Annotated in this window: 75 protein-coding genes; 44 read left to right on the top strand and 31 right to left on the bottom strand. The window is 51.9% G+C overall.

Annotated elements, in window-relative coordinates; genetic code table 11:
- Window positions 1-43 precede the first annotated feature (43 nt).
- Both C9J03_RS19500 and C9J03_RS19505 read right to left on the bottom strand, forming a co-directional pair.
- Window positions 44-1,228, bottom strand: a complete 1,185-nt coding sequence (locus tag C9J03_RS19500) for a sensor histidine kinase (RefSeq protein WP_044623846.1) — start codon at window positions 1,226-1,228, stop codon at window positions 44-46.
- Window positions 1,200-1,868, bottom strand: coding sequence for a response regulator transcription factor (locus C9J03_RS19505; protein ID WP_044623845.1), 669 nt, complete (start codon window positions 1,866-1,868; stop codon window positions 1,200-1,202). Before C9J03_RS19505 ends, C9J03_RS19500 begins: the two co-directional genes overlap by 29 nt.
- A 107-nt stretch (window positions 1,869-1,975) precedes the next feature.
- On the opposite strand from C9J03_RS19505, the gene C9J03_RS19510 reads away from it, so the two are divergent.
- The 9 genes from C9J03_RS19510 to C9J03_RS19550 all read left to right on the top strand — a co-directional run bounded on the left by C9J03_RS19510 (window position 1,976) and on the right by C9J03_RS19550 (window position 11,812).
- Window positions 1,976-3,244, top strand: coding sequence for a DUF5666 domain-containing protein (locus C9J03_RS19510; protein WP_044623844.1), 1,269 nt, complete (start codon window positions 1,976-1,978; stop codon window positions 3,242-3,244).
- 163 nt (window positions 3,245-3,407) lie between these two features.
- A complete protein-coding gene (aroA, locus tag C9J03_RS19515) occupies window positions 3,408-4,688 on the top strand; it encodes a 3-phosphoshikimate 1-carboxyvinyltransferase (RefSeq protein WP_044624567.1) in 1,281 nt (426 codons plus the stop codon).
- Between the two features lie 218 nt (window positions 4,689-4,906).
- Window positions 4,907-5,590: a (d)CMP kinase gene (cmk, locus tag C9J03_RS19520; RefSeq protein WP_039468056.1), complete on the top strand. Its 684-nt coding sequence runs from the start codon at window positions 4,907-4,909 to the stop codon at window positions 5,588-5,590.
- Window positions 5,591-5,690: 100 nt separating this feature from the next.
- On the top strand, window positions 5,691-7,361 hold the full coding sequence (gene rpsA, locus C9J03_RS19525) for a 30S ribosomal protein S1 (protein WP_039468053.1): 1,671 nt from the start codon (window positions 5,691-5,693) through the stop codon (window positions 7,359-7,361).
- Window positions 7,362-7,433: 72 nt separating this feature from the next.
- Window positions 7,434-7,724 carry an integration host factor subunit beta gene (ihfB, locus tag C9J03_RS19530; protein ID WP_039468048.1) on the top strand — a complete coding sequence of 97 codons (291 nt, stop codon included), beginning with the start codon at window positions 7,434-7,436 and terminating at the stop codon, window positions 7,722-7,724.
- Between the two features lie 199 nt (window positions 7,725-7,923).
- Window positions 7,924-8,208, top strand: coding sequence for a LapA family protein (locus C9J03_RS19535; RefSeq protein ID WP_039468044.1), 285 nt, complete (start codon window positions 7,924-7,926; stop codon window positions 8,206-8,208).
- A gap of 6 nt (window positions 8,209-8,214) precedes the next feature.
- Window positions 8,215-9,384 (top strand): lipopolysaccharide assembly protein LapB, encoded by a 1,170-nt coding sequence (lapB, locus tag C9J03_RS19540; protein WP_044623843.1) that lies wholly within the window; start codon window positions 8,215-8,217, stop codon window positions 9,382-9,384.
- A 311-nt stretch (window positions 9,385-9,695) separates the two neighbouring features.
- A complete protein-coding gene (gene pyrF / locus C9J03_RS19545; RefSeq protein ID WP_044623842.1) occupies window positions 9,696-10,391 on the top strand; it encodes an orotidine-5'-phosphate decarboxylase in 696 nt (231 codons plus the stop codon).
- Between the two features lie 149 nt (window positions 10,392-10,540).
- On the top strand, window positions 10,541-11,812 hold the full coding sequence (locus C9J03_RS19550) for an MgtC/SapB family protein (RefSeq protein ID WP_044623841.1): 1,272 nt from the start codon (window positions 10,541-10,543) through the stop codon (window positions 11,810-11,812).
- A gap of 89 nt (window positions 11,813-11,901) precedes the next feature.
- Here the strand turns inward: C9J03_RS19550 and C9J03_RS19555 are convergent, their stop codons facing one another.
- The 6 genes from C9J03_RS19555 to pspF all read right to left on the bottom strand — a co-directional run bounded on the left by C9J03_RS19555 (window position 11,902) and on the right by pspF (window position 18,337).
- Window positions 11,902-12,726: a peptide ABC transporter ATP-binding protein gene (locus C9J03_RS19555; protein WP_044623840.1), complete on the bottom strand. Its 825-nt coding sequence runs from the start codon at window positions 12,724-12,726 to the stop codon at window positions 11,902-11,904.
- Complete coding sequence (locus tag C9J03_RS19560; protein WP_044623839.1) at window positions 12,723-13,724, bottom strand: peptide ABC transporter ATP-binding protein; 1,002 nt, start codon at window positions 13,722-13,724, stop codon at window positions 12,723-12,725. The genes C9J03_RS19555 and C9J03_RS19560 overlap by 4 nt, the downstream gene beginning before the upstream one ends.
- Entirely contained in the window at window positions 13,724-14,611 is an 888-nt protein-coding gene (gene sapC / locus C9J03_RS19565) for a putrescine export ABC transporter permease SapC (RefSeq protein ID WP_044623838.1), read from the bottom strand. Before sapC ends, C9J03_RS19560 begins: the two co-directional genes overlap by 1 nt.
- The gene (locus C9J03_RS19570) at window positions 14,598-15,560 is read right to left on the bottom strand and encodes an ABC transporter permease (RefSeq protein ID WP_044623837.1); all 963 of its coding nucleotides are present in this window, start codon (window positions 15,558-15,560) and stop codon (window positions 14,598-14,600) included. The genes sapC and C9J03_RS19570 overlap by 14 nt, the downstream gene beginning before the upstream one ends.
- A 1-nt stretch (window position 15,561) precedes the next feature.
- Complete coding sequence (gene sapA / locus C9J03_RS19575; RefSeq protein ID WP_044623836.1) at window positions 15,562-17,187, bottom strand: ABC transporter substrate-binding protein SapA; 1,626 nt, start codon at window positions 17,185-17,187, stop codon at window positions 15,562-15,564.
- Window positions 17,188-17,308: 121 nt separating this feature from the next.
- On the bottom strand, window positions 17,309-18,337 hold the full coding sequence (pspF, locus tag C9J03_RS19580; protein ID WP_044623835.1) for a phage shock protein operon transcriptional activator: 1,029 nt from the start codon (window positions 18,335-18,337) through the stop codon (window positions 17,309-17,311).
- 249 nt (window positions 18,338-18,586) lie between these two features.
- Between pspF and pspA the strand changes: the two genes are divergently transcribed.
- The 6 genes from pspA (at window position 18,587) to tyrR (ending at window position 24,334) form a co-directional block, all read left to right on the top strand.
- Window positions 18,587-19,252 (top strand): phage shock protein PspA, encoded by a 666-nt coding sequence (gene pspA, locus C9J03_RS19585; RefSeq protein WP_039465757.1) that lies wholly within the window; start codon window positions 18,587-18,589, stop codon window positions 19,250-19,252.
- Window positions 19,253-19,342: 90 nt separating this feature from the next.
- On the top strand, window positions 19,343-19,573 hold the full coding sequence (gene pspB, locus C9J03_RS19590; RefSeq protein ID WP_044623834.1) for an envelope stress response membrane protein PspB: 231 nt from the start codon (window positions 19,343-19,345) through the stop codon (window positions 19,571-19,573).
- The gene (gene pspC / locus C9J03_RS19595) at window positions 19,570-19,956 is read left to right on the top strand and encodes an envelope stress response membrane protein PspC (protein WP_044623833.1); all 387 of its coding nucleotides are present in this window, start codon (window positions 19,570-19,572) and stop codon (window positions 19,954-19,956) included. Before pspB ends, pspC begins: the two co-directional genes overlap by 4 nt.
- 192 nt (window positions 19,957-20,148) lie before the next feature.
- Window positions 20,149-21,546 carry a YcjX family GTP-binding protein gene (locus C9J03_RS19600; RefSeq protein WP_044623832.1) on the top strand — a complete coding sequence of 466 codons (1,398 nt, stop codon included), beginning with the start codon at window positions 20,149-20,151 and terminating at the stop codon, window positions 21,544-21,546.
- Window positions 21,543-22,583 carry a YcjF family protein gene (locus C9J03_RS19605; RefSeq protein WP_044623831.1) on the top strand — a complete coding sequence of 347 codons (1,041 nt, stop codon included), beginning with the start codon at window positions 21,543-21,545 and terminating at the stop codon, window positions 22,581-22,583. The genes C9J03_RS19600 and C9J03_RS19605 overlap by 4 nt, the downstream gene beginning before the upstream one ends.
- 215 nt (window positions 22,584-22,798) lie before the next feature.
- Complete coding sequence (gene tyrR / locus C9J03_RS19610; protein WP_044623830.1) at window positions 22,799-24,334, top strand: transcriptional regulator TyrR; 1,536 nt, start codon at window positions 22,799-22,801, stop codon at window positions 24,332-24,334.
- 184 nt (window positions 24,335-24,518) lie between these two features.
- On the opposite strand, the gene C9J03_RS19615 is transcribed toward tyrR, so the two are convergent.
- Window positions 24,519-24,998: a methylated-DNA--[protein]-cysteine S-methyltransferase gene (locus tag C9J03_RS19615; protein WP_039465769.1), complete on the bottom strand. Its 480-nt coding sequence runs from the start codon at window positions 24,996-24,998 to the stop codon at window positions 24,519-24,521.
- A 168-nt stretch (window positions 24,999-25,166) separates the two neighbouring features.
- On the opposite strand from C9J03_RS19615, the gene rimJ reads away from it, so the two are divergent.
- Window positions 25,167-25,748 carry a ribosomal protein S5-alanine N-acetyltransferase gene (gene rimJ, locus C9J03_RS19620; RefSeq protein ID WP_044624566.1) on the top strand — a complete coding sequence of 194 codons (582 nt, stop codon included), beginning with the start codon at window positions 25,167-25,169 and terminating at the stop codon, window positions 25,746-25,748.
- A gap of 89 nt (window positions 25,749-25,837) precedes the next feature.
- On the opposite strand, the gene cydC is transcribed toward rimJ, so the two are convergent.
- The 4 genes from cydC to ald all read right to left on the bottom strand — a co-directional run bounded on the left by cydC (window position 25,838) and on the right by ald (window position 31,686).
- The gene (cydC, locus tag C9J03_RS19625; protein ID WP_044623829.1) at window positions 25,838-27,559 is read right to left on the bottom strand and encodes a heme ABC transporter ATP-binding protein/permease CydC; all 1,722 of its coding nucleotides are present in this window, start codon (window positions 27,557-27,559) and stop codon (window positions 25,838-25,840) included.
- Window positions 27,552-29,324, bottom strand: a complete 1,773-nt coding sequence (cydD, locus tag C9J03_RS19630) for a heme ABC transporter permease/ATP-binding protein CydD (protein ID WP_044623828.1) — start codon at window positions 29,322-29,324, stop codon at window positions 27,552-27,554. Before cydD ends, cydC begins: the two co-directional genes overlap by 8 nt.
- Before the next feature lie 76 nt (window positions 29,325-29,400).
- Entirely contained in the window at window positions 29,401-30,363 is a 963-nt protein-coding gene (gene trxB / locus C9J03_RS19635) for a thioredoxin-disulfide reductase (RefSeq protein ID WP_044623827.1), read from the bottom strand.
- A gap of 201 nt (window positions 30,364-30,564) precedes the next feature.
- Window positions 30,565-31,686 (bottom strand): alanine dehydrogenase, encoded by a 1,122-nt coding sequence (gene ald / locus C9J03_RS19640; protein ID WP_044623826.1) that lies wholly within the window; start codon window positions 31,684-31,686, stop codon window positions 30,565-30,567.
- Between the two features lie 156 nt (window positions 31,687-31,842).
- On the opposite strand from ald, the gene lrp reads away from it, so the two are divergent.
- The 6 genes from lrp to C9J03_RS19670 all read left to right on the top strand — a co-directional run bounded on the left by lrp (window position 31,843) and on the right by C9J03_RS19670 (window position 41,409).
- A complete protein-coding gene (lrp, locus tag C9J03_RS19645; RefSeq protein WP_036832575.1) occupies window positions 31,843-32,337 on the top strand; it encodes a leucine-responsive transcriptional regulator Lrp in 495 nt (164 codons plus the stop codon).
- A gap of 464 nt (window positions 32,338-32,801) precedes the next feature.
- On the top strand, window positions 32,802-36,185 hold the full coding sequence (locus C9J03_RS19650) for a DNA translocase FtsK 4TM domain-containing protein (protein ID WP_231580681.1): 3,384 nt from the start codon (window positions 32,802-32,804) through the stop codon (window positions 36,183-36,185).
- 78 nt (window positions 36,186-36,263) lie between these two features.
- Complete coding sequence (gene lolA, locus C9J03_RS19655; protein ID WP_039465816.1) at window positions 36,264-36,878, top strand: outer membrane lipoprotein periplasmic chaperone LolA; 615 nt, start codon at window positions 36,264-36,266, stop codon at window positions 36,876-36,878.
- A 139-nt stretch (window positions 36,879-37,017) separates the two neighbouring features.
- A complete protein-coding gene (locus C9J03_RS19660) occupies window positions 37,018-38,358 on the top strand; it encodes a replication-associated recombination protein A (RefSeq protein WP_044623824.1) in 1,341 nt (446 codons plus the stop codon).
- A 127-nt stretch (window positions 38,359-38,485) separates the two neighbouring features.
- A complete protein-coding gene (gene serS, locus C9J03_RS19665; protein ID WP_044623823.1) occupies window positions 38,486-39,793 on the top strand; it encodes a serine--tRNA ligase in 1,308 nt (435 codons plus the stop codon).
- Between the two features lie 242 nt (window positions 39,794-40,035).
- Window positions 40,036-41,409, top strand: a complete 1,374-nt coding sequence (locus C9J03_RS19670; RefSeq protein ID WP_044623822.1) for a YjiH family protein — start codon at window positions 40,036-40,038, stop codon at window positions 41,407-41,409.
- Window positions 41,410-41,444: 35 nt separating this feature from the next.
- On the opposite strand, the gene C9J03_RS19675 is transcribed toward C9J03_RS19670, so the two are convergent.
- The 11 genes from C9J03_RS19675 to metG all read right to left on the bottom strand — a co-directional run bounded on the left by C9J03_RS19675 (window position 41,445) and on the right by metG (window position 55,868).
- Window positions 41,445-42,296, bottom strand: coding sequence for a hypothetical protein (locus tag C9J03_RS19675; protein WP_044623821.1), 852 nt, complete (start codon window positions 42,294-42,296; stop codon window positions 41,445-41,447).
- A 217-nt stretch (window positions 42,297-42,513) separates the two neighbouring features.
- Entirely contained in the window at window positions 42,514-43,821 is a 1,308-nt protein-coding gene (locus C9J03_RS19680) for a dicarboxylate/amino acid:cation symporter (protein WP_044623820.1), read from the bottom strand.
- A 564-nt stretch (window positions 43,822-44,385) separates the two neighbouring features.
- A complete protein-coding gene (locus tag C9J03_RS19685; protein WP_044623819.1) occupies window positions 44,386-46,224 on the bottom strand; it encodes a V-type ATP synthase subunit A in 1,839 nt (612 codons plus the stop codon).
- A gap of 20 nt (window positions 46,225-46,244) precedes the next feature.
- A complete protein-coding gene (locus C9J03_RS19690) occupies window positions 46,245-46,925 on the bottom strand; it encodes a DUF2764 family protein (protein WP_044623818.1) in 681 nt (226 codons plus the stop codon).
- Between the two features lie 47 nt (window positions 46,926-46,972).
- Window positions 46,973-47,656, bottom strand: coding sequence for a hypothetical protein (locus C9J03_RS19695; RefSeq protein WP_039465795.1), 684 nt, complete (start codon window positions 47,654-47,656; stop codon window positions 46,973-46,975).
- A 10-nt stretch (window positions 47,657-47,666) separates the two neighbouring features.
- A complete protein-coding gene (locus C9J03_RS19700) occupies window positions 47,667-48,116 on the bottom strand; it encodes an ATP synthase subunit C (protein ID WP_039465797.1) in 450 nt (149 codons plus the stop codon).
- Between the two features lie 3 nt (window positions 48,117-48,119).
- Window positions 48,120-49,925: a V-type ATP synthase subunit I gene (locus tag C9J03_RS19705; protein WP_044623817.1), complete on the bottom strand. Its 1,806-nt coding sequence runs from the start codon at window positions 49,923-49,925 to the stop codon at window positions 48,120-48,122.
- Window positions 49,922-50,545 (bottom strand): V-type ATP synthase subunit D, encoded by a 624-nt coding sequence (locus C9J03_RS19710; RefSeq protein ID WP_044623816.1) that lies wholly within the window; start codon window positions 50,543-50,545, stop codon window positions 49,922-49,924. The genes C9J03_RS19705 and C9J03_RS19710 overlap by 4 nt, the downstream gene beginning before the upstream one ends.
- Window positions 50,546-50,548: 3 nt before the next feature.
- Window positions 50,549-51,922, bottom strand: coding sequence for a V-type ATP synthase subunit B (locus C9J03_RS19715; RefSeq protein WP_039465802.1), 1,374 nt, complete (start codon window positions 51,920-51,922; stop codon window positions 50,549-50,551).
- 563 nt (window positions 51,923-52,485) lie between these two features.
- Window positions 52,486-53,622, bottom strand: a complete 1,137-nt coding sequence (locus tag C9J03_RS19720; protein WP_044623815.1) for an AI-2E family transporter — start codon at window positions 53,620-53,622, stop codon at window positions 52,486-52,488.
- Between the two features lie 194 nt (window positions 53,623-53,816).
- Window positions 53,817-55,868 (bottom strand): methionine--tRNA ligase, encoded by a 2,052-nt coding sequence (metG, locus tag C9J03_RS19725; protein ID WP_044623814.1) that lies wholly within the window; start codon window positions 55,866-55,868, stop codon window positions 53,817-53,819.
- Window positions 55,869-56,036: 168 nt separating this feature from the next.
- Here metG and apbC point away from each other — a divergent pair, with 168 nt between their 5' ends.
- From apbC to C9J03_RS19740, 3 genes are all read left to right on the top strand, one after another.
- The gene (apbC, locus tag C9J03_RS19730; protein WP_044623813.1) at window positions 56,037-57,128 is read left to right on the top strand and encodes an iron-sulfur cluster carrier protein ApbC; all 1,092 of its coding nucleotides are present in this window, start codon (window positions 56,037-56,039) and stop codon (window positions 57,126-57,128) included.
- 207 nt (window positions 57,129-57,335) lie between these two features.
- Entirely contained in the window at window positions 57,336-57,980 is a 645-nt protein-coding gene (gene udk / locus C9J03_RS19735) for a uridine kinase (protein ID WP_044623812.1), read from the top strand.
- A gap of 191 nt (window positions 57,981-58,171) precedes the next feature.
- Window positions 58,172-60,325, top strand: coding sequence for an AsmA family protein (locus C9J03_RS19740; RefSeq protein WP_044623811.1), 2,154 nt, complete (start codon window positions 58,172-58,174; stop codon window positions 60,323-60,325).
- Between the two features lie 100 nt (window positions 60,326-60,425).
- Here the strand turns inward: C9J03_RS19740 and C9J03_RS19745 are convergent, their stop codons facing one another.
- On the bottom strand, window positions 60,426-60,878 hold the full coding sequence (locus C9J03_RS19745; protein WP_039468842.1) for a CBS domain-containing protein: 453 nt from the start codon (window positions 60,876-60,878) through the stop codon (window positions 60,426-60,428).
- Window positions 60,879-61,098: 220 nt separating this feature from the next.
- On the opposite strand from C9J03_RS19745, the gene C9J03_RS19750 reads away from it, so the two are divergent.
- Together C9J03_RS19750 and C9J03_RS19755 are read left to right on the top strand one after the other, a co-directional pair.
- A complete protein-coding gene (locus tag C9J03_RS19750) occupies window positions 61,099-62,139 on the top strand; it encodes a metal-dependent hydrolase (RefSeq protein WP_044623810.1) in 1,041 nt (346 codons plus the stop codon).
- Window positions 62,140-62,462: 323 nt separating this feature from the next.
- On the top strand, window positions 62,463-63,788 hold the full coding sequence (locus C9J03_RS19755; protein WP_044623809.1) for an anaerobic C4-dicarboxylate transporter: 1,326 nt from the start codon (window positions 62,463-62,465) through the stop codon (window positions 63,786-63,788).
- Between the two features lie 417 nt (window positions 63,789-64,205).
- On the opposite strand, the gene C9J03_RS19760 is transcribed toward C9J03_RS19755, so the two are convergent.
- The 3 genes from C9J03_RS19760 to C9J03_RS19770 form a co-directional block, all read right to left on the bottom strand.
- Window positions 64,206-64,640, bottom strand: coding sequence for a phosphate-starvation-inducible protein PsiE (locus tag C9J03_RS19760; protein WP_039468833.1), 435 nt, complete (start codon window positions 64,638-64,640; stop codon window positions 64,206-64,208).
- A gap of 175 nt (window positions 64,641-64,815) precedes the next feature.
- Window positions 64,816-65,421, bottom strand: coding sequence for a cob(I)yrinic acid a,c-diamide adenosyltransferase (cobO, locus tag C9J03_RS19765; RefSeq protein ID WP_039468830.1), 606 nt, complete (start codon window positions 65,419-65,421; stop codon window positions 64,816-64,818).
- Between the two features lie 11 nt (window positions 65,422-65,432).
- Complete coding sequence (locus tag C9J03_RS19770; RefSeq protein WP_044623808.1) at window positions 65,433-66,224, bottom strand: adenosylcobinamide-GDP ribazoletransferase; 792 nt, start codon at window positions 66,222-66,224, stop codon at window positions 65,433-65,435.
- A gap of 171 nt (window positions 66,225-66,395) precedes the next feature.
- On the opposite strand from C9J03_RS19770, the gene C9J03_RS19775 reads away from it, so the two are divergent.
- Together C9J03_RS19775 and C9J03_RS19780 are read left to right on the top strand one after the other, a co-directional pair.
- Window positions 66,396-67,085 (top strand): DUF3313 domain-containing protein, encoded by a 690-nt coding sequence (locus C9J03_RS19775; RefSeq protein WP_082060652.1) that lies wholly within the window; start codon window positions 66,396-66,398, stop codon window positions 67,083-67,085.
- Window positions 67,086-67,109: 24 nt separating this feature from the next.
- Window positions 67,110-67,562, top strand: a complete 453-nt coding sequence (locus tag C9J03_RS19780; RefSeq protein ID WP_039468824.1) for a low molecular weight protein-tyrosine-phosphatase — start codon at window positions 67,110-67,112, stop codon at window positions 67,560-67,562.
- A 71-nt stretch (window positions 67,563-67,633) separates the two neighbouring features.
- On the opposite strand, the gene C9J03_RS19785 is transcribed toward C9J03_RS19780, so the two are convergent.
- Window positions 67,634-69,190 (bottom strand): SulP family inorganic anion transporter, encoded by a 1,557-nt coding sequence (locus C9J03_RS19785; protein ID WP_044623807.1) that lies wholly within the window; start codon window positions 69,188-69,190, stop codon window positions 67,634-67,636.
- 276 nt (window positions 69,191-69,466) lie between these two features.
- Window positions 69,467-72,826 (bottom strand): ribonuclease E, encoded by a 3,360-nt coding sequence (gene rne / locus C9J03_RS19790; RefSeq protein WP_044624564.1) that lies wholly within the window; start codon window positions 72,824-72,826, stop codon window positions 69,467-69,469.
- Window positions 72,827-73,264: 438 nt separating this feature from the next.
- On the opposite strand from rne, the gene rluC reads away from it, so the two are divergent.
- On the top strand, window positions 73,265-74,212 hold the full coding sequence (rluC, locus tag C9J03_RS19795) for a 23S rRNA pseudouridine(955/2504/2580) synthase RluC (protein ID WP_039468819.1): 948 nt from the start codon (window positions 73,265-73,267) through the stop codon (window positions 74,210-74,212).
- A 55-nt stretch (window positions 74,213-74,267) separates the two neighbouring features.
- Here the strand turns inward: rluC and C9J03_RS19800 are convergent, their stop codons facing one another.
- Window positions 74,268-74,849 carry a Maf family protein gene (locus C9J03_RS19800; protein ID WP_044623806.1) on the bottom strand — a complete coding sequence of 194 codons (582 nt, stop codon included), beginning with the start codon at window positions 74,847-74,849 and terminating at the stop codon, window positions 74,268-74,270.
- A gap of 302 nt (window positions 74,850-75,151) precedes the next feature.
- Here C9J03_RS19800 and yceD point away from each other — a divergent pair, with 302 nt between their 5' ends.
- The 14 genes from yceD to ptsG all read left to right on the top strand — a co-directional run bounded on the left by yceD (window position 75,152) and on the right by ptsG (window position 87,584).
- Window positions 75,152-75,667, top strand: coding sequence for a 23S rRNA accumulation protein YceD (gene yceD, locus C9J03_RS19805; RefSeq protein ID WP_039468813.1), 516 nt, complete (start codon window positions 75,152-75,154; stop codon window positions 75,665-75,667).
- Between the two features lie 19 nt (window positions 75,668-75,686).
- On the top strand, window positions 75,687-75,857 hold the full coding sequence (rpmF, locus tag C9J03_RS19810; RefSeq protein WP_039468809.1) for a 50S ribosomal protein L32: 171 nt from the start codon (window positions 75,687-75,689) through the stop codon (window positions 75,855-75,857).
- Between the two features lie 9 nt (window positions 75,858-75,866).
- Window positions 75,867-76,892, top strand: coding sequence for a phosphate acyltransferase PlsX (plsX, locus tag C9J03_RS19815; protein WP_082060651.1), 1,026 nt, complete (start codon window positions 75,867-75,869; stop codon window positions 76,890-76,892).
- A 5-nt stretch (window positions 76,893-76,897) separates the two neighbouring features.
- Entirely contained in the window at window positions 76,898-77,854 is a 957-nt protein-coding gene (locus tag C9J03_RS19820) for a beta-ketoacyl-ACP synthase III (RefSeq protein ID WP_044623805.1), read from the top strand.
- A 99-nt stretch (window positions 77,855-77,953) separates the two neighbouring features.
- Window positions 77,954-78,877 carry an ACP S-malonyltransferase gene (gene fabD, locus C9J03_RS19825; RefSeq protein ID WP_044623804.1) on the top strand — a complete coding sequence of 308 codons (924 nt, stop codon included), beginning with the start codon at window positions 77,954-77,956 and terminating at the stop codon, window positions 78,875-78,877.
- Window positions 78,878-78,902: 25 nt separating this feature from the next.
- Entirely contained in the window at window positions 78,903-79,637 is a 735-nt protein-coding gene (fabG, locus tag C9J03_RS19830) for a 3-oxoacyl-ACP reductase FabG (RefSeq protein WP_039468800.1), read from the top strand.
- Between the two features lie 157 nt (window positions 79,638-79,794).
- Window positions 79,795-80,031 carry an acyl carrier protein gene (gene acpP / locus C9J03_RS19835; RefSeq protein WP_007467184.1) on the top strand — a complete coding sequence of 79 codons (237 nt, stop codon included), beginning with the start codon at window positions 79,795-79,797 and terminating at the stop codon, window positions 80,029-80,031.
- 87 nt (window positions 80,032-80,118) lie between these two features.
- Window positions 80,119-81,357: a beta-ketoacyl-ACP synthase II gene (gene fabF / locus C9J03_RS19840; RefSeq protein WP_039468796.1), complete on the top strand. Its 1,239-nt coding sequence runs from the start codon at window positions 80,119-80,121 to the stop codon at window positions 81,355-81,357.
- Between the two features lie 87 nt (window positions 81,358-81,444).
- Window positions 81,445-82,254 (top strand): aminodeoxychorismate lyase, encoded by an 810-nt coding sequence (gene pabC / locus C9J03_RS19845; protein WP_044623803.1) that lies wholly within the window; start codon window positions 81,445-81,447, stop codon window positions 82,252-82,254.
- A complete protein-coding gene (gene mltG / locus C9J03_RS19850; RefSeq protein ID WP_044623802.1) occupies window positions 82,248-83,261 on the top strand; it encodes an endolytic transglycosylase MltG in 1,014 nt (337 codons plus the stop codon). Before pabC ends, mltG begins: the two co-directional genes overlap by 7 nt.
- Complete coding sequence (gene tmk, locus C9J03_RS19855) at window positions 83,261-83,890, top strand: dTMP kinase (RefSeq protein ID WP_044623801.1); 630 nt, start codon at window positions 83,261-83,263, stop codon at window positions 83,888-83,890. The genes mltG and tmk overlap by 1 nt, the downstream gene beginning before the upstream one ends.
- Window position 83,891: 1 nt before the next feature.
- Complete coding sequence (gene holB, locus C9J03_RS19860) at window positions 83,892-84,869, top strand: DNA polymerase III subunit delta' (RefSeq protein WP_044623800.1); 978 nt, start codon at window positions 83,892-83,894, stop codon at window positions 84,867-84,869.
- Window positions 84,870-84,920: 51 nt separating this feature from the next.
- Window positions 84,921-85,700, top strand: a complete 780-nt coding sequence (locus tag C9J03_RS19865; protein WP_044623799.1) for a TatD family hydrolase — start codon at window positions 84,921-84,923, stop codon at window positions 85,698-85,700.
- 453 nt (window positions 85,701-86,153) lie between these two features.
- Window positions 86,154-87,584, top strand: a complete 1,431-nt coding sequence (ptsG, locus tag C9J03_RS19870; RefSeq protein WP_044623798.1) for a PTS glucose transporter subunit IIBC — start codon at window positions 86,154-86,156, stop codon at window positions 87,582-87,584.
- The last annotated feature ends 187 nt before the right edge of the window (window positions 87,585-87,771 follow it).

An 87,771-nucleotide genomic window follows, 5' to 3' on the forward strand; every position in this document is an offset into this window, starting at 1 on the left:
TGGGTCAGCGGAATCCTTTAGGGACAGCGGCATACATGCCGAACTAAGTCCGGATGTATGACTGCAATCTTAACCAGTTTGATTTTTTAGAGCGTGGGTACTTGGCAAACCGGGGCGACCATGTATGATAATTGGTGATAGTCAGCTGATTCTCGACCAGCCGGATCTGGATATCGCCGACACTGTAATTGAACGCATTTTTGATCAGGTTGTTGATGACAATATTGATAAAGCTCTCCGGTGCGGAGATCGTACTCGCCGAGTGCGTCTCCAAGACGTAACTGGCGTCCTGTTTGGCGAAAATAGGGGCCATGGCATCGAGTTGCCGGCGGAGGTTATCTTCCAGCGGGTAGGTCCCGAAATGGTGGCGGTCAATGCTTTCTTTACCCAGCAGCAAGAATGCTTCGGTTAACTCGCGCATCTCTTCGCTGGCTTGCTGCAGTCGGTTGATGGCTTTGATGGCCACTGGCGGCTGGTTAGGCACTTTGCCCAACAGCTCCGCCGAACCCTGGATCACCATAATCGGGGTTCGCAGTTCATGCGAGGCGAAGCGGCTGAACTCGTGCTCGCGCTGAAAATAGCGGGCAATGTTTGTCTTGCTCTCATGCAGTGCCTGCTCGATCTCCCGGGTTTCTTTGTAGTCGGTCTCGACCAAAAAGTCCGGCTGGTCAGGCGGCATATTGCGGATTTTGTGCTCGATGGTTTCGAGCGGGCGAGAGACACTCTTTACGAAATACCAGCTGTAGATCAGTACCGCGAGGGAGACGGCCCCGCCCAAGCTGAATGTCATGAAGTGCAGGCGGGCTTCGTATTCGTCGAGGTAGTCGTCGGCATCATCCTGGAACACGATGTAGAACAGGCCGTCACCGGATGGGTGCGCGGTGACGAGGAAGTGCTTGTCCTCTTTGCCCAGCAGGTGCTCATAAAAGCCGGGCTCCCGGTAGTTATCAAGCCAAGCCGGTGGGCTTTCCTTGCTCCAGTAGCTGTAGAACTCATGCTCATTGGGGAGCTGGGCCTGATCGCCAAAGCGCTGGTAGTCGCGGCTGTAGCGGCTTGCCTCGGTATCGAGCCAGTGGTGGAGGCTGATGATCTCAAGCTCATTCTCGGCCAAATAGATCACCGACCAGAACAAGGTAAACATAATCAGCGTGGGAATGCCGAAGCTCCAGCGGATCTTGCGGTAAATGCTGGGGTAGGCTTTAGGCTTTGAGTCGGTATCCTTGGCCATGAATCGTCTCTAGTCGTGGTTCTACAAAGTCTTTGTCGATAGCATTTCTCAGGCCATAGACATGGCTGCGCAGGGCATCGCTACCCGGCGCATCGTCTCCCCACACGCTGTCTATGACTTCCTGGCGGGATACTATAGCGGGGGCCTTTTTCACCAGCAGCGATAGGATTTTCAGTTGGATACGACTGAGCTTGATCGGCTTGCCGGCCCGGAGCACCTCGCCAGTGGACTGGTTGATAGTAATGTCGGCAAAGTGCAGTAAGCCAACATCTTTGCGTGCCCCCCGGCTGGCCAGTGCTTGCAGACGAAGGCACAGCTCTTCCATGGCAAAGGGCTTGACGAGGTAATCATCGCCGCCGGCCTGGAAGGCGGCAATTTTGTCCTCCAGGCTGTCCTTGGCGGTCAAAAACAGGATCGGGGTGTCACACAGCACTTCTTGGCGTATTTTCTTAACGGCTGAAATACCGTCGATTTTGGGCATCATGATATCCATGATGATGACATCGTAATGGTTGTCCTTAACCAGTTGGATTGCGCCAAGGCCATGGTATGCGCAGTCAATGGTATGGCCTTCTAGCTCGAGATAATCAGCCAGTGTTTCGGCGACATGGTAGTTATCTTCGACAATCAGCACTTTCATAAGCCAGTTTATTTATCCTCGTCAGACATTTCTTCACGCTTGCTTCACAGGCAGCGTAATAACATACCGCCAGTTAGTAATTATGCGCAATTAATCATAGGTAAAGTATGAAAAAAATGGCACTAGCTTCTCTAGCTGCAATGGTGTTGGCCGGTTGCGGCGGAAGTTCCGGTTCGGGCGGTTCGTCGGCGGAGGTCAAAACCGGTCGCCTTGACGGACAGGTTGCCGATATCTCGCACAGCAACAAGACCCTGAGCGTAAACGGGTATGCGCTGCGCAGTGAAGGTGCCCCGGTCATCTATCGTGATGGCGTGACCTTGCCGTTTGGTGAACTGGTCAACGGCATGCGAGTGCAGATCGATGCTGATGATAACCGGATTGAAACGATGAAACTCGATCCTTCCCTGACAGGCGTTGTTACCGCCATCAACGGCGATCAGTTTACGGTTAACGGTATCACGATGACTTTTGCGGGGCTGGCGGAGATCAATGTCGGCGACTGGGTGATGGTGACAACTTACCCGCTGGCTGACGGCTCGGTGGAAGTGGTTGCGGTGCAGAAAGTCCCCGATCTTGGTTTTGTCGAGATCGAGGGGCCGGTTTCCCAGCTCGACAGCACTGCCTATACCTTCAAGATAGGCACGGTGACCGTGGACTACAGCCAGGCAAAAGTGGATGACGACGATGAGCTGGCCAACGGGGCATGGGTCGAAGTCTACGGTGATATGCATGGCACGACGCTGGTGGCCACTGAGGTTGATGTGGAAGATGATCTCGATTACGACGATACCGAAATCGAAGGGGTCATCTCCTGGGTCAATAACAACCTGACCCAAATTGAGCTCAACGGCCGCCTGCGTATCGAAGTCAACGATCGCACCGAGTTTGACGACGGCCGTCGCGAGGATCTGGCATCGGGGCGCTGGGTCGAGGTAGAAATGGCCTATCGTTCAGGGCGCCTGGTCGCGACTGAGATTGAATTTGAAGACGATGGCAATAGCGTATCGGGCAAGGAGTTCCAGGCGGTTGGCGAAGCGAGATACCGAGCGGGTGTCTTCACCATCAATGGCATTGAAATCGAAATCAATGGCCAGACCGAGTTCGACGATGGCCTGAACCACGACAATCTGGATACCAGTTGGGTCGAGGTTGAAGGGCGCTACCTTGAAGACGGCAGCGGTGTGGGCCGCTACGTGGCGATCGAAATTGAACGCGAAGACCGTTTTGACGATGAAATCGAGCTTGAAGGGCCGGTCAAGGGCGGGACGATCTGGGGCTATGCGGCAACGGATAACTCCCTGGCGAAATATGAGGGCCGCTGGGTCGATCTCGACTGTGACTTCAACGGTACAACGCTATCGCGCTGCGACGACTAGAGCCAAGCTGAGCAGAAACGATATCGGTTATTGAAGCGCCTGCGGGCGCTTTTTTGTCGTTACGGTCCGGGGGAAAATGGCTGACGCATTCAGTACTAGCGAACTGAGGCATTATTGGTTACTCTGCAATGACTGCGACCAAACAGGATTAATGAAAAAACAGATGGAAAGTTTAACGTTACAGCCGATCAGTAAGATTAATGGCACCGTGAATCTGCCAGGTTCCAAAAGCGTCTCGAACCGAGCTCTGCTATTGGCGGCGTTAGCAAGCGGTACGACCCGACTGACTAACCTCCTTGATAGTGATGATATCCGTCACATGCTAACAGCCCTGACCAAGCTGGGAGTGAGCTATCAATTGTCTGACGACAAGACCGTGTGTGAAGTAACAGGCCTTGGTGGCGCATTCCAGCCAACCGAAGCGATGGAACTCTTCTTGGGTAACGCCGGTACAGCCATGCGCCCGCTGGCGGCGGCACTGTGTCTGGGGGAGGGCGAGTTCGTTCTCACGGGTGAGCCACGCATGAAAGAGCGTCCTATTGGTCACCTGGTTGATGCCCTGCGTACTGCAGGGGCGGATATTACCTATTTGGAAAATGACAACTACCCGCCGCTTAAAATCAAAGGTACAGGCCTGAAAGGCGGCGAGGTGGAAATCGACGGTTCTATCTCGAGCCAGTTCCTGACCGCGTTTCTGATGTCGGCGCCGCTAGCCTCGGCCGATACGGTGATCCGCATTAAAGGCGAACTGGTTTCGAAACCGTATATTGATATCACCCTGCATATCATGGCCCAGTTCGGTGTCGAGGTGGAAAACCGCGACTACCAGGAATTTGTGGTTAAAGGGGGCCAGGCCTATCAGGCTCCGGGTGACTTCTTGGTCGAGGGTGATGCCTCGTCGGCGTCTTACTTTTTGGCTGCCGCCGCGATCAAGGGCGGTGAAGTGAAAGTGACCGGTATCGGCAAGAAGAGTATCCAGGGGGATGTGCAGTTTGCCGATGCCCTGGCCGCGATGGGGGCAGAAATTGAGTGGGGCGACGACTACGTGATTGCCCGCCGGGGCGTGCTCAAGGCGGTCGATATGGACTTTAACCATATTCCCGATGCCGCGATGACGATCGCCACCGCCGCCTTGTTTGCCGAAGGCACCACGTCTATCCGCAATGTCTATAACTGGCGGGTGAAGGAAACCGACCGTCTGGCGGCGATGGCAACTGAGCTACGCAAGGTCGGTGCCGAGGTAGAAGAAGGCAAAGACTACATCACGATTACCCCGCCGGCACAGCTTACCCATGCAGCCATTGACACCTATGATGACCACCGCATCGCGATGTGCTTCTCGCTGGTGGCACTGAGCGATACGCCGGTGACGATCAATGATCCTAAGTGTACCTCCAAGACCTTCCCGGATTACTTCGACAAGCTGGCCATTCTGAGTCATTAACTGTCTAGGTTGTCATTAGTTAAGCAGAACCCGCCGTCTGGCGGGTTTTGTATTTTATCTTCAGGTCTATTTGGCCTGAAGACCGATTACTGATTGGTATCACAACTTTTTTCTCGTATAATATGCCCCCGTTTGAGAGCGGTAATACGTATCGGTATGCCCCGATGTCGTCTCGATGGGTATTACTGCTTAGATTTAAACAAGTTTGGAGATTACCTATGTCTACTCACGCGCCAGTGATCACTGTCGATGGACCAAGCGGTGCTGGCAAAGGCACGCTATGCATGCTATTGGCAGATAAACTGGGCTGGAAGCTATTGGACTCTGGTGCCATCTACCGTGTACTCGCCCTGGCGGCGCTGCACCATGGTGTTGACCTGGAGTCTGAAGACGCACTTGTACCTTTGGCGGCTCACCTGGATGTGCAGTTTATCGCTGAAGGTGAGTTGGTAAAGGTGATTCTTGAAGGGGAAGACGTGTCGGGTGAGCTTCGTAAGGAAGAAACCGGCATGGCAGCCTCCAAGGTGGCAGCACTGCCGCGCGTGCGCGAAGCTCTGCTTCGTCGCCAGCGTGCATTCAGCGAAGCGCCGGGACTAGTTGCGGATGGTCGTGACATGGGCACCGTGGTGTTCCCTCAGGCAGAAGTCAAGATCTTTCTCGATGCCAGTGCCGAAGAACGTGCGAATCGTCGCATGAAGCAGTTGCAACAGAAAGGGTTAGATGTTAACTTTGACCACCTTTTGAAAGAAATTCAGGAACGTGACTACCGAGATCGCAACCGTGCGGTCGCGCCGTTACGTCCCGCGGCTGATGCATTGGTGCTAGACTCTACAGAGATGTCTATCGATCAAGTCATCGAACTGGCATTGGCCCATATTGAAACGAAATTATCAGCCGAATAATTCGGCATGATGGCGTCGGTGTCACGGAAGATAACTGACTTTACTACCAACCCCATGCGGTAGGATACCCATGGTTGTTAATCACATTGAAGATTAAATAATGACTGAATCTTTTGCTCTACTTTTTGAAGAGTCTCTAAACGAACTAGAAACACGTCCAGGTGCAATCGTTAAAGGTACTGTTGTAGCTATCGAAAACGGTTACGTACTAGTTGACGCAGGCCTTAAGTCTGAGTCTTCTATCCCTGCTGATGAATTCAAGAACGCTGCTGGCGAAATCGAAATCGAAATCGGCGCAGAAGTTGACGTTGCTCTAGACGCAGTAGAAGACGGCTTCGGTGAGACTAAACTTTCTCGCGAGAAAGCTAAGCGCCACGAAGCTTGGATCGTTCTTGAGAAAGCTTACGAAGACGCTGAAACTGTTGTTGGTATCATCAACGGTAAAGTTAAAGGCGGCTTCACAGTTGAACTTAACGGCATCCGTGCGTTCCTACCAGGCTCTCTAGTAGACGTACGTCCAGTTCGTGACACTGCTCACCTAGAAAACAAAGAGCTAGAGTTCAAAGTAATCAAGCTAGACCAGAAGCGTAACAACGTAGTTGTTTCTCGTCGCGCAGTTATCGAATCTGAAAACAGCGTTGAGCGTGATGAACTTCTTGCTTCTCTACAGGAAGGCATGGAAGTTAAAGGTATCGTTAAGAACCTTACTGACTACGGTGCGTTCGTTGACCTTGGTGGTGTTGACGGTCTTCTACACATCACTGACATGGCTTGGAAGCGCGTTAAGCACCCATCTGAAATCGTTAATGTTGGCGACGAGATCAACGTTAAAGTTCTTAAGTTCGACCGTGAGCGTACTCGCGTATCACTAGGTCTTAAGCAGCTAGGCGAAGATCCATGGGTAGCAATCGCTAAGCGTTACCCAGAAGGTACTAAGCTTTCTGGCCGCGTAACTAACCTAACTGACTACGGCTGCTTCGTTGAAATCGAAGAAGGCGTTGAAGGTCTTGTACACGTTTCTGAGATGGATTGGACTAACAAGAACATCCACCCATCTAAAGTTGTTAACGTGGGCGACGAAGTTGAAGTTATGGTTCTTGATATCGACGAAGAGCGTCGTCGTATCAGCCTAGGTCTTAAGCAGTGTAAAGCTAACCCATGGCAGTCATTCGCTGAAATGCAAGCTAAGGGCGATCGCGTAACTGGTAAGATCAAGTCTATCACTGACTTCGGTATCTTCATCGGTCTTGAAGGCGGCATCGACGGTCTTGTTCACCTATCTGACATTTCTTGGAATGTTGCAGGTGAAGACGCAGTTCGCGACTTCAAGAAAGGCGACGAAATCTCTGCAGTTGTTCTAGCGGTTGACGCTGAGCGTGAGCGTATCTCTCTAGGTATCAAGCAGATCGAAGAAGACCCATTCAACGGCTACGTTGCAGTTAACAAGAAAGGTGCTCTAGTTACTGGTACTGTTACTGCAGTTGACGCTAAAGGCGCAACTATCGAGCTAGCTGAAGGTGTTGAAGGTTACCTACGTGCTTCTGAAGCATCAGTTGACCGTGTTGAAGACGCAACTCTAGTTCTTTCTGTTGGCGATTCTGTTGAAGCTAAATTCACAGGCGTTGACCGTAAGAACCGCGTAATCAACCTATCTGTACGCGCTAAAGACGTTGCTGAAGAGCAAGAAGCTATGGCTAACCTGAACAAGCAAGAAGATGCTTCTTTCGGTAACGCAATGGCTGACGCTTTCAAAGCGGCTAAAGGCGAATAATTGAGCTCGGGGGGATCACTTTTCCCCCCAAGCGGTTATACTATTGAGAAACATACTAAAAACGGAGTGTTTATGACAAAGTCTGAATTAATTGAAAGACTGTGTAGTCAACAAACACATCTTTCTGCCAAACAGGTAGAAGATGCTATTAAGGAAATCCTTGAGCATATGGCTACGACCCTGGCTGAGGGTGACCGAATCGAAATCCGTGGCTTTGGTAGCTTCTCTTTGCATTACCGCGCTCCACGTGTAGGTCGAAACCCGAAAACAGGTGACAAGGTTGAGTTGGACGGCAAGTACGTTCCTCACTTCAAGCCTGGCAAGGAATTGCGCGACCGTGTTAACCAGTCTATTGCTAGTTAAGCACGTTTAGAACAAAAAAACGGCATGCTGTTAAGTATGCCGTTTTTTTATGCGTATTGATCATGGTCTGATGAGGCAAAATCTTGCATAATCAGGCCATACCCGTCTGTGCTTATACCAGATGTTTTTTTCGGTTTTGGGGCATTGCCTTTACCAGATAGGTATCATCTATATTTCGTTCAAGTGAGAAGGATTCACGATGAAAATTCTGACCGTACTCTTACTGGCTGCGTGTTTCTTGGTTACCCTTGCGCTGGGTGCCCAAAATCAGCAGTTGGTGAACTTTGACTATTTGATTGCCCAGGGAGAACTCCAGCTGTCGACATTGCTGGGTATTGCCTTCGGTTCCGGGTTCGTTATTGGTTGGCTGATCTGTGGCCTGCTTTACCTTAAGGCCCGTTTCACCAAAAACCGCCTGAGCAAGAAAGTACAAAAGCAGCAACAAGAACTGGATCAGCTACGAGCCGAACCAGTTAAGGAATAACATTTAATGCTAGAGCTGTTGTTCCTGTTATTACCTATTGCTGCCGCCTACGGTTGGTACATGGGTAACAGGAGCGCTAGTAACAAGCAACAAGAGCAGTCTCATCACATGTCACGCCAGTACGTGACAGGCCTGAACCTGCTATTATCGGACCAGTCCGATAAAGCCGTGGATGTGTTTATTGAGCTGCTTCAGGTTGATAGTGAAACCATCGATACACACCTGGCTTTGGGAAATCTTTTCCGGAGCCGGGGTGAGGTTGATCGTGCGATTCGCATCCACCAAAATCTGATTGCCCGCCCAAACCTGACCATTGACCAGCGTAACCTCGCTTTGCAGCAGCTTGCCCAAGACTATATGGCGGCTGGATTTTTTGATCGTGCCGAGAAAATCTTCGAACAACTGCTGGATGAACCCGACCACCGCAAAGGTGCACTGCAGCAACTCCTGACCATTTACCAGCAGACGCGAGAGTGGGAAAAAGCGATTAATATTGCTAGCCACTTGGTCAAGATGGGGAAGAGCAGGCTCAAGCACGATATTGCCCATTACTGGTGTGAAATGGCGATGTTGGAGATGAGTGCGCAGAACCCGGATAAAGCTAAGCAGCTTCTCAAAAAGTCGTTGTCAGTGGATAAAACCTGCGTCAGGGCCAGCATCATGTTGGCGAAGATTCTGATTGCCGAAGACGAGTTCAAATCGGCAGCCAAGCAGCTTGAGCGTGTTGCCGAGCAGGATATTGAGTTTATCGGTGAGGCATTGCCGCTGCTGCTGGAGTGCTACGAAGCGATGGACAATGAGTCCGGCTGGCTCAAGTACCTTCGCTACTGTGTTGAGCAAAAGGCAGGTTCAACGGCCGAGCTAATGCTGGCCGACGAGATTGCCAAGCGTGAAGGCCCGACGATGGCCCAGACGTTCATGACCCGTCAATTGCAGAAGAACCCGACCATGAAGGGGTTCTATCAGCTGATGGATTACCACTTGGACGAGGCGGAGGAAGGCCGGGCAAAAGACAGCTTGACGACGCTTCGCGGCTTGGTTGGTGAGCAGATAAAGATTAAGCCTCACTACCGTTGCCGCCAGTGTGGCTTTGCGACCCATTCCCTCTATTGGCAGTGCCCTTCCTGTAAGGGGTGGGGCTCGATCAAGCCAATTCGTGGTCTGGACGGTGAGTAAGCTAAAGTTTACATGGTTAAATTGCCATTAAAAGCCCGCTTGATATTCAAGTGGGCTTTTTTGTATCAAAACTTGGCCTTTTTGACGTGATTTGCTCAACTAGTTTTTTTTGAGCAGCTTTTGAACATCGGAAAAGGCGGCAATAAATTTAGTTGGCGAATGAAACGATTGGCTATTGCTGTTGGTTGTGGTTTTTGCCTGTTTGGTGCGTTTTGTCAATTAATGCTCGATAAAAAACTATTTTGCTGTACAATCCTGAGCGCGCTCAGCATGCTGGGCTAGTTTGACCTTATAACTAAGCAGGAGATGCCATGTTAGATCCAAAAGTAATTGTCGCTCTCGACTACCCAAACCAAGACGAAGCGCTCGCCTTTGTTGACCGGATTGAACCGGGCAGTTGCCGATTGAAAGTCGGTAAAGAGATGTTTACTTTTTTTGGCCCTGACTTTGTGCGTAAACTGCATGAGCGGGGCCATTCTGTATTTCTGGATTTGAAATTCCACGACATCCCGAATACCTGTTCCCGTGCGGTGGCTGCAGCTGCTGAGCTGGGGGTCTGGATGGTCAATGTCCACGCCAGTGGCGGTGAGCGGATGATGACCGCCTCACGTGAAATCCTTGAGCCGTTTGGCAAAGATCGTCCACTGCTTATCGGTGTGACGGTATTGACCAGTATGGAAGCGGCTGATCTTAAGGGGATTGGTATTACCGCCGAGCCACAAGAGCATGTCTTGAACCTTGCCCGCCTGACGAAGAATAGCGGCCTTGACGGGGTGGTTTGCTCGGCCCAGGAAGCGACTATGCTGAAATCGGAACTCGGGAGCGAGTTCAAGTTGGTGACGCCGGGTATTCGCCCTGCAGGCAGTGCGGCAGGTGACCAGCGCCGAGTGATGACACCGGTTGAAGCAATAAAAGCCGGATCTGACTATCTGGTGATCGGTCGCCCAATAACCCAGGCGGCAGATCCTGCCGCGGTACTGGCTGAAATTAACAAGACACTTGCCTAAGCCAAGGTTTCGTAGATAGTTTTTCAGGCAGGCCCTCGGTGAGGGCCTGCTTTTTTATTGTCTGTTGATATCAATTCCGTGATGCAGCAGGCAGTTGCTTGCCGGGTGTCATCCTAAACTAGATTAAGGTAATCGGCTTAGGTGGCTCCATGGAATCGGATTTAGCGTTAACCTCTCCCTATATCAGGCTGGCCATCGCTCTGTTGCTTGGTGCAATCATAGGTATTCAGCGCGGATGGGTTGAGCGCAACGAGGCGGCAGGTAGCCGGATTGCCGGGATCCGTACCTATTCGTTGGTCGGCCTGCTTGGCGGTATCTGCGGCCTGTTGTCCGAGCGCTTTTCCGAGTTGTTCCTCGGCTTGTCTTTGGTCGCACTGACCATCCTGCTGGCCGTCGCCTACTCCCACCGCCTGAAATTGAAATGGCAAACCAACCTCAGTATTACCGGCTTGGTAGGGGCGTTGCTGACCTTTCTGCTCGGAGCACTGGCTGTGGTCGGTGAGCCGGCCCTGGCGGTTTCTGCCGCGGTGATCACCGCCATTATCCTCGATAATAAACAAGAATTGCACTCTGCGCTGCAGCGGCTGCAGGAATATGAGCTTGATGCGGCACTGCGGCTGCTGTTGATCTCCGTGGTTTTGCTGCCGCTGCTGCCCAATGAGCCGATGGGACCGTGGGGAGCGATTAACCCTTACGAGATCTGGTGGATGGTGGTATTGATCGCCGGGATTTCTTTCGTTGGCTATTTCGCGATGAAAATCGGCGGGGCACAAAAAGGGATTTTGCTGACATGCCTGTTTGCGGGCTTGAGTTCATCAACAGCACTCACATTGCAGTTTTCCCACCTGTCGAAGCAGCAACCCCAGCTCAACGGGTTGCTGGCAAGTGGAATTTTGCTCAGCTGCGGTACCATGTTTCCCCGTATCCTGTTCGTGTGCTCTGTAGTCAACAGGCAGTTGATTGAACTGCTGTGGCTACCTATGTTGTTGATGATGCTAGGCTTCTATTTGCCTGCTTGGTGGATATGGCAGCGAAACAAGGCGGAGAGCAAAATGAACCCCGAGATGAAACAGAACCCCCTGGCACTGACCTCGGCATTGAGCTTTGGTGTGATATTGCTACTGATCATCCTGCTGGCCAATGGCTTGCAGGAGTGGTTTGGCAATACGGGGACACTGGCACTGGCAGCGATTTCAGGGATCACCGATGTGGATGCCATCACCCTTGCTCTGGGGCGCCAGAGCGCCAGTGGCCAGATGCTCGCGACGGCGGCAATGGGGATTTTTATTGCCGCGGCAGTCAACAGTTTGGTCAAGATGGGGATGGCGTGGTTCATCGGTGAGCCCGGTCTACGCAAATATGTTGCCTTGCCAGTGACGGGGGCTGTGATACTGGGTGGCTTGGCGGTAGTCTTGGTTTAGTCTCGAGGCAGGTTGCGGTGGTGGTCTTGATAAAACAAAAAACGGGCAAGATGCCCGCTTTTTTCGTTTCGCGTTCAGGCTGCGCAGGCTTAGCATTCAATTTTCGGGGTCGCCCTGCTCAGGCGGGTTGTCCGATCGTGTGAGGGGGCGGAGAAGTGGCTGTCGAGCAGTTTTTGGGTCAGCGCGTGCTGCGGGTTGTTGAAAACCTCACTGGTTGTGCCCTGTTCGACAATCTCACCGTGTTGCATCACGATTACTTTATCGGAGAAATGCTTGATCACCCCCATGTGCTGCGACACATAGATGTATGATAGGCCCATTTCTTCCTGCAGCTCGAGGAGCAGGTTGATGATCTGAGAGCGCATCGACATGTCCAGCCCGTTGAGCGCTTCGTCGGCGACAATAATACAGGGCTGCAGGATCAGGGCGCGGGCCAGCGAGACACGCTGCTTCTGGCCGGTCGCCAGCATCTGCGGGTAGAAATAAGCGTGTTCCGGCAGCAGGCCAACACGCTTTAGGGTCTCCATGATCCGGCGCTCACGGGCCTGCGGGGTCATATTGGTGTTTCGCTTCAGCGGCCCTTCGAGGATTTTACCGATCTGGATCCGCGGATTGAGCGAGGTGTTGGGATCTTGGAAGATCATTCGGATCAGCTTGCAGCGGGTTTGGTAATCCCGGTGTGCCAGCGGCTCGCCATTGACCCGGATAACGCCCTCGGTCGGCTCGACCACGCCTGCGAGCATGCGAGCCAGGGTGGATTTCCCCGAGCCGTTTTCCCCCATAAAAGCGATAGTCTCGCCGGCTTCCAGGTTGAAGGAAACCGGCTTGACCGCCTCTATTGTCCGGCGGCGGAATAAGCCTGAGCGGTAGTGGTAGTCTTTTTTCAGGTTCTCGACTTCAAGTAACGCACTCATTTGGTACTGCTCTCCATGTTCAGCGGGAAGTGGCAGCTGAACTTGTGATTCTTGATCTTTCTGCGCTTCGGTACTTCGACACATTTACGCTGGGCGTGCGGGCAGCGTGGGCCCAGCCGGCAGCCAATAGGCAAATGCTGAAGTGGGGGAATCGAGCCCGGCAGGGTTTCGAGCTTGCTCTTGTGGGCGAGCTTGTCGAGGTTGAAGTCAGGCATCGCCCGCAGCAGTGCTTCGGTATACGGGTGGTGTGGCGACTCCAACAGCTGTTGGCGGTTGGCGGACTCTACCGATTGGCCGCAGTACATTACCGTGATCCGGTCTGCCCACTGGGTTACGGTGGTCAAGTCGTGGCTGACCAGCAAAATCGTGGTGTTGCCCAATTGGTTCATCCGGCTGAGCAGGCGGAATATCTGAGCCTGGGTGATTGGATCCAAGTCATTGGTCGGCTCGTCGGCGATCAGCAGGCGAGGGCGGTTAGCGATAGCCATGGCGATCATCACTTTCTGGCATTCGCCGTCCGTGAGCTCGTAAGGATAGCTTCGCATGACCCGGCGGTGCTCTTTGATCCCGACTTTATGCAGCAGGGCAATCGCCTGTTTCTGGCGCCAGTGGAAACGCTGCCAGAAGTAACCGTCGAAAGACGATGACGGGATCGCCTCTTCTAGCTGCTCGCCGACTTTCTCTGACGGATCCAGACACGAGGACGGCTCTTGGAAAATCATCGCAATTTCGCGGCCAACCACCCGGCGCCTTTCGCGCGGTGTCAGGGTCAGCAGATCGATATCCCCGAGGCGGAGGCGGTCGGCACTGACACGCCAATTGCTTTTGGTCACGCCGGCAATAGCTTTGGCGACCAAGCTCTTACCAGAGCCGGATTCACCTACCAGACCGCGGATCTCGCCCTCGTTAATTGTCAGGCTCATGCGGTCAACCGCTTTCACCATCCCTTGTGGCGTATCGATTTCAATGGTCAGGTTACGAATATCTAATAGTGGCATCAGTCAATCCCCGCATTAATGGCTTGGCGGAGTCCTTCTCCTACTAAGTTTACTACCAATACACTGAACGTAATGGCCAGTCCCGGCAAGGTGACCGTCCACGGCGCGAGGTAGATAAGCTCGATGGAATCGCCCAGCATCGCCCCCCATTCTGGCATCGGTGCTTGGGCACCGAGGCCAAGGAAGCCGAGGGCGGCAATATCGAGAATAGCGATAGAAATTGCCCGGGTGAACTCGTTGGTGAGCACTGTCAGGATATTGGGCAGGATCGAGTTATACAGCAGGTAGAAGTTGTTGGCACCATCGAGGCGTGCCGCCATGATGTAGTCTTTCTCTACCTCGTTGTGTACTGCGGTGTATACCGCACGGATAAAGCGCGGGATCAGTGCCAGCCAGATGGCCAGCAGGATATTGGTTTCGCCCGGTCCCATGTAAGCCACGACGATGATCGCCAAGAGCAGGGACGGGATCGAGAGTACCGTGTCCAGTACGTGGTTAAGGAAGCTGGATTTCAGACCTTGGGTCATCCCGGCCAGAACTCCGATCAGGATCCCGATTGTCGCCGAGGCAAGGGCAACCAACACCGCGTAGCCAAAAGTGAGTTGGGTACCGAGCAATAGACGGCTTAGCATATCACGGCCGAGATCATCGGTGCCAAAGAAGTATTCTACTTTGCCGGCGGTATCCCAAGACGGCGGCATCAGCAGTTCGCCGACCTGGCTAAAGACGTCATAAGGTGCTAGCCAAGGTGATAGCAGGGTGATCAGAATGAGGAAAGACAGGCACCACAGACCGAACATCGCCAGCGAATTGTTTCTGAAGTTCTGCCACGCCCGCTCAAGCTGGGTCGGGATCTTGGTCTCCTGGTAGATGTTATTTGATAGCATACCATTCCTTCCTTACCAGAGGGTTGACAAAGGCACCGGTCAGATCTGACAGGATGTTGGCAATCAGGATAAAGCTGCCCACAGTGATCACGCCGGCTTGGATCGCGACATAGTCTTGGGCCGAAATAGCATCGAGCAACCAGCGGCCAATCCCCGGCCAGTTGAAGATCGACTCGGTCAGCATGGCAAAGGTCATCATGGTTGAGAACTGCATGCCAAGTTTGGGAATAATTGGCGGAATGGCATTTCTCAGAATATGGCGGGTGATGATTTCGAACATCGATAGGCCCTTGGTCTGGGCGACCTTGATGAAATTTTGATCCATGACATCCGACACCGATGCGCGGGTTAGACGGATGACTTCAGTGGTCGGTGCCATTGCCAGCACCACGGTTGGTAGCACAAGGTGCCTGATCGTATCCATCAGGGCTTCCGCACGGTACGGCTTGTCAGACAGCATCACATCAACCAGGGCAATGCCGGTGACCTGATCAATTTCATACAGTAAGCTGTATCGGCCGGAAACAGGCAGCCAGCCTAACTCCAATGAAAACAGCATGATAAGTAGCATTGCCAGCCAAAACAGCGGAATGGAGTACCCTACCAGGGTAATCGACGAGATAGCGGTGTCGATGAATTTACCGCGTTTAACTCCGGCCAGCGTTCCGATTGGAATACCGATGACCAGCGATAGTACAAAGGCAAAGAAGCTAAGCTCGAGGGTGGCAGGGAAAACGGCGATCACCTCATGGACGATGGGATCGCCCTGCAGGTTGAGCCCCAAATGGCCCGACATCAGGTTATCGAGATAGCTTACCCACCCTGACCAGAATGGTTGGCTACTCCACAGCGATGTGCCGTCGAGGCGCAAGATACTGTAGCCGATCAAGGTCAGGATCAGCAGGGTGATTAGAAAAAGGTTCAGCCTACGGATGGTATAGATAAACATATTAGATCTCGCTCCGGAATACAGTCGAGAAGGAGCGGGTGCCAAATGGGCTCATCTGCAACCCCTGCAGCGATTTGTGATGGACCTGGAAATGGACGCCATGGGCCAACGGCACAATCGGTACCTCCGTATCTAAGATATCTTGGGCCAGGTGGTAGTAATTGAGCCGCTGGTTGAGTTTAGGGGTGCGAGAAGCCAGCTCGAGCAGGTTGTCAAAGCTGAGGTTGCACCAGTTCGCTACATTGAGGCCGGCTTGCTTGGCATCGCAAGAGAGCAGTGGCCGAAGGAAATTGTCCGGATCGCCATTATCGGCAATCCAGCCGGTCAGGATCAAATCACTGTTGAATTTGTCAATGGCACTAAAGCGGCTCACCGTATCTTGGGTGATGATGTCGACTTTCACCCCGACCGCGTTGAGATCGGCCTGGATCAGCTCAGCAGTCTTGCGCGGACTTGGGTTGTAGGGACGTGGCTCTAGCGGTACCCACAAGGTCAGGGCCAGGTTCTTGTCGTAGCCGGCTTCCTTGAGCAGGGCAAGGGCTTTTGCCGGATCATAGTCCAGTGCCTGGCTGCCGTGGTTATAGGCCCATGACATCGGTGGCAGAATACTGCGGGCCTTGGTGCCGGTTCCATAGTAAACCGAATTGAGCAGGTTCTCACGGTTGATGGCATGGTTTATCGCCTTGCGAACGCGAATGTCGCTCAACTCTGGCTGGTTATTGTCCAGCGCCAAGAAGGCCACGTTCATGCCGGTTTGGGCGTTGAGGCTGAAATCTTCGTTGGCGCTGATGATCGGAAGCTGGCTGGCGACCGGAGATGACAGCACATCACACTCGTGGCTCAGGAGTTTGGCCAGCGTTCCCGTGCCGCGGCTGGCAATGTCAAACACCACTTGTTCCATTGGCGCCGCTCCCAGCCAGTATCCTTCATGGCGGTTGAGCCGGACAAAGTCATTGGCCTGGTAGCTGTCGAGGTAAAACGGCCCGGTACCGACCGGCAAGGAATCGAGCTGATCGGGTTTACCGGCACGCAGCGTCTGCTCGGCATATTCCTGCGAGTGGATCACTGCGTAGGTGGTCGCCAGATTGGCCAAAAAAGCATTGTCAGGTCGGCTGAGGACAAATTTTACCGTCAGGGGGGCGACCACTTGGATATCTTCAATCAGGTTAGCAAAGCCCTGGCTGTCAAACCATGGATAGCGACCGCCGGAAACAGCATGGAAAGGGTGGTCAGACTGGATGACTCGCTTAAAGCTAAACACCACATCCTGTGCATTAAACTGGCGCGTAGGTTTAAACCAATCGGTGGTCTGGAATTCGATGCCTTCCCGCAGGACGAAAGTGTAGGCCAGGCCATCATTACTGATGTTCCAGCTTTTGGCCAGCGACGGCAGGGGTTGGTGGCTAACCGGATCAAGCAGTAACAGGCGATCGAACAGTTGCGCAGCCAAGGTATCAGCCGTTAATCCACCATCGATTAACTGTGGGTTAAAGGTTGTTGGCTTATCTTGTCCGCAATAGACGAAGCCTTGGCTGCGAATATTGCTATCCTGCTGTGGGTCATCGCTACAGCCAACCAGGCTGGCTAGGCTGACGCACACAAGCAAAAGACGAGTATAGGCGCTCATAGAATAAGGGATTTTTTTGGAAACAAGATTATAAATTTACCACTATCCCACTCCGCCACCAAGTCACCTCATTAAAATACCTGTGATTTATGGGTTCTTTATGAGCAAAAACCGTACAAACTCACTCATTTCCGACCAACTGGTACTTGCGCAGTAGGCCCCTAAGTTGATGGTAGCTCAAGCCGAGTAACTCAGCCGCTTTGCGCTGATTGAACTGGGCTTGTTCCAGGGCCAGTCGCAGCATGGCAACTTCCTGATCTTGCTGCCATTGGCGGAAGTCGATGGGCAACCCCCACTGCTCGCGGCTGCTGTCGTTGGCCGGGGGGACCTCAAGTTGAGGTGCCGTGGTGTCGATGGGATTTGCCTCATCCTGCAACCAAGGTGGCCTGAACGGGTCAATGATGATGGTGTCGACCGGGACATCTTCGAGACCATGGCGAAAAACCGAGCGCTCCACCACGTTTTTGAGTTCGCGGATATTGCCGGGCCACCGGTAGGCCTGCAGTTGTTGCCGGGCATGCTGGCTAAAGCCGGCAAAAAAGGCGAAGTTGAGCTCACGGCACATTTTCACGGCGTAGTATTCGGCCAGAGGGAGGATATCTTCTTGGCGCTCGCGCAAGGGCGGAAGATGGATGATGTCGAAGGCGAGCCGGTCGAGCAAATCGGCACGGAACTTACCGTTCGCCGCCAGTTGCGGCAGGTTCTCGTTGGTGGCACAGATCAGGCGGACATTGGCCTGGCAGGTTCTGCTGCCACCGACACGTTCGTACTCGCCATATTCAATGACCCGAAGCAGTTTTTCCTGTACCCCCATGGGAGCTGTTGCCAGCTCGTCGAGAAACAGGGTGCCGTTCTCGGCTCGTTCGAATCGGCCTTGGTGCCTGCCCTTGGCACCGGTAAAGGAGCCGGCTTCGTGGCCGAAGAGTTCAGAGTCGATAACCCCTTCGCTCAGTGCCGCACAGTTTAGCGAGATCAGCGGCTGGTCCCAGCGGCGGGAGAGGTAGTGCAGGCGCTGGGCAATCAGCTCTTTCCCGGTGCCTCGCTCGCCGATGATCAGGATAGGGCGGTCCAGCGGGGCAAGGCGTGAGGTTTGATCCAGTACCGTGAGGAACGCCTCAGACTCGCCGATCAGGTTATCTGTTTTGCGCATGGTTAATCTCGCTAATAGTTGGCGTAATTACTTACACCTTAGCAGGCAATCTATGAAGGTGTAAAGCTAAGTGTATGATATATAAAAGACTAAAAGTTGGCATGCATGTTGATATAACTAGGATAGAGCGGTTCTATGGTTGAAGAGCGGTGCTATGGCCCTTGGGGGGAAACCGGGTTCTTCAATTGCCTCAGCTTGATACCACCACAGAGCCACCCAGGACCACATTTATTTTAGGAGATAATTACTATGGGCATTTTTTCTCGCTTTGCCGATATTGTTAACGCCAACGTCAACTCTTTGCTGGATAAGGCCGAGGATCCGCAAAAAATGATCCGTCTTATTATCCAGGAAATGGAAGATACGCTGGTTGAAGTTCGAACCTCTTCTGCTCGCGCCCTAGCTGACAAAAAAGAGCTGCAGCGCCGCATCCAGGCCATTGAGTCCCAGAGCCGTGATTGGCAGGAAAAAGCCAGTCTGGCGATTCAGAAAGGCCGTGAAGATCTCGCTCGTGCAGCGCTGATTGAAAAGCAGAAGCTCAATGATGTCGCACTGACCTTGCACGAAGAGTACAAGCTGGTGGAGGAAACCATCGAAAAACTGGCTGCCGAAGTGGCTGAGCTAGAGCGTAAGCTGCAAGAAACCCGTGCTCGCCAGCAGGCACTGGTAATGCGCCATAAGGCTGCGGATACCCGTCGTGACGTACGCCGTCAATTGGATACGGGTAAAGTCGACGAGGCGCTGTCGAAGTTTGAACAATACGAGCGCCGGATCGACGAGATGGAAGCGGAGGCGGACAGCTACAGTATTGGGCGCGGCAAGAACCTGCACGAAGAGTTTGCTGACTTGCAGGCGCAGGACGAAATTGAAAAAGAGCTTGAGCGCATGAAAGCCAACCTCAAGGACAAAGAGTAATTCACCTTAACGGGAGTTGGTTGTTATGATGGCTGTGGCGATTGTGACAATCTAAAGAATTGAATCTGCGCGAATTTAAGGAGATAAATAATGTCTATGGGGTTTATTGTTGGGCCGTTAGTCGTATTCATGATCTTTGTTGCCCCGCTGTGGTTGATCCTCCACTATCGTAGCAAGAAGCATGCAAGTGAGGGGCTGTCTGGTGAAGACCAGCAGAAACTGCAGGAGCTGGTGGCTCGCGCAGAGCAGATGCAAGAGCGGATCGTGACCCTGGAGCGTATTCTCGATGCGGAAGTGCCGCAGTGGAGGCGCAAATTATGAATAAGACCCTCTATCGCGACCCGAAAAACGGCAAGTTGGGTGGCGTTTGTGCCGGGGTTGCCGAATACTTTGGTATGGAAATCTGGTTGGTGAGGATCCTCACTGTGTCAGCATTTTTACTCGGGGTGGGTTTCGTTGTCACCTTGGCTTATGTGGCCGCTTGGCTGATCCTCGACAAGATGCCTGAGGAACGAATCCAGCAGCAGACGATTTTCCGCGAGCACCAGGTCAAGCAAAAGCCTTGGCAGGCGGGCAAACCTGCCGGTCAAATCTTGCACAATGTCGAAACCGAACTCGACAAGATGGAGCAGGAGCTGCGAGACATGGAGGCCTATGTCACCTCGTCTGCTTTCAAGGTCGACCGCGAATTTCGCAACTTGTAACGACCGATCACGCACTAAAGCAGGCAATGGCCTGCTTTTCTTTTTCCTTCAGCCCAATGGAAGGTTAACGAGGCGATTCATCATGGGTTAATCGGCTGGCCTGTATAGTCCGTATCTGGTTTCTCTGGATTTTTTCTTAGTTTTTTGGGAGCAACCCGCCTCGCGCAGTGAATGAATTTTTCAGGAAAGTTTATGAATCGATTTAGCAATGAGTTGAACAAACTGGTGAACCGGAGTTTAGACCGCCATGTCCGTTTGGCGGTGACGGGACTGTCCCGGGCGGGGAAGACCGCTTTCATTACTTCGCTGGTTAATCAACTTATGCATGTGAGTACTAACCCTCGGTTGCCGCTTTTTACCGCCGTCAGGGACGGCCAGTTACTGGGTGCCAAGCGGGTGCCGCAAATTGACATGCATGTCCCCAAGTTTGCCTACGAAGAAGGGATGACGGCGCTGCTGTCGCAGCCGCCCTGCTGGCCCGAGCCGACGAGGGATGTCAGCCAGACCCGGCTGGCACTGCGCTACAAGCCCCAGCGGGGGCCAATGAAACTGTTGCAAGATACCGCAACCTTGTACCTGGACATTGTGGATTACCCCGGCGAGTGGCTGCTGGACTTGCCGCTGCTAGAGCTGGACTTCATGGCGTGGTCGCGCCAGCAGGCCCAGATCCTGAAAGGTAAGCGCCTGGAGCTGGCATCAGAATGGCTGGCGATGGCCGAGTCGTTTGATCCACTGGCCCCGGCTGACGAGGCATTGATTGAGCAGATCTCGGCCCGTTTTACCGAATACTTGTACAAGTGCAAGGCGGAAGGCGGGCTGCACTGGGTGCAGCCGGGGCGTTTCGTCCTGCCGGGTGAGCTGGCCGGGGCGCCGGTATTGCAGTTTTTCCCTATGGTCTGGCTTGAGAAAATGACCGAGCAGCAGTGGAGTGATGCCAGTGAAGAAACCAACCTTGGCATGCTCAGGAGCCGTTACCGCTATTACCAGCAGCATGTGGTGAAAGCGTTCTACAAGGAACATTTCTCCAAGTTCGACCGCCAGATCATCTTGGTCGATTGCCTGCAGCCGCTCAATGCCGGGCCGGAGTCTTTCAATGATATGCGCCAGGCGCTCGATCAACTGATGCAAAGTTTCCGTTACGGCCGAAGTTCAATGCTGAGGCGTTTGTTCTCGCCGCGGATCGACAAGGTCTTGTTTGCGGCGACCAAGGCCGATCATGTCACGCCGGAGCAGCACCCCAATTTGGTCAGCTTGCTCCAGCAGCTGGTGAATGAGGCATGGCAGACCGCCTCGTTTGAGGGGATCAAGATGGACTGTGTCAGCCTGTCCTCGATCCAGGCGACCGAGCCGGGTTTTGTCGACTACCAAGGCCGCCAGGTCCCGGCGCTGCGGGGGCATCAGATCGGTGGTGGGGCCAAGACCCTGTTTCCCGGAGAAGTACCGCGCCGGTTGCCGAGTGATGCCTTCTGGCAGCAATCGGGGTTTGACTTTATCAATTTCCGCCCGCTCGAAATGCAGAGCGACGAGCCATTGCCCCATATCCGGATGGATAAGGCGATGGAGTACTTGTTAGGGGACAAATTACGATGAGTGAGCCGTTGAAAAGTAAAATTGTCTTTGATGAGCCCGCCAAGCCCGAGCTGGCTTCCGGCGAGAGTGAGTTGACCTCCCAGCTGCAGTTTGCCGAGCAGGAGAAAAGCTTCTTGCCCGAGGCGGCGGATAATGAACAGTCGGACGTTGAAGAAGAGCTGGCCAGAGCCCTCAGGGGCAGGCCCAAACGCCGCACAGGCTGGCTCAAGGGACTCCTGGTTGGCGGTGCAGCCATGGTGGGGTGGCAAACGATCGACTATGTAGTTACAGCCTATCAGGGCGGTGACTGGCTGGCCCTTGGTTGGAGCGTGATTGTGGCCGGTATCGCCGCCGCGGGGATCACCGCGCTGGGGCGAGAACTACTGAGTTTGCGCCGGCTAAAGCAGCGCCAGAGCGAGCGGGAGCAGGCACAGGCCTTGCTTGAGGCCGATGGCATCGGCCAAGCCAAGGCCTTCTGTACCCGGCTGGCGAAGCAAGGCAAGGTGATTGACGAGCATGCCGGTTACGACAAGTGGCTGCAGTCTCTGGCTGCTACCCATAACGATCGCGAAGTCATGCAGCTCTATGATCGCATGGTGCTGGGCCAGCAAGATAAGTTGGCGCGACAACTGGTGGCCAAATATGCCAGCGAGGCGGCAGTGATGGTCGCAGTCAGCCCGTTAGCCTTGGCTGACATGCTACTGGTGGCCTGGCGTAATTTCCGGCTTATTGACCAGGTCTCCAAGGTGTACGGGGTCGAGCTGGGCTACTGGTCGCGCATCAAACTGGTTAAACTGGTGCTGGCCAACATGGCGATCGCCGGGGCCAGTGAAGTAATCGCCGATAGCGGTATGGATATGCTGTCGATGGACTTGGCTGGCCGGGTGTCGACCCGGGTGGCGCAAGGGGTCGGTGTCGGCCTGCTAACCGGCCGATTGGGACTCAAGGCTATCAGTTTGATGCGCCCGTTACCGTGGCAGCCAGAGCAACAACCCAAGTTGAGTGAAATTCGCAAGGACCTGCTTAGCCGGTTGACCCATAAAGACCGTCGGGACTGAGTTTTTCTACACCGTGAAGGCCCGTTTAGGGCCTTTTTTTCTTTACTAAGCCGTATTCCTTTTCCGAAGAGTGTATTCATTACGCCGATTTTTGGTTGCCGGTGGATTGATAGTGCGCAACCTCTCAGCTCAGAACGTCAATGACTTGACTCCAATACGGGGAAGGCGCAAACTTCTTGTGTCAACAATTCCTGACACCTTGGAAGATAAGAAATATGAGGCTACAAGTCTTTTGTGAAGACCGACTTGGCATGACCCGAGAGCTGCTGGATATCCTTGCGAGCCGGCAGATTGACTTGCGGGGCATTGAAATTGACCGGGTTGGGATTATTTATCTGAATTGCCCCGAAGTTGAGTTCGAGCAGTTCAGTCAGTTGATGTCGCAGATCCGCCAGCTGGATGGTGTGACAGATGTCAGAAAGATCCAGTTCATGCCGAGCGAGCGTGAACACAAAGAACTGAAAGCATTGCTCGAAGCCCTACCTGATCCGTTTTTCTCCATTAGCTTGCAAGGCAAGATCGATCTCGCCAATGATGCTGCTGAGGTACTGCTTGGCAAGAGTCGTGAAGAGATTGTCGGCGAGCATATTCAGACTTTTGTCGGTTTCAATATTCACCATTGGCTTGAAAAAGACAATGCCAGCCGCCGCAGTGAGTTGGTGGTGCTGTCCGGCCTCGATTACATGATGGAAATCATGCCGGTGTATGTGACCGATGAGACGGAGGAGCAGGTACTGGCCAGTGCAGTTATCCTACTCAAGTCTCTGTCCGAGGCCAAAATGCCGCTGGCGATGCGTCAGCTCAGCGGTGACAACGGCTTTGAGCATCTTGTTGGCCAGTCTTCCCGCTTCAAGCAATTGGTGTCTCAGGCCAAGAAGTTGGCGATGCTGGATGCGCCTTTGCTGATCCAGGGCGAAACCGGTACCGGCAAAGAGATGCTGGCTCGGGCCTGCCACCAGCGCTCGCTGCGCCGTGATAATCCTTTTCTGTTGGTCAACTGCATGTCGATGCCCGATAATGCTGCCGAAACGGAGCTGTTCGGTATGGCCGCAACTGCCACCGAGCCGGGTAAGAAAGGGATTTTCGAACAGGCCGATGGCGGTATCGCCTTCCTGTACGAAGTGGGCGAAATGTCGGAACATCTACAGATCAAACTGCTTCGTTTCCTGCAAGATGGCACTTTCCGCCGTGTCGGGGAAGAGAAAGAGATGAAGGTGGATGTCAGGGTGATTTGTTCGACCCAGAAGAAACTGCCTGAACTTGTCGCGACCGGACAGTTCCGAGAAGACCTGTATTATCGCCTCAATGTCTTGTCTCTGACCGTGCCGCCGCTGCGTGAGAGAACCGCCGATATCGTGCCGCTGGCGGATTTGTTCCTGAGCCAGTTTGCCCAGGAATTGCAGCAGCCCAAGCCGTCTATCTCGGCTGAGGTTGCCCAGTATCTGAGCCAGTATGCGTGGCCGGGTAATATTCGCCAGTTGCGTAATGTATTGTTCCGCGCCATGACACAGCTGGAAGGGCCGGAAATCAGCGTGAACGATATCCAGTTGCCGGAAAACGAGTCGGCCACGGTGATCAGTGAAGAGACCCTTGACGGCTCGCTGGATGAAATCATGAAACGCTATGAGTCAGGTATTCTCAATAGCCTTTATCGGAGCTACCCGTCGACGCGCAAGCTGGCGAAAAGACTTGGGGTGTCCCACACCGCCGTGGCGAACAAGCTGCGCGAGTACGGCATTGGCAAGCACTAGACGCGTTTCTACAGTACTGCCTCATCAGTGACATACAAACGCCCGATGTTCGTCATCGGGCGTTTTGTTTCCTGCGGATCCTAGATAAAGCAGTTCCTAGATCCTAGAAAGAGCTAATCATCTTAGTCATTAGTGAAAATCTGTATCTAGGAACTAGGATCCAGAAACTCGCCCCTTAACTTTTTCACTTCAACAACGTCAGTTTCCCTTGTTCGAGCTCCCTGAGCTGGCAGATGAGTTCTTGGCCGTAGCGGCAGCTCTGTTGGGCTTCAACCTCGGTTGCGACGCGGTGGCATGGGATAATGATCGGGATCGGGTTGACGTTCTTGGCCATGCCGATAGCAAGAAGCGCGGTGGAATGCGCAATGTGTGTAGCAATCTGTTGGTAGGAGCGGTGGCTGTTGTAGGGGATTTCACTGATGGCTTGCCATACTTGCTGCTGGAAGTCGGTACCGGGAGGAGCGAGGGGGATGGTGAATTGTTTTCTTTTCCCGTCGAGGTATTCGGCGAGCTGGGTGATGTAAGTGGCCATGAATGCTGGATTGTGCTCCCAATGACTGTCTGGAGTAAATCCGCCACTGGCAATGGTCAGTTGTCGTAATCCCTTTTCGTCTGCCAATAAATATATCTTTCCCAATACCGTATCAAGGTAGTCGTAATACATAATCATCACTGTGTTGGTTAAGGTCAAGCGCGACGCGGCTATCACAATGATAGCTCAAACATGCGGGCAAATCTTTGTCCTGAAATAAGTTTACCTTGAGGGTGTATTCATCGTCCGCGGGCTATGCTAACGTTTCAATATCGCATGTAGCATAAGGATAATGTGCTGTTGTTTCATTCTATTATCAGCCGAGCAGCGTCGATCAATATTGGTGATGCGACGGTGAGGCTTATTACCACTAAAGATGTTGCGGCTATAACCGCATACTATCAGCGCAACCGGGCGTTCCTGCAGCCTTGGGAGCCGCTGCGCGAGGAAGCCTTTTTCACTGAAACCGGCTGGCACCGACGGCTGGAGCAACTGATGCAGCTGCACCGACACAAAATGGCTTACTATTTCGTTATTCAGCAACAGGGCAGTGACGAGATATGTGGGGTAGTCAATTACAGCAACCTCGTCCGCCATCCTTTCCATGCCTGCCATGTTGGCTATTCGCTGGATCAGGATTGCCAGGGAAAAGGGTTGATGAGCCGGGCGTTGGCCGCGACCAATGAGTGGATGTTCGAGGATCAATCCTTTCACCGGATCATGGCGGCCTACATGCCCCGCAATGCCAAGAGTGCGGCGGTATTAAAAAAATGTGGTTTTGTGATTGAGGGAGAAGCGAAAGATTACTTGTTAATCAACGGTAAATGGGAGGATCATATCCTGACATCTCGTCTCAATGCAGACTGGACCATGCCGGTTTAGCTGCCCTGTACCATATGCCAGACAGAAAAAACGAGAGCCAAGTGGCTCTCGTTTTGGTTTCGTCCTGTTTGATGAGGCTCCAGCTTGGGCTAGATGCGCTGCCACAATTCGGTGTAACGGCCATTTTGGCTAAGCAGAGTGTGGTGTTTGCCTTGCTCGATGATCTCACCTTCGTCCATCAAACAAATCTGATCCATCTGCTCAAGGCCGACCAGGCGATGGGTAATGAACAGCACGGTCTTGTCTTGGGCGTGTTCTAGCAGCAACGCCATGATCTGCTGCTCGGTACGGCGATCGAGCCCCTCGGTCGGCTCATCCATCAGCAGGATTGGCGCATTATGCAGCAGGGCACGGGCGATACCGATACGGCGACGTTCGCCGCCGGAGATCTGGCGACCGCCTTCACCCAGCCAGGTATCCAAGCCTTTTTCTTCCAGTAGGGCACCAAGTCCAACTTTTTCAAGTACTTCGCAGAATTCTTCGTCGCGGCCTTCGGGTTTGGCTAACAACAAGTTTTCACGCAGTGAGCCATTGAAGACATCGACACGCTGGCTTACAACCGTGATGGCCTGGCGCAGAGGTGCTTCCTGCCACTGGGGCAGCGGGACGCTATCTAAGGTAATTTGCCCTTGCTGCGGATCCCAGTTACGGGTCAGCAGCTGCAACAGGGTTGATTTACCACAGCCAGTACGGCCAAGCAGCGCAACTTTGTCGCCAGCTCCGATTGTCAGTGAAATATTTTTCAGCACCGGCTCATCGCTACCGTAGTAGGTGTAGCTGATGTCTTGGATATCCAGCGCCCCTTTAACCTCGGCGCAATGGCCGTTGGCATCAAATGGAGTATCCGGTGTCGCCTCGATGATCTCATTGAGGCGGCGGGCAGAAGTCAGGGTCTGGCCTAGGTACTGGAAGGCACCGGCCACAGGCATCATCAACTCGAAGCTGGCCATTGTGGCAAAGGCCACCATCGCCACGAACGGATCGGGGGCCAGGCCGGCAATCCCGTCCGCCGCCATCCAGGTGATCAATACCAGGGTCCAGCCGGTTGCCGCCATCAACATGGCATTGGCCAGGCCGGTCAGGTTAGCCATCTTGCGCTGGGCAGCCAGCAGGGCTTGCTGCTCATCAAGGGCTGCTTGGTAGTAGCGATCCTCGGCATTGAACAGCAACAGCTCGGCATTGCCCTGGATCCAGTCCAGCATCTTCACCCGGTAGTTGGCCTTGGCCATGGTCAGGGTTTCGCCGTTGGACTTGCCCAGGCGGTAGAAAATAACCGGCAGGGTAAGCATCAGGGCCAGCAAAATTGCGCCCAGCGTCAGGCCGATAGTGACATCGAACCAAGCGAGGAAGCCGGTAATCGCCAACAGGCCAATCACGCCGATGATCAGCGGGCTGACCAAGCGCAGGTAAACATGGTCCATGGCATCGACGTCGGCAACCAGGCGGTTGAGCAAGTCGGCATCGCGCAGGTTGGCCTGACGACCCGGGATCAGCGGGGTCAGCTTGCGGAAGAAGAATAAACGCAGATCAGCCAGCAGCTTGAAGGTGGCATTGTGGCTGACTACGCGCTCGCCCCAGCGACCCGCAGTACGGGCGATCGAGAAACCGCGTACGCCGGCACCCGGCAGCATGTAGTTGAAGGTCTCACGGGCGATGGTAAGGCCCGCCACCGCGGAGGCGGCGATAAACCAGCCCGACAGGGTCAGCAGGCTCATGGCCGCAAGCAGTGTGCCAAGCCCGAGCAGCATGCCAAGGGTCAGGCCGAACCAGTGTTTACGATATAGCTTGAGATAAGGGATTAAATCACGCATCGAGATCCCTCTTGTCGGTATGGGCCAGCATCTCAGCAAGCAGGCCTTGCTGGCGGATCTGTTCGAATGGACCATTCTGGACCAGTTTACCGTTTTCCATTACCAGAACTCGGTCCATGGCGGCGAGTTGGTCGAGGCGATGGCTCACCATCAGCGTCGTCTGGCCGTTGACTGCCGTTTTCAGGCTCTCTAGCACCAAGTGTTCCGAATTGGCATCTAGGCTGGCGGTAGGCTCATCGAGCAGCCAGAAAGCCCCGCTTTGCAGCATGGCACGCGCGACGGCGATACGCTGGGCCTGGCCAACCGATAGCCCCCCGGAACGATCCCCGACCTGATGCTGGTAACCTAGCTCCAGACGCTGGATGAATTCATCGGCGTAGGCCTGTTGTGCGACTTGCTTGATGTGCTGCTCGGTAGCAAGCGGGTTGCCCAGTGTGATGTTGTCGCGGACAGTGCCGTGCAGCAGCAGCGGGTTTTGGCCGACCCAGCTGATCGCCTGGCGCCACTGGCTGTGATCAAGCTCACTGAGCTCGGTGCCGTTGACCTTCAGGCTGCCACGGTAGGGCAGGAAGCCAAGCAGCGCATTGAGCAGGCTGGTTTTGCCGGCACCGCTTGGGCCGACCAGGGCGACTTGTTCGTGAGCATTGATGCTAAAGCTGAGCGGGCCCGCCAGTACCTGGCCTTGCGGGCTCAGTACCTCGAGCTGGTCGGCACTGATGGAGATAGTTTCCGGCGAATCGAGGTTGGTCTGGCCCTGGCTCATGCCATCCGCTTCGCTGTTGAGGAATTCGACAATGGACTCTGCCGCACCGATGGCCTGGGCCTTGGCGTGGTAGAAGGTGCCCAGATCACGCAGCGGCTGGTAGAACTCCGGCGCCAGCACCAGGATGAACAGACCGGTAAATAGGCTGATTGGCACCCCGTAGTGGCCGAAATTCAGCTCGCCGATAAAGGAGAAGCCAAAGTATACCGCAACAATCGCTACCGAGATGGCGGAGAAAAACTCCAGCACCGCCGACGAGAGGAAGGCCATCCGCAACACTTCCATGGTTCGCTTGCGCAGCACGTGGGAGGCGGCGTGGAGGTTTTCCGCTTCTGCCTCGGCACGGTGGTACAGGCGCAGGGTCGACAGGCCTTGCAGGCGGTCGTAAAAGTGACCCGACAGGCGTTGTAGCGCCTTGAAGTTGCGGCGGTTAGCATCGGCTGCCCCCAAACCGACCAGCGCCATGAACATAGGCACCAGTGGCGCGGTGATCAGGAAAATCAGCCCCGCGGCCCAGTTAAGAGGGAATACGGCGAATAAAATTACCAGTGGAACCAAAACCGCAATCGACATTTGTGGGATGTAGCGGGAGAAGAAGTCCTGCATCTCTTCTACCTGCTCCAGCACTAGGCTGGCCCACACGCCGGCTGGTTTACCTTTAATGTAGGCTGGGCCTAACTGCTGCAGGCGCTGTAGGATCAGCTGGCGGATGTGGAGTCGAATTTGCTCGCCGCAGCGGTAACCGAAAATTTCCCGCCCCCAGCTACAGCCAGCCCGCAGGCCGACAATGATAAATAGCCCGATAAAACTGGAAACCAGCTGGTATTTATCGGTGTGTTCAATGATGAGTTGGTGCAGGATATGGGCCAGCAAAGCTGCCTGGCCAACGAGTAGCAACCCCGACAAGAACCCAAGGCCGACACTGAGCATGAGCCAGCGTTTTGCCAGCTTGCTCTGTGATTTCAACCACTTGGTTAAATCGCGTTGTAATTGTTTGTCCATATTAAATTCTTGAGCCGCTAAGGGGAGCCGGCTAAAAGGTGAAGGCTAAAAGGCCACCATAAGGTGGCCAAAACTATTATTTTTGCTCTTCTAACGCGTCGAGGTAGCGTTCTGCATCAAGGGCAGCCATGCAGCCAGTACCTGCTGAGGTGATGGCCTGGCGGTAGGTGTGATCCATCACATCACCGGCGGCAAAGATGCCTTCGACGCTGGTCTGGGTGGCGTTGCCTTCAGTACCTGACTGTACTTTGATGTAACCGTTGTTCATCTCTAACTGGCCCTCAAAAATGCCAGTATTCGGCTGGTGGCCGATAGCAATGAACGCACCCATTACGTCTAGTGTTTCGGTCGCATCAGACTGAGTATCCTTGATGCGAACGGCAGTTACGCCCATCTCATCGCCCAGCACTTCATCCAGTACACGGTCGGTGTGAAGGATGATGTTGCCGTGTTCAACTTTGTCCATCAGTCGCTTGATCAGGATTTTCTCCGAGCGGAAGGTATCACGGCGGTGGATCAGGTGAACCTCCGATGCGATGTTGGACAGGTACAACGCCTCTTCGACAGCAGTGTTGCCGCCGCCGACTACCGCCACTTTCTGGTTGCGGTAGAAGAAGCCATCACAGGTCGCGCAGGCAGAGACGCCGCGGCCTTTGAAATTCTCTTCTGATTCCAGACCCAGGTATTTGGCTGAGGCACCCGTTGCGATGATCAGTGCGTCACAGGTGTATTCTGCGTTGTCGCCTTTCAGGCGGAAAGGACGCTGGCTGAAGTCAGTCTCGTTGATGTGATCAAAAATGATCTCGGTGTCGAATCGCTCAGCGTGCTCTTTCATGCGATCCATCAGCCCAGGGCCTGTGAGGCCTTCGGCATCACCTGGCCAGTTTTCAACTTCTGTGGTGGTGGTGAGCTGACCACCTTGCTGCATACCCGTGATCATGACCGGGTTGAGGTTGGCACGCGCAGCATACACTGCGGCAGTGTAGCCAGCAGGACCAGAACCAAGGATGAGCAGTTTACAATGTCTTACGTTACTCATTACTTCTCCAGGCTGAATGAGATTTTATAATCTTGTGAAGGGTGATTGTAGGTAAATTGAAGCGCTATGGAAAGAGGGGATTGTAGCGCGAGCTTTTCACCCCGTAAGGTCAGGCTGCCAAGTGAAATACCAGGCAGCAGGGATAATTTTTTAGATGGATTTGCTATAAGAAATAGCTATAGGTTATATATAATTTTCGTGCTAGTGCATGCTAATAGCGACGGTTGGATCGGTAAAGTGCAAATTGAAGCTATCGGCCACTTCCTTACAGGTGACCTTGCCGTAGATGATATTCATACCGGCCAGGAATCCCGGATCGTCTAGCAGGGCTTTCTTGTATCCCAAGTTGGCCAGCTTGATTACATACGGCAACGTTGCGTTATTCAGAGCGAAAGCGGACGTTCGTGCGACGGCTCCCGGCATATTGGCGACACAATAATGGACCACATCATCGACGATATAGGTAGGATCGGTATGGGTTGTCGGGTGTGAGGTTTCAAAGCAGCCGCCTTGGTCGATTGCGACGTCAACCAGCGCTGAGCCGGGCTTCATCAGCTTGACGTGCTCCGCGGTAATGAGCTTGGGCGCAGCGGCTCCGGGGATCAGCACCGCGCCAATAATAATGTCGGCTTCAGGCACCAAGCGGTCTATGGCCTCGGAAGTTGAATAGACCAGGTTGACGGCACCTCTGAACTCGATGTCCAGCGCCCTTAACGTATCGACATTGCGATCGAGCAAGGTGACATTGGCCCGCATTCCCACGGCTATCCGAGCGGCATTGGAGCCGACGACCCCGCCACCTAAAATGAGGACGTTGGCCGGCTCGACGCCGGGGACGCCGCTCAGCAGCAAACCTCGCCCGCCGCTAGAATTCTCTAGCGTTTGCGCGCCTGCTTGGATGGACATTCTGCCAGCGACTTCAGACATCGGGGCGAGAAGCGGTAATTTGCCGGAGGCATCGGTGACGGTTTCGTAAGCAATACAGACAGCTTTGCTGTCTATTAGGTCTTTTGTTTGTGGAAAATCTGGTGCAAGATGGAGATAGGTGAATAAAATTTGTCCTTCGGACAGCATGGCTCTTTCTACTGCTTGGGGCTCTTTTACTTTGACAATCATCTCTGATCTGGTAAAAACTTCTTTAGCGGTAGAAATAATTGTAGCGCCAGCGTTCTCATAGTCTGAGTCCGACAGCCCGATCCCGACACCGGCTTGGGTTTCGACCAAGACTTGATGGCCGAGTGATGTGAGCTCACGGACACTGCTGGTAACTAAGCCAACACGGTACTCGTGATTTTTGATTTCTTTGGGGACACCAATAATCATGCTGCTCCTCCCTTGGCATCTAGTAGGATTGGCTATTGACAAGGATGTAAATGCAGATCTAATGGCAGTATAGTTTGACTAATAGAGTATTTGATTCTAAAAAATAGAAAGATGTAGTATATTTTTTTGCAAGGAAGTAAGAAGGTGGAATAAAAAATGGTAGATACCAAGAAAAAACCATCCAAGGAATTGGATCGTATTGACCGTAACATATTGAATGAGCTTCAAAAAGACGGTCGTATTTCAAATGTAGAGTTATCCAAGCGTGTCGGCTTGTCTCCAACTCCGTGTCTTGAGCGTGTACGCCGCTTGGAGCGTCAGGGCTACATCAGTGGCTACACCGCGCTTCTCAATCCGCAGTATCTTGATGCCTCCCTGTTGGTGTTCGTAGAAATCACGCTAAACCGGGGTGCGCCGGATGTGTTTGAGCAATTCAACAAGTCAGTGCAAGAATTGGAAGACATCCAAGAATGCCACTTGGTATCTGGTGACTTCGACTACTTGCTGAAAACCCGCGTGTCTGACATGTCCGCATACCGTAAACTGTTGGGTGAAACCCTGCTGCGTCTGCCTGGGGTTAACGATACCCGTACCTACGTGGTCATGGAAGAAGTGAAGCAGACAAACAATCTGGTGATCAAAACACGTTAAGCTTCATATTTGAAATATGTCACAGCCCAATTTGCTTGGGTATATCAATCGAGCGGCTCTTGGCCGCTTGATTTGTTTTCGGGTCAAGCATCGCCAGGTGCTCACCCCCACAAATCGGCACTTTGCTGGCAAAGGCTAACCTATATCGCTGGGATTTTCAGCACATGCTGGGAAAAAATCGCCATCCCTCTCGCTCCCCGCCTTTTCAAAATGGCAAAATTGGACGCTATTTAGTATAAGATAGGCTGTAGGGCCTATTGACCTTTTGTGGTTGAATTCAAAAGATCAACAGGCCTTATTTTTACTGGCGTCTGACACGCCACCAGCGATTGGCACAATAATAACAACGAGCAGGGACGTCCTTGTTCTGACAGTTAAAAAAGAGTCGACGTATCCGCCCAACGAATCTACACCAAGACCGGATGGGGTGGGCGTGACGCAATTTGTTACATCGGAGTGTTTTTTTGAGGAAAGTAAAGGGCAAGAAGCAGCCTAAAATGCGTCTTTCCGGGGGACAGCGCTTACTGGAGAGCTTTCTGATCATCGGCATCCTGTCGGCGATTTTCATCATGGTTGCGCTGTTGAGTTTCGATCCTGCTGACCCTTCTTGGTCCCAGACTGCTTGGGAAGGGCCGGTGCAGAACAAGGCCGGGTCCTTCGGTGCACTGGTTGCCGATACCTTGCTGTTTACGTTTGGTTCCCTGGCCTACCCGCTGCCAGCGGTCATTGTTCTTGCTGCCTGGGTTCTTTTCCGCAGGCGCCGGCAGCCACTCAGCGTGGATTACATGATTTACGGCACCCGTTTGCTCGGCCTGCTGATCATCTTTGTCGCCAGTTGTGGACTGGCCGACCTTAACTTTGACGACATCTGGTATTTCTCCTCCGGTGGGGTGATTGGCGATGTAGTATCGAATATGGCCCTGCCTCTGTTTAATTTGCTGGGGGCCACCCTGATCCTGATGTTTGCCTGGGCGGTAGGCTTTACTCTCTTTACCGGGATCTCCTGGCTGACCATCGTCGATACCATTGGCGAAACGGTACTCGGCTCGATGGCATGGCTGCTGAACAAAGTGCGCGCTGATAAATCAGAGATGTTGACGCCGTTCGCGGCAGACATTCCCGATGAGCACCAGACCGAATTCGGCCGCCAACTGGCCATGCAGCAAGCCGAATCCGAACCCGATGCGGATGATGTTCTGCTGGCTTCGAGTAGTCGCGCCTCTTCCGAGCCGGGCGATGACAGAAACCGATTTGCCCGCCAGGAACCTAGTTTCGGCCAGTCGGAACAGCCTGATCCGCTACTGGATGGGGCCGGGCCTCAAGCCGATCCATTGCTGGACTCCAGTGAACCGAAGATAGTTATGCCGGAGCGTCATCGCCAAGCCCAGGCACAAACGATAGTGACCGCCCCAGCTTCGACAGCTTTGGCTGCGACGGCTTCGGCAACTGCACTAGCTGAAGCGAGCACCGAATCGACAGCTGTATTAGCAGAACTACCGGTCAGCCAGCCTGTTGTTTATACCCAAGCGCCTTCGCAACAGAGCGCCCCGGCTGTTCAGCCGCAAACGACCGCGCCTGTTGAGCCAACTACGACGGGTGCCTCTGAAGTTCATGTACAGGCGCAGACGAGCGAAGCTATTGTCGAAGAGGTTGTTGATGTTCAATCTACCCAGCAAGCCAAAGGTATGACGATTGCCGAGCTTGAAAGGCAGCTGGATATCGATGAGAACTTCACGGTGTATGTTGATGAAGGGCAGGGTCCATCTTCTGATGGTATCACTGCTGGAATCGGTGCGGTTGCAGAACCAACACCTCCTGCTTCTTCCCCGGTAATCGATACTGCTGTGAATGATCAAGCTATTGCAGCGACGGCTGCTGCGAACCCGCAAGTTGCATTAGAGCCGGAACTCTCAACGGGTATGTCATTCAACAATGATGATTTTGTTCCTGAAGCAACGGAATCGCATTCATCACCGGTTCATTTCGACCCTGTTACAACAGAGTCTCATGTTGCTGAAACCGGTACTTTCGAACCTGTCGTTGAATCAGAGCCTGTGTACCAAGCGCAAAGCGCCATGGTTGAGGCTGAGCCAGAGATGCCAACAGCTACAATGTCTGGGGGCAATGCTGAAATGGCACACGATATCGAGATTGGTGTTCAGGATGGCATGTCCGAGTTGGAGCGGGCTGAACGTGAAATTGCACCAGCTGAAGAGAGTAACGAAGAAGGCTTGAGCGACGAAGAGGCCTTCCTCAAGAAAATCCGTGATGCCCAGAAAGCCCAAGCGCAAGCGGCCGGTCTGGACAACCCGTTCTTGATGAAGCGCGAAGCTGACTTGCCGAAACCGACGTCGCCGATGCCGACGATTGATCTGCTGGCACCGCCAAAGCAGAACGTGCAGTCAACCACCGAGGAAGAGCTCAAGCAAACCGCGATGCTGGTGGAAGCCAAGCTGGCTGACTATAAGATCAAAGCGAAAGTGGTTGGGGTGTACCCGGGGCCGGTCATTACCCGCTATGAGCTCGATCTGGCGCCGGGGGTGAAAGTCAGCCGTATTTCCGGTTTGGCCAAGGACTTGGCGCGAGCCCTGTCTGCCTCTGCAGTCCGTGTGGTTGAGGTTATTCCGGGTAAGCCATATATCGGTCTTGAGCTGCCGAATGTGAACCGGGAAACGGTTTATATGTCAGAGGTCGTCGCCAGCGATAACTTCCAGCACAAGAAGGGGGCTTTGCCGATTGTGCTCGGTTACGACATTGCCGGTGAGGCCGTGGTCGCTGATCTGAGCAAGATGCCCCACCTGCTGGTTGCCGGTACCACGGGATCCGGTAAATCGGTGGGGGTCAACGTGATGATTTTGAGCTTGCTGTACAAGTGCAAGCCTGAAGACTGTCGCTTTATTATGATCGACCCGAAAATGCTCGAGTTGTCTATCTACGAAGGCATTCCGCATTTGTTGACCGAAGTGGTTACCGACATGAAAGATGCCAGCAATGCCTTGCGCTGGTGTGTCGGTGAGATGGAACGTCGCTATAAGCTAATGGCTGCTTGTGGGGTGCGTAATTTGGCCGGTTTTAACGCCAAGTTGGAAGAAGCCGCTGCCGCAGGCCACCCGATCCATGATCCGTTGTGGAAACCGGGTGACAGCATGGATGAGTATCCGCCACTGTTGGAAAAAATGCCGAGTATCGTGGTCATCGTCGATGAATTTGCCGATCTGATGATGGTTGTCGGTAAGAAAGTTGAAGAGCTGATTGCTCGATTGGCGCAGAAAGCACGTGCCGCGGGGATCCACCTAGTGTTGGCAACCCAGCGTCCATCGGTAGATGTCATCACCGGTCTTATCAAGGCCAATATCCCGAGCCGGATGGCCTTTACGGTATCGACCAAAACGGACTCGCGCACCATTCTGGACCAAGGTGGTGCAGAATCCTTGCTCGGTATGGGTGACATGCTCTACTTGCCTGCTGGCAGTAACCACCCTGTTCGTGTTCACGGTGCGTTTGCCTCGGATGAAGATGTTCACAACGTGGTCAACGACTGGAAAGCCCGCGGTAAACCTCAGTACATCGAGGGTATTCTTGAGGCTGACCAAGGAGCTGAAGGCCTGTTGCCGGGAGAAACCCCGACCGGCGGCGATGACGATTTGGATCAGCTGTTTGATGAAGTGGCGGCCTTTGTTGCCGAATCGCGACGCGGCTCAGTGTCAGGTGTCCAGCGTCGCTTCAAGATCGGCTATAACCGAGCGGCCCGTATTGTCGAACAGCTTGAGGCGCACGGCATTGTCAGTGCGCCGGGCCACAATGGTAACCGTGAAGTGTTGGCCCCGCCGCCGCCACCTCGCGATTAACTTAATAGAACAAAACAACAGTAATTACCATGCCTGCTACGATCAAAGGGCAGGCATTAGAAAAGGTTTAACAGAATGATTAAAAAAGTGCTTTTGAGTATGTTGGTAGCCAGCCCGCTGTTGCTGGCAGGCCAGGCATTGGCAAATCCGCAGCAGGAACTGAGCACCCGCTTAGGTAAAGTGAATGCGTTCAGTGCCGACTTTACTCAAACCGTCGTGAGCCCCGAGGGCAGCCTGCTGGTGGAAGGTAGCGGTGATGTATCGATCAAGCGGCCGAACCTGTTTCGTTGGAATACCGAAACGCCGGATGAGAATATTCTGATCTCAGATGGTAAGACGTTGTGGTATTACAGTCCGTTTATCGAGCAGGTCACAGCGATGTGGCTTAATGATGCCACCGATCAGACACCGTTTGTGTTGCTGACCCGTAACAGCGCGGCTGACTGGGCCAACTACAATGTGTCGCAAACCGCCGACACCTTCACCCTGACACCGAAAAGTGGTGCGTCTTCGATGGGACAGTTTGTCGTGACGGTTGCCAAGTCCGGTGAAGTGCGCAGTTTCTCGGTGGTAGAGCAAGATGGTCAGCGAAGCAACTTCAGACTGTCTAAATTTAAGAAGCACACGCCTGCAGCCAGCCTGTTCACCTTTACGCCACCAGAGGGCGTGGAGTTGGATGATCAGCGCAATTAGGCGACAGCCTGGCCTTCAGGCTAATTGCAAGCGATAGTGAACCAAGATTGACTTAGGTGGTACAGCAGTACCACCTAATTTTGTTTTACGACCAACTCAAATCGCCGACGGTTCGAGTTGGTCCAGAGGAGCGGTGATTTTGAGTAATTTCAGCCTGGACTTTTCATCGGATTTCCGTCCGCTGGCAGCCAGAATGCGTCCACGTACCGTACAGGAGTACATCGGCCAGAAACATATCCTGGCAGAAGGCAAACCGCTGAGGCGTGCGCTGGAAGCCGGACACCTGCATTCGATGATCCTGTGGGGGCCTCCCGGTACCGGAAAAACCACCTTGGCAGAGGTGGCGGCCCATTATGCCAATGCCGAAGTCGAACGCGTGTCAGCAGTCACCTCCGGGGTGAAAGATATCCGTGCTGCTATCGACAAGGCGCGCGATAATAAGATGGCCGGCCGCCGGACTATCCTGTTCGTCGATGAGGTCCACCGCTTTAACAAGAGCCAGCAGGATGCCTTCTTGCCCCATATCGAAGACGGTACCGTGACCTTTATCGGCGCAACGACAGAAAACCCTTCTTTCGAGCTCAATAACGCATTGTTGTCACGCGCCCGGGTGTACAAGCTCAAATCCCTCGATACCGATGAGATCCTCGAGGTGATTGAACAGGCTCTTGGCGACAAAGAGCGCGGCGTCACGGAAACCAACCTGGTGTTTGTCGATGAGGTCAAAGAGCGCCTTGCCGAGTTGGTCGGCGGCGATGCCCGCATGTCGCTGAACTACCTCGAACAGCTGATCGATATGGCAGACGAGGATCAGCAAGGCAACAAGCAGATCACCCTGGCCCTGTTGGCCGAAGTAGCCGGGGAGAAAATTGCCCGCTTCGATAACAAGGGGGATTTGTGGTACGACATGATTTCGGCCGTACACAAGTCGATTCGCGGCTCGAGCCCGGATGGCGGCCTGTACTGGTATGCCCGCATGCTGCAGGCCGGTTGTGATCCGCTCTATGTTGCCCGCCGTTTGCTGGCCATCGCTTCGGAAGATATTGGCAATGCCGATCCGCGCGCGATGCAGGTTGCCGTGTCGGCTTGGGACTGCTTTACCCGGGTAGGCGCCTACGAAGGCGAGCGGGCTATCGCCCAGGCAATCGTGTATTTGGCCTGCGCGCCGAAAAGCAATGCCGTGTATACCGCATTTAAGCAGGCCAAGTTAGATGCCGCTAACTATCCTGATTATGAAGTGCCGCATCATTTGCGCAATGCGCCGACCAAGTTGATGAAGGAAATGGGCTACGGCCAGGAATACCGTTATGCCCATGACGAGCCGGGTGCCTATGCCGCCGGCGAGAGCTATTTCCCGCCTGAGTTAGCGGGCACTCGCTATTATCAGCCGACAAATCGGGGCTTAGAGACCAAAATTTCTGAAAAGTTAGATTATCTTGCTTCTTTAGATGCAAAAAGCGCGTCAAAGCGCTATCAATAATAGGGCTTTTTGGGTATTGTTGAGGGATCAGCGTTAGGTTGCCTAACGCCTTCTGAATTATAAATTATTTAGCCACCGTTTTGGCTAAATAATGTGCACTTTAGAGCAATATGAGCACAGGATTAGCATGCTAGATTCTAAATTACTTCGAACTGAGCTGGACGCAACAGCCGAAAAATTAGCGCGCCGTGGTTACACTCTTGATGTAGAGCTACTACGTTCCCTAGAAGAAAAACGTAAGTCACTTCAGGTCAAAACTGAAGAGCTTCAGGCACTGCGTAACTCCCGATCGAAGTCCATTGGCCAAGCGAAAGCGAAGGGCGATCACGAAGAAGCTGAGCGCATCCTTGCTGAAGTTGGCAACCTAGGCTCTGAGCTGGACGAGGCGAAGAAAGCGCTGGCTGCACTGCAGGTTGAGCTGGATGCCATCGTACAGACTATCCCTAACCTACCGGACGACTCTGTACCTGCGGGTAAAGACGAGAACGACAATGTTGAAATTTCTCGCTGGGGCCAGCCTCAGTCTTATGATTTCGAAGTGAAAGACCACGTTGATCTCGGTGAAATGGGCGATGGCCTTGACTTCGCTAGCGCGGTTAAGCTGTCTGGCGCACGTTTCATCGTGATGAAAGGCCAGTTCGCTCGCCTACACCGTGCAATCGCCCAGTTCATGCTGGATCTGCACACTGATGAGCACGGCTACACCGAAATGTACGTACCGTATCTGGTAAACGCTGACAGCCTGTTCGGTACTGGCCAACTACCTAAGTTTGGTGCTGATCTGTTCCACACTCAGCCACTGACTGAGAAAGTGAACGACGAAGAGCCACGTACCCTGTCTCTGATCCCGACAGCAGAAGTACCTGTTACCAATATGCTGCGCGACACGATTTCTGAAGAAGCGGACCTGCCAGTTAAGATGACTGCACACACGCCTTGCTTCCGTTCAGAAGCGGGTTCTTACGGCCGTGACACCCGTGGTCTTATCCGTATGCACCAGTTTGACAAAGTTGAGCTAGTACAGATCACTCGCCCTGAAGATTCAATGGACGCCCTGGAAGAGCTAACAGGCCACGCTGAGAAAGTACTTCAGTTGCTTGAGCTGCCTTACCGTAAGGTGATCCTATGTACGGGTGACATGGGCTTCGGTGCCGTGAAGACTTACGACCTAGAAGTCTGGGTTCCTGCACAGGAAACTTACCGTGAGATCTCTTCTTGTTCTAACTGTGGTGACTTCCAGGCTCGCCGTATGCAAGCGCGCTTCCGTCGTAAAGGCGAGAAGAAGCCTGAGCTAGTTCACACCCTGAACGGTTCTGGTCTAGCGGTTGGCCGTACTATGGTCGCTATCTTGGAGAACAACCAGGAAGCTGACGGTCGTATCCGTATTCCTGAAGTACTTCGCAAGTACATGAACAACGCGACCCACATCGGTTAATCCGTTACGCGTAAGTTCGAACAGAACACCCCCAAACCCAGCCAATTGGCTGGGTTTTTTTTGGCTGGATAACAGGGAAAAGAAACAACCATCTGGTAGGGAGACTACTGTTTGGTTTTTTATGCGATAAAAGTGATTATTTTGTCGTTTTGCTATTGTGTCCTTAATTGTATTCGATATAATCGCACTATTGAGAATTTATTCACTTTTATTGAAAGTGTAATCATTCAGGAAGCAGTAGAATGACAGATACCCTTTTAGCGCAAAACCATCACAAGACCAGCCGGAATGTGCTGATGTTCGCCATCCCATCATTACTTGGCTTGTTCTTTTTCTTGGCACCATTGACCGTCAACGGTGACTTTACCTTCCCGCTAGCCTTGATGGCTAAAGGCTTCAAGACCGTGTTGGGTGACGCTATCTTGCCGTTGGTGACGGCGGTGATCTGTTTGTCTGCTGTGATTTCAGTACTGGCAAGTGTGGCAAAGCCTAGTTTTGTAACCCAGTCTTCTTTGCTGACTCGCCTTTTTGTATTGAGCCCAACCTGGTTAGTTATTCGTAGCCTAGGGGCGGTATTTACTCTAGCGGCGCTTCATCAGCTAGGTCCAGAAATGCTCTGGAATGAAAATACCGGTGGCCTGGTGCTGCATGATCTGCTGCCGTCACTGTTTGTGACTTTCATCTTTGCTGGTTTGCTTCTGCCTTTGCTGCTTAACTTCGGCTTGCTTGAACTGCTGGGCACCTTGCTAAGCAAGTTCATGCGTCCGGTGTTCAGGCTACCGGGACGTGCTGCCATTGACTGTATTTCATCTTGGTTAGGTGATGGTACGGTTGGGGTCATTCTGACCAGCAAGCAGTATGAGCAGAAGAAGTACACAGCCCGTGAAGCGGCTGTGGTAGCAACTATGTTCTCACCGGTAGGTATCTCTTTCTCGCTGGTGGTACTGACCCAGGTTGGCCTGCAAAACTACTTTGTTCCTTTCTATGCAGCCATTTGTTTGTCGGGCGTGGTTGCAGCCATGGTAATCCAGTTCTTACCGCCTCTGTCATACAAGAAAGATCTGTATATCGATGGCACGGCGCCAAACCGTGATGATGAACTGGTTCCGCAAGGCCAGTCAGCGATGAGCTTTGGCATGGACTTGGCCCTACAGCGTGCCAATAAAGTGAAAAGCCTTGGCTCGGTAGCCAAGGAAGGTATCCACAACGCACTGGATATGGTGATTGGCGTGCTGCCAGTCGTCATGGCAATCGGTACGCTTGGTCTGGTTGTGGCGGAAACGACGCCGTTGTTCTCGCTGCTGGGTGCACCGTTTGTGCCGCTGCTTGAGCTCCTGAACGTCGCAGAGGCACAGGCCGCCGCGCAGACAATGCTGGTGGGTTTCACGGACATGTATGTGCCGTCAATCATTGCCGCTTCGAGTATCAATGCCGAGCTGACCAAGTTTGTTGTTGCGGCATTGTCTGTCACCCAGCTGATTTTCATGTCGGAAACCGGCTCGGTGATCCTAAGCAGCAAGGTGCCAATTAACTTCCTTGAGCTGGTGGCTATCTTTGTTCTGCGTACGCTGGTGACCTTGCCGATCATCGTCGCGATTGCCCACTTAATCTTCTGATCTCAGTTCTGCTTCCATTCTTCTATTGCCCGGTCTTAGTGCCGGGCAATGATTTGCACCACTTTCTTATCCTCCCTCGTTGCCAGCTCCGGCAATTTAATCGACAACTGTGCACCGATATGGCCAAGTACTAGATCAAACAGGTGAAATAGGGTATCCGACGCCTCTAACGAGAACTGGTAGAGTTGGTGCTTGACCAACTCCTTGTCATGACCATTCACATCGATGCTGTCGTAGTGGCTGAACAACTTCTCGATGATCAGTGGTGGTACTGCGGGATCACCGGGCAAATGAAGCTGCGCCATTCTACGTTTGAGGATTTGGGCGTGGAGTCCAAGCTCTCTTGCCATCACATCGGTGCCCATCTCATAGTTTTCAATGGCATAACGTAAGCGACTCAGGCTGTCGATAGCATTGAGCATCACTGGCCATGTACCTTGGTAATGTTTGAATAGTTCGTCTTTTTCGCAAGTGATAAGACATTGGGTTAGGGTATCATCAATTAGGTAGAGCACATGGCGGATAGCTTTGCCGTGGGTGGACTGGTTGCGCTGAGTAGAATACTTGGGCCATTCATCGAGCATGGTGCTCAGCTGTTTGCTGAGGATCCGGTACATCGGTTTGTTGGTGTTTTCCGCTTGGCTGATCAGGCTGTGGAGTAGGGTCTTGATTGCGATCGCTTCGCTGAGGCTCTCCGCTGAAGGCGGAGTGTGCTTCAAAGCTAAATGCGACCGGCGCCGGTGAAAACGTAACAGGTGGATCAGCTGACGAAGGCCGATAATTTGATTGAAACGGCTTTGTAGCAGGTCACGCTGTTGGTGGGTACGGACCATGAAGGCACTTAGAAAAATGCCAATAAGACAGAGGGTAAGAAAAAAATAAAGCATGCTGCCTCCCTAAACATAGATGCCGGGTTATGTTTAGCTATGTAGCAAGCATTATTCCATTCTGGTTCAAGTGGAATAAATATTTAATGTATATATTTCAATTGCTTAATTGCTAAGAGTTTGGAGCTCTCGAGCTGGCGGTCGATAGTAGTGCAGGCATGGAACATCGTGGTGCAAAAAAGCTCCCGGATGGGAGCTTTTGATAGGGAAGGTGTGCTTAATCGCGAATTGGGTGTAAGTGAACCTCTTCTTCTTTTTCGCCCGCATGCGGGTCGTTGAAGCGGTTGATATCCATCTCGCCTTCTGATTTAGCAACGATACAGGTTACACAGCTGTCACCTGTGATGTTAACAGCGGTACGGATCATATCCAGTAGACGGTCAACACCCATGATAATTGCGATACCTTCAACCGGTAGGCCAACTTGGTTCAATACCATTGCCAGCATGATAAGACCGACACCCGGTACACCCGCAGTACCGATCGAAGCCAGCGTTGCTGTGGCAATAACCATTAAGTAGTCACCCATGGTCAGGTCGATATTAAATGCCTGGGCAATGAAGGCGGTCGCCACACCTTGCATGATCGCCGTACCATCCATGTTGATGGTTGCGCCTAGCGGTACCGTGAATGAGGCGATACGGTTCTTAACCCCAAGGCGCTTGGTCGCTGTTTCCATAGTCACTGGAATGGTCGCGTTTGAAGAAGCGGTGGAGAAAGCGAACATGATCGCATCTTCCATCTTCTTCAGGAACAGTTTCGGGCTCAAACCGGTAAAGATCTTGAATAGTGAGCCGTATACCACGATACCGTGCAGCAGCAGGGTACACGTCAGTACCAGGAAGTAACCGAATAGGTTGAAAATCGCATCAAGGCCTAGGCCGGTGAACAGTTTTGCCATCAGGAAGAACACACCGAATGGGGCAATGTTCATCAGCAAGGCAACCAGCTTCATGATCACTTCGTTGAGGTCTGCAAAGATACCGGCAATGCGCTCACCCGGCTTACCCGCAGCACTGATCGCAATGCCGAACAGGATAGCGAACACGATGATTTGCAGCGTGTTACCGTTAGCCATTGAGCTAATTGGGTTGGTCGGGAACATGTCGATAATGACCTGACCCAGTGACGGCGCTTCTCTAGAGGCAAATGTGGTTGCAGCAGAAAGGTCTGCGCCTGCGCCTGGCTTGAACAGGTTACCCATAACGAGGGCTAGTGAAATAGCAATCGCGGTAGTGGTCAGGTAGAACGCCAGTGTTTTGCCGCCCAAGCGACCCAGCGTGCTGATGTCTTTCAGGGTACTGGTACCGCATACCAACGAGACAAATACCAATGGCACCACTAGCATCTTCAAACTGGCAATGAAGATTGCACCACCGACCTCGAACAGGCCATTCACAATATATTCGTGGACAAAAGATGATTCAGAAAAAAGTGAACGAATAATGAATCCTGTCAAGATGCCCAGAACCATACCCAGAATTACGCGGCCGGTCAGGGACATTTTTTTCTTTTGTGCTTGCATGAATAAAACACTCCTTATAATTATTCACTCTGAAAATCTTTCACCAGAGCGCGGAGCAGGTTAACAGCACTTTACGTGTTAAGGCGAAGTAAAATGCTGGGCAATAATCAAAGATATGTTTCAGATCACACTTTTTCAGGCAGTACGATATCCCGAAAACATATTTATTAACTGAATTTTAACGTACTCGCCGGTTTTTGACCGTTTTTTGTGCTGATAAATCGATTTGAGCGAAAATATGCTAAGGTTTCGCCGAGTTTACACCTGTTTTTGAGTGTTGTGAAAAGCCACTGTTAACATTCATTTTTGCAGGATTTCATGGGGCTGAATGCCTACAAAGGATTAGGTGTGACGAGAAGGTTAAATTCGCTCTAATAAAGACAAAATATCGGTGATTAATCCCAATGTATAACCAGAAATCAGGTGGGATATTCCGTTGGGTTGTATTGGCATATATATTTATCCCGAATGTGTTTTTCTGATAAAGTTTTCTGGACATAGCAAACCAGCACCACCTGATCACCGGTATGCTGGTTGCTAAATTTAAGCTTATGATTTTAAAGCTTATACTGTTGCTGTAACTGTATCTTCCAACAGCATGTCAATACGTGAAATATAGTCGTGATATTCCGCGGTATTGTCTTTGGCGTAATGGAAGTTACGGAAGTAACGCGTCATGGCCGTAAAGAATTTACGGGCTTCGGCTTTATCTGCAAAGTTATATTCAGTGCGGATGACTTTCACCACCTTGGCAAAGATGAACTGCTGGCGCTCGAAGCTACATGACGCATCGACTTCGTCGAAGGCATCTTGCTGCAGGTATACCATGTCAAGGAACAGTGCTTTTTGGTACACCACATAGTCTTCCAGCGAAATACCTTCCTCACCGGTTACCTGCATCATCTGCCCGATGCTGTCACCGGTCGATAGCAAGGCTTTCATTTCCTTAACCGTTGGGACCCATTCAGGGCCAAGGTTCTCGGCATACCAGCCTTCAAGTTGGTCCAGGTAGCGCGACCAGGATATCAACGGGTCGATAGCCGGGTAGAAGCGCTTGTAGGCACGGTCATACGATAGTCCCAGGAAGGTCTTAACGGTACCTAGGGTCGACTGGGTAACTGGCTCTTCGAAGTTACCGCCAGCCGGAGACACCGAACCAATCATAGTCAGCGAGCCATCCGTGCCGTTTTCATTGTCAACTACCCCACAGCGTTCGTACACGCCTTTGATTGCCGAGTCCATGTAGGCAGGGAAACCTTCTTCCCCTGGGATCTCTTCCAGGCGGTTTGAGGTTTCTCGCATCGCCTGTGCCCAGCGAGAGGTCGAGTCAGCCAGTAGAAGGACGTTGTAGCCCATCTGGCGGTAGTACTCACCCAAGGTCAGGCCGGTATAAATAGAGGCTTCACGGGCTGCAACCGGCATGGACGAGGTATTACAGATGATCACAGTGCGGTCAATCAGGGTACCGCCATGCTTAGGATCCGGAAGGTGAGGGAATTCCTCAATAGTTTCAACTACTTCACCAGCACGTTCGCCACAGGCAACTACGATAACAATGTCGGCATCACAGTAACGGGAGATGCCGTGCTGCAGAACGGTTTTACCTGAGCCGAAAGGCCCTGGTACGCAGCCTGTACCGCCTCGGGCAATTGGGAAGAAAGTATCAATGGTGCGGGTCGTTGTAACCAAAGGCTCATTCGGGAATTTACGCTGGGTCTTGCCGCCGTTTTTGGCCAGGGTATTGGCGATAGACTGACGGACTGGCCACTTCTGGACCATGGTCAGGTTATGCTCCTTACCGCGGTTATCGGTAATGTGGGCTATCACCGTATCAATGGTAAAGCTGCCTTCTTGGATCCAGGTAACTTCGACTTCGCCTTTAATATAGAAGGGCACCATGATCTGGTGAGTAAAACGACCTTCTTGTACTGTTCCCAGTGATTGACCGGCACGGAGTTTGTCGCCCTTTTTGGCTACGGCAGTAAAGGCCCAGGTATCAGCTTTATCGAGCGCATCAACCTGCACACCACGTTTGAGGAACTTACCATGGATCTGCGCCAGGCGCTCCAGCGGGTTTTGCAGGCCATCATAGATTTGTGCCAGGATACCAGGCCCCAAATCGACGCTGAGCATTTCACCGGTTTGAATAATTCTGTCACCAACTGCCACACCTCGGGTATCTTCATACACCTGAATGTCGGCTGAATCGCCACGTACTCGAAGTACTTCGGCCATCAACAATTCATCTAGGCCATCTGTTTGCTTGCGGCTTGGCAGGACATAAACCACTTCATTTTTTACGAGTTGACCTTTTTCACCTTGGTTAAGGCGAATGGTCAGCGTGTCGCCAATGACAGCCGTAACGTGGGCTGTCGGCGTTTTATTGATTAATTCTGTGCTCATTGAACAACCTGTTTTCAAAATTAATGCGGTAGATCACTGGCAAAGTCACCCAGTGCATTGTCTACGAGTTGGTCGAACCGCTTGATGGCTATTTCGCTGTTGTAAGTGGTCCAGCGGAATACCAAGTTCCAGCGCAAGAGATAAATAACGACAGCTTCGAAGCTAAAGCGCTCTTTGGTACTGATGCGATCAAGTTCATCCCAAACTGCTTCTAATAAGGCTTTTTCGATCTCGAGGCTCTGATCGTGTTCCATGTAGCGGGCAACATCCGGCAACCATGGGAAAGCGAACTGCAAGTTAAAGTAGGGCACATTCCAATTGCGGCGGATAAACTCGTAGCGTGTACCGAAACTCCAACGAGGCCCTGACGGGGCTTTTTCCCCGGCCTTTTTGCGGCGCAGGGCGGCAACAACCGTTCGCATATCCAGACGCCAGTCAATCAAATCGCGTAGTACCTTGCTTTTGACTTCACTGCGAGCCCGAGTTGCGAACTTGATCAGTTCGGCATCATCGGCATCGTCCTTGGTGCGATCCCAATGCATGAGCTGCTCTATCATATTGAGGTGCTTACGTTCATCAAAGGTGAGCGCACTCAATCGGCGTTCCAGCTGATAACGCGAAATCGGTGTGATTTTACTGTTAAACAGCGAGTCGATATGTGGCAGTGACGTCAACAAGCTATGATATGCTTTATCAGACATATACGTTCCTTGTTAAAGGAGAGGCAGGGCAAGCCTGCCTCTTTTACTTACTTAACAATACCTTCCAACAACGCGCGGAAACGTGGCTGGAGATGGTTAAGCATCATCTGGGTAACGGTTTCGTCCGACAGTGCCACTTCGATATCTTTATCTTTCAAGCGGAACACAACGGCGTTCTTGTTATCTTCATTGACATTGAAGGTGACTCCTTCGCGAAGCATTTCAGCGGCTTGCGCCACCGCGAAGTGGATCAGCGTACCTTCCTTGAGCTCTTCAGGGTTGGCACTCAAATCGTTCACACCTACCACGCGGGTCGGCAAGATAACTTCAACAGGCTCATCGGATTTGATAGCACTGCGACCTGCCACTTCGAGGATCATCTGTTGCAGCAGTTTCTCGTCCGTTAACTGGGTACCGACTGTCGCCTTGATCTGCTTGGCAAACTCATCCTGCAAGAAAGCCTTGAGCTCCAAAATCGCATTGCGGTTGGCCATCTCGAACGCCTGCTTGCCAGCGGTTGAAATAAAGTCGGCTTCCTTACGGGCATTGCCGAGGATCAAGCCGGCTTTATCTCGGGCTTCGGCAACGATGGTTGAAGCCTCTTCGCGCGCTTCGGCAATAATTTGGTCGGCACTTTGCTTCCCGGCCTCGACACCTTCTTGGCGAAGGGTATCGACCAGTTGCTTGATCCCGGCGGAAACCGGTGTGGTGTTTTGATTGTCTACTGGCATGTTCTGTTCCTTATGCGCCGATGTTGGCACCCATGACTAGCGCAAAAACGAAAGCAAAAACCGAGAAGCCTTCAACAATTGCCGCCGGGGCAATCGATAGACCGAATACTTCAGGCTTGTTCTTAGAGGCATTGATTGCTGCCGAAACAGCCTGTCCTTGATAAATGGCCGAGAACAGCAGGGCAAGGCCGGTCATCAGGCCAACGCCGAACAGGCCTCCAGCGGTGTCGGCGTCGACACCAATACCAGCCAGGGTGAACATAATCACGATACCGTAGATAACCTGTGAGGAAGGCATGGCTGACAGACCGATGTATTTACCGTAGCCAGATTCAACATCGAGCATGGCACCACAGGCTGCCTGACCGGCTACCGAACAGCCGATAGCTGAACCAATAGCACCCAGTGCAACAGGAGCGAACGCGCCCAACCAACCAAGTGCAATAACAAATTGTTCCATGTTTTAATCCTCTTTCTTCCGAAAAGCTTTGAATGGGTATCCTTCGTCGGATAGACCCCAGTTAACAAATTCAATTACGTTGAGGCGCATACCGTGTACCACCCCGCTCATGACACAGAGCGCGAAGTTCAAGATATGGCCAAGCAGCAAGATCAAACCGCCAAACAGCACCCCCGAGACGGGCTGGGCTTCGACCACTTGTCCTGCCAGTGAGTTAAAGGTCATTGCCAGCGATGCGCCCGATAGGCCAAGGGCGAATAGACGCATGTAGCTTAGAATGTCTCCGAAGGCACTGGTAATGTTATAGATTGCCTTGGCACCATCGAGCACCCGAAGGGCTAGATCCTTGCGGCTGTTGATTGGCCGATCGCTGCTATAGACACAGACCAAACCTGCGCCGCCTAGCATCAATAGCCCGCCGAGCCCCTTACCGAACCAGCTCCATACTGCACCAGTGATCCCGAACCACAGCAACATTCCGCCAAACATCAGCGCCGCCCAGCCAAGCGGGGCGAAAGCACGCTTGTGGGTCCGGTTGATATAGGCCGTCATCGCATTGGCGATGATCAGGTGCATGACACCGATAAAGACCGACAGACGCATCATGGCGTTGTAATCGTTCATGTCGATGATGTGGAAGAAGCCCCAGAAGCTGCCTTCGTCCGGCGCGATACCAAAGTAGCTACCGGCGAGCACCCCCCAGAAAATGCCCAGTCCGGACATGAACAATCCCATGTTCTTCAGTCGTTTGCCTTCTGTTGATGCATCGAACTTGTCACGGAAGAACAGAATGATCAGGCCGAGAATCGCACTGTACATGGCATCATTCATGATCATTGCGAAGAACAACGAGAATGAATAGAACACCAGGTTGCCCGGGTCCCATGCGCGGTAGTTAGGGGTCTGGAAAAAGCCCATTGCCTCGGCGCCACCTCCGGTGAGCTCGGAGTTTTCCAGTAGTGTCGGTGGCTGGTCATCAGCTTTTGGATCTTCGAACAGCACGGCAGAGCCATAGGTCTCGGCCAGTTCGAGCACCGCGTCCTGAGCGTCGGCCGGTAGCCATCCCTGGATCAGGAAAAACTCGCCCTCATCTTGGACCCCAGAGGAAGCCAGTAGCAACTCGGCCTTGTCCTGACTGGCGGCCAGGGACTGGCTGAGCGGGTAAATCCAGCGGGTTAGCGCCTCGCGTTCGGCCAGTAAGTCTTCCAGATGCTGCTCGGCAATCTCGAGGTGCTCTTCGACCTGGGATAGGCTATTGCCGCCAATGTGCGAGCGTTCGACTGGCAATAAGGTTGTATCGGGCTCGGACTCAGACACAATCACGATATAGGCGTTTTTCTGGTCTCTGTGCACCTCCTGCCAGGGTTGATCAACCTCTGCCATGGCAGGCAGCTTTTTCAACGGCAGAAGATAAAACCAGAAACGCAAATTATTGATTGTGCTGATGTCAGGCAGCTCAAATTCCCCCCAAGGGCGCAGCAGTTGCAGGCGCTCTTTGAGCAAGTCACGTTTGTCCTGCTGTTGGCGGATATGGAGTTTGTTCTCGAGAATTTGTGCTACCAATTCATCGACATCTACCAAATCCTTGTCCTTGACCGGACGGCGCCTTCGCTCGACGCGGCTGAGCCAGGCCAGGGCCTCGCTGGCATCTGTCGGCTGCTGCATCGCTATCGCGTGGTTGGCGTCGGCATCATCCTGGCTGAGAGGAATAAGGTGCATACATCCCAATGCTTGCAAAGCCATCAGGATTTCTTCCCGGCGAGAGGCTTGGCCACCGAGTGTTAAGCGTTTTAACTGTTTGATACTCATGATTGGCCTCCCTGCGTTTTCTCTTGCTGAGCCAACACTTTTTGTTTCGATAGTTTGGCGTTCATTACCGCCGCGCGCTCTTGGTCTGACAGATAGATACCGATCCGCTTGATACTTTCTTCGGTATCAGGGATCAGTACTTTCGAGAACAAGTTCACACGCTGGCTGGTGATACGCGTGGCATCGCTGATCAATTCGTAGCGCTGCTGGTAAACCGCCAGCTCCACACGCAAACGAACCATTTCCTTCAGCTGACGGACCACACTATCGACCCAGTGCGGGCGGGCAAGATAACTGTATGGGGTCACTTTAACATCGATAGACTCGATGACCGGGACCCGGCAGCCAACAATATTCTGGGTGGCAAGCTTGACGTCGGTAACCTTGACCAGGTTGTTGACGTTGATTTCCTTGCACGCAAGCATCGGGATTGCTTGCTCAACCACTGCGCGTAAATCTGCGACGCGCTCTTTGGCCTGTTGCAAAGCGTTCTCGGCTTTCTTGCGCTCCAGCATCAGTTGTTGACGCTTCAGTTCCAACGCAGGCAGGTAGCGGTTGTAAGTCTTTAAACTCCGCTTTTGTTTGTTTAGCGAGCTTTTGTTAAGTGCTACCTTTGCCATGGATTATTCCCCTGCTGTTTCCGCTTCAATATCCAACTGTTCTGGATAAGGCCAGTACATTTCCAGCAGGCTGTCTTTGATCAGGGTTTCTTCCGGATCAAAACACTCCGCGAGGATTTTCCAGCTGAAGTCCAACGCATCTTCCAGGCTCATATCGACATCCAGTGTCATGAAGTTGTCCTTGAAGTACTTGCCGAATTTCAGCGTTTTCTTGTCGTACTCCGACAGCTCGAAAGCCATGGCTTGCTTCTGTTGGGCTTCGACTGAATCTGAGTAGAAACGGATCATCACACTCATGATGGCGCTGTGATCTTCACGGGTTTCCTTGCCGACTACCATCTGCTTAAGGCGCGACAGGGAGCCAAATGGGTCAAGCACGCCATCGTGAAGGTAGAACTGACCTTCGGTGATATAGCCGGTGTTATCCGGAACCGGGTGGGTCACGTCGTTGCCCGGCATGGTAGTGACTGCCAACAGGGTGACAGAGCCAGCCCCTTTGTAATCACAGGCTTTTTCGTAGCGTTTGGCCAGCTGGGAGTAAAGATCGCCCATGTAACCGCGGTTGGCCGGGATTTTGTCCATTGAAACGCCGATCTCCTTCATGGCGTCGGCATAGGAAGTCATGTCGGTCAGCAGTACCAACACCTTCTTGCTTTCATCAACGGCGAAATGCTCGGCGACTGACAGTGCCATATCCGGTGCAAGCAAGCGCTCTACAGTAGGGTCCGAGGCTTGGTTGACAAACATGACGGTCCGCGATGACACGCCGGCTTCTTCAAACTGGGTTTTGAAAAAGTGGTAGTCATCATAGATAAGGCCCATGCCAGCGAAGACCACGACATCGGCTTCGGCCTGGATCGCGATACGGGAAAGGAATTTGTTGTACGGCTCACCAGCAACAGAGAAGATTGGAATTTTCTGTGACTCTACCAAGGTGTTAAAGACATCAATCATCGGCACGTTGGTGCGCACCATGCGAGTTGCCAGTGTGCGGCGGACAGGATTGACCGAAGGGCCGTCGATTTCTACCTTGGGATCGGTTTCAAGCTCGGGACCATGGTCGATGGGTTGTCCGGCGCCGTTGAAGATGCGACCTAAAATGTTTGGTGAATAGGTGACCTGCATCGGTTGGTCGAGGAAGCAAACGGCAGCATTGGTCGATAGACCTTTACAGCCGGCAAAAACCTGAAGGGAGACTTCTTCGTTATCGATTTTGATGATCTGGGCAAGCGAGTAGTTTTCACCGTTTTGCTCAATCATCGCAAGATCGCCATACTTGGCCTTTGCATTGCTCGAGGAGAGATTGGGTACTTCTACCCTGATCAAATCACCAACGATACTGAGTATGTTGGTGTAACGTAATAGACTCTGTGGCATCACAATACCTTGTTAGCTGCCTGAGGGATGAGTGTTTCAATGAGAGCTATAAACTATTTGCGCTCATTTTTTAGCCCGCTTGGGAACTACCTGCCTATCCAAGGCAGGAAGAAAATCCAAAGCACAGTTACCTAGGTTATGCTCATGTAGATCATTTGGTACAAAACTGTTGTTTCAGTTGATGTCAAATTGTAACAGATGATTTCTGTCACATCGGGATATTCGAACCTATCTATCGGATTAATCATGGGTATCGGTGAGGGCGACACAGATGTTATATCAAGGCTTTTGGGTTAAGCTTATGATTTGATAGGTTTTAATTTTCCATGCGAATATCGATGTGAAAATGCCTAGCAGTAATTGTTTTTTCTTTTTGCGATCTGCTTGGCAGTTTTCAAAACTGAAAAATTAGATATCACCAATGTTTTGTCATTTAACACATGTAAAAAAAGTTAATGAAATGGGCGGGGCTGAAATTCTTTACTTGATGGTTTTTTGGACAAATAACGCCTTTGGGCGAGGCAATAGGTTTTGCACTGACAAAATGATGTGTCGTTGAAGTGCTAGGAATTCGATTCATTACTATTGCGCTGGTTGCTTTTTGTGTCAGTTATAGCGCTATCGCTTTCTGAATCCACCCATTTCATGAACACCTGATATCCAGCAGAAAGGAAAGCTGCACCGATAAACATCCCCAGAATACCACCAGACATCATGCCGCCAACCGCCCCAATCAAGACGACCGGCATCGGGACGTCCAGCCCTCTGCCGAGGATCATTGGTTTAAGGAAGTTGTCTACCAGGCTAGCGGCAATGATTAAGATTGAAAATATTGTGTTGTGCAGGGGAGAGGTTTCGCCGCTTGACCACAGTAGCCCAACAGCGATAAGAGCAACAATGGTGACGGGTAGCTGCATGATGGCAAACATCAAAGCCACCAAGGTAAATAACGCTGCTGCGGGTACACCAGCAAGTGCAACGGTCGCACCAAAGACCATGGCAGTAAGGAAGGCAATACCGATGACTCCTATGGCAACTTGTCTAAGTGTCGCTGTGGTGAGTTGATGTAACTCCGGGCCTAACTCGTTGTTGGAAAAACTAATGAAAATCCGCCGCATCGAGCGGGTGGCCGGCTCGGCCCAGGCAAGCATAATACCTGCGATAATAATAGCCCCAATCATTAGGAACACGCTTTGTGCGGCACCACTTGCCCTTTCGACAAACCAACTGGATAAGCTTTTTAGCTGCGGTTGACGTTTTTCAATGAAGCGGGGTAAATCAGCAGCGGCCTCTCTCCAAGCCCCATGCATCTTTTCACCGACTAGAGGCCACTCTTTGACGCTATCAGATGGGGGAGGAACAACCATAGCTCCAGCTTCATAGGATTCATAGGCGCCAAATATTTTAGATGCAAAAGAGTTACCGACCATGGCTGTGGGGATGCCTAGCAATAGCACACCAATGATCGCGATGAGTGTTGCGATACGAGTAGCAGACCAACCCAGCTTTGCTTCCAGAAACACTCGGGCAGGGTATAGCGCAATCGCAAGCACCAGCGCCCACATTAAAATCGGCAGAAAGGGTAAGAATGCCCAAAAGCATACCAAGACAATAAATGCGATTACGGAGAAGCGGATCAATGAAGCAGTAAACGCACTAGAGAGTGTTTGCTTTAGGTTTTCATTATCATCGCGGTTCAACGTGCATCCCTCTTGGGTGAACAATGAAGGTGAAAATGTCCTGCTCGCAGTCAGCTTTATCCGTAAAGTGAGTTAATTATAAATTGCTTTGCCTTGTTATCCGTCGCAGAAATAAAAATCTAGCCTGCGCCAGATATAAAAAAACCAGCTCAAGTGAGCTGGTTTAGATTTTAGTGTCTGTTAAGACCGGCGGTTTACATGACGCGCATACCTGGCTTGGCACCTTCGTGCGGCTCAAGGATCCACAGATCTTCGCCACCAGGGCCAGCTGCCAGCACCATACCTTCAGACATGCCGAACTTCATCTTGCGCGGCTTCAGGTTGGCCACCATCACCGTGTGCTTACCGATCAGGTCTTCAGGGCTGTAAGCCGACTTGATACCAGCAAATACCTGGCGAGTTTCGCCGCCTAGGTCTAGTTCAAGCTTCAGTAGCTTGTTCGCCTTTGGCACAGATTCGCAAGACACGATCTTAGCAATACGCAGGTCAACCTTGGCAAAATCATCGAATTCGATTTCGTCTGCGATAGGCTCTTTGCTTAGCTCAGTTTCAGTCTTTGCCGCTTCTGCTTTTTCTTTTGCTGCCATTTCTGCAGCTGCATCTTCTTTTGAAGATTCAACCATAGCTTCAACTTTCTTGGCATCGATGCGGTTGAACAGCGCCTTGAACTTAGTCACTTCGTGGCCAGTTAGCGGCTGGGCAATGCCATCCCAAGTCAGCGTCTCGTTCAGGAAGCCTTCTGTACGCTCAGCCAGCTGAGGCATTACAGGTTTCAGGTACGTCATCAGAACGCGGAACAGGTTGATACCCACCGAGCAGATTTCCTGTAGTTCCTGGTCTTTGCCTTCTTGCTTAGCCACAACCCAAGGGGCTTTTTCGTCAACGTACTGGTTGGCTTTGTCAGCTAGTGCAGTGATTTCACGAATAGCACGGCTGAATTCACGCGTTTCGTAAAGCTCTGCGATGCGATCAGCCGCTGCAACAAACTCAGCGTATAGCTCAGGCTCGGCAAAGTTGTCAGACAGCTTGCCGTCGAAGCGCTTGGCGATGAAGCCTGCGTTGCGAGACGCTAGGTTAACAATCTTGTTGACTACGTCGCTGTTTACGCGCTGGGTGAAGTCTTCAAGGTTAAGATCCAGATCATCGATACGGCTGTTCAGCTTCGCTGCGTAGTAGTAGCGTAGGCATTCTGGATCTAGGTGCTCTAGGTAAGTACCGGCTTTGATGAAGGTACCTTTGGACTTAGACATCTTAGCACCGTTTACGGTGACGTAGCCGTGAACGAAGACGTTGTTCGGCTTACGGAAACCCGCACCTTCCAGCATTGCCGGCCAGAATAGGCTGTGGAAGTATACGATGTCTTTACCGATGAAGTGGTAAAGTTCGGTTGAGCTGTCTTTGTTCCAGAACTCGTCGAAGTTCAGGTCATCGCGCTTGTCACATAGGTTCTTGAATGAGCCCATGTAGCCGATAGGTGCGTCCAGCCATACGTAGAAGTACTTGCCAGTCTCGCCCGGGATTTCAAAACCGAAGTAAGGGGCGTCACGAGAGATGTCCCACTGCTGTAGGCCAGACTCGAACCACTCCTGCATCTTGTTGGCGGTTTCGTCCTGCAGGGCACCCGACTTGGTCCACTCTTTGAGCATGCCTTCGAATTGAGGCAGGTCGAAGAAGAAGTGCTCAGAATCTTTCATTACCGGTGTTGCACCAGAAACAGCAGATTTCGGGTTGATCAACTCGGTCGGGCTGTAGGTTTCGCCACAGTTGTCACAGTTGTCGCCGTACTGGTCGTCAGACTTACACTTAGGGCAAGTACCTTTTACGAAACGGTCCGGTAGGAACATTTCTTTTTCCGGGTCGAACAGCTGAGAAATCGTACGGTTGGTGATGAAGCCGTTTTCTTTCAGCTGGGTGTAGACGAACGATGCCAGCTCGCGGTTTTCTTCAGAGTGCGTGCTGTGGTAGTTGTCGAAGCTGATATCGAAGCCAGCAAAGTCAGCCTGGTGCTCTTTGCTCACTTCGGCAATCATCTGCTCAGGTTCCATACCCATCTGCTGGGCCTTAAGCATGATTGGAGTACCGTGTGCATCGTCTGCACAGATGAAATGAACTTCGTTGCCACGAAGGCGCTGATAGCGCACCCAGATATCCGCTTGTACATGCTCAAGCATGTGACCCAAGTGGATAGAACCGTTAGCGTACGGTAGGGCGCAGGTCACCAGAATTTTTCTTGGATTTGCAGCCATAATGTCTTATTTCGCTCGTGATGGGTAATAAAAACGTAGCCTTGAATAGTACCTGATGGATAGCACCTTGCCTAGGAGGATCTGCGGTAAAACACGGTAAAATGGGGCGTTAAATAATCATCAGTGTTAGGATGTAGGTAAACAATAAATGTGGAGCGCTAAAAGATCATGAGCAGTGACTCAATTACTCGTTTCGAAAGCGTGGCAGATATTTGCCGTTGGCTGAACCAATTTGAACATCCTTGGCTGCATGAAGAGTGGGCCGAGACGACGAATGTGGTATCGGTGTCGGCCGACGGTAAGATTTCGGTGAACTTTCCCTTTGCCGCAGGCGTGGTTGCCGAATTACTCGAACAGTGGATCATCACCCAGCAACAGCTCCACCACATTGCCAGCGATACCCAGTTTGAGATTGGCTGCCGGGTGGCCCCGTTGGCGTCAGGCGACAAGCAACCGCTCAAAGGGGTAAAGAACATTATTGTGGTGAGCTCGGCCAAAGGCGGGGTGGGCAAATCGACCACGTCGGTTAACCTTGCACTAGGTTTACAGGCGCAAGGGGCCAAAGTAGGTTTGCTGGATGCCGATATCTATGGTCCGTCGGTGCCTATGATGCTGGGGACGGTCGATGAGAAGCCGCAGTCTCCGGACGGCAAAATGATGATGCCGATCGAGTCATGTGGCCTGTTTACCAACTCGGTGGGGTATTTGGTGCCAGCAGACAGTGCGACCATTTGGCGTGGCCCGATGGCCTCGAAGGCGCTATCTCAGATCATTGCCGAGACCTGGTGGCCGGATCTTGATTACCTGGTGATTGACATGCCGCCGGGTACCGGTGACATTCAGCTCACATTGGCGCAGCAAATTCCAGTTACCGGGGCGATAGTGGTCACTACCCCACAAGATCTGGCGCTGGCTGATGCCATTAAGGGGGTCTGTATGTTCAACAAGGTCGATGTCCCGGTGCTGGGCGTGGTTGAGAATATGAGCTATCACATCTGCAGTAATTGTGGTCACCACGAGCCTCTCTTCGGGACCGGTGGTGCCGAGCGTATGGCGCAGGAATATGCCGTCCCGCTGTTAGCCCAGTTGCCACTGCATATAAAAATCCGTGAAGATATCGATAATGGCAAGCCGACCGTGGCGGCATCCCCAGACTCGGAACAGGCTCAGGCTTATATCCAGTTGGCCGGTTCGGTGGCGAGTCGGTTGTTTTGGCAGGGCACCCCTGTCGCTGAGCAGATCACAATTCGTACAATGTAAACCATTGCTCTGGTCCATCTTGCAGAGTTTCTGAGCAAATGAGGCGGATGCCGCTTTTTTACTGGCATCTGCCCCTACATCTGCCTATAATCAGGCGGTTTATTTACGCCCTATTTAAGTCATTTCCTGACACAGTGAGTGGTAGGAAATGTTCTGCTTATTACGGTTTGTCCACTACGCCACGTTGTTTTACAGGTGCTTTCTGATATGTCTGAACACTCTCACCAATGCGTTATTATCGGTATTGCAGGGGCCTCTGCATCCGGTAAAAGTCTGATTGCCAGCACAGTTTATAAAGAGCTAAAAGAAAAAGTAGGCGATCATCAGATCGGTGTTATCACGGAAGATTGCTACTACAACGATCAAAGCCACCTAAGCATGGATGAAAGGGTAAAGACTAATTACGACCACCCAAATGCCTTGGATCACGACCTTCTTTGTGACCATCTTGAGCAGTTGATCCGCGGTGAAGCGGTGGAAGTGCCTCAGTACAGCTACAGCGAGCACACGCGTATGGCTGAAACCACCACGATGACACCGAAGAAAGTGATCATCCTGGAAGGCATCCTGTTGCTGACTGATCCGCGCCTGCGTGACATTATGCATGCGAGTGTTTTCATGGATACGCCACTTGATATTTGTCTGCTTCGTCGCCTGCAGCGCGATGTTGCCGAGCGTGACCGTACCATGGAGTCGGTACTTGAGCAGTACCAGAAAACCGTTCGCCCGATGTTCATGCAGTTTATCGAGCCTTCGAAGCAATACGCGGACATCATCGTTCCTCGCGGTGGTAAGAACCGTATCGCGATTGACGTACTAAAAGCCCACATTGGTAAACTGTTGCGCGCATAACGTCCGCGCCGGTAACTGATTGTGAATAGGCAGCATTACGCTGCCTATTTTTTTACCTGCAGAATACAAAGGAACCTTAGTGCTGGAATATACTCTATGTACTTGAAGTCACTTGGCTATATGCCACAATGAGCTCTGGTTACTTTGCGCTGGGCTCGATTGATGAGCATGGATGAAAAGATGGGGATGTAATGAAAAAAATAATAATGGCATTGGTTGCGGTTGTTGTGGTTGCTGTTATCGGCATCGCAGCTTTGTTAGCGCTGGTTGATCCGAACCAGTTCAAGCCGGTGATTGCTGAGCAGGTGAATAAAGCGACCGGGCGCGACTTGGTGATCGACGGTGATATCAGCTGGCGCTTTTTCCCAAGCATTGGATTTGATATTGGTAAGACCGAATTGAGAAATCCACCAGGGTTTGCCGAGCCGAATCTGGCCCAGTTTGATCAGGCAGAGCTTTCCGTTTCTGTCATGCCGCTGTTTTCCCAGCAACTGGAAATTGGCAATGTGAGTTTGCAGGGGGGACGAGTGTTTATTCAAACCCTTGAAAATGGTGTCAGCAATCTCGATGGTCTGTCGGGGCAAGCTCAGTCAGGCGCTGATGCTGAACAACCGGCAGCCGAACCATCAACCGTAGAGACTGAACAGCCGGCGCCGCAAGGCGAGCAACCGGTTTGGCAGATCAGCTTGGCCGGTGTTGATATTAACCATGCCAGTGCGTTGATTATTGACGACCAAGCGGGTAGTCAAACTGAGGTTCAGCGTTTTGATTTTTCCCTCGCGAAATTTGCCCCGGGTGAATGGACGGCCGCGACGTTCGATATAGTTGGCAGCGCTGGAGAGTTGCGTTTTGACGCCGAAGGGAAAACGGAGCTGCTGATCGCTAAGGCGCTCGATGGTGCTGAGTTCAAAGCACTGTCTTTCAAGGCCAGCGCCAAGGATGCGGTCAATGATATCCGCAATGCCAACATCTCACTGGACAGTTTCAAGCTGGGTGAATGGTCGACGATTGAGTTTTCCATTGAAGGCCAGGTGCCGGATTTGAGCTTCACCACCCAGGGGGCTACCCAGCTGATGGTGGATGAGGCGGTTAAAACCATTGATTTGAAAGCGGCCAAGGTGAGTGCTGATGTAGAAGGCGCCAGCTTGCCGCGCCCCGAGCTGAAGATTGGCCTGGAAGCCGATGCCAAGTACTATCTGGAAAAAGGACTGGCTGAGCTGCCTTCGTTGAAGGCGACAGTCGATGAAGTGGCGGTGGCGGGTAATGCTTCCTTTCAGTCGGCAGATATTCCGGTGATCCGTTTTGATTTGTCTTCCGACAACATCGATGTCGATGCTTTCCTTGGTACAGGCAATGAGAGTGCTTCATCTCAGCAAGGTGAAGATCCGAACCAAGCAGGTACAGTCGGAGCGAGTGCAGGTGCTGACAGTGAGAGGGACACAGACAAAGAGCCAGATCTGAGTGTGCTGAACACGCTTGATCTGGCCGGTAAACTTGCTGTTGGCCAGTTCAAAGCCGCCAATGCCCACATGAGTGATGTGACGCTGGCGATGACGGTGAAAAATGGTGTGTTTGAACTGAGCAGTCTTGATGCCAAGCTTTACCAAGGCACGATTCATAGCACAGCCACAATCGATGCGACTGGGAAGCGACCAACCTACCGTGTAACCAACCAGATCAAAGGCGTACAAGTTCAACCTCTGCTGGTGGATGTGGCACAGAATGACACCTTGGCCGGCAGCGGCGATATCACGGTTAATGTGTTAGGTACTGGTCTGGCTGAAAAACGTATCCGTGAGAACATTGCCGGTACGGTGGACATCCGCTTTGCTGATGGTGCCATTTATGGCGTCAACATCCCGGAGATGATCCGCGAAGCCCGCGCAACGCTGAAGGGGCAAAAGGCGGAATACGTCAAAGAAGAGAAGAAAACGGATTTCTCGTCAATGTCTTCGACTATCAACTTGGGCAAAGGTGTCGCTTCGACCAATAACCTGGATATCGACTCACCGTTGCTGCGTATCAACGGTCAGGGCTCGACCAGCCTGGTCAACGAAACTATCGACTTTGCGGTCAATACCTCTGTGGTTGCCACAAGCAAGGGGCAGGGCGGCAAAGATATTGATGAGGTGGCTGATCTGACGGTGCCGATTGACGTCAAAGGTAATTGGAGCGAGCCGACGTTCTCGCTCAATCTGGCCCAACTGCTCAAGCAGAATAATGAGCTGGAGCAAAAGGCACAGCGTGAGGTGGAACGCGGACTTGAAAAACTCCTGGGCGACAAGGCCAAGGATGATGATATCAAGAAAGCCGCGGATAAATTGCTCAAGGGGCTGTTCAACTAAGTTATCCGGACTGCCCGAGGGAATCGCTAAACACTTAAAAGGCCACATCTGTGGCCTTTTTTTATTAGTGGTGGCTGGCCGCCCAACCGGCCGTCTTAGCTCAAGCGGTCTGCTTTCTCTTCTTCGCAGATTTCTGGCTTTCTAACACATCTTGAAAAGCCATCAATAGGTCAATGGCCGATAGCATGCCGACCAGCTGTCCTGTCTTATCCAATACCGGCGCTGCGCCAACTTGAAAGTCCAGTACCGTGCTGATCGCTTTGGTGAGGGTATCGTAGGTGCGGACATGGACGATGTCCCGGATCATCACATCACGTATATGCCACTCATCCGTTAGATGGTATTCGTGGCCGATTTCTGGGGATTCATCAACCCAGCCCGGGCGGCGAAGCTCCCTGTCGCTCACGATCCCAACCAGTTGCCCTTCGTTATTGACCACGGGTAAATGGCGGATGTTTTCGTCACGCATCAAGAAAAAGGCTTCTCTGAGGCCGGTTTCCGGTGAGGTGGTGATAACTTTGCGAGTCATGTATTCCGAGACTTTTGTTGGCATTGCATCTTCCTTTTATTCAAAGTTGATGGGTGTTGCCTGATTTACCGTAGCGAAAATTTGATGTGTGATCTGCGAGCTGTCGCCAGTTTTTACCCAGGAAAAGATCAATTTGAAAACATAATCGTAATAAATTGCGTATCTATTGATGGCTCTGTTAAGGTGGCGGTCTTAACGATTAAAACGGCTGATTTGCCGGTTCAGGTTCGGATAAGGAATTATTGTGGATTCAGTAACACAAGCCGCACTGGGGGCGGCGGTCGCCGGTGCGGTGGCAGGAAGGAAGTGTACGCCGAAGGTGTTGTTGGCTGGTGCTGCTTTGGGCACGCTACCGGATCTTGATGTCTTGATCAGCTACGGTGATCCTGTGTCTGATATGGTGAAACACCGGGGATTCAGCCACTCGCTGTTCGTGCTCATTCCGTTTTCATTTTTACTCAGCTGGTTATGGCAGGCATGGCGACCAACCCGGTTCAGCTTCACTCACCTATGGCTATTGGTCGCAGCCTGCTTGGTCACTCATCCGTTGCTCGATTCATTTACCGCATACGGCACCCAGTTGTTTTGGCCAATCAATGCCCCGATCGCTATTCCTAGCTTGTTTATTATCGATCCGCTCTACACGGTACCTCTGCTGCTGGTACTGCTGGCAAGCCTGCTGTGGCGAGATCGTATTGCCAAGCTCTGCACCGCTGGGCTTGCGGTTTCATCCTTGTATATCGTTTGGTCGGTGAGCGCGATGAGTGTGATTGACAGCAGGGTGGAGCAGCAACTGGCGGGGACGCCGCTTGCCGGGCAGCCGGTCTTTATAACCCCGACACCATTTAACACCGTACTTTGGCGAGTCGTAGTAAAGGGAGAAAATCACTACTTCGAGGGGCTGTCGTCGATATTGGATGGTGATACCGAGATTGATTTTCTGCAAAAAACCTTGGGCGCATGGCCGGAGCAACTGGGTTCAGAGCATCAACAGATGCTGGAGCGTTTCGCGGGTGGGTTCATCAAGTACGAGCAGCGCCAGTCTCAAATCGTGGCATCGGTTTTGAGAATGGGGATGGGGGAGCAGTTGGCTTTCCAGTTCGCATTGGCAGAAAATAGCAACGGTTGGACAAGTATTGAGCCCGTTAGGGTCGAAAGCCCGAGGGGCAGGCTGGCCCAAATCCCTAACTTGTGGCTTCGGTTGTTAGGTAACCAGGATATTGATGCCAATTTATGCCATGTCTCTGAATGTCCGCAGCAGTCCGTACCGCTGGCGAGCCGATGAACAATAGACGCTAACAGAAATCAACTTGATGGCTGTCTAGGGTATAACTAATTGCCTTGGCAGCCATTTTTTCGCTGTGCTGCGATAAAAGTGTAGCATCTTGGTTAATATCTGGTTTGTCATTAGTGCGGTTTCTGTAGCTAGCTATCGCTTAGCATACAGCATTTCTATGCTGCCTTTCACAGTTCAAATTACCCACAAGAAAGAACTTGCGTAAATTGATACTCATCAATTAGCTGCGAGCCATACGCTGCCATTATGCCTCCAATTTCATCTAACTACCTCTTATGGGGTAAATATTTCGATATAGGGAGATAGCGAATATGCTGTACTTGGAGTTTTTATTTCTCCTATTGGTGCTCTACGCTGGTAGCCGTTTTGGGGGCATTGGCTTGGGGGTGGTTTCGGGGTTAGGCCTGCTGGTTGAAGTCTTTATTTTCAGGATGCCGCCGACCTCTCCGCCGATCACCGTTATGTTGATTATCCTGGCCGTTGTGACCTGTGCATCTATTCTGGAAGCGGCTGGCGGCCTCAAATACATGCTGCAAGTTGCCGAGCGTATTCTGCGCAGCAACCCTAAGCGCGTTACTTTCCTTGGCCCACTGGTCACTTACACCATGACGTTTATGTTGGGTACCGGCCATGCGGTTTATTCCATCATGCCGATTATCGGTGATGTGGCGCTCAAGAACGGCATTCGCCCCGAACGGCCGATGGCAGCGTCTTCTGTTGCTTCCCAGCTAGCCATCACCGCCAGTCCAATTTCGGCAGCCGTGGTGTACTACCTCGCCCAGTTGTCTGGTGTTCAGGAAAGCATCCACCTGTTGACCATCCTGATGGTGACTGTGCCATCAACCTTGCTGGGTACCTTCTTACTGTCACTATACAGCTTGCGACGCGGTGCCGATCTGACCGAGGATCTGGAGTACCAGCGTCGCCTGCGTGATCCGCTATGGAAAGATAAAATCCTACACACCACGGCGACCTCACTGGACGAGAAGCTGCCGACGTCCGCCAAGCATGCGGTATTGCTGTTTATCCTGGCGTTGGTATCGATTGTGGTTGTCGCCATGGTGCCTGAAATTCGCACTATCGGTGACAGTGCCAAGGCCATTCCAATGTCCGTTATTATCCAGATGATGATGCTAGCCTTTGGCGGCCTGATTCTGTTGGTAACCCGTACCAATGTGCAGAAAGTGCCTGAAGGGGTCGTGTTCAAATCCGGTATGGTGGCGGCGATTGCTATCTTCGGTATTGCCTGGATGAGTGATACTTATTTCCAGTATGCGATGCCGTCATTCAAAACCGGTATTACCGAAATGGTACAGGACTACCCGTGGACATTCGCGCTGGCGCTGTTCATTGTTTCTGTGGTGGTAAACAGCCAGGCGGCAACAGCTCGTATGATGCTGCCTGTCGGGATGGCAATGGGCTTAAACCCTGCACTGCTTATTGGTTTGATGCCAGCGACCTATGGCTATTTCTTTATTCCAAACTATCCATCGGATATCGCGACTTGCAACTTCGACGTTACCGGTACGACCAAAATAGGTAAATGGTACTTTAACCACAGCTTCATGGTGCCGGGTTTGATCGGGGTGGTCTCTGCCTGTGCGTTTGGTTATACGATAGCGCAAGTGATTGTTTAAAAATCAAGCGAACAAGCAGGTATTGAAAAACAAGCCAGTGACTTCGGTCACTGGTTTTTTTGTATTATGAGTAATTAAAGTTATGTAAGTTGAGATAAAAAATATTCAACCAGGCAATTAATTGAGTATATAATTGATTAAAAAGTATCTTATTTAGTTAGGGTTTGGCGGTGTGTTATTAACCGCTGTTGTGATGGTTGAGTGTAACTAGGAAATTGGTGAGGTAGAAATTAACAGTTTAAAACGGGTTTTGACGGTGACAGACTTTGAGTCTCTTCGCGCAAAAATGCACAACAAGGTCGTCAAAAAAGCTGAGGCTTACTACAAGAATAAGCTGGGCAAATCCAAGAAGTCTCAATCGCACCAAGAGTAAACGCAGATTTGAAAAAGGGAGTGAATATTCACTCCCTTGTACTTTTAATCGTGAGAATTACGGTAGCCAGGCTCTTCGGCGTCCTCGTAAGGCCAATAATGATGACCGATGCGAATGATGAGGGTTGCCGCGGCCAAAATGAAGGCGGCAACTGACAGCCAGACAATGTATGCCCCATCAAGTTCTTTCATGCCCAGTGTGATGTATCGGGCGATTGCCATTATCGCAATGTAGATCGGATAACGAACCGGGATCTTACCATTGGTTACGAACTGCTGAACCATCGCCAGCACTTCAAGATAAATAAACATCAGCAAGATATCGGTCAGTGCGATTTGGCGGTTGGTATAAATCACAATGAACTCATTGATCATCGCAGCCAGGGTGGCCAGGGTGATACCGACCAGCAGGATAGCTTCGAGAATGTGAAACAGTTTCAGGAATATCTCACTGAATTTTTTTGGTAAATGTGAAGGCATTGCTGTCCCTTGTAAGACTTGTTATTGACCTGTGTTGAAGGCCTGTTATGAGCCAAATATTGGCTTTTTCTTACCGTGGGTCAAGTAAAAAATGTGACAAAGGTCGAGATTGATAAGTAGCCACATCGGTTTGGTAGAGTGGCTATTTATAAAGCACTAAGGCGGTGATAGAGGTTTACCAGTCCACGCCTTTGCGTGCCTTGATCCCCTTTTCAAAGGCATGCTTGATATTGCGAACTTCTGAGACAGTATCAGCGATTTCAATGAGTTCCCGGTGGGCACCACGGCCGGTAACAATCACCGATTGCGACTCTGGGCGATGGTTGATGGCCGCTATGACTTCGCTCAGCTCGATGTAGCCATAACTCACCATGTAGGTAAGTTCATCGAGAAGAATGACATCATAACTATCATTTCCCAACATTTTTTTACACTCGGCCCAGGTGGCTTGGGCGGCAGCGGTGTCAGCTTCTTTATTCTGGGTTTCCCAGGTAAAGCCGGTAGCCATGACCGCAAAGTCGACACCGTGTTGCTCGAGCAGGGCGCGCTCGCCACAGTCCCAGGTACCTTTGATGAATTGGCCAACGCCGCATTTTTGGCCGTGGCCGACCGCGCGCGCAATGGTTCCAAATCCGGAGGTGGATTTGCCTTTGCCATTACCGGTGATGATCAGGAAAAGCCCTTTCTCCTCTTGTGCCGACGCGACACGCGCATCTATTTCGGCCTTTACTTTCTGCTGGCGGGCTTTGTAGCGGCTGTCTTTCTGAGATTGATCTACCATGATGATCCTTATTATTGTTGGGCTACCATTGCCAATATAAGCAGATAACCTGTTACTTCAGCAAGTTGCTGACAGGCGCCAAGGCAATCTCCAGTATAGCCGCCTAGTTGCTTGGTGAACCAACGACCACAGGCATAGCGAACCAGCAGGAGGACGGCAGAGAGCAACAAGGCCGTCGGCAGCGGTAAAAACAGTAATATAAAGAAACTGGTGGCAATTAAAACCCACAAATCTTGTTGGCTTTGCTCATTGGCCAGTGGTTTGACTTTGCTTTGTTCATCGAGCCGAACATAGGAGTAGCTGAAGATAAGGCTAGCTGCAACAGCACGGCTTAAGCCGTGAAGGCAGAATAGTGCCGAAGCGGCAAGAGTCGGCGAGAGCTCTGCCAAAGCGGTCAGGCTAGACCATTTGATAGCAAGCACGACGAACAGCGCTGCCGCACCATAGGTGCCGAGCCGGGAGTCCTTCATGATCTCGAGTTTTTGTTCGGGCTGCCATCCGCCGCCAAACCCGTCAAAGACATCGGCCAGACCATCCTCGTGGAAAGCCCCGGTTAGCAGCAGGCTTGCTGCCATAGCAATGATCACCGCCACCGAAAGCGGCAGAATAAGATGGGCTAGCCAGAAGCTAGCCGCGCTCACGAGGCCGACAACCAGGCCGACCAAGGCGAAATAGCGGTTGGCCTGATTGAGCAGGTTAGGGGAGTAAGGGGTATCGGCAGGGATCGGGATCCGGGTAAAGAAAGCGAGGGCGATAAGAAAAATCTGCCCCTGCCGTTTGATTGCCTGGGAATGCAATGTCATGGTACGTGGCCTTGTTGGGTGAGATTGAAAAACAGTACGTTACTTTAAGCCGGAGTAAGATACCAGTCATTGCGTGACAGCAAATAACTGCCTTTCATGCGGATAACAATCTGGCATCTTGGTTTCTTTCCGTATACCATTCTGTTTATTTGGAACGGGGGGAGTAATGAGATGCGCGGGTTGGTCCTGATGTGTTGCCTGGTGGCGGTAGGTTGTTCAAGTCGGTTGCCGACAGAGGAAGAGCGTGCGGTATCGCAGGCAGCTAGTCGCCGTCAGCTGGTAGAAGTGAGTTATGTTGCGGATGCCAATGGGCTGCAGTGGGTATCACCGGATTTAGAATTATCGGATTACCAGCAGGTCATGGTAGAGCCAGTCAAGTTGCATCCGCGCACCCAAGCGGTGCACCAAATTTCGCCAGCTGTTTTGACGCGGGTATCGCAAAGGTTGCAGCACCGCTTGGAGCAAGAGTTGGCTGCCGGTGTCCCTGTTGTAGATAAAACCGGGCCGAAAACGGCGATCCTGAGAGTTGAAATAACCCGGGCCAGTACCGATATGGAAGATCTCAAAATCACGGAGATCCTACCTTACGGAGCGCTCATTGGTGGCACCAAGGCATTGCTAGGCACCCGGGATCGCAATGTCAGGCTGTTGGTGGAATCGCAATTGGTTGACAGCCTGAGTGATGACATTCTGGCTGAGCGGGTGAGCGTACTGCTGGCGAAAGATGTACTGGAAAATGATCGGGAAATGTTACGCTTCGAGCAAATCCAGGAAACAGTTGATACGTTTACCCAAGATATTGTCTATTTTATTCGTTTGACCGCTTATACTGCCAAAGAAAACGAAGACAGTACCCAATAAGCGTGAAGCGGTTGAGGAGTGATAATGACACAGCGGATTTTGGTGGTATGCATGGGGAATATCTGCCGTTCACCGACGGCAGAGGCGGTTTTGCGAGCGAAGATAGCGCAGCGGGGGCTAGATGTTGAGGTCGATTCTGCTGGCACGATTGGTTTTCATCAAGGCGAAATGCCGGACCACCGTGCTCGAGCCGCTGGTGAGGCGCGCGGGTACAGTTTTGAGGGAATGCGTGCCAGACAGATCATCGATGGGGATTTCGAAGCTTTTGACCTGATTCTGGCAGCTGATAACGATAATTTGCGAGACTTGAAGCGCGTCTGCCCGACGCATCTGCATCGCAAGCTAGCACTGTTTCTTGAGTATGGCCGCCAAGATGTCGCGGAAATTCCAGACCCCTATTACGGTGGTCAGCGCGGCTTCGACTATGTGCTCGATCTGGTTGAGGATGCGGCGGACGGTTTACTCGATAGACTATAGCGGCTTGATGCCGACATATATAAAACGCCCGCATTGAATGCGGGCGTTTTATATTGGTATCACCTTATGGATTAGCCGAGGGTATCGGTCGCGACCTTGTAGGTCGGGTCTTCCAGCAGGTTCACTTCGACCAGGTTACCTGCTTTTTTCAGTAGCGAGCGGCACTCAGGGCTTAAGTGGCGGATATGTAGGGTCTTGCCTTGGTTAGCATAACGCTCGGCAATCGTATCGATCGCTTCAATTGCCGAGTGATCAGCTACGCGCGACTTGGCGAAATCAATGATCACATCGGCAGGATCGTTTTTGGCATCAAACAGCTCCAGGAAGTTGGACACCGAGCCGAAGAACAGCGGGCCGTCCAGCGCGTACACTTTCGAGCCGTTGTCATCAATATAGCTTGAAGCGTAGATGTGCTTGGCGTGCTTCCAGGCAAACACGAGTGCAGAGTAAATCACACCAACGATAACCGCCAATGCCAGGTCAAACGCGACAGTAACACCGGTTACCAAAATAATGGCGAAGAAGTCGTGTTTCGGTACTTTGCGAGCCATTTTGAAGCTTGCCCACTCAAAGGTACCGATAACCACCATGAACATTACCCCAACCAGCGCAGCCAGAGGGATGATTTCAATCAGTGACGAACCGAATAGGATAAACAGCAGAAGACCAACCGCACCAGTGATGCCTGACAGGCGGCCACGGCCACCCGAGTTGATGTTAATCATCGACTGGCCGATCATCGCACAGCCACCCATGGCACCGAAGACTGAACAGGTAACGTTCGCGACACCCTGGCCAACACACTCGCGGTTACCTTGACCGCGGGTACCGGTCATCTCATCAATAACGGTCAGGGTCAGCAGCGACTCGATCAGGCCTACAGCGGCCAGAATCAAGGAGTAAGGCAGGATGATGCGCAGGGTTTCCATGTTAAAGCCAACTTCAGGGAGCGCGAATGTTGGCAGTGAGCCTGCTAGGGTAGCGTTGGTATCGCCGCTCATAGAGCGGACAAAATCAATCACCGTACGGGTATCCAAACCAAGGCCGTGAACCAGTACTGTTACCGTAATGATCGCAACTAGAGAAGAAGGTACAGCTTTGGTCAGCTTCGGCAAGAAGTGGATGATGAACATCGTCAGGGCAACCAAGCCAAGCATGATGTAAAGCTGAGAGCCTTGCATCCATTGCAGGGTACCGGTTGCATCTGGCACTTTGAACTGCCCCAGCTGCGCGAGGAAGATCACGATAGCCAGGCCGTTCACGAAACCAATCATTACCGGGTGCGGCACCATGCGGATGAATTTACCGAGCTTGAATATGCCGGCGAGGATCTGCAGCACACCGGCAAGCATAATGGCGGCAAAAAGGTACTCAATACCGTGTTCTGCGACCAGGCTAACCATAACAACAGCCATGGCACCGGTAGCACCAGAGATCATACCCGGACGACCGCCCAGTACAGCCGTCACTAAGCCGACGATGAAGGCAGCATACAGGCCAACCATTGGGTCAACACCCGCCACGAAGGCAAATGCAACCGCTTCAGGTACAAGGGCAAGGGCAACAGTGAGCCCCGAAAGAACGTCATTCTTGACGGATTGTCGTGAAAATTGTGGGAATTCAAACATGCTTATAGGTTTTGATCTGACTCTGGTGATTGATTGGCGTAGCTTTGCTATTCAAGCTACAAAGCCGCGGATCCTACAGAAATCTGTGATTCAGTTCAACTTTCAAGCTGGATTATTCATCGCAGCTGTTACTTAGTGTAAGAAAGTTTGATGTCAGTTATGTTATTAGTGAAAAGTTGCAGGGGTTGCAAAGAACGGTCCCGTTAAGGGGAAATGGCAAGCAAAAAAAAGCCATGCAATTATGCATGGCTTTTCTATTAGGTTGCAAGCGTAAGCTTACTCGGCATTTGGCATCGTTGACTGAGCACCCGATGTCGCGTGGCTGGTAGCTGTCTGGCTTCCTGCCTGGCGAGCTGCGAAACGAGCTTCACGTAGCGGTGCAATAGCAACGACTCGAGCCTCAGAGGCCTCTGTCGGTGCTGGTGCTTTCGCCATTGCTGCTGTCGCGTGCTGGCCGCGCGGAGACGTGGCACAAATCTGTGCGGGTGCCGTTTCTACACTCGCAACAGTTGCTTCAGACGCTTTCGCTGCTTCTGCTGGCGCTTCAGCGCTAACTTCTGTTACAGGTTCTTCAGCAACAGCTTTTTCCGCGACCGGGGCTTCTTGCTCAGGCTCTTCTGCTGGCTGTTGGGCATGCATGCCCAGCATGGCCGCTTGTGCAGCAGCAATAGCCGCAGCAACGTCTGATTCAGCTTCTGCCTTCGGCTCTTCAGCAACAGTCTCTTCTGCAACAGTTGCTTCAGCAGTTTCAGTCACCGCAGGTGCTTCTACCGTTTGCTCTTCAGCAACTGGTGCTTCAACAACTGTCTCTTCAACAGCGGCTTCAGAACGAAGTGGGAATGCTTTACCCATGGCTAGCTCTGGCATAGCAACACCGCCTAGTACAGCAGCTTGTTCTGCAACAGGCGCTGCTTCTGGTGCTTCAGCTTCTACTGCTGCTTCGATTGCTGCTACTGCAGGTTTGCTTGCCGCAGGCCAGACTTTACCCATTGCCATTTCAGGAGAAGCAACACCACTCTTGAGGCGAACGGCCGGTTTGCGTTTCTCAACGATAGAAACCACATTCTCGATATCGTTCAGAGTATCGGTGACTTCTTCAACCGCATGACCGACAGCGTCAGTTACCATTTGCTCCATGTCTTCGCCTTTCTCTGGGCGGGTGTCACGGATACGGCGGCGGCGCTGGCCACTTGCACGCAGGTGGCGAGGAGAGCGACGGTTACGGCGCTGGCCTTCTTGCTCGCCGTTCTTCTCTTCAGTCGATTCAGCAACTGCCTTGGCTTCCTGAGCCATGGCGGTACCCATCTCTTGCAGTTCAGACTTAGCAGCAGGTGTTTCAGCGACTTCAGGCTTCGCTGTTTCAACCGCTTTCACTTCTGCGTCATCAGTGATGCGAACTTTCTTACGCATTTCGCGACGCTGGCGACGCTGTTTCACCTTAACGGTTTTTTCCTGCTCCTGACGCTGCTCTTCAACAGCCGGCTTGTCAGCTTTGGCTTTCTGATCCTGATCGCGTTCGCGACGAGGCTTTTGAGCCTGGGCATCATCACGGTCACGACGCTGGCGTTTCTGATCTTTGTCTTTACGCTGCTGCTGAGTTGGCTTCTCGGCGCTTTGCTCCTGTTTGTCTTTCGCTTTTTCATTGCGACGACGTGCTTGGCGCTGTTCGCGCTGTTCGGCAACCTGCTGCTGCTTGTTGTTTTCCGACTCAGAACGATCCTGACGGCCACGGCGATTGTCTTTACCACGGCGGTTGTCTTGCTGGCGCTCACCACGACGGCCTTCCTGACGCTCACCACGGCGGTTGTCTTGGCTGCGGCGGTTGTCCTTGCGATCGCGACGATTACGCTTGTTAGGCTCTTTCTTCTCTTTCGGTTGCTCTTCCTGCTCAGGGCCTGAGAAGAAGCTTGCAATTGCCGTGAAGATGCGGCTAAAGAAGCCTGGTTTAGCCTCGGTTGCTGCCGCCGGTGCCGCTGCCTTCTTGGTTGGCTGTGGCTTGGCTGACGGGGTGGCCGCTGTTTGTGCTGGGGCGGTAAAGCCCTGCAGAACAGGCTCCTCACGTTTTTTGGTCGTACGCTCTTGAGGGGCAGACTCAGCAGACTCAGCTTCGCGTAATGCTTCCAACGTGCTTGGCAGGTTGTATGACAGTGTATCGTGTTCATCACCAGAGCGGACACGAACCACTTCAAAGTGAGGCGTTTCCATGTTGGCATTTGGCACGATAATCACGCGTACATTGTGAGATTTCTCAATGTACTGTACCGAGCGACGTTTCTCGTTGAGCAGGTAAGACGCAATCGCCACCGGCACAATGGCCAGGACCTGCGAGGTGTTGTCTTTCAGTGCTTCTTCTTCGATCAGACGAAGGATTGAAAGCGATAGCGACTCACTGTCACGGATCACCCCGGTACCGCTACAGCGAGGACACACGTGGTGGCTAGCTTCAGCAAGTGACGGGCTCAGACGCTGGCGTGACATCTCCAACAGACCAAAACGAGAAATACGACCGATCTGAACACGCGCACGGTCCATGCGTACCGCTTCGCGCAGACGGTTTTCTACTTCACGCTGGTGGCGTACCGGAGTCATATCGATGAAGTCGATAACAACCAGGCCACCTAGGTCGCGAAGGCGCAGCTGGCGAGCAATCTCGTCTGCTGCTTCGAGGTTAGTTTGAAGCGCCGTTTCTTCGATATCGCCACCCTTGGTAGCACGGGCAGAGTTGATATCGATTGAGGTTAGTGCTTCAGTCGGGTCGATCACAATCGAGCCACCAGACGGCAGGCGAACCTCGCGCTGGAACGCGGACTCGATCTGGTTTTCGATCTGGTAGTGGTTAAACAGCGGGGTTTCGCTGTTTTCATACAGTTTTACTCGAGACAGGAAGTCTGGACGAACCTGCTGGATGTGATCGCGAGCGCGGTCAAAGATTTTCTTGCTGTCGATAACGATTTCGCCGATATCACGGCGTAGGTAGTCACGAATAGCTCGGGCGATAACGTTACTTTCCTGGTGGATCAGGAAAGGCGCCGGTGCCGAGTCTGCAGCCCCTTTAACACGCTCCCAGTGGTTAAGTAGGTAGTTTAGATCGTATTCCAGATCTTCAGCTGACTTACCAACACCAGCAGTACGTACAATCAAGCCCATGCCCTGAGGCAATTCCAGCGTGCTGAGTGCCGCTTTAAGCTGAGTACGCTCTTCACCCTCGATACGGCGAGAAATACCGCCGGCGCGTGGGTTGTTTGGCATCAGTACCAGGTAGCTACCTGCAAGTGAAATAAAGGTAGTAAGGGCGGCGCCTTTGTTGCCTCGCTCTTCTTTATCAACCTGGACAATGACTTCCTGACCTTCTTTCAGCACTTCCTTAATGTTAGGGCGGCCTTGGTAAGAGTAGTCTGCAGGGAAGTAATCGCGGGCGATTTCTTTAAGAGGGAGGAAACCGTGGCGTTCTGCACCATAGTCAACGAACGCTGCTTCCAGACTTGGTTCGATACGTGTGATGCGTCCTTTGTAGATATTTGCTTTTTTAGATTCGTGGCCAGGGCTTTCGATATCTAGATCGAACAGCTTCTGCCCATCAACTAATGCGACGCGCAACTCTTCCTTTTGAGTTGCGTTAATCAACATTCTTTTCATTATATTGTACTCGTTTTTTTTCATGTGCTAGTGCACTTAGAAACGCGTTTTTACTGGTGGTGCCGGACCCCAAGTCTGATCTTAAATGCAACCTCACGGCTGGAATTCAGGGGTGCTATGTGGCAACACGTATCATCCAACTGTACCAAGATGTTTAGATCTGAAAATGTACAGCTGGTTCACCGATGGTAACGGCGGTATCTGTCACACCAATAAAAAAATCGTCGCTTAAGGACACTAAAAAAACACTCCGAGGAATGAAACGTCTTACGCCACATGCTGCGTTTTTCATCAGAGCGGTATATATAGTCATCAGTTGGGTGTTATTCTGTTCACCCTGTTGGCAGAATAGGCAAATTTTCCTATCCTTGCACGCCAATGATAGCAGGGTGACTTTTTTGCGGCAATCTGCTTTGCATGCATGTTAGAATGAAACCCATGAAAGATGATAAACCAAAAGTGCAGTTCATCGAAATATCTGATGACTTTGCAGGCCAGCGGATCGATAACTTCCTCCGTGCTCGGCTAAAAAATGTACCAAAAAGTATGATTTACCGCATTTTGCGCAAAGGCGAAGTGCGAGTGAACAAAAAACGTATAAAACCAGAATACAAACTGCAGGACGGTGATCTTGTTCGGGTTCCTCCGGTAAAGGTACCGGAAAAAGAAGACCAAGCACCGATCAGTACCAAATTAGACAAGGTAGCCGAGCTTGAGGCGTGTATCATCTATGAAGATGACCACATGCTGATCCTCAACAAACCGTCAGGTACCGCAGTTCACGGTGGCAGCGGCTTGAAGTTCGGGGCAATCGAAGCCTTGCGGGCGTTGCGCCCGGATGCTCGCTTCCTGGAGCTGGTCCACCGTATCGACCGTGATACGTCCGGTATTTTGTTGGTGGCGAAAAAACGTTCGGCGCTACGAAAGCTACAGGAGCAGTTCCGCAACAAGACGGTACAGAAGTATTACTTTGCCTTGGTGATGGGCGAGTGGAAGGCCAGCTGTAAGAAAGTGACTGCGCCGCTGCTGAAAAATGAGGTCAACAGTATCGTGCGGGTCAATCCGAACGGCAAGCCCTCTGATACCCGTTTCAAGGTACTTGAACGGTTAGATCAGGCGACGCTGGTTCAGGCCAGTCCGGTCACGGGCCGTACCCACCAGATCCGTGTTCATTGCCAATATACCGGTCACCCGATCGCCTGGGATGACCGCTACGGCGACCCTCGTTTTGATGCCTTTACCAAGAAGGTCGGGTTGGACCGCTTGTTCCTGCATGCTGCGAACATCAAGTTTACCCACCCGGGCAATGAAGAGCTGATGGACATCAGTGCGCCGATGGAGAAGAAGCTCCAGCAGGCCGTGGAGAAACTGCGCCGTAAGGCGTAATAGTCTCTGACAAGAGTTTGCGCATGAAAAACGGCAGCCTAGGCTGCCGTTTTTATTACAGGACGCTGACGCCCTGTCTGGCGAGCATCTCTCTAAGGGCAATCAGAGGAAGACCGACCAAGGTATTTGGGTCGCGTCCTTCTAGCTTGTCAAACAGGGCAATGCCTAGCCCTTCGCTCTTGAAGCTACCTGCGCAGTTGAGGGGCTGCTCACGTTCAACATAATTGCGGATCTCACTTTCGGTAAGCTGGCGGAAGTGGACGTGGAATGGCTCACAGACCACTTCGCTTTCACCCGTTTTGGCGTTATGAAGACACAGGCCGGTATAAAAGGTAATGGTTTTACCACTGGCTGCCTTTAGCTGGCGGCAGGCATTGTCGACGGTATGGGGCTTACCGATGATCTGGCCATCAATCACACAGACCTGATCGGAGCCTATGATAAGGTGCTTTTCGTACTCACTGGCACAGGCCTTTGCTTTTGCTTCGGCGAGCCGGCTCACTAGCTGCTCGGCTTGCTCTCCAGGTAGAGGGGTCTCATCGGCATCAGGTTTGGCCGTAGTAAAAGGTAAGCCAAGTTTATGCAGAAGAGATTGGCGGAAAGGGGAGGTTGAAGCCAAAAGTAATGGTTGGTGCATGATGATTACCGGGTTATTGCTAGGTTGTGTTAGTCTACGCATCTTGCTTTGTGAAGGCTACGTTATAATGGTAAGTAAAGTGGGCTTGCTGGTTGGCTTTTCACCAGTTTTTGTGTGTTATTTGAGCTGATGGATGCTGCCGTACAAGTTATTGGTGGATAGGCAGATAACAGACAAAATGGTGGAAGTGGCAGTGCTGCAGTGCTTGTATCTGGCATTGAGCATACGAATTGGCTAAATGCTGTTAATTCGCGCACATTTCCTTTGACTCAAACTGATTACAAGGCTAATATTCGCGCCCTATGCAAAAGGTAAAATTGCCGCTTACGGTTGATCCGGTTCGCGCAGCTCAAAAAAAACTCGACTATGATGGCATCATCAAAGCCGAATTACTTGAGCGATTGGCCGAGTCAACGCAGAGCGTAACACGTGATGCAAACGTCACCTTGTCATTTGACTTGGACCAGCGTCGAATCGCATTTATGCGCGGTAGCGCAGATATCGAAGTGATGCTGACCTGTCAGCGATGTCAGGAAGGATTCAAACATGAATATCGTGTTGAGTTCTGTTACAGTCCGCTCCTCAAACCAGAGGCAGCAGATGATTTACCGGAAGCTTATGAGCCGGCTGATGTCGACGAAAATGGTGAGATCAACCTGATTCAAATTGTCGAAGACGAGTTGATTCTGGAATTACCTCAAGTCGCTATGCATGAGGAAGCTGACTGCAAAGCCAGCGGAAACATGACTTTTGGTGAGATCCCCGTTGCTGATGAGCGTCCGAATCCGTTTGCAGTATTGAAAAATCTAAGTAAGTAATTTAACAGGAGTAGGGTTAATGGCCGTACAAAAGAGCAAAAAATCACGTTCAGCACGTGGTATGCGTCGTTCTCACGATGCACTAACAACTGCAGCTGTATCTGTAGATTCTGCAAGTGGTGAAACTCACCTACGTCACCACGTAACTGCTGACGGTTTCTACCGTGGCCGTAAGGTTATCAACAAGTAAGGTTGAGCCTTGAGTGGTCTAACCGTTGCACTTGATGCAATGGGCGGGGATTTCGGTCCTCAAGTAACAGTGCCTGCCTCCGTGCAGGCACTGTTGCAATTCCCAGAGCTCAAAGTCATTTTATTTGGTGATCAAAGTGCGATCACTGCCCAACTATCCCTCCTGAATCATACGAATCACCCTCGTCTTCGCATTGTTCACTGCGACCACGTAATAGCAAACGATACCCGGCCTTCTCAGGCGCTGCGGCGTAGTCAGGGCTCATCAATGCGCTCTGCCCTAGAAGCGGTTGCCGAAGGTACGGCCGATGCGTGTGTCAGCGCGGGCAATACCGGTGCCTTGATGGCCCTGTCCCGTTATATTCTCAAGCAATTGCCCGGTGTTGATCGGCCCGCGCTGGTGTCTGCCATTCCGACCCACAACGAGACCAAGACCTGGCTGCTAGACTTAGGGGCTAACGTATCCTGCGACGCAGATACCTTGTTCCAGTTTGCGGTGATGGGCTCGGTGTTGGCTGAGCAAGATCATGCCGCTTTGCCGCGGGTTGCGCTGCTCAACATTGGTGAAGAAGAGATCAAAGGTAACGATCTCGTCAAGCGTTGTGCTGAACTGCTGGCCGACTCCCCGGATATCAATTACATCGGCTACCTTGAAGGTGATCAGCTATACAGCGGCAAGGCCGATGTCATTGTCTGTGACGGTTTTGTCGGCAATGTCAGCTTGAAAACCAGTGAAGGGGTGGCGAACCTGTTTATCGGCGCGATTAAACGTGCTATTTACGGTAATCCGTTCAAGCAATTGATAGCTAGGTGGCTGTTTAGTGACCTGTTTAACAGCTTGAAACAGTTGAACCCCGACCAGTATAACGGCGCGAGTCTGTTAGGATTGCGCGGTATTGTGGTGAAAAGCCACGGAAGTGCTGATACAACCGCTTTGACTAATGCGATTGGTGAAGCGGTACACGAGGTCAAACGGCAAATACCGACAAAAATCAGTGACCGTTTGGAAGAAGTCTTACTCGAGAGGCATTATTAGTCTTCATGTATAGCAAAATTTTAGGTACTGGCAGCTATCTGCCGGAGCAAGTGCGTTCTAATGCCGACTTAGAACAAATGGTTGAAACCAACGATGAGTGGATTGTCGCTCGTACCGGTATTCGAGAGCGTCGCATTGCCGCCGAAGACGAAACTGTCGCGGTAATGGGCTATCAGGCGTCATTAAATGCCATTGAAATGGCGGGTATTGAGAAAGATGACATCGACCTGATCATCGTAGCGACTACCAGTGCGAGCCACGCATTCCCTTCGGCTGCCTGCCAAGTCCAGGGCATGTTGGATATTAAAGGCTGTCCGGCCTTTGATATTGCCGCGGCCTGTTCAGGCTTCGTCTACGCCTTGAGTGTTGCTGATCAGCACATCAAAACGGGCATGGCGAAAAATGTCTTGGTGATCGGCGCTGATGCCCTGTCGCATCGCTGCGATCCTAACGATCGCTCGACCATCATCCTGTTTGGTGATGGTGCTGGTGCTGTCGTCGTGGGTGCCAGCGAAGAGCCGGGTATCCTTTCGACCCACCTCCATGCCGATGGTCATTTTGGTGGCCTGCTGAGCCTAGGTGTCCCTGAGCACGGTCAGGACTTCAGCGACGACAAGTGGCTGTACATGGCGGGCAACGAAGTGTTCAAGGTGGCTGTCACTCAACTGTCTAACTTGGTGAAAGACACACTGGCTGCCAATGGCATGGACAAGTCCGAGCTTGACTGGCTGGTACCGCATCAGGCGAACCTGCGTATTATCAAGGCGACAGCGAAGAAATTGTCGATGTCGATGGATCAGGTTGTGGTAACACTTGATCGCCACGGTAATACCTCGGCAGCAACGGTGCCGACGGCGCTGGACGAAGCGGTGCGTGATGGTCGCATCCAGCGTGGCCAGACATTGCTGCTTGAAGCCTTCGGTGGTGGTTTCACCTGGGGTTCGGCGTTGGTGAAGTTCTAAACACCTTCTTTATATTTAGTTTGGGCGGGCTGACAGAGATGCCAGCTCGCTCGATTTAGCAAAACTGAGTGTTCAGTTACACAGAATAAGGATTCTCGAATGTCTAAGTTCGCGATTGTATTTCCGGGTCAAGGTTCCCAAACTGTAGGTATGTTGGCTGAATTGGCCGAGCAGTACGATGTGGTTAAGCAAACTTTTGCGGAAGCCTCTGAAGTATTGGGTTACGACCTGTGGGCACTGGTACAAAATGGCCCAGCTGAAGACCTGAACCAAACTCACCGCACTCAGCCTGCGCTGCTGACCTCTTCAGTGGCTATCTGGCGTGTGTGGCAGGAAGTGGGCGGTGCGCAGCCAGAAGTACTGGCCGGTCACAGCTTGGGTGAGTACTCGGCACTTGTCTGTGCGGGTGTTATCGAATTTAAAGATGCCGTTAAGCTGGTTGAGCTACGTGGCCAACTAATGCAAGCGGCTGTACCGGCGGGTGTTGGCGCAATGTCTGCCATTATTGGCCTGGACAACGACACGATTGCTAAAGCCTGTGCTGAAGCGGAACAAGACCAGGTATGTTCACCGGTAAACTTCAACTCACCGGGTCAGGTTGTTATTGCTGGCAACAAAGAAGCGGTTGAGCGTGCTAATGTGCTTTGTAAAGAAGCCGGTGCCAAGCGTGCAATGCCACTGCCGGTTTCCGTGCCTTCTCACTGTGCACTGATGCAGCCAGCAGCTGACAAGCTAGCTGAAGCCCTAGAGAGCATCACTTTCTCGGCGCCAGCACTACCTGTCATCAACAACGCTGACGTAGCCACTGAGACTGATCCTGCCGCGATCAAGACTGCGCTAGTTAAGCAGCTGCACAGCCCGGTTCGCTGGACCGAGTCGGTTGAGCGCATGGCGTCTGAAGGTATTGAGTCTCTGCTTGAATTTGGCCCAGGTAAGGTATTGACTGGACTAACAAAACGAATTAACCGTTCACTGAGCGGCGCAGCGGTTAACGACACCGCTAGCCTTGACGCTGCTAAGTAACCTATTTCATCAAAGAGGATTAACAATGAGCCTGGAAGGAAAAATTGCGCTGGTAACAGGTGCGAGCCGTGGTATCGGTCGTGCGATTGCCGAGATTCTGGTTGAGCGTGGTGCCACTGTTGTCGGTACTGCAACCTCTGAGAGCGGCGCAGAAGCGATCAGCGCTTATCTGGGTGACAATGGTAAAGGCCTTGCGCTGAATGTTACGTCGCCTGAATCTATTGAAGCTGTACTTAAGCAGATCAAAGAAGAGTTCGGTGATGTTGACATCCTGGTTAACAACGCAGGCATTACCCGCGATAACCTACTGATGCGTATGAAAGATGACGAGTGGCAGGACATCATGGACACCAACCTGACGTCTATCTTCCGTTTGTCGAAAGCGGTACTGCGCGCCATGATGAAAAAGCGCCATGGCCGTATTATCAGCATTGGTTCGGTCGTGGGTACCATGGGTAACGCTGGTCAGACTAACTATGCAGCCGCAAAAGCAGGCCTGATTGGCTTTACGAAGTCTATGGCACGTGAAGTCGCTTCTCGTGGCATTACGGTGAATGCTGTGGCACCGGGTTTCATCGAAACCGACATGACCAAGGCGCTGACAGACGAGCAGCGCGCCGCAACTTTGTCTGGCGTACCGGCTGGCCGCCTTGGCGATCCGCGCGAAATTGCGGCAGCAGTGGCTTTCCTAGCCTCCGAAGACGCTGGTTATGTAACCGGCGAAACTCTGCACGTGAACGGCGGCATGTACATGATTTAATCAAAAAAGTTGCATAACTTGATGATGCAAGTCAAACTCAACTTGTTTTCACCGAAAATCGTGGTTTGACCAGCATCTTGAGTATTGCAACTTTTGCAGTATTGAATAAACTACAGCAAATCGCATTAGCGAATTCTTGTTTTAAGGAAATAGATTAATGAGCAACATCGAAGAACGCGTAAAAAAAATTATCGTTGAGCAACTAGGTGTAGACGAAGCGGAAGTTAAGAACGAAGCATCTTTCGTTGACGACCTAGGCGCAGACTCTCTAGACACTGTTGAACTAGTAATGGCTCTTGAAGAAGAATTCGACACTGAGATTCCAGACGAAGAAGCTGAAAAAATTACTACAGTTCAAGCTGCAATCGACTACGTTGTTGGCGCTTCTGAGTAATTAAAGAACTCCCTCCAGGCGGTCACCATGACCGCCTGATTTTCTTTTGAAACCCTGTTTTATCCTCAATTCCCGGAGAATTAAATCGTGTCTAAGCGTCGCGTAGTTGTTACTGGCATGGGTATGCTATCACCGGTAGGTAATTCTGTTGAATCATCTTGGAAAGCACTTCTAGCCGGTACTAGCGGTATCAGCACTATTGAACATTTTGATGCTAGCGCATTCGCTACTCGTTTTGCTGGTATGGTCAAAGACTTCAACTGTGAAGAATACATGTCGAAGAAAGATGCCCGTAAAATGGATCTGTTCATCCAATACGGCATTGCAGCTGGCGTACAAGCATTAAAAGACTCTGGCATTGAAGTCACTGAAGAAAACGCAGCCCGTATTGGTGTTGCTATCGGTTCTGGCATTGGTGGTCTTGGCTTGATTGAAGCTAACCATCAGGCACTGATGGAAAAGGGTCCGCGTAAGATCAGCCCATTCTTCGTTCCATCAACAATTGTAAATATGATTGCTGGCCACATGTCTATCATGCACGGCCTTCGTGGTCCAAACATTGCAATCTCTACCGCGTGTACAACTGGCCTTCACAACATTGGCCATGCAGCACGTATGATCGCATACGGCGATGCCGATGCGATGCTAGCCGGTGGTGCAGAAAAAGCCTCGACACCGCTGGGCATGGGCGGCTTTGCCGCTGCTAAAGCACTGTCTACCCGTAACGATGATCCTCAGGGCGCATCTCGTCCATGGGACAAAGATCGTGACGGTTTCGTCCTTGGTGACGGTGCCGGTATGATGGTGCTGGAAGAATACGAGCACGCCAAAGCACGTGGTGCGAAAATCTATGCAGAGCTTGTTGGCTTTGGTATGAGCGGCGATGCTTACCACATGACATCTCCAAGCGCTGATGGTTCTGGCGGTGCATTGGCAATGGAAGCAGCTATCCGTGATGCTGGTATCAATGCAGACCAGATCGGCTACGTGAATGCTCACGGTACATCGACTCCAGCTGGTGACGTTGCTGAAACGCTAGGTATCAAGCGTGCAATGGGCGCAGCAGTCGATAAAGTGATGGTGTCTTCTACCAAGTCGATGACTGGCCACCTGTTGGGTGCGGCTGGTTCTGTTGAAGCTATCATTACTGCTATGACGCTGGTTGATCAGGCTGTTCCGCCAACAATCAACCTAGAAAACCCTGATGAAGGCTGTGATCTGGACTACGTACCAGGTGAAGCCCGTCAGGCAAATCTTGAGTACGCACTGTGTAACTCTTTCGGTTTCGGTGGTACAAACGGCTCATTGCTGTTCAAGAAAATCTAACGATAACCTGTTATCATAGAGCGGCCCGGTGTTACGCACCGGGCCGTTTTTTTATCTGTACGTTTGAATTTATCGGGCAGGAGCAAGATGATCCTGATCAATGGAATACCTGACAACCAGATAGCGGTGACCGACCGGGCGATGCAGTACGGTGATGGCTGCTTCACGACTATGCTGGTAGAACATGGCATGGTGCGTCTTTGGCCTTTTCACCTCCAACGGCTGAAAGGAACGCTGGTATGGTTGGATATTGCCGAGCCGAACTGGGAAGAACTGGCGGCGACCGTCAATAAGCTTGCTGCCAATTACCCGGAGAAGGGCGGGATCAAGGTGCTGATCAGTCGTGGCAGTGGTGGCCGGGGCTACAGTGCAGCCGGCTGTTGCGATACCCAAGTGGTGGTGTCGGAGTTCACCTGGCCACAACAATACCAGCGGTGGCAGCAAGAGGGCATAGTGCTAGGGGTTTGTCAGCAGCGCTTGTCTCACTCGCCGATGCTGGCTGGATATAAGCACCTTAACCGGCTTGAACAAGTGATGCTCAAGCGGGAAGCAGAACAGCAGCAGTGGCTGGATGCGGTGGTACTGGATGTCGCGGGGAATGTGGTGGAGTCTATCGCCTCAAATATCTTTTGGCGCAAGGGCTGCAAGGTATATACCCCAAGCCTTGAATTGTCGGGTGTCAGAGGGGTGATGCGGCGACATGTATTACAATTGGTAACGGAACTTGATTATTGTTTAGAAATTGTCAATTCGCCGCTCGATAACTTGCTTTGCGCAGATGAAGTCTTTATTACTAATGCCCTGATGGCGTTAGTGCCTGTTAATGAAATCAATGGAATAACATTTACTCAGCGTACTTTGCTGGGTGATCTGAACAAGAGGTTGTACACGTGCTAAAGAAGTTGGCAATAGCTGTGATCCTGCTGGGCCTGATGGCTGCTGGTGGACTGGGGTGGTCGTATCAGCAAGTGAAATCATCGCTGGACATGCAGGTGGAAAACCAGCAGGAAGTCTTGTTGACGGTAAGGGGCGGTACGTCATACCGCGGTCTGCTTAACCAGCTGGTCAGAGAAGATATTTTTGCTGAGTCTCCATGGACGCGTTGGATCCCGAGGCTTGAGCCGCAATTGGCAAACCTGAAATCGGGGACCTACCAGATCAAGCCGGCAATGACCTTGCAGGAGGTGCTGACCTTGGTTGCCTCTGGCCGCGAGCATCAGTTTGCCATTACTCTGGTAGAAGGCGAACGGTTTATTGATTGGTTGGCGCAGTTGCAGCAAGCTCCTCACGTCACGCACGCAACAGAAGGGATGAGTGAAGTCGATATCGCTAGGGCATTGGGTGCGAAGGTTGAAAAGCTAGAAGGTTTCCTATTGCCGGAAACTTACCACTACACGGCTGGCACATCCGATCTTGAACTCCTTCGTCGTGCCTACCGTGATATGCAGCGCTTGATTCATGTTGCTTGGGATGAGCGTGATGCCGAGATTCCACTGAAAAATGCTTATGAAGCCTTGATCATGGCATCGATTATCGAAAAGGAAACGGCTGTTGATGATGAGCGCGGCTTGGTGTCATCGGTATTTATGAACCGTCTTAATAAAGGCATGCGTCTGCAGACTGATCCAACCGTAATCTATGGCATGGGCGAGAAATATGAAGGGCGGATCCGTAAGCGCGATCTGCAAACACCGACCCCATACAACACCTATACCATTTTCGGTCTGCCACCAACGCCAATCGCAATGCCGAGCAAGGCATCGGTATTGGCTGCGGTGAATCCGGATGACAGTACGTACTATTACTTTGTGGCTGATGGCAAAGGCGGCCATAAATTCTCGAGAACACTGACAGAACATAACCGTGCTGTGCGTGAATATTTAAGAATACTAAGACAACAATAATGACTGGTAAATTTATCGTAATTGAGGGGCTGGAAGGCGCCGGCAAAAGTACTGCCATTGAGCAAGTGATCCAGGTGCTTGCCGAGCAGGGCATCGAAGATATTACGTCGACCCGCGAGCCGGGTGGCACGCCATTGGCTGAGCAGATGCGTGCCTTGGTGAAACAAGGCCACCCCGACGAGCCACTGACGGATATGGCTGAGTTGCTGCTGCTTTATGCTGCTCGTTCTCAATTGGTTGAGAATGTTATCAAGCCGGCCCTGTCACAGGGCCAATGGGTCGTGGGAGACCGCCATGATATGTCCTCACAGGCCTACCAAGGCGGTGGCAGAGGCTTCGACCGTACGGTGATGGAGCGCCTTCGCGATACCGTACTCGGGGACTTCCGCCCAGACTTTACAATCTATATGGATATTGACCCAGTACTTGGCCTTGAGCGTGCCCGTGGGCGTGGTGAGTTGGATCGCATCGAGAAGATGAATATCGACTTTTTCCACCGTGCACGTGCTCGCTTTCTAGAACTGTCTGAAGCGGATCCGAGCGTGGTGATTATTGATGCGAGCCAGACGCTCGAAGCCGTGACAGCCGATATTCGCCAGGCAGTCAAACACTGGCTGGAGCGGCAGTAACATGCTTTATCCGTGGCAGGAAAGTGTATGGCAAGGCTGGCAGCAGTTGCTGGCCCAGGGAAGAATGCACCATGCCATTCTTCTCGTTGCCCCCCATGGCAGCGGACGTGAATCACTGGCCCGTCATCTGGCGAAAACGGTCTTGTGTCAGAATGGGGCGGCAGGGGGAGGTGGTGAACCTTGCGGGGTTTGTCATAGCTGCAAGTTGTTTGATGCGGGCACCCACCCGGATTTCCACGTGGTGGCACCACTGCAGGAAGGCAAGCAGATTGGTGTGGATGCGGTCAGGCAATGCAACCGCTGGGCGGTTGAAACGTCACAGCTTGGCGGGGAGCGGATTATCCTGATTGACGGGGCCGATATGATGGGCGAGGCTGCGGCTAATGCACTGCTGAAAACCCTGGAAGAGCCGCCGTCAGGCTGTCAGTTTATCTTGCTGGCTTCTTCGCTGGATAACTTGCTGCCGACCATCAACAGCCGCTGCAATAAATGGCGCCTGGCGATGCCGCATGAGCAGGACACCAAGCGCTGGGTAGAAAAGCAGTTGATGCAGACGATCAAGTTGGAGACAGTCAGGCTCAACGGCTCGGCGCCGATCGCGACCCAGCAGTTTATTGAACAGGGGCAGGACATCCGCTATGCCAAACTGTTGGCTGCCTTTGCTGAGTTCTTGCGACCGCCGTTTTTCGGCTTGTATGATGTCGCGGGTCTGTGTACTCAGGAAGGGCACCATAGCCTGAAATGGCTAAGTTACTTCCTGGTTGATTGCATGAAGTGGCAGCGGGGTGTCACGGGACATCTGGTACACAGCGAATCATTGCCACTGGTCGAGCAAGCAGCAAGTGTGATTGCCCCGATGACCTTACTGGATCAAACCCGAGAGGCGAACAGTTTGTACCAGAAGCTGGAGCGTCATCCGGGTCTGAATGCTGAGCTGCTGATTGTCGAGTGGCTAACCGGCTTTATGGGCCATCATTAATGCTTCGGCTGAAGAAGCATCACCAAATTAAAGAATACAGAGGAAAGAACCGTGCTAGTTGATTCGCATTGTCACCTGGATAAATTGGATTACGAACAGCTTCATACAGGGATTGATGATGTGTTGGCCAAGGCTAAAGCCCGTGGCATTGATTACTGCCTGTCTGTAGGGGTGACGCTGGAAAGCTTCCCGACCATGATGGAGATGATTGCACCGCATAACAATGTCTTTGCTTCATGTGGTGTTCATCCGCTGGATATCGAGGCGGGCTTTGATTACGACAAGTTGAAAGAGTATGCCAAGCACGAGCGTGTGGTGGCGATCGGCGAAACCGGCCTTGACTACCATTACCAGCCTGAGCTTGCTGAGCAGCAAAAAGAGATTTTCCGCCAGCATGTGCGCCTGGCCGTGGAGCTGAACAAGCCTCTGATCATCCATACTCGAATGGCACGCGAAGATACCTTGCAGATCTTGCGCGAAGAGGGGGCTGAGAAGTGTGGTGGTGTATTGCATTGTTTCACGGAAAGCTTGGAGATGGCACAGGCCGCGATTGAGCTGGGCTTCTATATCTCGATTTCGGGTATTGTCACCTTTAATAAAGCCTCTGAACTCAAGAATGTGGTCAACCAGTTGCCATTGGAGCGTTTGTTAGTTGAGACGGATTCGCCATACTTGGCGCCGATCCCGTACCGCGGTAAACAGAACCAGCCTGCTTATGTGCGTGAAGTTGCTGAATATATTGGCTTGCTTAAAGGCGTATCGGTTGAAGAAGTCGAGCGAGTAACCACCGATAACTTCTTTGCGCTTTTTTCGCGAGCGAAACGAAGGTAAGGGTAAAAAAGGAGCTGAGGCTCCTTTTTTTTATGCTTTATGTTTTTTATTTACTCGCTTATCAACAAAACTCAATTAAATCTGCAAATAAAACCAGAAAACACTAATTTAAATTGATTTTTTACTTCGTAACGTAAAGTAACACAGCTTACATTACTGAAAGATAATTACATGTCGCGGTAAGTGGGGGTGTGGGTGGTTTTATCTTTATTTATCAGTGGCTTATTTTTAATTTACTTCTTTGGTAGTCGAAATTTCAACTGTGATCTATATTGAGTTTTGAAATTAAATTTCATGACGTATTGGTAATTTTGACGGCCATCAAGTTATATTTAGCACCGCATTTTATACTTAACCTGTATTAAAAATGACGGTCTTATTAGCAGATGGCTACGGGGGTAGGCCGCTAATAAAGACCGAAAATCAAATAAAACACTCACTCAGGAGCACATTATGTTTAAGAACCTTTTTGCGAACCTGCAAAAAGTCGGTAAGTCGCTGATGCTTCCAGTATCAGTACTACCGGTTGCCGGTATCCTACTTGGTGTTGGTGCAGCTAACCTTGGCTTCATCCCAGAAATCGTTTCTAACCTGATGGAACAAGCAGGTGGTTCGGTATTTGGCCAAATGGCCCTTCTATTTGCAGTTGGTGTAGCCCTAGGCTTTACTAACAACGACGGTGTTGCAGGTCTTGCTGCTATCGTTGGTTACGGAATCATGACCGCCACGCTAAGCGTAATGGCGGGTGTGATGGGTGTTGAGGCCATCGACACTGGTGTACTAGGTGGTATCCTAGTCGGTGGTGTTGCGGCTTGGGCATTCAACCGTTTCTTCCGTATCCAACTTCCAGAATACCTAGGTTTCTTCGCTGGTAAGCGTGCAGTGCCAATCATCACTGGTTTCTCTGCTATCGGTCTGGGTATCATCCTTTCTATCGTATGGCCACCAGTCGGTGCTGCTATCGGTGCGTTCTCACACTGGGCTGCAGAGCAAAACCCAACAGTTGCATTCGGTATCTACGGTATCGTTGAGCGTTCTCTGATCCCATTCGGTCTACACCACGTTTGGAACGTTCCTTTCTTCTTCGAAGCAGGTACTTGTGTTGACGCTAATGGCGCAACTCAGAACGGTGTTCTAACTTGTTACCTAGTGGCTGACGAAGCTTCTCGTATCGCTGGTAACGGCTTCGGTCAGCTAGCGGGCGGTTACATGTTCAAGATGTTCGGTCTGCCAGCTGCTGCAATTGCGATTGCTCACAGTGCTAAGCCTGAAAACCGCGTTAAGGTAATGGGTATCATGGCATCTGCGGCCCTGACTTCATTCCTAACAGGTATTACTGAGCCAATCGAATTCTCTTTCCTATTCGTAGCTCCTGTACTATACGGAATTCACGCACTACTAGCGGGTTCTGCATACGTTGTTGCTAACACCCTAGGCTTTGTACACGGTACTTCGTTCTCACACGGTCTAATCGACTTCCTAGTTCTGTCTGGCAACGCACAGAAGATGGTTCTGATGGTTGGTGTTGGCCTGGTTTACGCTGCAATCTACTACGTAGTATTCCGCACTGTAATCAAGGCAATGGATCTTAAGACTCCTGGCCGCGAAGAAGAAGATGTTTCTGCTGGTGTTGCTGCTGAAGGTTCTGAGCTAGCGAAAGACCTAGTAATGGCATTCGGTGGTAAAGACAACATCACAGGTCTGGACGCATGTATCACTCGTCTACGTGTTGCAGTAGCAAGCGTTGACAATGTTGACCAGGAAAAACTGAAGAAACTAGGTGCAGCCGGTGTTGTTGTAGCTGGTGGCGGTGTTCAGGCTATCTTCGGTACTAAGTCTGACAACCTGAAATCTGACATGGATGAGTGGATTCGTAACAACTAATACGAATTACTGATTCAATGATTCAAAAGGGAGCTTCGGCTCCCTTTTTTGTTTTTCTGGTTCTATGGTTCTATGGTTCTATGGTTCTATGGTTCTATGGTTCTATGGTTCTATGGTTCTATGGTTCTATGGTTCTATGGTTCTATGGTTCTATGGTTCTATGGTTCTATGGTTCTATGGTTCTATG

Origin of the sequence: Photobacterium gaetbulicola (genome assembly GCF_003025515.1) — a bacterium.
GTDB lineage: Bacteria > Pseudomonadota > Gammaproteobacteria > Enterobacterales > Vibrionaceae > Photobacterium > Photobacterium gaetbulicola.

Excerpts from the sequence above, each read along its gene's own strand:
- aroA (WP_044624567.1), top strand. The coding sequence starts at position 3,408 with ATGGAAAGTTTAACGTTACAGCCGATCAGTAAGATTAATGGCACCGTG.
- C9J03_RS19680 (WP_044623820.1), bottom strand. The coding sequence starts at position 43,821 with ATGCAAGCACAAAAGAAAAAAATGTCCCTGACCGGCCGCGTAATTCTG.
- sapA (WP_044623836.1), bottom strand. The coding sequence starts at position 17,187 with ATGAGCGCCTATACTCGTCTTTTGCTTGTGTGCGTCAGCCTAGCCAGC.
- C9J03_RS19800 (WP_044623806.1), bottom strand. The coding sequence starts at position 74,849 with ATGCACCAACCATTACTTTTGGCTTCAACCTCCCCTTTCCGCCAATCT.
- C9J03_RS19770 (WP_044623808.1), bottom strand. The coding sequence starts at position 66,224 with ATGACATTGCATTCCCAGGCAATCAAACGGCAGGGGCAGATTTTTCTT.
- C9J03_RS19685 (WP_044623819.1), bottom strand. The coding sequence starts at position 46,224 with ATGAGCACAGAATTAATCAATAAAACGCCGACAGCCCACGTTACGGCT.
- rpmF (WP_039468809.1), top strand. The coding sequence starts at position 75,687 with ATGGCCGTACAAAAGAGCAAAAAATCACGTTCAGCACGTGGTATGCGT.
- C9J03_RS19775 (WP_082060652.1), top strand. The coding sequence starts at position 66,396 with ATGCGCGGGTTGGTCCTGATGTGTTGCCTGGTGGCGGTAGGTTGTTCA.
- pyrF (WP_044623842.1), top strand. The coding sequence starts at position 9,696 with ATGTTAGATCCAAAAGTAATTGTCGCTCTCGACTACCCAAACCAAGAC.
- C9J03_RS19700 (WP_039465797.1), bottom strand. The coding sequence starts at position 48,116 with ATGGAACAATTTGTTATTGCACTTGGTTGGTTGGGCGCGTTCGCTCCT.
- serS (WP_044623823.1), top strand. The coding sequence starts at position 38,486 with ATGCTAGATTCTAAATTACTTCGAACTGAGCTGGACGCAACAGCCGAA.
- udk (WP_044623812.1), top strand. The coding sequence starts at position 57,336 with ATGTCTGAACACTCTCACCAATGCGTTATTATCGGTATTGCAGGGGCC.
- C9J03_RS19740 (WP_044623811.1), top strand. The coding sequence starts at position 58,172 with ATGAAAAAAATAATAATGGCATTGGTTGCGGTTGTTGTGGTTGCTGTT.
- tmk (WP_044623801.1), top strand. The coding sequence starts at position 83,261 with ATGACTGGTAAATTTATCGTAATTGAGGGGCTGGAAGGCGCCGGCAAA.
- acpP (WP_007467184.1), top strand. The coding sequence starts at position 79,795 with ATGAGCAACATCGAAGAACGCGTAAAAAAAATTATCGTTGAGCAACTA.
- C9J03_RS19705 (WP_044623817.1), bottom strand. The coding sequence starts at position 49,925 with ATGAGTATCAAACAGTTAAAACGCTTAACACTCGGTGGCCAAGCCTCT.
- C9J03_RS19670 (WP_044623822.1), top strand. The coding sequence starts at position 40,036 with ATGACAGATACCCTTTTAGCGCAAAACCATCACAAGACCAGCCGGAAT.
- pspB (WP_044623834.1), top strand. The coding sequence starts at position 19,343 with ATGTCTATGGGGTTTATTGTTGGGCCGTTAGTCGTATTCATGATCTTT.
- C9J03_RS19785 (WP_044623807.1), bottom strand. The coding sequence starts at position 69,190 with ATGTTTGAATTCCCACAATTTTCACGACAATCCGTCAAGAATGACGTT.
- sapC (WP_044623838.1), bottom strand. The coding sequence starts at position 14,611 with ATGCTATCAAATAACATCTACCAGGAGACCAAGATCCCGACCCAGCTT.
- C9J03_RS19500 (WP_044623846.1), bottom strand. The coding sequence starts at position 1,228 with ATGGCCAAGGATACCGACTCAAAGCCTAAAGCCTACCCCAGCATTTAC.
- trxB (WP_044623827.1), bottom strand. The coding sequence starts at position 30,363 with ATGAGTAACGTAAGACATTGTAAACTGCTCATCCTTGGTTCTGGTCCT.
- cobO (WP_039468830.1), bottom strand. The coding sequence starts at position 65,421 with ATGGTAGATCAATCTCAGAAAGACAGCCGCTACAAAGCCCGCCAGCAG.
- C9J03_RS19615 (WP_039465769.1), bottom strand. The coding sequence starts at position 24,998 with ATGTATTACGACTACCTTGATACGGTATTGGGAAAGATATATTTATTG.
- C9J03_RS19510 (WP_044623844.1), top strand. The coding sequence starts at position 1,976 with ATGAAAAAAATGGCACTAGCTTCTCTAGCTGCAATGGTGTTGGCCGGT.
- ptsG (WP_044623798.1), top strand. The coding sequence starts at position 86,154 with ATGTTTAAGAACCTTTTTGCGAACCTGCAAAAAGTCGGTAAGTCGCTG.
- pspA (WP_039465757.1), top strand. The coding sequence starts at position 18,587 with ATGGGCATTTTTTCTCGCTTTGCCGATATTGTTAACGCCAACGTCAAC.
- C9J03_RS19550 (WP_044623841.1), top strand. The coding sequence starts at position 10,541 with ATGGAATCGGATTTAGCGTTAACCTCTCCCTATATCAGGCTGGCCATC.
- fabG (WP_039468800.1), top strand. The coding sequence starts at position 78,903 with ATGAGCCTGGAAGGAAAAATTGCGCTGGTAACAGGTGCGAGCCGTGGT.
- C9J03_RS19695 (WP_039465795.1), bottom strand. The coding sequence starts at position 47,656 with ATGCCAGTAGACAATCAAAACACCACACCGGTTTCCGCCGGGATCAAG.
- fabD (WP_044623804.1), top strand. The coding sequence starts at position 77,954 with ATGTCTAAGTTCGCGATTGTATTTCCGGGTCAAGGTTCCCAAACTGTA.
- cydC (WP_044623829.1), bottom strand. The coding sequence starts at position 27,559 with ATGCGTGATTTAATCCCTTATCTCAAGCTATATCGTAAACACTGGTTC.
- C9J03_RS19570 (WP_044623837.1), bottom strand. The coding sequence starts at position 15,560 with ATGTTTATCTATACCATCCGTAGGCTGAACCTTTTTCTAATCACCCTG.
- ihfB (WP_039468048.1), top strand. The coding sequence starts at position 7,434 with ATGACAAAGTCTGAATTAATTGAAAGACTGTGTAGTCAACAAACACAT.
- ald (WP_044623826.1), bottom strand. The coding sequence starts at position 31,686 with ATGATTATTGGTGTCCCCAAAGAAATCAAAAATCACGAGTACCGTGTT.
- C9J03_RS19605 (WP_044623831.1), top strand. The coding sequence starts at position 21,543 with ATGAGTGAGCCGTTGAAAAGTAAAATTGTCTTTGATGAGCCCGCCAAG.
- C9J03_RS19755 (WP_044623809.1), top strand. The coding sequence starts at position 62,463 with ATGCTGTACTTGGAGTTTTTATTTCTCCTATTGGTGCTCTACGCTGGT.
- metG (WP_044623814.1), bottom strand. The coding sequence starts at position 55,868 with ATGGCTGCAAATCCAAGAAAAATTCTGGTGACCTGCGCCCTACCGTAC.
- C9J03_RS19560 (WP_044623839.1), bottom strand. The coding sequence starts at position 13,724 with ATGCCACTATTAGATATTCGTAACCTGACCATTGAAATCGATACGCCA.
- rluC (WP_039468819.1), top strand. The coding sequence starts at position 73,265 with ATGAAAGATGATAAACCAAAAGTGCAGTTCATCGAAATATCTGATGAC.
- C9J03_RS19555 (WP_044623840.1), bottom strand. The coding sequence starts at position 12,726 with ATGAGTGCGTTACTTGAAGTCGAGAACCTGAAAAAAGACTACCACTAC.
- lrp (WP_036832575.1), top strand. The coding sequence starts at position 31,843 with ATGGTAGATACCAAGAAAAAACCATCCAAGGAATTGGATCGTATTGAC.
- C9J03_RS19675 (WP_044623821.1), bottom strand. The coding sequence starts at position 42,296 with ATGCTTTATTTTTTTCTTACCCTCTGTCTTATTGGCATTTTTCTAAGT.
- apbC (WP_044623813.1), top strand. The coding sequence starts at position 56,037 with ATGAGCAGTGACTCAATTACTCGTTTCGAAAGCGTGGCAGATATTTGC.
- C9J03_RS19745 (WP_039468842.1), bottom strand. The coding sequence starts at position 60,878 with ATGCCAACAAAAGTCTCGGAATACATGACTCGCAAAGTTATCACCACC.
- C9J03_RS19690 (WP_044623818.1), bottom strand. The coding sequence starts at position 46,925 with ATGTCTGATAAAGCATATCATAGCTTGTTGACGTCACTGCCACATATC.
- C9J03_RS19535 (WP_039468044.1), top strand. The coding sequence starts at position 7,924 with ATGAAAATTCTGACCGTACTCTTACTGGCTGCGTGTTTCTTGGTTACC.
- cmk (WP_039468056.1), top strand. The coding sequence starts at position 4,907 with ATGTCTACTCACGCGCCAGTGATCACTGTCGATGGACCAAGCGGTGCT.
- rne (WP_044624564.1), bottom strand. The coding sequence starts at position 72,826 with ATGAAAAGAATGTTGATTAACGCAACTCAAAAGGAAGAGTTGCGCGTC.
- tyrR (WP_044623830.1), top strand. The coding sequence starts at position 22,799 with ATGAGGCTACAAGTCTTTTGTGAAGACCGACTTGGCATGACCCGAGAG.
- rpsA (WP_039468053.1), top strand. The coding sequence starts at position 5,691 with ATGACTGAATCTTTTGCTCTACTTTTTGAAGAGTCTCTAAACGAACTA.
- pspF (WP_044623835.1), bottom strand. The coding sequence starts at position 18,337 with ATGCGCAAAACAGATAACCTGATCGGCGAGTCTGAGGCGTTCCTCACG.
- C9J03_RS19600 (WP_044623832.1), top strand. The coding sequence starts at position 20,149 with ATGAATCGATTTAGCAATGAGTTGAACAAACTGGTGAACCGGAGTTTA.
- holB (WP_044623800.1), top strand. The coding sequence starts at position 83,892 with ATGCTTTATCCGTGGCAGGAAAGTGTATGGCAAGGCTGGCAGCAGTTG.
- C9J03_RS19710 (WP_044623816.1), bottom strand. The coding sequence starts at position 50,545 with ATGGCAAAGGTAGCACTTAACAAAAGCTCGCTAAACAAACAAAAGCGG.
- C9J03_RS19760 (WP_039468833.1), bottom strand. The coding sequence starts at position 64,640 with ATGCCTTCACATTTACCAAAAAAATTCAGTGAGATATTCCTGAAACTG.
- C9J03_RS19715 (WP_039465802.1), bottom strand. The coding sequence starts at position 51,922 with ATGCCACAGAGTCTATTACGTTACACCAACATACTCAGTATCGTTGGT.
- lapB (WP_044623843.1), top strand. The coding sequence starts at position 8,215 with ATGCTAGAGCTGTTGTTCCTGTTATTACCTATTGCTGCCGCCTACGGT.
- C9J03_RS19505 (WP_044623845.1), bottom strand. The coding sequence starts at position 1,868 with ATGAAAGTGCTGATTGTCGAAGATAACTACCATGTCGCCGAAACACTG.
- C9J03_RS19780 (WP_039468824.1), top strand. The coding sequence starts at position 67,110 with ATGACACAGCGGATTTTGGTGGTATGCATGGGGAATATCTGCCGTTCA.
- yceD (WP_039468813.1), top strand. The coding sequence starts at position 75,152 with ATGCAAAAGGTAAAATTGCCGCTTACGGTTGATCCGGTTCGCGCAGCT.
- C9J03_RS19820 (WP_044623805.1), top strand. The coding sequence starts at position 76,898 with ATGTATAGCAAAATTTTAGGTACTGGCAGCTATCTGCCGGAGCAAGTG.
- cydD (WP_044623828.1), bottom strand. The coding sequence starts at position 29,324 with ATGGACAAACAATTACAACGCGATTTAACCAAGTGGTTGAAATCACAG.
- pspC (WP_044623833.1), top strand. The coding sequence starts at position 19,570 with ATGAATAAGACCCTCTATCGCGACCCGAAAAACGGCAAGTTGGGTGGC.
- pabC (WP_044623803.1), top strand. The coding sequence starts at position 81,445 with ATGATCCTGATCAATGGAATACCTGACAACCAGATAGCGGTGACCGAC.